This is a genomic window from Streptomyces sp. NPDC051364, assembly GCF_040682115.1.
Lineage (GTDB): Bacteria > Actinomycetota > Actinomycetes > Streptomycetales > Streptomycetaceae > Streptomyces.
On the sequence record NZ_JBFBAH010000005.1, the window covers coordinates 109,037 to 220,921 of the forward strand.

Sequence of the window (111,885 nt, forward strand, 5' to 3'; positions counted from 1 at the left end):
GCGGCGCAGGCGGCTGACCGGCACCGGGCGCCCCGGGCGGACCCGGAGGCGCAGGCTGACCCGTCACGGCCGGACCGGCCAGCATCGTCGCGGCATGATCCAGCCCACGCCCCAGCGAACCCGGAGCACCGGGCGGACCGGGGGGCGCAGGCGGCTGACCGGCACCGGGCGCCCCGGGCGGACCCGGAGGCGCAGGCTGACCCGTCACGGCCGGACCGGCCAGCATCGTCGCGGCATGGTCGAGCCCGCCGCCAGGCGCACCGGGAGCACCAGGCGCGCCGGGAGCACCCGGCGGACCGGGCGGCGTCACCGGCTGCGCGCCCGGCCGGGAGACCTGGGCCTTGCTCGTCGGCGCATCGGCGATGGACCCGGAATCCGGGCCCGCGTCGGCCCCGAGGCGCAGCGCCGGCGCGATCGCCGTCTTCGGGAGCTGGCTGCCCCCGGCCATCAGGGTGGTCTTCGCCTCCGAGGCCCCGCCGGACGGCGGCGCCATGTCCTCCAGGTCCGACCCCGACAGCGGCGGCGCGAACACCGTCGCGGGCAGCGGTACGGACACGTCGTCCGCACCCGGGTTCACATCGGTCCCGGCCCACGGCGTGGCCCCGACGGGCACCCCGTCGTTGGCCGTCGGCTCGTACGGCACCTCGCGGCGCAGCGGCACCGCCTCCACCGGTTCGGGCGCGGACGCCTGAACGGGTTCCGGCGCAGGCGCCGGAACCGGTGCGGCCGGAGCCGCAGACTCCGCAGCAGGGCCGGCGGCAGGGCCCGGCGCCGGCGGAATCCCCGCCCGGTCCGCCGCCTCCTGCAGCCACTCCGGCGGACTCAGCATGAACGAGGTCTGCTCCGAGTCGATCCGCGGCGAGGGCACCGACGCCTCCGCCACCGGCGCGGCCGCAGCCCCGTACTCCTCCTCGTACCGGCGGATCACCTCACCCACCGGCAGCCCGGGCCACAGCGTCACCTCACCGCTGTCCCGCGCGATGACCAGCCTCTGCCGGCCGCCACCGGACACCGGACCGGCCGCGCGGTCCTCCGCCCACACCACGAACCCGAGCCCGAACTCCCGTACGCGCACCTCCCGGTGCTGGTACGCGGGCACGTCCCCGTTGATCCACTCCTCGGCGCGCTCCTGCGCCTGCGCAAACGTCACCATCGCGCCGTCACCCCTCCACCGGTGCCGCACCCGGCCCGGCAACCGACCCGGACACGGGAACCGAGCGTGCGAATCCGCCGTCCACCATCAGACCGGCCACCGTCTCCAACTCCGGCGGGTTCCCCGCCAACCGCTCGAGGAAGGCATCGAAATCGGCACCGCACGGCAGCAACAACCGCTCCACGCGCTCCTGCACCGACCAGCCGTCCCGGTCGCGGGCGTCGTCGTACGGGGAGAACCACACCGAGCCGATCGCCTCGCCCTTCACCTTCACCGCGAGCAGACCCCCCTGGACGAAGGCCACGCACAGGTAGTCCTTCGTCAGGTGGTCCCGCAGACACTTGTTGACGTAGACGAGGTCGTTGACCGCCGCCTCCTCACGCACCGTGAAGAAGGGCTGGTCCACCAGCAGACCGAGCTCCACGTCGAGCCCCGCGCCCACCGGCGCACAGCCGCCCGCAGCCTTCAGGAATGCGCGGTACGCCTCCGGCAGCCGGTAGCCGAGGTCCTCTTCGACGCCCTGCACCGCCTCCTCGGACACCGACACCACCGACTTCGGCAGCCCCAGGTGCACCGGACGCACCTCCTGCAACGGCCGCGTCCCACGCTTCCCGTGGTCGACCGGTGCCGTCGCCAGCCCCGCATGATGCCGCAGCAGCGCCTTCACCTCGACCGGGACCAGCTCCATCCGCCGCGTCTTCGCCACGTGGTGCCAGGTCCAGCCGTGCGGGGTCGCCACCGGTCCGACGGTGTCCCACAGCGCATGGCCGGCCGCGCGCATCGCCGCGTTCGCGGACACGCAGTCCGTCAGCCGCAGCTCGTCCACGCCGAAGCCCTCTGGCGGCTCGGCGATCTCCACCGCCGCACGCGCATACGGGGAGAGGTCGGGATGTCCGTCCCCGTCCATCCGCACACCGTGGGGATGCCGAGCGGCCCGGACCGGGTCCGGGAAATGCACGACCTGCCCCGAGTAAGCGGCGTTGGGTGGCGCGGCCTGCTGCCCGAGCCGACCTGTCGTCATGGCGGTAGCCCCCTGCTGGATCTGGCTGGTTCACCACAGCCTATGTGCTCCGGCAAGAGCGTCACCCGCCCGCAACCCCCGCACCCGCGCGAGGGCCAGGAACATCCGAATTGATACGAATATTCGACCCCGCTTCCACACGACAGGTGACATTTGACAGGCTGTCCCCTCAGCACGGGGGCGTGCGCGACAGCGGCCACCACCGCCGCCACGGGAGGGAAGACGCGACCATGCAGAACACCGCCACACGCACAGACACGGCCGACGGCGCCTCAGGAACGGGCGGACAGGCCGCACAGGACGGACAGACGGCCGGACCCACGGACGGTCCGGCCGGCGACCCGCGCCTGCGCTGGAGCAGCAGCGACGGCCGGCCCGCCGCCCCCGTCCTGCGCTTCCGCCGCGACGGCATCCTCCCCACCGTCGCCGCAGCCCTCTCCGTACGCGGCGAAACCCTCACCGGCACCGCCGGCAAGGCCGACCAGCCACCCGCGCTCCACCCCCTCGTCCAGGACTTCCTCGACACCCTCACCAGCGGCCAGCGGGAACGCTTCACCGGCCGCTGTCCCGAGGCGATCCTGCTCTCCCGCCACCTCACCGCCACCGAAGGCGCCCGCAGCCGCCGCGCCTCCCGCAAACCCCTCACCGCGAACGAAGCCCGCCGCTCCCTCAAACACTCCAAGATCACCGCCCGCCACATCCGCGAAGACGGCGACCCGCTCCACGGCAGCTACGCACCCCCCTGCCGCTCCTGCGAAGCCCTCCTCGCCCACTTCGGCGTACGCGCCGTCGACCTCACCCCCGCGTCAGAGAAGGCCTGACCCCCGACACCATGACCACCTCCTCCGCCTCCTACGACCGCTCCTCGGCCACCCGCTTCCCCGCCGCCGTGGACACCGCCCTGCGCACCGCCGGCTGGGAGCCCGGCCGCTGGGACATCAAGCAGGCCGAGTTCTGGGCCGACGCCCTCCGGGACCACACCACCCCCGCCGGACACCGGCACACCGTCTTCCCGGCCGCCGTCGAGGCCTGGGCCGAATTCGGCGGGCTCACCGTCACTGCCCCCGGCACGGGCCGCCAGATAGCGCCCGTCCCCGTGCGCCTGGACCCCCTCACCGGACTCCACCTCGCACGCACCTTCGCCGACCTCGGCCGCGCCCTGTCCACCGAGCTCTGCCCCCTCGGCGTCGACGCCGACGCCGGCTCCCACCTCGCCATCGACCGCGAAGGCCGCGTCTACGGCATCGACCACACCGGCGACTGGTACCTCGGCGGCGCCGTGGACGAAGCCCTGACCCTCCTCCTGACCGGCCTGCAACCCACCCGCCTCACAACGGCCCACTGACCCCCGCCCCGCCCGGGGCCCGGCCACGGAACGGGCGGCCGCCCCGGGGGCGGGCCTACGCCTGCCTCGGGCCGCCCGGCAGGACCGCCGAGACCTTGAAACCGCCCTCGTCCGTCGGGCCGGACACGAACACCCCGCCCAGCCCGAGCACCCGCTCACGCATCCCGACCAGCCCGTTCCCGCCACTCGGCAGCCCCGGCTGCACCACGTCCGCCCCACACGGCCCGTTCTCCACCTGCATGGCCACCTCACCCTCCCGGTGAGCCAGCCGCACCACGACCCTCGCGCCCGGCGCATGCTTGTGGCAGTTGGTCAGCGCCTCCTGCACCACCCGGTACGCCGTCTGCTCCACCTCCGCCGGATACCCCGACCCCGCACCCCGGACATCCAGCTCCACGGCCATCCCGGCCGCCCGCGACTGCCCGACCAGCGCCTCCAGCTCACCCAGCGAGGGCCCGGGCCCGTCCTCGAAACTCCTCACCAGCGCAGCCACCGGCACCAGCGCAGGAGCCCGCTTCGGCGACTCGGCCGCCCGCAGCACCCCCAGCATCTCCCGCAGCTCCGTCAAGGCCTGGCGCCCCATGTCACCCACGAGCGCCGCGTTCTTCGCCGCCCGCGCCGGATCCTTGGCCGCCACCGCCTCCAGCGCCGCCGCATGCACCACCATCAGCGACACCCGGTGCGCCACCACGTCGTGCATCTCCCGCGCGATCCGCGTCCGCTCCTCCGTACGGGCCCACTCGGCCCGCTCCTCCGCCCGGTCCGCGAGCAGCGACAGCTCCCGCTCCAGCGAGTCCGCCCGCTCCTGCAGGCTCTCCATCAGCCGCCGCCGCGCCCCTATGTACAGGCCCAGCAGCACCGGCGGCACGGTCAGCGCCACCGCCACGAACACCGACAGCACGATGACGAGCGAACGCGAGGCCCCCTGGTCCCCGCTGGTCCGCATGTACATCACCACGAAGGTCGCGGCCAGCGATATCGAGGCCAGCGTCGCGGTGATCCGCCGCGGCACCTCGCAGGCGGCCAGCGTGTACAGCCCCACCACCCCGAGCAGGAACCCCATCGCGGCCGGCGACACGGCGATCCCCACCAGCACCACCGCGATCGGCCAGCGCCGGCGCAGCACGAGCGTGGACCCCACCAGGAGCCCGAACAGCACCCCGACCGCCACCGGCACCCCGGCCTCGCGCGCGAAGGGCACCCCCTCGACGGCGCACTCGACGGCGGACACCGCCGCCAGCCCCACATCGAGCACGGCCCCCCGCCGCCGCTCCCACCACAACGGTCCGTCGCGCCCGGCCCCGCCCTGCTCATCCCCCGTAATGGTCATGCCGTCCAGCGTACGCAGGGCCTCCGGCACGGATGCGAACGGAATTCCGGGAAACCCGAACGGCCATGGACGCGACCGCAGACCAACCGCAGGAACACCGGCGCCGACCATCACGGTCGCCTGTCCGTGCGCGTGCTGCAAGGCGCGGATCTTTACCGTCGCATCGAGGGGTGGTGGTGCGGCATAGTAGGTGCCGTCGACTCGACCACGAAGACGCAATGTCCGGTTTAGTTAGAAATAATCCCCTGTGGTGTAATTGGCAGCACTGAGGCTTTTGGTGCCTTATGTCCGGGTTCGAGTCCTGGCGGGGGAGCTTTTGTCAGTTCGGGTCCTGACCGGTCGGTCGGGACCCGGCCTCGTTCTCGGGGTGTAACGCCCCGGTATCCTTCACGGGTCCACCACCCGAAGCCGAAGGGCACACCCGTGAGCGCCAACCGCCCGGCAGCCGTCGTCGTACTCGCAGCGGGTGAAGGCACCCGCATGAAGTCGGCCACTCCCAAGGTTCTGCACGAGATCTGCGGGCGCTCGCTCGTGGGCCACGTCGTCGCCGCCTCGCGCGAGCTGGACCCCGCACACCTCGTGGTCGTCGTCGGCCACGCCCGCGAGCAGGTCACCGCGCACCTCGCCGAGATCGACGCCGGCGTCCGCACCGCCGTCCAGTACGAGCAGAACGGCACCGGGCACGCCGTCCGCATGGCCCTCGAGGAGCTCGGCGGCCAGCCGTCCGGCACCGTGGTCGTCGTCTGCGGCGACACGCCCCTGCTGACCGGCGAGACGCTCAAGCAGCTCACGCAGACGCACGAGGCCGACGGCAACGCCGTCACCGTGCTCACCGCCGAGGTCCCCGACTCCACCGGCTACGGCCGGATCATCCGCGGCGCGGACGGGGCCGTCACCGCCATCGTCGAGCACAAGGACGCCACCGACTCGCAGCGCGCGATCCGGGAGATCAACTCCGGGGTCTTCGCCTTCGACGGGGCCCTGCTCGCGGACGCCCTCGGCAAGGTGCGTACGGACAACAGCCAGGGCGAGGAGTACCTCACCGACGTCCTCGGCATCCTGCGCGAGGCGGGTCACCGTGTCGGCGCGGCGGTCGGCGCCGACCACCGCCAGATCCTGGGGATCAACAACCGCGTGCAGCTCGCCGAGGCCCGCGCGCTGCTGAACGCGCGCCTGCTGGAGCAGGCGATGCTCGCGGGCGTGACGGTGGTCGACCCGGCGAGCACGTTCGTGGACGTGACGGTGACGTTCGGGCAGGACGCGCTGATCCACCCGGGTACGCAGCTGCTCGGCGCGACGCACGTCGCCGAGGGGGCCGAGGTCGGTCCGAACACGCGGCTCAAGGACACGCAGGTGGGCCCGCGGGCGCGCGTGGACAACACGGTGGCGGACACGGCGGTGATCGGCGAGTCGGCGTCCGTCGGCCCGTACGCGTACCTGCGTCCCGGTACGAACCTGGGCGTGAAGGCGAAGGCCGGTACCTACGTCGAGATGAAGAACGCGACGATCGGTGAGGGCACGAAGGTGCCGCACCTGTCGTACGTGGGTGACGCGACGATCGGCGAGTACACGAACATCGGCGCGGCGAGCGTGTTCGTGAACTACGACGGTGAGCACAAGCACCACACCACGGTCGGCTCACATTGCAAGACGGGCTCGGACAACATGTTTGTGGCGCCCGTCACCATCGGGGATGGCGCGTACACGGCTGCCGGATCGGTGATCACGAAGGATGTGCCGCCGGGTGCGCTGGCGGTGGCCCGTGGCCAGCAGCGGAATATCGAGGGCTGGGTGGCTCGCAAGCGTCCGGGCAGCGCTGCGGCGACGGCGGCCCAGTCGGCGGTCCAGGAGGACTCCGACCCCCGTTGAGGCCTCGTTGAGGTGAACTGACCGGAAACAGGTACGCCCTGGACGGCGTACCGTGATAGGTGCACGCAATTCGGCTGGCTCACCGTGTGCGGGACGGACGCACACGGGGGCGAGCAGCTTTCAACACGTCTGAGGAGACTGTGCTGTGACCGGGATCAAGACGACCGGCGAGAAGAAGCTGATGCTCTTCTCCGGCCGCGCCCACCCCGAGCTGGCCGAGGAGGTTGCGCATCAGCTGGGCGTTGCCCTCGTGCCGACCAAGGCTTTCGACTTCGCGAACGGTGAGATCTACGTCCGCTTCCAGGAGTCGGCTCGTGGCGCGGACTGCTTCCTGATCCAGAGCCACACGGCTCCGATCAACAAGTGGATCATGGAGCAGCTGATCATGATCGACGCGCTGAAGCGCGCGTCGGCTCGCTCCATCACCGTGATCATCCCGTCCTACGGGTACGCCCGCCAGGACAAGAAGCACAAGGGCCGCGAGCCGATCTCGGCCCGCCTGGTCGCCGATCTGCTGAAGACCGCGGGTGCGGACCGCATCCTGACGGTCGACCTGCACACGGACCAGATCCAGGGCTTCTTCGACGGCCCGGTGGACCACCTTTCGGCGCTGCCGGTCCTCGCGGACTACGTGGGCGCGAAGGTGGACCGCAGCAAGCTGACGATCGTCTCCCCGGACGCCGGCCGCGTGCGCGTCGCCGACCGCTGGTGCGACCGCCTGGACGCTCCGCTGGCGATCGTGCACAAGCGCCGTGACAAGGACGTCGCGAACCAGGTGACGGTCCACGAGGTCGTCGGTGAGGTCCGGGGCCGCGTCTGTGTCCTGGTCGACGACATGATCGACACGGGTGGCACGATCTGCGCCGCTGCCGATGCGCTGTTCGCGCACGGTGCGGAGGACGTGATCGTGACGGCCACGCACGGCATCCTGTCGGGGCCGGCTGCGGACCGTCTGAAGAACTCGAAGGTCAGCGAGTTCATCTTCACGAACACCCTGCCGGACCCGTCCGACCTGGAGCTCGACAAGATCACCGTCCTGTCGATCGCTCCGATGGTCGCGCGTGCGGTGCGCGAGGTCTTCGAGGACGGTTCGGTCACGAGCCTGTTCGAAGAGCAGCAGTAACCACCGGTCAAAAGATCCTTTTGGGTGCGGCCTCCGCGCCGGGTAGACTCTACGAGTTGCTCGGCGAGGGAGGCCGCACCTTTTGGTGTCGGCGCTCCGTTATCGACGCGCTCTTCGTAGCAGGCCGTTCAGGCCGGGTGACTGTTGTCCATTTCCGTCACCCCACGAGGAGTGAGCATGTCCGAGGTCAAGCTTTCCGCCGAGCTCCGCACCACCTTCGGCAAGGGCTCTGCCCGCCAGGCCCGTCGCGACGCCCTGGTTCCCGGTGTCATCTACGGCCACGGCAACGAGCCGAAGCACGTCAACGTCGAGGGCCACGGCCTGGCGCTGGCGCTCCGCACCCCGAACGTCCTGATCTCCCTGGACATCGCGGGTGACGGCACCGAGCTGGTCATCCCGAAGGCCGTTCAGAAGCACCCCCTGAAGCGCTCGATCTCCCACGTCGACTACCTGATCGTCAAGAAGGGCGAGAAGGTCACCGTCGAGGTCGCCGTCGTCACCGAGGGCGAGCTGGCCGCCGGCAACAACATGCTGGAGACCCTCCTCAACACGATCACGGTCGAGGCCGAGGCCACCCACATCCCGACCGAGGTCACCGTCTCCATCGCGGGCCTCGAGGCCGGTGCCTCCATCCACGCCAAGGACCTGGTCCTGCCGGCCGGCACCACGCTGGCCGTCGACGGCGACACCGCCGTTCTGCAGGTCGTCGCCCCGCAGGCCGAGGAGCCGACCGCCGAGGCCGCCACCGAGGGCGCCGAGGCCTGAGCCTCGCCCTTCCCCCTCAGCACTTGCTGATCGACCGCCGTCCGGCTCCACTGGGAGCAGGACGGCGGTCGTCCTCGTTAAGGAGCATGGATGTCGGACGACACGGCGCCGTGGCTGATCGTCGGCCTCGGTAATCCCGGGGCGGAGTACGCGGGCAACCGCCACAACATCGGGTTCATGGTGGTGGACCTGCTGGCCGAGCGGATGCGCGGGAAGTTCAAGGCGCACAAGGCGCGGGCGCAGGTGGTGGAGGGCCGGATGGGTCCCCCGGGTCCGGCGAACCGCCGGGTGGTGCTGGCGAAGCCCATGTCGTTCATGAATCTGTCGGGCGGCCCGGTGACGGCGCTGCGCGATTTCTACAAGGTGCCGGTGGACCGGATCGTGGCGGTCCACGACGAGCTGGACATCGACTACCCGACGCTGCGGCTGAAACTGGGCGGCGGGGACAACGGGCACAACGGCCTGAAGTCGATGACGAAGTCGATGGGGCCGGAGTACCACCGGGTGCGCTGCGGCATCGGGCGCCCGCCCGGCCGTATGCAGGTCGCGGACTTCGTGCTGAAGGACTTCTCGTCGACGGAGCGCAAGGAGCTGGACTGGTTCGTGGACCGGGCCGCGGACTCCGTCGAGTGCCTGATCCAGGAAGGCCTGGAGCGCGCCCAGTCCACGTACAACTCCTGACGGCTATAGCTCGTCGATTTGCGTCAGGTCGATTGCGATGTCGTAAGGCTGCGCGACCTTGAGCTCTCGGTGGTAGATGCCCTGACACACGTACGCCCTGGTGTGCGGGTCGAGGTCGTAGACATAGACGACCGGGTGGTCGTCCTCGCCCTCCATCTTCACCAACCAGAAGTGCGGGATACCGGCTGCTGCATACTTCTGCGGCTTGCTCTCCGTGTCCCGCGCTTCGGAGTCGGGGGACACGACTTCAACGGCCAGCAGGACGTCGGCCGCCTGGTAGCGGGTCTGCCTGCGCCCGGTCACGGCTTCGGCATGCACGACAAGGATGTCCGGCTCCGGGGCGTTGCGTTTGTCAATCACCACGGTCATTTCCCGCTTGACCCGGAGCGTCTTGGGCACCGTGTCCATCAGACCGTTCGTCAGCAGATGAAGTACATCTGTGTGGAAATTACGCTGCGGACTCACGAAGACCAGGCTCCCGTCGATCAGCTCGGTGTGTGGCGGGAGGTCCGGCAACGTGAAGAGGTCGTCCACGGTGTACCCGTCCGCCGGAGGACGGGGCCAGGTGTGCTCGGCGGTCATGGCTGCTCCCATGGACGACAGTCTTGGTCCTGGGAACCCACGGTAGCGCCCGGTATCCGCCTCCGTCATCGCAAAGGGTGACGGACACGGATACCGGGGCGCGGCGTCAGCCGGTGTTGCGCAGGCCTGCCGCCACGCCGTTGACCGTGAGGAGCAGGGCCCGGGCGAGCAGCGGGTCCGGGTCTTCGCCGCGGGCGGCGGCGGCGCGCTGGCGGGCCAGCAGGGAGACCTGGAGGTAGGAGATCGGGTCCAGGTAGGCGTCGCGGACGGCGAAGGTCTGCTGGAGCACCGGGTTGGAGTCGAGCAGCTTCTGGCCGCCGGTGATGCGCAGGACCTCGCGGACGGTGAGCTCGTGCTCGGCTTCGATGCGGGCGAAGACGTGCTTGAGGTCGTCGGGGACGAGGGTGTCGACGTAGTGGCGGGCGATCCGCAGGTCCGTCTTGGCCAGCGTCATCTCGACGTTGGAGAGGAAGTTGCGGAAGAAGTGCCAGCGCTCGCCCATCTCGGCGAGGGCGCGTTCGCCGCCTGCTTCGCGCAGGGCCTTGAGGCCGGAGCCGACGCCGTACCAGCCGGGGACGATCTGGCGGGACTGGGTCCAGCCGAAGACCCAGGGGATGGCGCGCAGGCCGTCGAGGCCGGCGCCGGAGTCGGGGCGGCGTGAGGGCCGGGAGCCGAGGTGGAGGTCGGCGAGCTGGTCGACGGGGGTGGCGGCGAAGAAGTACGACGGCAGGTCCGGGTCCTCGACGAGCTCGCGGTACGCGGTGTGTGCGGCGTCGGAGACGGTGTCCATGGCCGCGTCCCAGCGGGCGAGGGCGTCCTCGGACTGGCGGGGGGCGGTGTGCAGGGCGGAGGCCTGCAGGGTCGCCGCGACGGTCAGTTCGAGGTTCTCGCGGGCCAGGGACGGTACGAGGTACTTGTCGGAGATGACCTCGCCCTGCTCGGTGACCTTGATCTCGCCTTCGAGGGTGCCCCAGGGCTGCGCGAGGATCGCGTCGTGGGAGGGGCCGCCACCGCGGCCGACGGTGCCGCCGCGGCCGTGGAAGAGGCGCAGGCGCACCCCGTAGCGGTGGGCGACGTCGCGCAGGCGGCGCTGGGCACGGTGGATCTCCCACTGGCTGGTGGTGATGCCGCCGAACTTGCTGGAGTCGGAGTAGCCGAGCATGACCTCCTGGACGTCGCCGCGCAGGGAGACGAGACGCCGGTAGGAGGGGTCGGCGAGCATGGCGTCGAGGATGACGTCGGCGGCCTTGAGCTCGTCGGTGGTCTCCAGGAGCGGGACGATGCCGATCTTGGCCCAGCCGGCGTGGAGGTCGACGAGGCCCGCTTCGCGGGCCAGCACCGCGGCGGCGAAGACGTCGTCGGCGCCTTGGCACATCGAGATGATGTAGGACTCGATGACTTCGGGGCCGAACTTCTCGAAGGCGTCCTTGATGGCGGAGAAGACGCCGAGGGTCTTCTGGCCGGCGGCGTCGAGCGGCGCCGGGGTGGGCGCCAGCGGGCGGCGGGAGCGCAGCTCCTTGGCGAGGAGCTTCTGCCGGTAGTCGCGCGGCATGTCGGCGTAGCGCCACGACTCCTCGCCGAGGCGGTCGAAGAGCTGGCCGAGGGCGTGGTGGTGGGCGTCGGCGTGTTCGCGGACGTCCATGGTGGCGAGCTGGAGGCCGAAGGCGGCCAGCGTGCGGATGGTGCGGTCCATGCGGCCGTCGGCGAAGAGCGCGCCGCGGTGTTCGCGCAGGGAGGTCTGGATGAGGGTGAGGTCGGTGAGGAGCTCGGCGGTGCCGAGGTAGTCGCGGCCTTCCTCGTGGGCGGTGCCCTTGGCGAGGCGCTCGCGGGTGTTGACGAGCTTCTGGCGGATGCAGGTGGCCTTGAGGCGGTACGGCTCCTCGGCGTTCAGCCGCTTGTAGCGCGGGCTGATCTCGGGGAGGCGTTCGAGGTCGGCCTGGAGGGAGGAGAGGAGCTCCTCGGTGGCGCCGGTGTAGCGGATGGAGTTCGACAGCAGTCCGCGCAGGAAGTCGACGAGTTCGAGGGCGTCGGTGATGCCGTGCTCGTGCTGGAGGATCAGTACGTCGCGGGTGACGTCGGGGGTGACGTTGGGGTTGCCGTCGCGGTCACCGCCGATCCAGGTGCCGAACGTGAGGGGGCGGGTGCCTGCGGGCAGCTCGACGCCGACGCGCTGGAGTTCCGCGGCGAGGTCCTCGAGTACGTCCCCTACGGCGCCGGCGTGCAGCTCGTCGAGGTAGTAGATGGCGTTGCGGGCCTCGTCGGCGGGTTCGGGGCGCACGACGCGGAGCTCGTCGGTCTGCCAGACGAGGTCGATGTTCTCGGCGAGCCGCAGGTCGTGGCGGCGGCGCTCGCCGGCGCCGGAGACGGGCTCTTCGAGGAGGGCGGCGATGCGGCGCAGCTTGTTGAGGACGCTGCGGCGGGCTGCCTCGGTGGGGTGTGCGGTGAAAACGGGTCGGACGTTGAGGTTCCGGACCGTCTCGCGCAGGTGCTCGGGGTCGGCGTCCTTGAGCATGTCGGCGGTGCGGGCGAGGAGCCCGCCTTCGGCGGCTCGGTGGGCGCGCAGTTCCTTGCCGCGGTGTACCTGTTCGGTGACGTTGGCCAGGTGGAAGTAGGTGGAGAAGGCCCGTACGAGCTTGGCGGCGGTCTCCAGATCGGTGTCGCCGAGCAGTGCGGCGGCGGCTTCGCCGTCGGTGCGCGTCAGGGCGCGCACTTGTTCGACGAGGTCGAGGAGGTCTTGGCCTTCCTGGCGGACGAGGGTCTCGCCGAGGAGGTCGCCGAGGCGGCGGATGTCCGCCCGCAGCTCTGCGTTGGCGGCGACGGCGGTGGCCTGGGCCTTGGCCGGGGTGGAGGAGGCCTGGTCAGCACTGCTCACAGGTGCGGCTCCTTGCAGTGTTCGAGCGCTACTGGGAGGTGGGCGCCGGGGTGCGCGGGGGTGTGCGTCCCGGAATTCCTCCCCCAGCCACGGCTGGGAGGGGCCCCGGGGGTGTCCCCCACCTGATGCGCAGCTCGGCTGCCCGTGCGGACCGCGCTGTCCGACGACACCAGGATAGGTGTCATCGGCTCGCGCCCCGCTAAACGTCTCACCAGGCGGCGCGCGGGGCGGGGCGGGCGCCGTTTCGAGCGCCCCGGGCCCGGCCGTGCTCCCCTTGCCCCGGGCTGTGGCTTTGCCATACTTACGATGCCGTAGGTTACGCGTCCGTAGCCGGGGCAGCCGCCCAGGGCGCCTGCCGATTCCTCACCCCCCAGGGGACCCTCATGACCACCAGTCCCGAGCTGATCGAGGACGCCTCGGCGGCCTCCGATTCCGATTCCCCCGCGCCCTCCGCGACCCTCGGAGGCGAGAGCAAACGGTCCGTCGAGCAGATCGCGCTGCTGCTGTTCATCGTCGTTCCCTTCCTGGCGCTGCTGGCGGCGATTCCGCTGGTCTGGGGCTGGGGGGTGAGCTGGCTGGATCTCGGCCTGATGGTGTTCATGTACTTCCTGGCCTGCCACGGGATCACCATCGGCTTCCACCGGTACTTCACGCACGGTTCCTTCAAGGCGAAGCGGCCGCTGCGGATCGTGCTGGCCGTGATGGGTTCGATGGCGGTGGAGGGGCCGCTGGTGCGCTGGGTGGCCGACCACCGCAAGCACCACAAGTTCTCCGACCACGAGGGCGACCCGCATTCGCCGTGGCGGTTCGGGGAGACCGTCCCGGCGCTGATGAAGGGGCTGTGGTGGGCGCACATCGGGTGGCTCTTCGACGAGGAGCAGACCAACCAGCAGAAGTACGCCCCGGACCTGGTCAAGGACCCGGCGATCCGGCGGATCTCGCGTGACTTCGTCCTGTGGACGATCGTCTCGCTGGCGATCCCGCCGCTGGTCGGCGGCCTGGTGACGATGTCGTGGTGGGGTGCGTTCACAGCGTTCTTCTGGGGCTCCCTGGTGCGCGTGGCGCTGCTGCACCACGTGACGTGGTCGATCAATTCGATCTGCCACGCGGTGGGCAAGCGCCCGTTCAAGTCGCGGGACCGCTCCGGCAACGTGTGGTGGCTGGCGGTGCTCTCGTGCGGGGAGTCCTGGCACAACCTGCACCACGCGGACCAGACGTCGGCCCGGCACGGCGTACTGCGCGGCCAGGTCGACTCCAGTGCCCGGCTGATCCGCTGGTTCGAGCTGGCGGGCTGGGCGACGGACGTGCGCTGGCCGTCCAAGGACCGCATCGATGCCCGGCGCAGGGAAAACGCGTCGAACGCGGCATGATGGGGGACGTGGCGATCGACGGCAGCAGTTCCAGCAGCGACAAGCCCCGGCGCGGCCGCCGGGTCCGGATGACGGGCGCCGAACGGCGTCAGCAACTGCTGGACATCGGCCGCGCCTTGTTCGCCGAGAAGGGCTTCGAAGGCACGTCGGTGGAGGAGATCGCGGCGAAGGCCGGGGTGTCCAAGCCGGTGGTGTACGAGCACTTCGGGGGCAAGGAGGGCCTGTACGCGGTCGTCGTGGACCGGGAGATGCGCCAGCTGCTGGACGGGGTGACGGGCGCGCTGACGGCCGGGCATCCGCGGGAGCTGCTGGAGCAGGCCGCGTTCGCGCTGCTGGACTACATCGAGTCGTACACGGACGGCTTCCGGATCCTCGTCCGGGACTCCCCGGTCGCCCAGTCGACGGGTACGTTCGCCTCGCTGATCAGCGACATCGCCACGCAGGTCGAGGACATCCTGGGGCTGGAGTTCAAGGCGCGCGGGTTCGACCCGAAGCTGGCCCCGCTGTACGCGCAGGCGCTGGTCGGGATGGTCGCGCTGACCGGGCAGTGGTGGCTGGACGTGCGCCGGCCGAAGAAAGCGGAGGTCGCGGCGCACCTGGTCAACCTGGCCTGGCACGGGCTGGACGGCCTGGAGTCGAAGCCGCGGCTGGTGGGCCACCGCAAGAGCTGAGCCCAGGGCGGCGGTGTGCACGACGCGACGGCGCCCCGTCACCGGAGATCCGGTGACGGGGCGCCGTCGCGTTGCACAGCACTGTCGGGCAGTCAGGCGGTCAGGCGGTCAGGCGGTCAGGCAAGGGGTTCCAGGCTGTGCTCTTCCAAGAACTCGATCCGGTTGCCGACGGGGTCCTCCGAGTAGAAGCGGCGGTACCCCGGCAGGTTGTCGTCCCAGACGACCTCGGCGCCGCGCTGCGCCAGTCTGTCCGCGTACGCCTCGATCCCGGTCACCCGCAGCCCCGGGTGCGCCTTGCGGGCGGGCCGGAAGTCCTCCTCGACGCCCAGGTGCAGCTGCACCGGCCCGGCGGCGAACCAGCAGCCGCCGCGGGCGGCGAGGACGGGCGGTTTGGGCACCTCGGTCATGCCGAGGACGTGCGTGTAGTACGCGCGGAGCCGGTCCTCCGAGCCGGGCGGCGCGGCGAGTTGGACGTGGTCGACTGCGGTCAGCACGGTCAGAGCTCCTTGCGGGCGACGGCGAAGATGCGGCGGAACGGGAAGACCGTGCCGCGCGGGCCGGGCGGGTAGGCCTCGCGCAGCAGGTCGCGGTACTCGGCGAGGAAGGCGTCCACGGCGTCCCGGTCCTCCCCGAGGGCGGTCAGGACGGGCCGCAGGGCGGTTCCCTTGACCCAGTCGAGCACCGGGTCGGGGCCGGCCAGCAGCTGGTGGTACGTCGTCTCCCAGGTGTCGACGGCGCAGCCCAGCTCGGTGAACCGGGCCAGGTACTCGGCGGGTTCGAGGAGGTGGATGTAGCGGGCGCCGTGTCCGGCGAGCCGGCCCCGCCAGCGCGGGGTGTCGCAGAGCTCGGCGAGCAGGGCGTGGCTGGGGGCGGTGAAGTTGCCGGGGATCTGGAAGGCGAAGGTGCCGCCGGGGCGCAGCCCGTTGATCCAGGCGGCGAAGGAGCCGGGGTGGCTCGGGACCCACTGGAGGGCGGCGTTGGAGACGATCAGGTCGTACGGCTCCTCGGGGAGCCAGCTCGCGAGGTCTCCGTGGTGGAAGTCGAGGCTGCCGCCGCCGGTGGTCTTGCCCGCGTACTCGGCGGTGGCGCGCCGGAGCATTTCGGGGGAGAGGTCGAAGCCGGTGATGTGGGCCTCGGGCCAGCGTTCGGCGAGCAGCGCGGTGACGTTGCCGGGGCCGCAGCCGAGGTCGGCGATCCGTGCGGGACGGGTGGGGAGTTCGGGTATCCGGTTCAGGAGGTCGAGGAAGGGACGGGTTCGGTGTCCGGCGTGCCGGAGGTACTGCTGGGGGTCCCAGGTGGGCGCGGCGTGGGTGGTGGCTGTGGGGATCCTTGCCGACGCGATATCGGAATGCATGTTCGAGCCTCCCTACTGGCGGGGCGGGCGGAAGCGGAAGCTGTTCCGGCCCCCTCCATGCCCATCGTCGCCCAAAATATATCTTGACGTCAAGACTCACGACCTCAAGATATCCATGGCCGAGATCCTCGATTTGAAGAGACTTCACGTCGACAGACCCCGTACACTGATCGGCATGGAGGACGAGGTCGACCGATTGGTTGCGGCATGGCGGCGGGAGCGCCCTGACCTCGACGTGGAACCGCTCGAAGTGCTGAGCCGCGTCAGCAGGCTCGCCCGTCACCTCGACCGCGCCCGCAGGCTGGCCTTCTCCGAGCACGGCCTGGAGCCTTGGGAGTTCGACGTCCTGACGTCGCTGCGCCGAGCCGGCGCGCCCTACCAGCTCTCCCCCGGCCAGCTGCTGACGCAGACGCTGGTCACTTCCGGCACCATGACCAACCGCATCGACCGGCTCGCGAAGAAGGGCCTCGTCGAACGGCTGCCCGACCCCAACGACCGGCGGGGGGTGCTGGTCCGCCTCACGCCGGAGGGCCGCGACCGCGCCGACCAGGCCCTGGCCGGCCTGCTGGCCCAGGAGCGGGCGATCCTCGCCCAGCTCTCCCAGGCCCAGCGCGGCGACCTCGCGGCGCTGCTACGCCAGTTGACCGCTCCGTTCGACAACATCCCCGGCTAGGTCGGCCGGCCGCACCCCGGCCCGCCGGGCCAGTGCCACCGCCGCGAGCGTGGAGTGCACCCCGAGCTTGCCCAGCACGTTCTGCATGTGCGTGCGGACGGTGTGCGGGGACAGGAACAGCCGCGCCGCCACATCCTTGCGGCCCAGCCCCGCCACCATGCAGCGCAGCACCTCGTGCTCCCGCGGCGTGAGGGACTCGACGAGCCGCTCGCTGTCCGTACGGTGCTTGCGCGCAGCGGTCAGTTCGCGGAGTACTCCGGTGAGCAGCGCGGGCGGGAGGTGGGTCTCCTCGCGCAGGACCCCGCGGATGACGGCCAGCAGCCGCGAGAGCGAGCAGTCCTTCGCCACCCAGCCGGAAGCCCCTGCCTGCAGGGCGAGCGCGGCCCGGCGCGGGTCGTCGCGCTCGGCGAGCACGACGGTGCGGACCCCGGGGTGGGACACCCGTACCCCGGCGACCAGCGCGATCCCGTCCGCGCCGGGCGGTGGCCCGGAGCCCGGGTCGCGCTGGGCGGGCACGGCCCCGGCGGCGGCGCCGAGGTCGGCGTCGACCAGCAGGACGTCGAAGCGGCGGCCCTCGGCCACCGCCCGTTCGAGGCAGCGCAGCGCGGCGGGGCCGCTGCCGGCCGCGGACACGTCCACGTCGGGCTCGGCCGCGAGCGCGGCTGCGAGCGATTCGGCGAAGATGCGGTGATCGTCGACCACGAGAACCCGGATGCGAACCACAAAACCCCCAAGGGTCGGGGAACGGACGACTGCGGGTACGGCGCCCGGACCGGGTGATCCGCAGCTGCCGCGGCCGCCGCCGAGACATCTCTGCACTACCCCGGACCGGACGCCGTACCCGGCGTATCTCGACCCCTGAATGAACACCGGCCCCCACCGGTGTCACGCATCAGCGTAGAACGGGGCGCGGCTCGCGGTTGGCCGAATAGCGGAAGTTTTCCGAGCGATTTTCCGGCTGGGCTGTGACGAACGCGGTGCCGGGTGACTTGAATTAGACGGTACGGAAGGTCTGGAAGGCGGTTTCCGACCGGCGCGTGCCACGGGCAGTTGCACGGAGGGCATTTCACCCGGCGTGTGCACGCCGGGCGCCCGCGCACCGCGCCCGCCCACGGCGCCGACCCGCTCGCACGCGCTCCCTGCGCACGCCGCCGCACGCGACGCGCCCCCCGCACCGTCGGGTGCGGGGGGCGCGGTGAGCGGGTGCGGCAAGGAGTCAGGAACGGTGCTTGCGCGTGAAGTTCCAGGCGTCCGTGATGATGCCGGTGAGGTCCGAGCGGGCCGGGGTCCAGCCGAGCTTCTCGTGGGCGGCGCGCGCGGAGGCGACGAGCACCGCCGGGTCGCCGGCCCGGCGCGGGGCGACGACCTCGGGGATCTCGGCGCCCGTGACCTTGCGGACCGTCTCGACGACCTCGCGGACCGAGAAGCCGTTGCCGTTGCCGAGGTTGCAGATCAGGTGCTCGCCCTCGGTGGCGGCCTCGAGGGCGGCCAGGTGGGCCTCCGCCAGGTCGGCCACGTGGATGTAGTCGCGGACGCAGGTGCCGTCCGGGGTCGGGTAGTCCTCGCCGAACACCGAGATCGACTCGCGCTCGCCCAGGGCGACCTGGAGCACCAGCGGGATCAGGTGGGTCTCGGGGTCGTGGCGCTCGCCGAACTCCCCGTACGCGCCCGCCACGTTGAAGTAGCGCAGCGAGACCGCCGCGACGCCGTGCGCCGCGCACTCCCCCGCGATCATGTGGTCGACGGCCAGCTTCGAGGCGCCGTACGGGTTGGTGGGCTTGGTGACCGATTCCTCGGTGAGCAGGCCCTCGGTGGGCTCGCCGTAGGTGGCGGCGGTGGAGGAGAACACCAGCTTGCGCACCCCGGCCCCGCGCATCGCGGCGAGCAGGGCGAGCGTGCCGCCGACGTTGTTCTCCCAGTACTTGCCCGGATTGACGACGGACTCGCCGACCTGCGAGGACGCCGCGAAGTGCAGCACCGCGTCGTAGGAGGCGTCCAGGTAGCGGTCGGCGTCCTGGATCCGGCCCTCGATGAAGGCCGCGCCCGCCGGGACGCCCTCGCGGAAGCCGGTGGAGAGGTCGTCGAGGACCGTGACCTCGTGCCCGGCCTCCAGAAGGTGCGCCGCGACGACACTGCCGACGTATCCGGCGCCGCCGGTGACCATGTACTTAGATGACGCCGTCTTGCTCACTCGCCTACTGCCTCTCGCAGGGGGATGCACGCGGGGTGCGTGCACATGCCGGTCACTGGCTTACCGGATTACGGGCCTGCGGGGAAATCGGCGGCCACCGGCACCGGCCCCGCCCGGTCCAGCAGACCGGTCCGGGCGGCCAGCGCTGCCGCCTCCAGCCGGGAGCCGACGCCCAGTTTCATCAGCACCCGCTGGACATGCGTACGGGCGGTGCTCGGTGCGATCTCCATGCCCGCGGCGATGAGCCGGGTGTCCTCGCCCTCGGCGACCCGGACCAGCACCTCCACCTCGCGCGGGGTCAGCAGCCGCAGCAGCCGGCTGCCCTCGTCGTCGGGCTGGGCGGCGGGGTTGAGCAGCTCCGCGAAGGCCCCCTGGAGCAGCTGCGGGGAGATCGCGACCTCCCCGGCCCGCGCCTTGGCCAGCGCCCGCTCCACGCCTTCGATCCGCTCGTCGTGGCGTACGTACCCCGAGGCGCCCGCGGCGAAGGCGGCAGCGATCCCGCGCGGGCTCGGCACCGGGCCGAGGACGACGACGGCGATCTGCGGCCGCTCCCGCTTGATGCGGACGACCGGCTCGAACACCCCGGGCTCGGCGGGCGTGGCGGTGCCCAGCAGGCAGACCTCCGGCGCCCGGCTGATGACCAGTTCGGCGGCGCCCGCGGCCGGGGCGGCCGCGGCCAGCACCCGGTGCCCGCGCAGCTTGAGAGCCGAGGCCAGCGCCTCGGCCAGCAGCCGGTGCTCGTCGAGCACCATGACCCGTACGCCCATCGCGCACCCACCCCCGACCCTTCTGCCCCGGCAAGCTACACGCTTGTTCGACGGTGCGCGGCGGTTACCGCGCAGAAGCCCCCGGAAGGCGGACCTTCCGGGGGCTCGAGCCGTCTGCGGGGACCGGCCGGGATCGGCCGGGGATCAGCTGGCGCTGAAGGAGACGAACAGGTACTCGGGGTCGCCCTTGTCGGAGTACGGCTTCCTGGCCGTGGTCCGGGAGATGAAGAGCTTGCCGTTGTGGTAGCGGTATTCGGAGTAGTCGGGCGAGAAGCCGGTCTCGGCGGTCCGGCTGACCTTCTCGGCCGGGTTCTCCATGAGGACGGTCTCCTTCATCGTCGTACCGTCGATGCTGACGATCTGGCCGCCCTTGTCGTACGGGGGCTCCTTGTACGCGATGACGTTCGACCCGTCCATGCGGAGCGGGAACATGGTGTACCGCTCACCCGCGTCGGCGCGGTCGGTGGTCTGCTTGCCGGTCTCCAGGTCGAAGGAGAGCAGCTCGTTGGTACGGCCGGCCGACGCCTGGCCCTGGTGCTCGTTCGAGGGCAGGTAGAGCTTGCCGTTGCCGACCACGAATCCGGAGCACTTCTCGATCTCGGTGCCGCCGCACTTGCCGCCGAAGGTGCCGGAGGCGAGCGAGATGCGCGCCTTCAGCTCGCCCTTGGGGTCGACGACGAAGAGGTCGCTGACGCTGGAGGCGTTCTTGGCGGTATTGCCGACGTCGGCGGCGACGATGAGGGGCTTCGTGGAGACGATGGAGGCCCACTCGATGCCCGGGGAGAGCTTGTACGAGGCCGTCTGCGCGCCGGTGGCCGGATCCAGGGTCTGGGCGTACAGGGTGATGGCGTCACCGCGGCCGCACTTGCGGATCACGCCGAGGGCCTCGCCGCCGGCGTAACCGCTGTCGTAGCAGCCCTCGCCGTCGGTCTTGGGCGTCCACAGCGACTTGCCGTCGGCGAGGTTCCAGGCGGCGCCGCCGCTGGTGCCGCCCGCGGCGACGGTCTGGCCGGTGAGCGTGACCTCGTAGTAGGAGGCCGGCTTGTCACCGGTGGTGGCGCCCTTGGCGTTGCCGGACCAGAGGAGCTTGCCGGCGTTCAGGTCGATGACGCCGACCTCGGTGCACGCCGGGTACTTGGCCTCGGGCGTGGGCTGCGCCGGCCGGAAGAGGATCGCCGTCTTGTTGTCGCTGACGTGCTTGGTCGCTCCGCAGATCTCGCCGGGGAGCGGGATCTCCCACTTCTTGGCGCCGTCGACGGTGTTGTAGCCGACGACCTTCGACACGTCGGACTTGACGTAGGTGGAGTCGGTGAGCCAGGAGCCCGCGACGCTGACGACGTCTTCCGGGGTCGGGCTCGGCTGGTTGAACAGCGGCTTCGACTTGACGTTGGCGGGCACCTTCTCCGAACCGGGGGTGCCGGCCGCGGGCTTGCCGCTGGGGCTGCCGTCCGCGGTGGGCTGCTTGTCGTCGCCGCCGCCGTCGCCGGAGACGTACCAGAAGCCGCCCGCGATGATCAGGACGATGGCCAGCAGGGCCGCGCCGACGATCATCAGCTGGGTGCGCTTGTCGCCGCCGCCGCGCGGGCCGCCCGGGGCCGGCGGCTGGGCCGCCTGCATCGGGGCCGTGGGCGCGCCGAACTGCGGCGGGGCGCCGGCACCGGGGGCCGGCTGCGGCTGCGGGTAGCCGTATCCCGGCTGCGGCTGCGGGTAGCCGTACGCCGGCTGCCCCTGCGGGGGCCCGGCCGGCGCGGCCGGCACGGTCGGCGGTACGGGCGGCACCGGCGGCGGCGCGCCGAAGCCTCCGGACGGCGGGGCCTGCGGCGCTCCGAACCCCTGGGGCGGGGGATCCTGCGGCGCTCCGAAGCCGCCGGCGGGCGGCTGGTTGGGGGGCGGCGGGGTACTCATCGCTTGCTACTGCCTCTCGGTGGGCGGCTCGGTGGACTCGTTCACTTGCCGAAGACCATCAGGAGCTTCTCGTCCGTGCCCTTGGCGAGAAGGCGGGTTTGGGAGATGAAGAGCCGGCCGTCCACGTAGTCGACCTTCGACATGTAGAAGCCGTTCTCGATGGGGGCGGAGGGTCCCGACGGGTTGCGCAGCAGTACGGTGGGCGTGCCGCCGGCGGCCGGGATCGAGACGACCTCGCCGCCCTGGTCGGAGGTGGCCTTGCGGTAGGCGAGCAGCTGACCGTTCGCGGCCCCGATCGGGGTGATGGTGCGGCCGTCGCCGGCGGGGGTGCGCCACTTGACCTTGCCGGTGCCCAGGTCGAAGGCGACGATCTCGTTGGCCTTGCCGGACTCCGCGACGGTCGGCATGTAGAGGGTGTTCGCGTCCACTGCGGTGGTGGAGCAGACCGCGACGGAGACGAAGAGGCCGTTGTCGCACTCGGTGGCGAAACCACCCTCGCCGTTGACGGTGGCACGCTGCTTCCCGTCGGGTCCGATGACCACGATGGCGCGTTCCTTCTTGTCCTGGTTGCCGATGTCGAGGACGACGGGGTCCAGCGAGTAGACGGCGGCGACCTTGTACTTCGCGGGCAGCTTGAAGGTCCAGCTCTTCTTGCCCGTGACCGGGTCGGCGCCCGACACCTCGTTGGAGAGCTCCTCGTCGTAACAGGCGGAGAGGGCGATCATCTTGCCGTTGTCCACGGTGTACGAGCCGGGCTTGCAGCCCTCGGCGGTGGCGCTGCCGAAGAGCTTGTCGCCGGTGCTGACCTTGAAGGCGCTGGCGGTGCCGCTGCGGCTGACGGCGACGGTGTCGCCGGTGATGCCCAGGCTGGGGAAGGTCATGATGTCGAAGAGGCCCTCCGAGGGGACCTCCTTCGTCCAGCCTTCCTTGCCCGCCTTGAGGTCGACCTGCTTCATCTGGTTGCAGGTGGCGTTGTCTCCGTCGCCGTCCTTGAACATGACGACGGTCTTGCTCTCGGCGGTGGTCTGCCGGGTGACGGAGCAGATGGGAGTGGGGAACGCGAGCGTCCACTTCTCCTTGCCGTCGGTGACCCCGTAGGCGGTGAGGTTCTTCCAGACGCTCTTGACGACGGTGTCGCCGACGATCCACTGGCCGGTGGACTCCACACCCATGCCGGGGCCGTCGATCTTGGCGGTCCTGAGCCAGAGGGCCTTGTCCTCGCCCTGCTTGCGGCCGGCGTTGAGGTCCTCGCCCGCCGTGGACCCGTTGCCGCTGCCGTCGCCCTTGTCCACATCGCCGGAGGGCTTGGCGTCGGCCGGGGCGGAGCTCTGCGCGACGGGCTTCTTCGGGTCCTCGTCGCTGCCGCCGGCGAAGGCGAGGTAGCCGCCGGTACCGAGGACGAGTACGCCGGCGACGGCTGCGGCGATGACCACGGCCGTCTTCTTCTTGGGCGGCATGCCCCCGGCCTGCTGCATCGCGGCGGTCGGCGCGCCGGGCGGCGGCGGGAGGTAGCCCTGCTGCGGCATCGGCGGCGCGGGCTGCACCGGGTGCATCGGCTGCGTCGGGGGCTGCTGGGCGTACGGGTTCTCGCTCTGCTGCGGGTAGCCGTAACCGGGCTGCGGCGGGCCGGGCAGGTGGCCGTAACCGGAAGGTGTGGGCGGCTGGTTCGGCGGCTTGGGCGGCTCGGTCATCAGCGCATACCTTCGGCGTCGGGTGGCGTAGGGGGATCACCTTTCTATCACTGACAGCGCTCATACAACGGGCCGGTCCACCCCTGTTCCCAAGGGAGGACCGGCCCGTGACAACGCCGTTATCAGGCCAGTTGACGCCGACGGGTGTCGGAATCTAGGCCTCCTCGGCCAGCTCGAGCCAGCGCATCTCCAACTCGTCCCGGTCCGAGATGAGTTCGCGCAGCTCCGCGTCGAGCTTCGCGACCTTGTCGAAATCGGTGGCGTTCTCGGCGATCTGGGCGTGCAGATTCGTCTCGCGGTCCGCCATCTTGTTGAGCTGGCGCTCGATCTTCGCGAGTTCCTTCTTCGCCGCGCGCGAGTCGCCCGAGGCGCTCGACTTGGCGGCGGCGGCCGGGGCGGGCGCCGGGGCGGCCGCCTCGATCATCTTCTTCCGGCGCTCCAGGTACTCGTCGAGGCCGCGCGGCAGCATCCGCAGGCTGGCGTCGCCCAGCAGCGCCATCACCGTGTCGGTGGTGCGCTCGATGAAGAACCGGTCGTGGGAGATCACGATCATCGAACCCGGCCAGCCGTCGAGGAGGTCCTCGAGCTGGGTGAGGGTCTCGATGTCGAGGTCGTTGGTGGGCTCGTCGAGGAAGAGCACGTTGGGCTCGTCCATCAGCAGCCGCAGGATCTGCAGTCGGCGCCGCTCACCGCCGGAGAGGTCGCCGACGGGCGTCCACTGCTTCTCCTTGGTGAAACCGAACTGCTCGCACAGCTGACCGGCCGTCATCTCGCGGCCCTTGCCGAGGTCCACGCGGTCGCGTACGCGCTGCACCGCCTCCAGGACCCGCAAGGACGGGTCGAGTTCGCCGACCTCCTGGGAGAGGTACGCCAGCTTCACCGTCTTGCCGACGGTGACGCTGCCGGCGGCCGGCTGTACGTCGCCCTGGGTACGGGCCGCCTCCGCGAGCGCGCGCAGCAGGGAGGTCTTGCCGGCGCCGTTGACGCCGACGAGGCCGACGCGGTCGCCGGGGCCGAGGTGCCAGGTGAGGCCCTTGAGCAGGGTCTTCGGCCCGGCCTGGACGGTGACGTTCTCCAGGTCGAAGACGGTCTTGCCGAGGCGGGCGTTGGCGAACTTCATCAGCTCGGACTTGTCGCGCGGCGGCGGCACGTCCGCGATGAGCTCGTTCGCGGCCTCGATGCGGTAGCGCGGCTTGGAGGTCCGGGCGGGGGCGCCGCGGCGCAGCCAGGCCAGCTCCTTGCGCATCAGGTTCTGCCGCTTGGACTCCTCCGTGGCGGCGATGCGGTCGCGCTCGGCGCGGGCGAAGACGTAGTCGCTGTAGCCGCCCTCGTACTCGAACACGGAGCCGCGCTGCACGTCCCACATGCGGGTGCAGACCTGGTCGAGGAACCAGCGGTCGTGGGTGACGCAGACGAGCGCGGAGCGGCGTTCCTGGAGGTGCTTGGCCAGCCAGGAGATGCCCTCGACGTCGAGGTGGTTGGTGGGCTCGTCGAGGACGAGCAGGTCCTGGTCGGCGATGAGCAGCTTGGCGAGCGCGATGCGGCGGCGCTCACCGCCGGAGAGCGGGCCGATGACGGTGTCGAGGCCCTGGCCGAAGCCGGGGAGGTCGAGGCCGCCGAAGAGTCCGGTCAGCACGTCGCGGATCTTGGCGTTGCCGGCCCACTCGTGGTCGGCCATGTCCCGGATGATCTCGTGACGGATGGTCGCCGCGGGGTCGAGGGAGTCGTGCTGGGTGAGCACGCCCATGCGCAGGCCGCCGCTCTGGGTGACCCGGCCGGTGTCGGGCTCCTCGAGCTTGGCGAGCATGCGGATGAGGGTGGTCTTGCCGTCGCCGTTGCGGCCCACGACACCGATCCGGTCCCCCTCGGACACGCCGAGGGAGATGCCGTCGAGCAGGGCACGGGTTCCGTACACCTTGCCGACTGCCTCGACATTGACCAGATTGACGGCCATCAGGAGCGCTCCAGGTGGGGGTCCCCCCGGACGGGTCCCGGGGGAGGGTGTGGATCAGCCCCCCAGCCTAACGCTCCGGGCCGCTCCGGAACGTTCCACCAGGAGCCAGCCGCCCAGCGCCATGGCGATCGCGGCGGGCGCGGTGACCGGAAGGGCGATCAGGGTGGCGCTGTGGCCTTCGAGGAGGCCGCCGAGCCCGGTGGTGGACAGACCGAGGATGCCGAACAGGCACAGGGTGGTACCGAGGGCGGCGAGCGGCCCGCTGCCGGGCTCGGCAGCGGTGCGCACCGGGGCTTCGAACCTGCGGAAGAGGGCGACGAGTACGGCGGTCAGCCCGGCGGCGGCGAGCAGCCGCAGCGGCACCTGGGCCCACCAGGCGGCGGAGGCGGGTGCGGGGAGCGCGATGCCGAGCGCGAGCTGGGCCGCGTACACGGCGAGCATGGCGGTGAGGTGCCAGAGGAAGGCGGTCATGGCGATGCCGTTGGCGGCGACGACCGTGCGCCAGACGCGGGGGCGGGCGAGCCAGGCGGTGGCCGGGGCCGCGAGCAGCTGAACGGCGCCGACGAGCCACATCCCGTGCGCCAGCAGGGCGAGGGTGGGCGGGGCCATGTTGGAGACCTTCTCGCCGGGCATCCCGACCATGGACAGCGGGTACGGGCCGTACGCGACGAGCAGCACCGCGCCGGTGAGCCCGGCGGCGGCGAGCAGGCCGGGGCGGGTGATCCGGCCGTCGGCGCGCAGGAAGCCGAGCTGGTGCACGGCGAGCCAGACGAAGGCGAAGTTCAGGAACTCGACGTACGGGACGCCGAGCGCGAAGCGGAGCACGTCGACGGCGGCCGCGGACCCGGCGAGGAGGGCGAACGCCCCCCAGCCCCAGCGCTGGTGGAGCGTCAGCAGGGCCGGGGTGAAGGCGACCATGGCGAGGTAGATCCCGATGAACCACAGCGGCTGGGTGACCAGCCGCAGGGCGGCCCCGGTCAGCCGCCCGTCCCCGCCGCCGGCGAGCTGCACGGCCAGCGCCCCGGCGGTCCAGACGAGGACGAACACGAGGGTGGGGCGCAGCAGCCGCTGGAGCCGGGCCCGCAGGAAGGCGGCGTAGACGGGCCGCCCTTCGGCCTTCCTGGCGAGGGACCGGTACGACAGGGCGTGCGAGAACCCCCCGACGAAGAAGAACACCGGCATGATCTGCAGGCCCCAGGTGAGCGCCTGGAGCGCGGGGACGAGGGCGAGCAGGTTCCCTATGCCGTCGCTGCTGACGGCGGCCATCAGCCAGTGCCCGAAGAGCACGGTCCCGAGCGAGGCGACCCGCAGCAGGTCGACGTACCGGTCGCGGTCGGCGGGGGTGGCGTCGGCCATGGCCCGTGCGGTGGTGGCTGTCATGGAGCCACGGTCGCCGCCGCGGGCCGTCTCCCGACAGGGCGCGGGTACTCAACTCCGGTGTGAGTACCCGGCGCGGCACGGCAGCCGGCCCTGCGGGGTCAGGACGGCAGGACCGTGGCTCCGGGGGCCGGGCTGGACGCCACGCGCGTGGCCCGGCACGTACCGGACGCGGACAGAGCCGCCGCCACCTTCTCTGCGGACTCCGCGTCCCGGCACAGGAAGGCCGTCGTGGGCCCCGAGCCCGAGACCAGCGCGGCGAGCGCACCGCCGTCGGTGCCCGCCGCCAGCGTCCCGGCCAGCTGCGGGCGCAGCGAGAGCGCCGCGGGCTGGAGGTCGTTGGCCAGTGTGGCCGCCAGCGCGTCCGCGTCGCCCGAGGCGAGGGCCGCCAGGAGCGCCGGTGAGGCATCGGGCTCCGGGATCTCCGTACCCGCCGCGAGGCGGTCGAACTCGCGGAACACCGCCGGGGTGGACAGGCCGCCCTCGGCGACCGCGAACACCCAGTGGAAGGTGCCCGCCTCGACCGGGGTCAGCAGCTCACCGCGGCCGGTGCCGAGCGCGGCTCCGCCGACCAGGCTGAAGGGGACGTCGCTGCCGAGCTCCGCGCAGATGTCGAGGAGCTGCGCACGCGGGGTGTTCAGACCCCACAGGGTGTCGCAGGCCAGCAGGGCCGCCGCGCCGTCCGCGCTGCCGCCCGCCATGCCGCCCGCCACCGGGATGTTCTTCGCGATGTGGAGGTGGACGGCGGGTTCGATCCCGGCCCGGGCCGCGAGAATCTCGGCGGCGCGCGCCGCCAGGTTCGTCCGGTCCAGCGGGACCTGGTCGGCGTCGGGTCCGGTGCAGGTGACGGTCAGGACATCGGCCGGGGTGACCGTCACCTCGTCGTACAGCGACACGGCGAGGAAGACGTTGGCCAGGTCGTGGAAGCCGTCCGGCCTCGCCGCACCCACCGCCAGCTGGACGTTGACCTTCGCGGGGACCCGTACGGTCACACTCGTGGTCGCGGTCACAGCGCGGGCCTCTCCGCCGCGGGCTTGTGCTCGGCGATCGCCGCGAACTCCTCCACCGTCAGCGACTCGCCGCGCGCCTGCGGAGAGATCCCGGCGGCGACCAGCGCCGCCTCGGCGCCCGCCGCCGAGCCGGCCCAGCCGGCCAGCGCGGCACGCAGCGTCTTGCGGCGCTGTGCGAAGGCCGCGTCCACGACGGCGAAGACCTCGCCCTTCGTGGCGGTCGTCTTGATCGGCTCGGCCCGCCGCACCAGCGACACCAGGCCCGAGTCCACGTTCGGCGCCGGCCAGAAGACCTTGCGGCCGATGGACCCGGCGCGCTTGACGTGCGCGTACCAGTTCGCCTTGACGGAGGGCACCCCGTACACCTTGTTGCCCGGCTCGGCGGCCAGCCGGTCGGCGACCTCCGCCTGCACCATGACCAGCGTGCGCTCGATGGTCGGGAAGCGGTCCAGCATGGTCAGCAGCACCGGCACGGCCACGTTGTACGGCAGGTTCGCGACGAGCGCGGTCGGCGCCGGACCCGGCAGCTCCGTCACGAGCATCGCGTCGGAGTGCACGAGCGCGAAGCGGTCCTTGCGCTGCGGCATCCGCGCCTCGATGGTGGCGGGCAGCGCCGCGGCCAGGACGTCGTCGATCTCGACGGCGGTGACCCGGTCGGCGGCCTCCAGCAGCGCGAGCGTCAGCGACCCCAGCCCCGGCCCGACCTCGACGACCACGTCGTCGGGCCGCACCTCGGCGGTGCGCACGATCCGGCGCACCGTGTTGGCGTCGATGACGAAGTTCTGCCCCTTCTGCTTCGTCGGCCGTACGCCGAGTACGGCGGCCAGTTCCCGGATCTCTGCCGGTCCGAGAAGGGCGTCGGGGGGCGTGCTGGTCGAAGGCTCGGGCTGCTGCTCTGCGGTGCTCACCGGTAAAGCGTCTCAGATCGGCCTGGGTTTCCTGCATGCGCTCCTCGCGTTGCGAGATCGCCTGGGAAGTGACTCTGCACCGGCAGCGCCTCCCCGGTGACCGCGTCGACACCCCGAAACGCGCGAGCACAGGTGACGGCGATCTGCTGTACCTCCCCCGCACCCAGGCTCGTCTTGCGCCGCATCAGCCGCGGTAGAGCCGACGGCCGCAGTGGGGCCACGGAGTCGCGCCCCGTTGTACGTAGAGCTTCTTCGCCCGGTACGTCTGTTCCGAGCCCGGGGCGTCCTGCGGGCGTCCGGAGCCGCCGAGGCTCTGCCAGGTGCGCACGTCGAACTGGTACAGGCCCCCGTACGTGCCCGAGGCGTCGGTGGCTGCCGGGCGGCCGCCGGACTCGCACTGGGCCAGTGCCCCCCAGTCGAGTCCGTCCGCCCCGGAGACGGAGGTCGGCAGCGGCTTCGTGCCGACCTTGACCAGCTGGGTGACGGGCTCGCGGACGATCTCCTCGGCGACCTTGCGGGGCTTCTGCCGGACCCCGTTGACGGTGCGCAGTGCGTACGTGACCTGGCGTGCTCCGGGGCGGCCCGCCCGCTCGACGACCTCGGTGCCGGCGAACAGGCCGTCGTCCTCGGTCTTCTCGGTCTCGTACGGGATGCGCTCCTCGCGGACCTCGCGGGTGCCGGTGATGCGGAGCACCGTGACGGTCTGGCCGTCGCGCGGGAAGGAGTCGGGCGGGACGGAGGTGGTGTCCTGGCCCTGGAGGGTGATCCCGGCCTGGCCGAGCGCCTCCTGGACGGTGGCGGCGTTGGTGCGGATGGTGCTCTCGCGGCCGTCCGCCATGAACGTGACGCTGCGTTCGGTGCGGACGGCGAGGGCGAGGCCGGCGCGGGGCACGGGGGCGGTGCGCGGGGCGGAGAGGTAGGCGCCCTCGACGCGGATGCCGAACTGGCGCAGCGCGCCCTCGACGGTGCCGGCGGTGGTCCACACCTCGCGGCTCTGTCCGTCGAGGGTCAGGCGCACGGGGCGGCCGTAGCGGACGACGATCTCGTCGCCGTCGTCGAGGGCCTCGCCCCGGGCGGGGGCGACGAGGTCGTGGGGGCCGACGCCGACCCCTTCGGCGGCGAGGAGTTCGTCGACGTCGTCGGCGAAGGTGTGCAGCGTCCTGGGCTCCCCGTCCACGGTGAGTCGTACCGACTTGTCGGCGGCGACGAAGGCCGTGGTTCCGCCGGCCAGGAAGGCGACGACGAGCGCCTGGGGGACGATCCGCCGCCAGGCGTCCCGGCCCGCGGCCGTCTCGGCGGGGGCGGTACGGCGCCGCCGTCCGGTCCCGGCGGGGACGGAGTGGATGCCGGTGCCGGCGCCGAGGGCGGGGCCTTGTCCGGGGCCGGTGGCTGCGCCGGTGCCCGGGGGGCCGGGGTCCGGGCTGCGGCGGCGCCCGGTGCCGGGTCCGGCGGGCGCCGCGAGGTCCGCGCCCGCGGCGGGCGCGGCCCGGCGCCGCCCGGTCGGGACGGGCGGCGCGGCGGGTACGGGGCCGGCCTCGGCGCTCCTGCGGCGCCGGGCGGCCCGCCGGTCGCCGGTGCGCGGGGCGGGTACCACGGCCGGCTCCGGGTCCGGGGCGGCCTCGTTCCCGTACACCCCGGTGAAAGGACTCTCGCTCACGACGCTCGCTCCACTGGTCCGGCCCCATCGGTTCGGGCACGGCACCCTAGCGGACGTCCGTCACTCAACAAAGTCGAGCGGCTACCCAGCGTGTCGAGCGTCTCTGCGGGCTCGGTCCTCAGTAGTCGAAGGCGCGCGCCGTGTTCGCCGCCAGGGCGGTGGCCATCGCGTCCTCGTCGATCCCCCGTACCGCCGCCATCGCCCGTACGGTCAGCGGAATGAGGTACGGCGCATTGGGCCGTCCGCGGTACGGCGCCGGGGTGAGGTACGGGGCGTCGGTCTCGACGAGCACCAGCTCCGGCGGGGCCACGGCGAGGGCCTCGCGCAGCGGCCGGGCGTTCTTGAACGTCACGGTCCCGGCGAACGACATGTAGTACCCGGCGGCGGCGCATTCGCGCGCCATCTCGGCGTCCCCGGAGTAGCAGTGGAAGACGGTGCGCTCGGGTGCGCCCTCCTCGCGCAGGATGCGCAGGACGTCCGCGTGGGCCTCGCGGTCGTGGATGACCAGGGCCTTGCCCTGTCGCTTCGCGATCTCGATGTGCGCGCGGAAGGAACGCTCCTGCGCGGCCATGCCCTCGGGCCCGGTGCGGAAGTAGTCCAGCCCGGTCTCGCCGACGGCCTTCACGTGGGCGAGCTTCGCCAGCTCCTCGATCTCGGCCAGCGCCTCGTCGAGCGCGGCCTCGCCGCCCCCGGCCCGCGCGCCCTGCCGGGACCAGCCTCCCCCAGCCCCAGGGGGCTGGGAGGTGCCCCCAGGATCCCCGTGGACGATGCGGGGGGCTTCGTTCGGGTGAAGGGCCACGGCCGCGTGGACGTTCTCGTACGCGGCGGCGGTCTCGGCCGCCCAGCGGGAGCCCTTCACGTCGCAGCCCACCTGGACGACGGTGGTCACCCCGACCGAGGCGGCCTTGGCGAGGCCCTCCTCGACGGTGCCGCCCTGCATGTCCAGATGGGTGTGGGAGTCCGCGACCGCCACCCGCAGGGGTTCGGGCAGCGGCGGCGGGGTGTCCTTCGAGGCGTCCTTGGCGGCAGTGCTCATACGGCCGATCTTATGACCGGTCTCCTGACCGCGACCCGGCGCTCATGGCCGTGACCGGGCCCTTATGACCGGCGGAAGATCCTCATCAGGCGGGAGAGCCAGCCCCCGCGCTCCTCGGTGTCGTCCACCGGGACGGGCCCGGGGGCGTCGTGCAGCGGGGTCTTGCGCTGCTTCGGGGCCCGCGGGACGTTCGCGCCGGCCGGCACCGGGCCGGCGATCCCGGGCGAGATGCGGTGGTGGTAGAGCTTGTCGATCGTGCCGAGCACCGACGACACCTGGCCTTCCCGCATGATCCGCACCACGTGCCCGCCGCAGTTGTGGCAGGTCGGGTTCGACAGCGGGGAGGGCACCCGCTCGCCCTTGACCGTGTAGATGATGAAGGGCTGGCCACTGCCGTCGACGTGGTGCTCGATCTCGTAGCCCTGCTCCCAGGCGTACCCGCACTTCATGCACGCGAACGAGTAGGCCTCGTGCACGGTGTGCACACCGGGCCTCGGCAAGGAGGCGGGTGCTGTGGGGGCGGGTACGGGGGCGGGGACGGGTACCGAGGTGTCTGCGATCTCACTCATGCCAGCTCCTCTTGTTCCACTGGTGCCATTGCCAGTGGACGCCTCTTCAGGCGGGAGCGCATCAGGCCCTGTCTACTGTTGGACGGCCTTTGGGCGACTCATGTCCCAAAGCGCCCGGTGCGCGGTCTGAGCTTTGCTTTTCAGGTTAGCTCTTTACCGTCTTACAGCACCTTTTGAGCCGCATTCTTTGCCGCGACCACTGCGTCGAAGACCTCCCGCTTGGGTACTCCGGCCTCGGCAGCGACCGCCGCGATGGCTTCCTTGCGCCGCTCCCCGGCCTCCTCGCGCACCCGTACCCTGCGCACCAGCTCCTCGGCGTCCACGTCTCCGGGCCCGGCCGCCGGGGCGCCCTCCACGACGACGGTGATCTCCCCGCGCACGCCCTCCGCGGCCCAGGCCGCCAGCTCGCCGAGCCCGCCGCGCTTGACCTCCTCGTACGTCTTGGTCAGCTCGCGGCACACGGCGGCGCGCCGGTCGGCACCGAAGACCTCGGCCATCGCGGCGAGGGTGTCGTCGAGCCGGTGCGGGGCCTCGAAGTAGACGAGCGTGCGCCGCTCGCCCTCGACCTCGCGGAGCTTGCCGAGGCGTTCGCCCGCCTTGCGCGGCAGGAACCCCTCGAAGCAGAAGCGGTCCACCGGCAGCCCCGACAGGGCGAGCGCGGTGAGCACCGCGGACGGCCCGGGCACGGCGGTGACCTTGATGTCCTTCTCCACTGCGGCGGCGACCAGCCGGTAGCCGGGGTCGGAGACGGACGGCATGCCGGCGTCGGTCACGAGCAGCACCCGCTTGCCGTCCTCCAGCGCCTCGACCAGCTCCGGGGTGCGCGCCGACTCGTTGCCCTCGAAGTACGAGACGACGCGCCCGGTGGTGTGCACGCCGAGCCCCTGGGTCAGCCGGCGCAGCCGCCGGGTGTCCTCGGCGGCGACCACGTCGGCCCGCTCGAGCTCGGCCGCGAGCCGGGGCGGGGCGTCGGCGAGATCGCCGATCGGGGTGCCGGCGAGCACGAGCACGCCTGCGGTGGAGGAGGTCGAAGAGGAGGTTCCGGAGCCGGGGGGCTGGTCAGTCGTCACCGGTCCATCCTCTCAGCCGTCCCACCCGCACACGTCAGCCGTCCCACCCGGCACACGCTCCGAGGGTCCCCGGCGCTGGGGTTCGCACAGGTGCGTTCCCTACGATGACCCGGTGACCAGTACCGCGACGCCGCCGCCCAGCCCCGCGGGGGCTCCGCCCGCCCTTCCGGCGGGGCGCGAAGAACAGCCGTCCACCTGGCTGCGCCGCCTGCGCAGCTTCGGCTACGCGCCGCCCGCCGATGCGCGGCGGCGCCCGGACGTCCGCACCCGCCTGGTGCCCCCGTACGCCCGGCCCTCCGAGCAGTTGTGGACGGCGCTCGGGATCCCGCTCTCCGCGGTGGACGCCTGGCAGCGCGTGCTGGCGTGGGCGGGGCCGGTGCTGGTGGCGCTGGTGGCCGGGGTGCTGCGCTTCGCGCACCTGGGCAGCCCGAAGGCGGTGATATTCGACGAGACGTACTACGCGAAGGACGCCTGGGCCACGATCCGGCAGGGCTACGAGGCGAGTTGGCCCAAGGACATCGACAAGTCGATCCTCGCCAACCCCGACGGGGTCGCCCTCCCGCTGGACCCCGGCTACGTCGTGCACCCGCCGGTCGGCAAGTGGGTCATCGGGCTCGGCGAGTGGATGTTCGGCTTCACGCCGTTCGGCTGGCGGTTCATGACGGCCGTGCTCGGCACCCTGTCGGTGCTGATGCTGTGCCGGATCGGGCGCCGCCTGTTCCGCTCCACCTTCCTGGGCTGCCTGGCGGGCGCTCTGCTCGCGGTGGACGGCCTGCACCTGGTGATGAGCCGGACCGCGCTGCTCGACCTGGTGCTGATGTTCTTCGTGCTGGCCGCGTTCGGGGCGCTGCTCGTCGACCGGGACCGGACCCGGGCCAGACTCGCGGACGCGCTCCCTGTGGACGAGGAGGGGCGCACCCTCCCGGACGTCGCCGTCGCCGAGACGCTGCGCCTGGGCTGGCGCCCGTACCGGATCCTGGCGGGCGTGTGCCTGGGCCTGGCCTTCGGCACGAAGTGGAACGGCCTGATCGTGCTGGCCTTCTTCGGCGTGCTGACCGTCCTGTGGGACGCGGCCGCGCGCCGCACCGCGGGCGCGGGCGCCCCGTACGCGGCGATGCTGCGCCGCGACGCGCTGCCGGGCTTCCTCTCGACGGTGCCGGTGGCCATCGCGGTGTACCTGGCCTCGTGGACCGGCTGGATCCTGTCCCCCGACAACGGCAAGGGCGGCTACTTCCGCGACTGGGCCGCCAAGAACGACCAGGGCAGTTCGCTGTCGTTCCTGCCGGAGTGGCTGCGCAGCCTGTGGCATTACGAGACCGAGGTCTACAAGTTCCACGTCGGCCTGACCTCGGGTCACACGTACGAGTCGAACCCGTGGAGCTGGCTGGTCCTGGGCCGTCCCGTCTCCTACTTCTACGAGTCCCCCGACCCGGGTGCGGACGGCTGCCCGGCGACGGAGGCGGGCAAGTGTGCGCGCGAGGTGCTGGCCCTGGGCACGCCGATGCTGTGGTGGGCGGGCTGTTTCGCGCTGCTGTACGTGCTGTGGCGGTGGTTCTTCCGGCGCGACTGGCGGGCGGGCGCGATCGCGTGCGCGCTGGCTGCGGGCCTGCTGCCCTGGTTCAACTACCAGGAGCGGACCATCTTCTTCTTCTACGCGGTGGTCTTCGTCCCGTACCTGTGCCTGGCGGTCGCGATGATGATCGGCGCCCTGCTGGGCCCGTCGGGCTCGACGGAACGCAGACGCGCGCTGGGCGCGATCGCGGCGGGCGTGCTGGTCCTCCTCATCATCTGGAACTTCATCTATTTCTGGCCGATCTACACGGGCCAGACGCTCCCGATGGACTCATGGCGCGGTCGCATGTGGATGGACAGCTGGGTCTAAGCGGGTCTAAGCGCAATGCCGTTGACGTGGCATTGGGTCTAAGCGGCCTCGGGGAAGTGGGGCACGCCCGCCACAGCTCGCGGGCGTGGCGGGCAGTGCCCATGCTGGAAAGAGGACGCCCTCGGCTTCAGAACCGGTCGTCCAGTGGAGGCCGGGCCGGGGGCACCGGAGAGGTGGCGCGTCATGCGCATGCGACGACTGCTCGGCCTCGCTCTTGCCACGGCAACCCTTGCCGGCATGAGTGCCCTTGGTGCCGCGACGGCCCAGGCGGCGGCATCCCCGACCATCACGTCCGCAGAGTGCACGGATCAGGGCGGAACGGTCAGAAGCCAGCCCTACGCCGGATCCGTGTGCGTGCTCCCCGACGGAAGCACGGTGGCGATCAACTGACCGGCCGCGGCGTTCCGTTCTGGTAACAAGCTGTACGTGGTCCGCTCGCACAGCGTAAGGTCCGCAGCAGAGGTTCTTTGAACACGTTCAGAGAATACGGGGATCTGGGGAGGACGTACGTGAACGGGGCGGCGAAGGGTGCCATCGTCGGCGGGGTGTTCCTCGCGATGGTCGGCGGGGCCGGGTACGGGGTGTACGCGCTGGTCGGGGACAGCGGGGGCGACGGCAAGGACGGCGGCTCCGCCGTCCGGCCCGAGAAGGGCAGCGGGCCCGTCACCGACAAGGAGGCCGCACAGACCGCGAAGGCCTTCCTCGCCGCCTGGGCGGCCGGGGACGCGAGCGCGGCCGCGGAGCTGACGAACAACGTGCAGGCCGCGCAGACCGCCGTGGCCGACTACCGGGCGAAGGCCCACGTGTCCAAGGCCGTGATCACTCCGGGGACGCAGACGGGTACGACCATCCCGTTCAGCGTCGCCGCGGAGGTCACGTACGAGGGGGCCGGCAAGCCGCTCGCGTACGAGTCGAAGCTGACCGTCGTGCGCGGCGTGACCAGCGGGAAGCCGCTCGTCGACTGGCAGGCCTCGGTGATCCACCCGCAGCTGCAGAAGGACGAGAAGCTGCGCGCGGGCGCCCCCGCGGCCCCGCCGGTCAAGGCCGTGGACCGGAACGGCGAGGAGCTCAGTGCGGAGAAGTACCCCTCGCTGCGGCCGGTCCTCGACCAGCTGCGCCAGACGTACGGCGGCAAGGTGGGCGGCAAGTCCGGGGCCGAGCTGTGGATCGAGCCGGCCGCCCAGGACGCGCCGAAGCGGACCCTGCTGACGCTGGTGGAGGGCGAGCCGAGCACGCTGAAGACGTACCTGGACGCCAAGGTGCAGGCGGCGGCCGAGAAGGCCGTCGCCAAGTACCCGGAGTCCTCGGTGGTCGCCGTCCAGACGGGCAACGGGCACATCCTGGCCGTAGCCAACAACCGCAAGGACGGCTTCAACGCGGCGATGGAGGGGCGACGGGCGCCCGGCTCGACGATGAAGATCGTGACCGCCGCGATGCTGATCGACCGGGGCAAGGCGGCGGCCGACCAGCCCGCGGAATGCACCAAGGACGCCTTCTGGGGCGGCCGCACCTTCCACAACCTGAACAACTTCGAACTGCCGGGCGCGAACTTCGCGACCAGCTTCGCCAAGTCCTGCAACACCGCCTTCATCAAGCAGATCGACAACGTCGGCGACGACGCGGCGCTGGCGAAGGAAGCCCGGGAGGTCTTCGGCCTCGGGCTGGACAACTGGAAGACGGGCATCCGCTCGACCGACGGCCAGGTGCCGGAGGCGACGGGCGCGGAGGCGGCCGCCGAGTACATCGGGCAGGGCCGGATCACCATGAACCCGCTGAACGTCGCCTCGTTCACGGCCACCGCACGCAGCGGGGCCTTCCACCAGCCCGTGCTCGTCTCGCCGGAGCTCGACGGGCGGCAGATCGCGCAGGCGGGTCGGCAGATGAAGCCGTCGGTGCAGCAGCAGCTGGTGCGGATGATGAAGCTGACGGCTAGCAGCGGCACGGCCCAGGAGACGATGAGCTCGGTGGGCGGCTCCGACAAGGGAGCCAAGACCGGCTCGGCGGAGGTCGACGGCGCGGGCAGCCCGGACAGCTGGTTCACGGGCTTCAGCGGGGACGTGGCCGCGGCCGCGATGGTCGAGGCCGGCGGCCACGGCAGCGACGCTGCCGGCCCGATCGTGGCGACGGTCCTGAACGCCTCCTGACGCGTGCGACACCGTTGCGGGGGCGGCGCTCCCGGAGGGTCAGAGTGCGGACTGGACGGCTCTGACCAGGGACTGGGCCCGGGGGTCGGCGGTGACCGACTTGGCGTGGGCGTTCGTCACGTAGCCGAACCCGATCCCCGCCTCCGGATCCGCGAAGCCCAGTGAGCCGCCCCGCCCCGGGTGGCCGAACGACGCCGGGGACATCAGCGGCGAGGCCGGGCTGTGCAGCATGTGGCCCGGGCCGAAGCGCGTGTTGACCACCAGGACCCGGTCCGGCCCGGACGAGAGCTCCGTACCCGCCAGCCGGGCCGTCTCCGGGGTGAACAGCCGCGTGCCGTCCTCCGTGTCGCCCAGCAGGGCCGCGTACAGGCCGGCCAGTCCACGTGCCGTGCCGATGCCCGCCGACGCCGGGAGTTCGGCCGCCCGGAACGCCGGGTCGTTCTCGTCGGGCGGCGGCGTGATGGCCGCGAACGCCCGCCGGGTCAGGGAGGACGGGTCGGCGTACGCCTCCGAAACGTTTCTCCGGGGGCGCGTCCGAAGACCCCCCGCCGTCTGCGGCGGGTCCACCGGGCCCACCCGGCCGACGCGCCCCGTCTCCGCCTCCGGCAGGCCGATCCAGAACTCCAGCCCCCGCGGGCCCGTGACCTCCTGCGCCAGCCACTGGCCGATCGAGGCCCCGGTCACCCGCAGCACCAGCTCCGAGAGCAGCCAGCTGTACGTCTGAGCGTGGTAGCCGTGCGCGGAGCCCGGCTCCCAGAAGGCCTGCTGCTCGGCGACCGCACGCGCCCCGGAGAGCCCGTCCTCCGCTTCGGCCGGGGTCAGCGGAACGGCCAGCGCCGGCACCCCGGCCCGGTGCGCGAGCAGGTCCCGGACCAGTGCCCGCTCCTTGCCGCCCGCCTTGAACTCCGGCCAGTACGCCGCCACGGGCGCATCGAGGTCCAGCAGCCCGCGCTGGTGCAGCAGCAGCGGTACGACGGCGGCCACGCCCTTGGTGGCCGAACGCACCACCTGCGCGGTCCCGGCCCCCCACGCCTCGCCGCCGCCGTCGCCGCCCGCGGCGCCGCCGTCACCGCCGTCGACGTCCCTCGGGCCCGCCCACAGGTCCACGACCTTCCGGCCGTCCCGGTACACGGCCACCGCCGCGCCCCGGTCCCCGAGCACCTCGAAATTGCGTACGAAGGCGTCCCGGACGGCCTCGAAGCCCTCCGCCACCTCACCCTGGATGTTCACGAGCGGTCCAACAATCACCTGGTCGGACTTATGCCACCGACACCGAGCGCGGGTCGAAGCCGAACGGGAGCTCCAGCCGGTGGGCCCGCATCAGCTCCTCGTCGCACAGCAGGTCCTGCGTACGCCCGTCGGCCGCGATGACGCCCTCGCTGAGGATCACCGCGCGCGGGCAGAGCTCCAGCGCGTACGGCAGGTCGTGGGTCACCATCAGCACCGTCACGTCCAGCGAGCGCAGGATGTCCGCGAGCTCGCGCCGCGACGCCGGGTCCAGGTTGGACGAGGGCTCGTCCAGGACCAGGATCTCCGGCCGCATGGCCAGTACGGTCGCCACCGCGACCCGGCGGCGCTGCCCGAAGGACAGGTGGTGCGGCGGCCGGTCCGCGAAGGCCTCCATGCCGACCTGCTCGAGCGCCTCGCGGACCCGCGTCTCCAGTTCCGCACCCCGCATCCCGGCGGCCGCCGGCCCGAAGGCCACGTCCTCGCGCACGGTCGGCATGAACAGCTGGTCGTCCGGGTCCTGGAAGACGATGCCGACCCGGCGCCGGATCTCGGCGAAGTTCCGCTTCTCGACCGGCAGCCCGGCCACCGCCACCGTGCCGACCCCGCCGCCGAGGATGCCGTTGAGGTGCAGCACCAGCGTGGTCTTGCCGGCGCCGTTCGGGCCGAGCAGGGCCACCCGCTCGCCCTGTCCGACGGTCAGGTCCACCCCGAAGAGGGCCTGGTGCCCGTCCGGGTAGGCGTACGCGAGGCCGGAGACCTCCAGGGAAGGCGCATCGGTCACAGCAGCCACAGGAGTCACAGGAGTCACAGGAGTCACAGGATCCATCCCATCAGACAGACGGCGAGCGCGGCCGCCGGGAGTACGGCCGCGTACGCCCACTGGGCGCGGGTGGCCACGACTTCGTCGATCACCGGCATCGAGCCGGCGTAGCCTCGGCTGACCATCGCGAGGTGGACCCGCTCGCCGCGTTCGTAGGAGCGGATGAACAGGGCTCCGGCGGTCTTGGCCAGCACCCCCCAGTGCCGGATGCCGCGGGCCTCGAACCCGCGCGAGCGCCGGGCGATCGACATCCGCCGCAGCTCGCCGGTGATCACGTCGCCGTACCGGATCATGAAGGAGGCGATCTGCACCAGCAGCGGCGGCAGCTTCAGCTGCTGGAGCCCGAGCAGGAGCGCCCGCAGTTCGGTGGTCGAGGCGAGGAGGACGGATGCGGCCACCCCGAGCGTGCCCTTGGCCAGCACGTTCCAGGCGCCCCACAGGCCGGAGACGCTGAGCGACATGCCGAGCATCTCGACCCGCTCGCCCTGCGCCACGAACGGCATGAGCACGGCGAAGGCAACGAACGGGATCTCGATCAGCAGCCGCCGCAGCAGGAAGCCGGCCGGGATCCGGGCCGCGGCCGCGACCGCCGCGATCAGGACCGCGTACAGCCCGAAGGCCCACACCGTCTCGCGCGGGGTGGACACGACGACCACGACGAAGGCGAAGGCCGCGGCCAGCTTGCAGTGCGGCGGCAGCGCGTGGACCGGCGAGTGCCCGTGCCGGTAGAGCTTGTGGGCGTGGCCTGCGCCCATCTCAGACCGCCGAGGTCGAGGCGGCCCCGGCGGCCGTCAGGTCCTCCGCGCGGCGGCGGCGCACGGTCCAGAAGATCCCGGTGCCGACGGCGACGGTCGCGGCCACGCCGATGACACCGGCGAGGCCGCCGGAGAGGCGGGCGTCGTCGACGTCCTTGACGCTGTAGTCGGCGAGCGGCGAGTCGGCGGCGGCGTGCTCCTTCACGTTCTGGTCGATGCCCTTGTCGGCGGCGACCTTCTCGAGGCCGTCGGGGCTGGCGGACGCGTAGAAGGAGACGAAGCCGGCCAGTACGAGGGCGGTGACCAGGCCGGTGATCCACACGGGCTTCGTCGACCGGGCGGCCGCGGCCGCGGGCACCGCAGCCGGAGCCGGAGCGTCGACGAGCTCGCCGCCGACGCGCAGCTTCAGCGGCACGGCCAGCCCGCGCGCGCCGTGCACCAGGTCCGGCCGTACGGCCAGTACGGCGCCCACGGTCGCGGCGGTGATGACGGCCTCGCCGATGCCGATCAGCACGTGCACGCCGACCATGGCGGTGAACACCTTGCCGAGCGGGACGTCGGTGCTCCCGCCGAGGGCGTAGAGGAGGGTGAACATGACGGCCGCGCCGGGCACCGACAGCAGTGCTCCGGCGAAGGCGGCGACGGTGACCGAGCGGCGGGTGTCCGGCAGGAGCTTCAGCAGCCCGCGGAAGACCGCGTAGGCGACGACCACGGTCACGACGCCCATGGTCATGACGTTGACGCCGAGGGCCGTCAGCCCGCCGTCGGCGAACAGGACGCCCTGCATGAGCAGCACCACGGACACGCACAGCACACCCGTGTAGGGGCCGACGAGGATCGCGGCGAGCGCCCCGCCCAGCAGGTGTCCGCTGGTGCCGGCGGCGACCGGGAAGTTCAGCATCTGGACGGCGAAGATGAACGCGGCGACGAGCCCGGCGAGCGGCGCCGCCCGCTCTCCCCCAGAGCCTTCGGCCTGGGAGGTACCCCCAAGCTCTCGGCGGGCGCCGCAGAGGCTGACGGCCACCGCGCCTGCGGCGGCGACACCTGCGGCGATGGAGACGGGGGCGTCGATGAAGCCGTCGGGCACATGCATGGGGCTGCTCCGCTTCCTGCGGTCTTTGAGCTGGCAAAGTCTTTAACCGCTCAAGAATAGTGCCCAATTGCAAACCCTTGGCAAGAGCGTCCGCATCACAAAAACGGCCGCGCAGATTCGTGGGAATGTGCGAGGCTGGGGGCAATACGGACTCATATGTTCCGATTAGAGGAGTCTTGTCGTGTCAGCCACCGCCGAGAATCCCCCCACGGCCTCGGCCGCCACCGCCGTCGCCACAGCCGTCGTCGTCGCCGCCGCCGTCGAGGAGCGCGTCACCGCCCGCGTGATCACCGACGACCCGCTCTACCGGAAGATCCCGGTCGCCCTGCGCTTCGCCCCCGCCGAGCCGCTCGCCGTACGGATCGTCTTCCCCGCCGGACTCTCCCCCGAGGGCACCGACAACGAGTGGGTCTTCCCCCGGGCCCTCCTCGAGGCGGGCCTCCAGGCCCCGACCGGCACCGGCGACGTACGCGTCTGGCCCTGCGGCCGTGTCCAGGCGGTCGTCGAGTTCCACTCCCCGGAGGGTGTCGCGGTGATCCAGTTCGACATCGCCGCACTGCGCCGCTTCCTGCGCCGTACGAACACCCCCGTCACCCGGCAGGCGTAACGCGACGAGACGAAACGGGCCCGGCCCCGCACCTGGTGATCAGGTGCGGGGCCGGGCCGACGTGTACTGCGGGGCGGGTCAGGCGTTGACCAGCTCGCGGTCCTTGTCCGGACCCTCCGCCTCCGGGGAGCCGTCCGCACCCTCGAGGTGCTTGCGCAGGCTCTCGCCCTCCACGTCGACGTTCGGCAGCAGCCGGTCCAGCCAGCCCGGCAGCCACCAGGCCTTGTGGCCGAGCAGTGCGAGCACCGCCGGGACGATCGCCATACGGACGACGAAGGCGTCGAAGAGGACGGCGATGGCCAGACCGAAGCCGATCATCTTGATCATCTGCTCGCTGGCGCCGATGAAGCCCGAGAACACCGCGATCATGATGACGGCGGCCGCCACGACCACCCGCGCGCTGTACTGGAAGCCGGTCACCACGGCCTGGCCCGGGCGCTCGCCGTGGACGTACGCCTCACGCATCCGGGTGACGAGGAAGACCTCGTAGTCCATGGCCAGGCCGAACACGACGCCCACCATGAAGATCGGCATCATGCTCATGATCGGGCCGGTCTGCTCCACCCCGAAGACCGAGCCGAGCCAGCCCCACTGGAAGACCGCGACGACCGCGCCGAGGGCGGCGACCACCGAGAGCAGGAAGCCGAGGGCCGCCTTGAGCGGGACCAGGACCGAGCGGAACACCAGCATCAGCAGCAGGAAGGCGAGGCCGACCACGAGCGCCAGGTAGGGCAGCAGCGCGTCGTTCATCTTCTGCGAGAAGTCGATGTTCATCGCGGTGGCGCCGGTGACCATGACGTCGCCCCCGCTGCCGTCGCGGATCGTGTGGACCAGGTTCTCGGTCTCCACGGAGGACGGGCGGTCCTTCGGGATGACGCTGATCATCGAGGCGTCGCCGGCCTCGTTGGGCATCGGCGGCATGACCGCGGCCACGCCCTCCAGGCCCTTGATCCGGGCCTCGGTCTCGTCGGCGAGCTTCTTGTCGCCGTCGACGACCACCATCAGCGGGCCGTTGAAGCCCGGGCCGAAGCCGTCCGACAGCAGGTCGTACGCCTTGCGCTGGGTGGTGGAGACCGGCTGGGCGCCGTCGTCCGGCAGGCCCATCTCCAGCTTGCTCGCCGGGATGGCGATGATCCCGAGGCCGATCACGGCGACGAGCAGCACCATGACCGGGCGGCGCAGGACGAAGCGGGCCCAGCGGGTGCCGCCGTTGGCCTTGGGCTCGGCTCCGGCGGGCTTGCCCTTGCCGAACAGCCTGCTCTTCTTGCCCGCCGGCAGGACCTTCTTGCCCGCGAAGCCCAGGATGGCCGGGACCAGCGTCAGGGCGACGAGGACGGCGATGACCACGGTGCCCGCGGCCGCGAAGCCCATCTTGGTCAGCATCGGGATGTTGACGACGGCCAGGCCCACGAGGGCGATGACCACGGTGAGACCGGCGAAGACGACGGCGGAGCCGGCGGTTCCGGCGGCCCGGCCCGCGGCCTCGTCCCGCTCCCGGCCCTCGGCGAGCTCCACGCGGTAGCGGGAGACGATGAAGAGCGCGTAGTCGATGCCGACCGCGAGGCCGATCATCATCGCGAGGGTGGAGGTGGTGGAGCCGAGGTCCAGCACGTTGGCGAGCGCGGTGATGGAGGAGACGCCGATGCCCACGCCGATCAGCGCGGTCAGCAGCGGCAGCCCGGCCGCGATCAGCGAGCCGAAGGTGATGACCAGCACGATCGCCGCGATCGCGATGCCGACGATCTCGCCGGAGCCCGTCTCGGGGGCCGTCATCAGGGCGTCGCCGCCGATCTCGACGGTGAGCCCGGCGCTCTGGGCCGCGGTGCCGGAGTCCTTGAGCGCGTCGCGCGTGTCGTCCTTCAGCTCCATGCCGCTGACGGTGTACTTGACGCTGACGTACGCGGTGGAGCCGTCCTGGCTCACCGCCTGGGCCTGGTACGGGTCGGTGACCGAGGCGACCTCGGCCTTGCCCGGGCCGTCCTTCAGACCGGAGACGATCTTCTCGACCTCGGTCTTGTACTTCGGGTCGTTGACCGAGGCGCCCGCGGGCGCCTTGACGACGATACGGGCGGTGGCGCCGTCGGCGGCCATGCCCGGGAACTTCTCGTCCAGCACGTCGAAGGCCTTCTGGGCCTCCGTGCCGGGTATGGAGAACGATCCGGAGGTGGGTGCGGACGCCGTCGCCGCGCCGAAGCCGGCGGCGAACAGCAGTGCCACCCAGACGAGGGCGACGAGGCCGCGGCGCCGGAAGGCGCCCCTGCCGAGTCGGTAGAGGAAGGTAGCCACGGAGGCGGTTCTCCCGTTCAGGTCGTGGGATGGATCCGGGATGGATCAGGGCGTGGAAAGCCGGCCCGACGACGAGAGCGGCGTGTCAGGAGCAGCAGGAAGGAGTGCGGGCGGACTCAGACGCCGAGGGCGGGGAAGACCACGGAGTCGATGAAGTCGGCGAGGAACGCCTGGTCCACCGATCGGTCCTCCATCAGCGGCAACGCGATGAAGGCGCCGATCAGCATGTGCGGCACGAAACGGATTGCGGGGCAGTCCGGGGCGACCTCGCCCCGGTCCACGGCCCGCCGCAGGATCTCGTCGAGGCCGGAGATCTCCGGCTCCATGAGCAGCCTGCGCAACGCCTGGTGGAGTTCGGGACTCGTGTGGACGGCGTGGGCGAGCCCCCGCAGGAGCGCGGTGTCCTTCGCCATCTGCGCGTTGTCGGAGTGCTCGACCATGCGGTGGAAGTCGCCGCGCAGCGTGCCCGTGTCGATCTCCCGGAGGGAGGTCGGCTGGGTGCAGCGCAGCGCCCTGGCGACCAGTTCGGGCTTGCTCCCCCACTGGCGGTAGAGGGTGGCCTTGCTGGACTTCGTACGGGCGGCGACCGCATCCATGGTCAGCGCCTCGTAGCCGACCTCGCGGAGGAGGTCGAGGACCGCCTCGTGGAGTTCGGCTTCCCGCTCGGGGGTGATCCGGCTGCGCCGCGACGGGACTTCTTCGGACATCTCCGGCACCTCCCTTCCGAACGAAACTGTTTCGTACACCGATGACGATACTCCTGTCGCGAACGAAACGAAACCGTTCCGTTTCGCTGAGGGGAGTGGCATGGATCACCTGTACGAGTTGCCAGGCCCCCCTGGCGCGGAAAGCATTGTGGGGTGAGTCACGACGGCGCGTACCTCCGCTTCCCGCACCTCCACGACGATCTGCTGTGCTTCGCCACCGAGGACGACCTGTGGGTCGCCCCGCTCGTCCCCGAGGGCGAACCCCCCGGCCGGGCCTGGCGGATCACTGTCGACCGGACCAGGGTCGGCCACCCCCGTTTCTCCCACGACGGACGCCACATCGCCTTCACCACCTGGCGCAGCCTCGACCCCGAGGTCCACCTCGCCCCGGTGGACGGCGGCCCGGCCCGCCGGCTCAGCTACTGGGGCGCCACCGACACCCGCGTCTGCGGCTGGACCCCGCCCGACAAGGACGGCCACAGCGACATCCTGGCCGTGTCCTCGCACGGCCAGCCCTTCTCGTACTACGCCTGGGCCTACAGCCTGCCGACCGACGGCTCACCCGGAGGCAGGCTCCCCTGGGGCCCGGTCTCCGACATCGCCGTCCACGAGGAGCCGAACGGAGAGCGGCGCACCCTGCTGCTGACCGGCAAGCCCCCGCACGAGCCCGCCGCCTGGAAGCGCTACCGCGGCGGCGCCACCGGCCGGCTCTGGCTGCACGGCAAGCAGCTGCTGGAGCACGTCGAGGGCCACCTCGACGCCCCGATGTTCGTGGACGGCCGGATCGCCTTCCTCTCCGACCACGAGGGCATCGGCAACCTGTACTCCTGCCTGCCCGACGGCACCGACCTGCGCCGGCACACCGACCACGAGGAGTTCTACGCCCGGCACGCCTCCAGCGACGGCTCCCGGGTCGTCTACCAGTGCGCCGGGGACCTCTGGCTCGTCGACTCGCTGTCCCCCGGCGCCGCCGCGCGCAGGCTCGACGTCCGCCTCGGCGGGCCCCGCGCGGGCCGCCGTACGTACCAGGTCCCGGCCGCCAGCCACGTCGACTCGCTCTCCGTCGACGCCACCGGCCGGGCCAGCGCGGTCGTCGTCCGCGGCAGCCTGTACTGGCTCACCCACCGCGACGGGCCCGCCCGGACCATCGCCGACACCCCGGGCGTGCGGGTGCGGCTGCCGGAGATGCTCGGCAGCAGCGGGAAGGTCGCGTACGTGACGGACGCGGAGGGCGAGGACGCGATCGAGATCGCCTACCTCCCGCGGGCCTCCGGGGACCGGGAGCCGCGCCGGCTGGCCTCCGGCGAGCTGGGCCGCGTACTGGAACTGCTGTCCGACCCGGACGGGGAGCGGCTCGCCATCTCCTCCAACGACGGGCGGCTGCTCCTGATCGATGCGAGCGAGGAGTCCAACGGGGAAGTCACCGAGCTGATCCGGTCCATCAACGGGCCCGTCACCGACCTGGCGTTCTCGCCCGACGGGGCCTGGCTGACCTGGTCGCACCCGGGCATCGGGCGCTCGCTGCGCCAGATCAAGATGGCCCGCATCTCCGGCCCCGGCCCGCGCTCGATCGTGGACGTCACCAACGGCCGCTTCGAGGACGACCACCCGGTCTTCACCCGCGACGGCCGCTACCTGGCCTTCCTGTCCTGGCGCGGTTTCGACCCGGTGTACGACGTGCACACCGGCGACCTGTCGTTCCCGCTGGGCTGCCGCCCGTACCTGGTGCCGCTGTCCTCGGCGACCCCCTCGCCGTTCGCGTTCACCCCCGACGGCCGCCCGGCGGCGGGCGGGCTCGACCCGGGCGAGGGCGAGGCCGCCGAGGCCACCGAGGGGGACGCCGCGGTCATGGTGGAGGTGGAGGGGCTGGAGAGCCGGGTCACCCCCTTCCCGGTGACGGCGTCGAAGTACTCGGCCCTGTACCCGGTGCACGGCGGCGGACTGGTGTGGCTGCGCTGGCCGATCTCGGGCGCGCTCGGCGAGACGTTCGCCAACCCGACCGACACCAGCGGCAAGCCCACGCTGGAGCACTTCGAGATCACGAAGGCGCGCAAGACCGAACTGGCCTCCGGGCTGGACTGGTTCGCGGTCAGCGGCGACGGCACCCGGCTCGTCGTCAACGACGACGGCGACCTGCGCGCGGTCCCCTCGACCGAGTCCGGCGACAGTGACTCCACCGTCTACCTGGACCTGCGGCGCATCCTGCACGAGGTGGACCCGGCCGCCGAGTGGCGCCAGGCCTTCGAGGAGGCCGGGCGGCTGATCCGCGCGTACTTCTGGGAGCCGGACATGTGCAACATCGACTGGGACGGGGTGCTGCGCCAGTACCGCCCCCTGGTCGAACGGGTCGCCTCACCCGACGAGTTCGCGGACCTGCTGCGCGAGGTGCTCGGCGAGCTCGGCACCTCGCACGCGTACGTCTCCCCCGCGCGCCGCAACGAAGGCCCGCCGCACTACCAGCGGCCCATCGGGCTGCTCGGCGCCAACCTCGTGCCCCGCGAGGAGGGGTGGGTGCTCGCGCGGATCCTGCCGGGCGAGTCCTCCGACTCCAAGGCCCGCTCCCCGCTCGCCGGCACCGGCATCCGGGAGGGCGCCGTGCTCACCCACGTCGACGGCCGGCCGGTGGACCCGGTGACCGGGCCCTATCCGCTGCTCTCGGCGGCCGGGGGCACCACGGTCGAGCTGACCTTCAAGCCCGCGGAAGGCGAGGGCCGGGCCCGGCGGGTGGCGATCGTGCCGCTCATCGACGAGCGGCCGCTGCGCTACCAGGACTGGGTGTCGAAGCGGCGCGCGGTGGTCCGCGAGGTCAGCGGCGGCAAGTGCGGCTACCTGCACATCCCCGACATGGGCGGCTCGGGCTGGGCGCAGTTCAACCGGGACCTGCGGATGGAGATGTCCCGGCCCGCGCTGATCGTGGACGTGCGCGGCAACGCGGGTGGGCACATCAGCGAGCTGGTGGTGGAGAAGCTGACCCGCTCGATCCTCGGCTGGGACCTGACGCGGGGCGCCCAGCCGGTGTCGTACGCCTCCAACGCGCCCCGGGGTCCGATCGTGGCGCTGGCCGACGAGGCGACCTCCTCGGACGGCGACATGATCACGGCGGCCTTCAAACTGCTCGGGCTCGGCCCGGTGGTCGGCCAGCGCACCTGGGGCGGGGTGGTCGGCATGACCGGCCGGCACACCCTGGGCGACGGCACGGTGATCACGGTGCCGATGAACGCCGCCTGGTTCCCGGAGTACGGGTGGTCGGTGGAGAACCACGGCGTGGAGCCCGACCTGGCGATCCTGCGCACCCCGCTCGACTGGGCGGAGGGGCGCCACGCCCAGCTGGACGACGCCGTGTTCCTGGCGCTGGAGCTGCTGGAGCAGGAGCCGGCGGCGGTGCCGCCCGGCTACGCGGACGTACCGGACCTGCGGCGTCCGAAGCTGCCGCCGAGGCCGTAGGGGCCGTAGGGGCCGTAGGCATGCGGAAGGGGCGCGACCCGTCGTCGAATGCGACGGGCCGCGCCCCTTCCGGCGTACGGGCGTCCGGGCGTCAGAAGTCCCAGTTGTCGTCGAGCTCGTCGTGGACCTTTTCCTTCTTCTTCCTGGCCGGCTCGGAGGCTTGCGCACCGCGCTCGGACGCCTCGTCCTTCGCGCTCCTCCCGGCCTCCTTGGCCTTGTCCTTGAGCTCTTGCGCCTTGTCCTGGAACTGGTCCTTGATGCCCATGCTGTTCACTCCTGGAGGGGTGTAGGGGACGGGGCCTCGACCAGATTTGCACGACCGGACAAAGCTCGCATTTCGATCAATGGCGCCCGGTGCCCTGCGTGCGCTCCTTCTCGTCGGCGGCCCCTCCGGCCCCCACAAGTCCCCTGGAGACACTCGTCAGCCTGGGTTCGAAGCGCTTCATCTCCCGCTGCCCGACGGTCGCGATGATCCCGGGCAGGTAGCCGCGCACGCCCTGCATCCCGCGCAGCCACCACTGCGCGTACACGTGCGGCGAGCGCCGCTCGATGCCGGCCACGATCCGGTCCACGGCCGGGCCCAGCGGGTACGTGCGGTTCGACGGCCAGGGCAGCCGCTGCCGCAGCTCCCGCATGACCTCGTCCTGGTCGGCGCCGCGCACCATGTCGGTGTCGGTCCAGGAGAGGTAGCCGACGCCCACCTTGACGCCCTTGTAGCCGACTTCGGCGCGCAGGCAGTGCGCGAAGGCCTCGACGCCGGACTTGGAGGCGCAGTACGCCGTCATCATCGGCGCCGGCGTGATCGCGGCGAGCGAGGCGATCTGCAGGAAGTAGCCGCGGCTCTCGGTGAGTACGGGGAGGAAGGCGCGGGCGGTGACGGCCCCGCCGATCAGGTTGACCTCGATCACCCGGCGCCAGGCGTCGGGGTCGGAGTCGGCGAACGGCCCGCCGGCGGCCACGCCCGCGTTGGCGACGACGATGTCGACCTTGCCGAAGCGCTCCTTGACCTCCTGCGCGACCCGGGCCATGGCCTCGTGGTCGGTGACGTCGGCGTGCCAGTGGTCGCTGTCGGTGTGCAGCCGTTCGGAGACCTCCTTGAGGGCCTCCGGCTCCAGGCCCACCAGCGCCACCTTCGCGCCGCGTGCGGACAGCTTGCGGGCGAGCAGCTCGCCGACCCCGCGTGCGGCGCCGGTGACGACGGCGACCTGGCCTTCCAGACTCCTGCGCGCACTCACTGCGTGACCTCCTTCAAGAAGTGCGCGCTCAGCTCGCGCACGGCGTTCGTAACGGCCTCGGGGGCCTCGATCGGGGTCATGTGCCCCATGCCGGTCAGCTCGGTCAGCCCCACGCAGTGCGGCAGCGCGGCGGCGAGCCCCCTGGCGTGCACGATCGGGGTGAGCCGGTCGTTCTTGCCGCCGATGACGGCGGTGGGCACGGTGAGCGCCGCCAGGTTCGCCTCGAGGTCCAGTCCGGCCAGTACCTCGGACCAGGCGTACCGGACCCCGGTGGGGCAGGCGTGCACGATACGGGCGCAGGCCTCGACCCTGTCGGGCGCGGACCCGGGGCCCATGGTGGCGTACTTCAGCACCCGTTTGGCGACCGGCGTGACGGGCCCGAGCGGGGCGCGCGCGCCGAGCACCGCGCCGGTGATACGGGTCCGCACGCGCCCAGGGCGCAGCGGCACGACCAGCGCCTCCGCGACCAGTCGGGCGCTGCCGGTGCTGCACAGCAGCGCGGCCGCGGTGTGCTCGGCGAACTCCGGCCGCCCGGCGGCGGCCATGATCGTCATCCCGCCCATGGAGTGTCCGGCGACGACCGCCCGCCGGCCGGGGGCCAGGGTGGCCCGCAGGACGGCGGCCAGGTCGTCGGCGAGGGCGGTGGTGTCGTAGCGGGAGGCGGCGGGGCTGCGCCCGTGCCCGCGCTGGTCGTACGCGATGACCCGGTGGTCCTTCGAGAGTTCCCGGATCTGCGCGGCCCAGAAGGCGGTGGAGCAGGTCCAGCCGTGCGCCAGCACCACGGCCGGTGCGCCCTCGTCCCCGTGCTCCTCGACGTGCAGCCGGGCCCCGTCGGCGGAGACCGCAACCAGTTCGCGCCGGGCGGCGGGGGGTGCGTACGGCCCGGAGGTGACGTGCGCCGGCCGGCTCATTCGGCGCCCTCCCCGGCGTCGGCCTGCGCCGCCCGGGCCGGGACGGGCTCACGCTCGGCCTCCCGGAGGCGGATGACCTCGTACTCGGACAGATCCACGCTCCGCGTCTCCTTCCGGAACTCGCCGGTCGTGCCCGGCCAGACCGTCGTGTTGCGCCCCTGCGCGTCCAGGTACCAGCTGGTGCAGCCGCCGGTGTTCCACACGGTCCGCTCCATGCGGGTCTGGACCTGCCGGTTCCACTGGTTCACGGCCGAGGGCCGGGCCGCGAGCGCGACCTGCCCGCCGAGCACGTGGAGCTGGCGCAGGTAGTCCGCCATGTAGTTCAGCTGCGACTCGATCATCAGGATCATCGAACTGTTCCCGAGCCCGGTGTTCGGCCCGATGATCGTCATCCAGTTCGGGAAGCCGGCCGCCGTCGCCCCGCGCAGCGACTGCATCCCGTCCTTCCAGTGGTCCGCGAGGGTCCGCCCCTCCGCGCCCACCACCCGGTCGGCGATCGGCATGTCCGTGACGTGGAAGCCGGTGCCGAAGACGATCGCGTCGACCTCGGTCTCGGTCCCGTCGGCCGCGATCAGCGTGTTGCCGCGGATCTCCTTGAGCCCGGAGGCGACCAGGTCCACGTTCGGCCGGGCGAGCGCCGGGTAGTACTCGCTGGACAGCAGGATCCGCTTGCAGCCGATCCGGTACGAGGGCGTCAGCCTGGCCAGCAGCGCCGGGTCCTTGATCGAGCGCGCCATGTTGGCCTTGGCCAGCGACTCGATGAGCCCGAGCTGGTTCGGCCGCTTGGTGAACGCGCTGACCTGGAGTTCCCGGATCCCCCACAGCAGCCCGCGGCGGGCGGCCCGGGTGAACGGCAGCTGGCGGTGCAGCCAGCGCTCCACGCTGCTGATGGCCCGGTCGGTGCGCGGCATCACCCACGGCGGGGTCCGCTGGAACAGCGTGAGCCGCTCCACGTCCGGCGCGATGGCCGGCACGATCTGGATGGCCGAGGCGCCGGTGCCGATCATGGCGACCCGCTTGCCGCGCAGGTCGTAGTCGTGGTCCCAGCGAGCGGAGTGGAAGACCTTGCCGGGGAACTCGGCGAGCCCGGGGACCTCCGGCATCTTCGGGTCGGACAGCGGCCCGGTGGCGGAGACGACGACATCGGCGGTGAGCTCCCCGGCCGAGGTCTCGATCTCCCACCTCAGCCCGTCGGCGTCCCAGCGCATCATCCGGACCTCGGAGTTCAGCCGGATGTGCGGGCGCAGCCCGAAGGTGTCGGCGACGTGCTCCAGGTACGCCCGGATGGCCGGCTGCCCGGAGAAGGTCCGCGGCCAGTCGGGGTTGGGAGCGAACGAGAACGAGTACAGGTGGGAGGGGACGTCGCACGCACACCCGGGATAGCTGTTGTCGCGCCAGGTCCCGCCGACGGAGTCCGCCCGTTCCAGTACGACGAAGTCCGTGATCCCCTCGCGCCGCAGCCGTACGGCCGCACCCAGCCCGCCGAACCCGGACCCGATCACTGCCACTCGTACGTGTTTGCGCTCGCCCATGCCGCCCATGCCGCCCATGCCCCGCCGCCTTCCGCTTCCGCAGTCCCAGCCCAGCCCAGTCACAACCACCGCGCCACACTGCCAGCAATCACTGGCACAATCGGGAGAGTAGAGCAGCCCCGTACTCATGGGTAGAGGTCGCGCCCGGAAAGTTACCGCCGGTACGCCATAGGCTTCGCCCGTGGAACAGACGGAAGCAGGGACGACAGTGCGTGAATACCGTACGGAGGAACTGGCCGAGGCGGCCGGCATCCCCGTCCGCACCCTGCGCTTCTACCGCGAGCGCAAGCTCCTCCCGCCGCCCCGCCGCGAGGGCCGGATCGCCTGGTACGACGACCACCACCTGGCCCGGCTGCGCACCATCGCCGCCCTGCTGGAGCGCGGCCACACCCTCGGCGGCATCGCCGAGCTGACCGCGGCCTTCGAGAACGGCCGCGACGTCGGCCAGCTCGGCCAGCTGCTCGGCATCGGCTGGTCCGAGGAGACCCCGGTACGCCTGACGCCGGAGGCCCTCGCCGACTACTTCGAGGGCGAGGTCACCCCGGAGAACCTGGCGGCCTCCCTCGACCTCGGCTACCTCGCGACCGACGGCGACGAGATCGTCCACGTCAGCCGCCGCCTGCTGGACGTCTCCTCGGCGCTGGTCCGCGAGGGGGTCCCGCTCTCCGCGGTCCTGGAGACCGGCCGCCGGGTCCGCGAGCACGCGGACGCCATGGCGGCCCTGTTCACCGAGCTGATCTCCACGCACCTCACGGAGGAGGCCCTGCCGCGCCTGCGCCCGCTCGCCAAGAGCGTGGTCGAGGCGGAGCTCACCATGGCGATGAACCGCCTGCTGACGTCAGGGGCTCAGGACCCCAGCTCGTAGACCACGGTCACGGGCGCGTGGTCGGACCAGCGCTCCGGATGCGTCTCGGCCCGCTCGACGAACGCCTTCACGGCCCGGGCGGCCAGCCCCGGGGTCGCGACCTGGAGGTCGATGCGCCACCCGGCGTCGTTGTCGAAGGCCCGCCCGCGGTAGGACCACCAGGAGTACGGCCCCTCGGTGTCGGGGTGCAGGCTCCGTACGACGTCCACGTACCCGGCGGTGTCGTACACCTCCCCGAGCCACTCCCGCTCCTCGGGCAGGAAGCCGGCGTTCTTCCGGTTGGTCTTCCAGTTCTTGAGGTCGACTTCGTTGTGACAGATGTTCCAGTCACCACAGACGACAACCTCCCGCCCCTCCCCGGCGGCCCGCACCTTCAAAGCGGCCAGATAGGGCAGAAACTCCCCCATGAACCGGTACTTCTCGTCCTGCTTCTCGGTACCGGCCTCGCCGGAGGGCAGGTAGAGGCTGGCAGCGGTCACACCCGGAAGGTCCACCTCCAGGTAGCGCCCGCTCGTGTCGAACTCGTCACTCCCGAATCCCACCTGCACCCGCTCGGGCTCGCGGCGCGTGTACAGCGCGACCCCGGCCCGCCCCTTGGCGGCGGCCGGCGCGAACACGGTGTGCCAGCCCTCGGGCTTGCGGACCTCGTCCGGAATCTGCCCCTCCTCGGCCCGCACCTCCTGGAGGCAGACCACATCGGCATCCGACCCGGCCAGCCACGGGGAGAACCCCTTCTTGGCGGCGGCGCGGATCCCATTCACATTCACGGAGGTCACAGTGAGCATCCGAGCACCATAACGGGAGCGTTCCGTACGATGTTCGGATGTCTCACGGGATCCAGTTCCGCGCCGTGCCGTACGACCACCCGGACGCGGTCAAACTCAACGACCAGGTCCAGCTCGAGTACCAGACGCGCTACGGCGGTGAGGGGGACGTCACACCCCTCGACCCGGCGATGTTCGCCCCGCCGAACGGCCTGTACCTGCTGGCGTACGACGCCTCGGACACCCCGATGGCCAGCGGCGGCTGGCGCAGCCAGGACGAGAACGACGAGGGCTACGCGGACGGCGACGCCGAGCTCAAGCGCATGTACGTCGTCCCCGAGGCCCGCGGCCTGGGCCTGGCCCGCCGCATCCTGCTCGAGCTGGAGGCCGACGCCCGCGCGGCGGGCCGCACCCGCATGGCCCTGGAAACGGGCGACCAGCAGCCGGAAGCGATAGCCCTCTACCTCTCGTCGGGCTACACCCTCTCGGCAAAGTTCGGCCACTACCGCCACTACGACTCGAGCCGCTGCATGACGAAGCCGTTGCTTCCCTGACGAGCCGGCCGCCGGCCCGTCCCGGCCCCGCCGGCGTTCGAGGCGCGGGGGTACGGGGGCCCCCGGGGGTCCGGGACGGATCCCGGGTCTTTCCAGCCCGTCCGGCGTTTGAGGACCGGTGTCCGGGGCGGAGCCCCGGACACGGAGAAAGGGCGGGGTGGGGAGAAGAGCCCCGCGCAGCGGCCCGGCAGGGCTACCGCGGGAGCCACTCCGCCCGGTCCGTCCCCCACCGGGACGGCCCCCGCCCCCACTCCCCGAACGGCAGCGGCGACCCCGCATACCGCAGCACCCCGTACCCCGAGTCCACCTCCCGCAGCCACGGCTCCGCCGCATACGCCTCCCCGGAGGAACCGGCGGAGCCGTCCGCCGGAACCTCCCGTACGAGCCAGGACGCCGTCCCCGCCAGCGAGAACCGCAAGGACCGCCCACCCCCCGCGGCCAGCGCCCTCAGCACGGCCGCCGCCACGAGATACCCGGTCCCGTGATCCAGCGCCTGCGCCGGCAGCACCCCCGGCGCCCCCGCCACCCCACCCGCCCCGTCCCCGTACGCCGCCGCCACCCCGTACCCCGCCTGCACCAGCGAGTCGAACCCCCGCCGCCCCGCCCACGGCCCCTGCCACCCCCACGCGCACAGCTGCGCCACCACCAGCCCCGGCCACCGCTCCAGCAGTTCGTCCGCGCCGAGCCCGTACCGCTCCAGCGCCCCCGGCCGGTACCCGGTCACCACCACGTCGGCCTCGGCCAGCAGCCCCTCGAAGACGGCCCGCTCCCCCGCATCCGCCAGGTCCAGCAGCGCCGACCGCTTCCCGAACCCGGTGTCCGCGTACGCGTCGTCCGACTCCGGCAGCCGCGGCGAGTCGATCCGGAGCACGTCCGCCCCCAGCAGCCCGAGCGTCCGCGTCGCGACCGGCCCCGCGATGACCCGGGTCAGGTCCAGCACCCGCACCCCGGCCGCGGGCATCGAGGGGAGCGCCTCCGGCCCGAGCTCCCGCCCCGCGCCCCCGGACTCCCGTACCTCCACCAGCGGCTGCGGATCCCCGTACCCGCCCGCCACGGCGACGGCCAGCCCGCCCTCCGCGTACACCAGCTCCTGCACCTCGACGGCCCCGCGCCCCGCCACCGCGTCCCGCAGCGCCCCGGGCGTCGCGGACGGCAGTCCCAACGCCCGTACCAGGGCGGCCCGGTGATGCGGATAGTTGGCGTGCGTCCGCACCCACCCGTCCGCCGCCCGCCAGAACCCCGAGAGCGGCGCGAAGTTCACCGGCTCGCGCCCCGCCACCCGCAGGTGCCGCTCGCTGACGAACGCGGTGGCCACGGCCCCCTCGTCCACCACCAGCGGCTCCACCTCGTCCGCCGCGCCCCCGGCCCGTACCGCGGCCAGCTCCGCCGCGGCCAGCGCGCACACGCCCACGGTGGCCCGCGCCAGCTCCCGTACGGGCAGCCGCCCCTGCCCCAGCCCGCTGCCGCCCCGGTAGGCCACCCGCCCCACCAGCTCGTCCGCCCCGCCGAGTGCGCCCCAGGCCTGCCGCGTTCCACCGTCGAAGATCGTCATGGGCCCATTCTCCGAAGAACCCGCAGAAGCAGAAGATCCCGCCCGATCTTTGCGATCGGACGGGATCTTCCGTCAGTCAGTGCGGATCCGGGTCAGGACGTGAAGAACCCGTTCAGGTCGGCGATCACGTCGACGCTGCCCGCGTTGTTGAAGAACGTCACCCGCCCGTCCACCACGGGGACCACCACCAGGTTGGAGACGGTCTGCCCCGCCCGGTAGTTGAGGTTCGAGACCTTCCGCGCCCTGACCAGCCGTACGCCTCCGTGCCGCTCGACAGCGGGCGGCATCCGCCGGTCGATCTCTGATCGGTACACGCCACAGCCGCACATCACGATCACCAGCCCCGGGCAACCGGGGCCTGTTCGCATGCCTCGGCGACGGACAGGTGCCTGCCCCCTGGCCGCCAGACCCGATACACCGCCATCCATCACCCCGAACAGACATCGAACGACCCCAGAAACGACGAAAATCCCGCCCGATCTTGCGATCGGACGGGATCTCGTCAACGTCCCTGAGAGCTACTCAAGAACAATCGTCTGTCTGTGGACCTGTGGGGATTTGAACCCCAGACCCCCTCGATGCGAACGAGGTGCGCTACCAGACTGCGCCACAGGCCCTTGCGACGTGTGAAACATTAGCATCCCCGCGCGGGTGCTCCAAAACCGATACCGGGGTGCGTCCGTGCAGGTCCGGTCATTCGTTCGCAGCGCGCGGGCGGTCGTCGCTCTCGTACTGGTCGAACAGCGGTGTGCGGCCGCGGCCCTGGCCGCGCGGGCGGGCGTTCGGGTGGGCCTTCTGCTCCGACTTCTGGTCGGGCTTCGCCCCGGGCTTCGCGGCCGGCGAGGGCTGGGCGCGCAGGCGGGGGTCCGTCGGCTCGGCCGTGCTGGAGCGGGTCGCGCTCCAGGCGTCCGGGGTCGCCGGGCCGGTGGCGCGCGGGGCGACCGGGGCCGTCACGTAGGTTGGCAGCGGGACCGGGACCGGCTCCCAGCTGTCACCGCGGGCGGGGCCGCGCTCGCGCTCGCGCTGCTGGTCCACCCACTCGGCGTGGTCGGTCTGCTCGACGAGCGCGCGCCGTCCGGCCTCCTGCGGGGAGACGGGTGGCGCAGGGTCCGGTTCGGATCCCGCCGCGGCCTCCGGCTCACGGCGGCGCGGGCGGTTCTCGCGCAGCTGCCGGGCGGCGGCCTCGGCGCGCCGCCGGTCCATGGTGAACTCGTAGCGGCGCCGCTCCTGGACCCGCAGGTGCACGATGTACGCGCTCAGCAGCAGGGCCGGTACGGCGGGCGCCCAGAGGTAGCCCAGGCCGCCGACCGCCGCGACGATCGCACCCAGCGTGAAGATCAGGAAGAGGAGCGCGGTGGTGCGCCGGCGGCGCGCGAGCACCTGCAGGCGCTGCTCGCGCCGGTGCCGCTCCGCCACGGCCGACCTCGACTCCGCCCTGGTCGGGGGCACGACGACGGGCCGGGCGTCGGCGTCCACGGAATTCACCGTTTCCGTCGCGGCGTCCGGGTCCGCGCGGTGCGGGGGCTCTGCCTCCTGGTCGCCGCGTTCACGCAGCCCCTTGGCGTAACGGCGCTCCATTCCCGCCCGGCCGGAAAGCAGCCGAATGGCGGTTGAGAAGCGTTCCGTCGGACGGGCTTCGTTCAGCTCGTCCTGCCTCCGGAGCCACATGGGCACCAAGTAGGCGGCCCAGGCCCCGACAATGACTGCGTAGATGAGGCCGCTGCTGCTCACACCTCACACCGTAGAGGGGCGCGGCCTGGCGGATCCGCCAATTGGGCCGGTGTGTCGCACGAACTGGCTGATATCACGGACTTTTTTTGTGATTCTTCGGATCAGGTTATGGGCGAATCGGTTCCGCGACCCGATAATTCGAACAGTTATTCGTTTACCGGTCTCCCGGACCACTCCGCTACGCCGACGAGGTGCCCTGCCTGTGTCCGCGGTGCCAGCGGCGCAGCAGCCCCTCGGGGACCTCCTCCGCCGTCAGCGCGTACACGAGGTGGTCGCGCCAGGCGCCGTCGATGTGGAGGTAGCGCGGCCGCAGCCCCTCCTCGCGGAAGCCCAGCTTCTCCACCACCCGCCGGCTCGGCCCGTTCTCCGGGCGGATGCACACCTCGATCCGGTGCAGCCCGACCTTCGCGAAGCAGTGGTCCACGGCGAGCGCGACGGCCGTCGGCATCACGCCCCGGCCCGCCACCTCGCGGTCGACCCAGTAGCCGACGTGGCCCGCGCACATCGAGCCCCAGGTGATCCCGGCAACGGTCAGCTGGCCGACGAGGCGGCCCTGGTACTCGATGACGAACGGCAGCATCCGCCCCGCGTTCGCCTCGGCCCGCAGATGGCGGACCATCTGCCGGTACGTCGGCCGGTGGATCACCGGCCCCCACGGCGCGGGTGGCGGAATCGTCGCCTCCCACGGCCTGAGCCAGTCGCGGTTGCGCCGGTTGACCTCGCGCCAGGCGCCCTGGTCCCGCAGCTTTATCGGCCGGAGCGTGACGTCGCCGTCGGTCAGCACCACCGGCCAGGAGGGTCCGTTCAGCTCGGGCTCCCGGAGGATCTACCCGGGGGCACGGGGTGGTCGCCGCCCCGGATCTGGTCCACGGCGTGCGGCAGGATCCGCGTGAGGACCGCGAGGCCGTCGCGGACGCCCCCGGTCGAGCCGGGCAGGTTCACGATCAGGGTGCGGCCCGCCACGCCCGCCAGGCCCCGGGACAGGGCCGCGGTCGGCACGGTCGCCAGGCCCTCGGCCCGGATGGCCTGCGGGATGCCCGGGATCTCGTAGTCCAGCACCCGCGCGGTGGCGTCCGGGGTGCGGTCGGTCGGCGAGATGCCGGTGCCGCCGGTGGTGAGGATGACGTCGTACCCGGCGGCCACGCCCGCGCGCAGCGCCTGCTCGACGGGATCCCCGTCGGGGACGACCCGCGGGCCGTCCACCGTGAAGCCGAGCTTCTCGAGCCCCTCGGCCAGCAGCGGTCCGCCACGGTCGGCGTACACGCCCGCCGAGGCGCGGTTCGAGGCGGTGACCACGAGCCCGCGCAGGGCGCGCCCGGGCTCCCGGGCCGCGCCCGCGGCCCCCGGTTCGGCCGCCCAGGTCCCGCCCGCCGCCGGCGGCACGGGTACGGGGACGTGGCTGAAGGCGTCGCCGCCGCGCGGGGCGTTCACGCGCGCGTCCAGTCGCCGGACTTGCCGCCGGTCTTCTCCTCCACCCGGACGTCCGTGATGACGGCGCCCTTGTCGACGGCCTTCACCATGTCGATGACGGTGAGCCCGGCGACCGCCACGGCGGTCAGCGCCTCCATCTCGACGCCCGTGCGGTCGGTGGTCTTGACGGTGGCGAGGATCTCGACGGCGTCGTCGGCGACCGAGAGGTCCACCTTCACGCCCGATACGGCCAGCGGGTGGCAGAGCGGGATCAGGTCGGGGGTCTTCTTCGCACCCATGATCCCGGCGATCCGCGCGGTGGCGAGGGCGTCGCCCTTGGGGACGCCCTCGCCGCGGAGCAGTTCGATCACCCGGGCGGAGACGAGCACGCGCCCGCTGGCCCGTGCCGTCCGCGTCGTGACGTTCTTCTCCGAGACGTCCACCATCCGGGCCGCGCCGGCCTCGTCGATGTGCGTCAGCCTGCTGTGCTCAGGGGGTCCGGGGGTCGCCCCCTGGGAAAACGCTGCCATAGGTTCGTGCCGCTCCCGCTCCGGGCCCCGCAAGGGCCTGTGTGGTGCAACACGCTACCCGCACCGGCCGGACTTCAGCCGAGCAGGACCACTTCCAGCTCGGCCCCCGGCTCCACCGAGGTGACGTCCTCCGGTACGACCATCAACGAGTCGGCGTGGGCCAGGGCCGCGATCAGGTGCGACCCCGATCCGCCGACCGGGCTGACCGTGCCGCTCTCCGCGTCGTACTTGCCGCGCAGGAACTGGCGGCGGCCCGCCGGGGAGCCCAGCGCCTTGTCGGCCTTCAGGACCGCCCGCACGCTGGGCCGGTTGACGTCCGCCAGGCCCATGAGCGCGCGGATCGCGGGGCGCACGAACAGCTCGAAGGAGACGTACGAGGACACCGGATTGCCGGGCAGGGCCAGCAAGGGGGTGTGGTCCGGGCCGACGGTGCCGAAGCCCTGCGGCTTGCCGGGCTGCATTGCGAGCTTGCGGAAGTCCATCCGCCCGCCGTCGGGCTCGTCCTCGGCAGTGCCCACCGAGGACAGCGCCTCCTTGACCACGTCGTACGCGCCGACGCTGACTCCGCCCGTGGTGACCAGCAGGTCCGCCCGGATCAGCTGATCCTCGATGGTGGAGCGCAGCGTCTCGGCGTCGTCGGCGACGGCCCCGACCCGGTAGGAGATCGCCCCGGCGTCGCGCGCGGCCGCGGCCAGCGCGAAGCTGTTCGAGTCGTAGATCGTCCCCGCGGCCAGCGACTCACCCGGCTGGACCAGCTCGCTGCCGGTGGACAGCACGACCACGCGCGGGCGCGGCCGTACCCGCACGGTGCCCCGCCCGATGGCGGCGAGCAGCGCGATCTGCGGCGGGCCGAGCACCGTGCCGGCGGCCAGGGCGAGGTCCCCGGCCTGGACGTCGCTGCCGCGCGAGCGTACGTGCGCCCGCGCCTCGGCGGCCCGGTGCACGCGCACCTCGCCGCCCGCGCCCTCGGGGGCCGCGCTGGCCGGGGTCATGCCGGCGGCGGCGCCGCCGCCGCTGCCGCCGTCGGTCCACTCGACCGGTACGACGGCCTCGGCCCCCGGAGGCAGCGGGGCGCCCGTCATGATGCGGGCGGTCTGGCCGGGGCCGACGGTGGGCAGCTCGCCGCTGCCCGCCGCCACGTCCCCGATGACCGTCAGCACCGCGGGGAACTCCTCGCTCGCGCCCTGGACATCGGCCGTGCGGACGGCGTACCCGTCCATGGAGCTGTTGTCGAAGGGCGGGAGGGCGACGGGCACGGTGACGTCCTCGACCAGGACACAGCCCTGGGCGTCGAGCAGCTGGAGCTCGATGGGCTCCAGCGGCCGGATGGCGGCGAGGACGTCCGCGAGGTGCTCGTCGACCGACCACAGGCGCTGGGCGCCGTGGCCGGTGTCCTGCGGTGCGCGGCTGCTCAAGGTGCTACATCTCCTCCGTGACGTAACGGTGAAGCCAGGTGCGGAACTCCGGGCCCAGGTCCTCACGCTCGCACGCGAGGCGGACGATGGCCCGCAGGTAGTCGCCGCGGTCTCCGGTGTCGTAGCGACGGCCCCGGAAGACCACGCCGTGCACCGGGCCGCCCACGGTCTCGTCGGCGGCAAGCTTCTGCAGGCCGTCGGTGAGCTGGATCTCCCCGCCGCGGCCCGGCTCGGTCTCCCGCAGTATGTCGAAGATCGCGGGGTGGAGGACATAGCGTCCGATGACCGCGTAATTGCTGGGCGCGTCCGCCGGGTCCGGCTTCTCGACGAGGCCGGTGATCCGGACGACGTCCTCCTCGTCCGTGGCCTCGACGGCGGCGCAGCCGTAGAGGTGGACGTTGGCGGGGTCGACCTCCATGAGGGCGATGACGGTGCCGCCGGTGCGGGCGTGGACGTCGGTCATCTGGCGCAGCAGCGGGTCGCGGGGGTCGATCAGGTCGTCGCCGAGGAGGACGGCGAAGGGCTCGTCGCCGACGTGCGGCTCGGCGCACAGGACGGCGTGGCCGAGGCCGCGCGGGTCGCCCTGGCGGACGTAGTGCATGGTGGCGAGGTCGCTGGACTCCTGGACCTTCTTGAGCCGGTCGTCGTCGCCCTTGGCGATGAGGGCCGATTCCAGCTCGTAGTTGCGGTCGAAGTGGTCCTCGAGTGCGCGCTTGTTACGCCCCGTGATCATGAGAACGTCGTCCAGGCCGGCCGAGACGGCCTCCTCGACGACGTACTGGATGGCCGGCTTGTCCACGACGGGGAGCATTTCCTTGGGCGTCGCCTTCGTCGCCGGAAGGAAGCGGGTGCCGAGACCTGCGGCCGGGATCACGGCCTTCTTGATCACAGGGTGCAACTGAGTCATGGGCAGAACGATAGTGGGTCGCAGAGACCACTCCGGGTTTGATTCCGGTAAATAGATCCGACTTCGCCCCGATTTGAAAGGAAATCAGAGTCAGCTGTGGTATGGAACCCGCCGAACCCGTCCGATAAGGTCGGGCTGCGCCGAGAACTCCTGGCCGCCCGACGCGCCTTGTCCCCCGAATTCCTGCGTACGTCGGCCCTCGCGCTCTCCCGCTCCGCTCTTGAACTGCCCGAACTGGCCGATGCGCAGACCGTGGCCGCGTACGTCTCCGTCGGCGCCGAACCCGGCACCCGCGATCTGCTGGACGCCCTGCGCGCGGCCGGGAAGCGGGTGCTGCTGCCCGTCCTGCTGCCCGACAACGACCTCGACTGGGCGGAGTACGAAGGCCCGGGCAGCCTCGCCGAGGCCGCCCACCCCGGCAAGATGCGGCTGCTGGAGCCGGCCGGGCCCCGGCTCGGGCCGGACGCGGTCGCCGGCGCCGACGCCGTCCTGCTGCCGGGGCTGGCCGTGGACGGCCGCGGGATGCGCCTCGGGCGCGGCGGGGGCTCGTACGACCGGGTGCTGGCACGCCTGGCGCGCGCCGGGGCGCATCCCGCGCTGGTCGTGCTCCTCTACGACGAAGAGGTGGTCGCGCGGGTCCCGGAGGAACCGCACGACCACCCCGTTCAGGCGGTGGCCACCCCGTCGGGGGTGATCAGATTCACGGCTTGAGCGTCAGCGTCTCCGTGGTCGCCTTGTCCACGGCGTCCTTGCCGAAGGCCCAGTCGAGCAGCTCGCCCTTGGCCCACATGTCCGTCTGGTCGTAGTAGTTGTCGTGGTACGCGTGGCCCGAGGCGCCGGTCAGGTTGATCCAGCGGGACTTGTCCAGGTCACTGAGGTTCACGATCATGCGCATCGACGGGACCCAGGTGACCCCGTACCCGCTGGAGGCGTTCCAGCCGGTCGCGTTCACGGTGGCCTCGCCGCCGCCCAGGTTCCACGGGCCGCGGTTGAGGAGCCACTGCATGAAGCCGGGGCCCTCGGTGCCTATGGTCTGGTTCTTCAGCGTCAGCTGGTGCAGGCGGCCCCAGCTCCAGGTGGACTGGTCCTTGCCGAGCTTGGCGGTCAGCTCCCAGCGGGCGTCCTTCATGGCCCGCGCGAACAGCTGGTCGCGGGTGGCGGTCGCCGGCTGGTTGCGGGCGGCGGGCGTCGCCCACCAGGCCGACTTCTCGTCCTTGACCAGGCGGCGGACCACCTCGAACCAGCGGTCGCCGCCGTCCGGCTGCGCCGAGTCGGAGTCGCGAGTACCGCACTCGCGGACCGTCTTGGCCAGGTCGTCGACCGGACCGCCGCTCCCCTCCCGGACGTTCATGCAGCTGCCCGCGATCCGCAGCTCCTTCGGCATCTTGTCGCCGAAGGACAGCTTGAGGATGTTGCGCCAGACCGCGTTGAAGTACGCGGCCGCCGCCGAGTCGGGCTCCTGCGTGTAGTTCCAGCCCTCCAGCAGCTTCTGCGCGGAGCGCACGTCGGGGTCCGAGACCTCGATCTTGGCCAGCATCGGGGTGAGCAGCGCGGCGATCTCGCTGCTGTTGTCCATCTGCATGGTGCGCATATCGTCGGTGGAGATCTTGCCGTTGTCCTTGATCTTCGCCTCGATGAGGTCGTTGATCCGCTGGCTGCGGGCGCCGTAGCCCCAGTCGGTGGTCAGGACGTACGGGTACTTGCCCGCGCCGGTCCCGCTCTCCACGACGGCCTGGTTCGCGGTGACGACGTAGCCGCGCGACGGGTTGTAGTCGTACGGCATCTCGTCCTGCGGGATGTAGCCCGCGTTCCCGTCCTTGCCGCCCTTCCAGGCGTACTTGGAGTCCCAGCCCGGGGCCGGCATGCGGCCGTCGCCGGCGCCGCGCATCGGGATGCGGCCCGGGGCCTGGTAGCCGATGTTGCCCTTGGTGTCGGCGTAGATCAGATTCTGGGACGGCACCTCGAAGTCGCGGGCGGCGGCGCGGAAGCCGGCGAAGTCCTTGGCCCGGTCGAGATTGAAGATGGCGTCCATCGACTTGCCCGGGTCCAGGGCGGTCCAGCGCAGGGCGACGGCGTAGCCGTTGCCGCGGTCGGGGGCCGAACTGGAGACGGGGGCGCGACTGCCGACCGTGCCGAGCTCGTCGCTGCGGTCGGAGATCAGCGGGCCGTTGTTGGTGGTGCGGACGGTGATCTTCTTGCTGGTGCCGCCCGCGATCTTGATGACCTCTTCACGGGTCGTGAAGGGGACCACCTTGTTGTCGTAGACGTAGCCCTCGGGCTTGACCTGCTCGAGGTAGAGGTCGGTGACGTCGGCGCCGAGGTTGGTCATGCCCCAGGCGATGTCGGCGTTGTGGCCGATGACCACGCCGGGCATGCCGGAGAAGGTGTAGCCGGCGACGTCGTACTTGCACTGGTTCGAGACCGCGCGGCAGTGCAGACCCATCTGGTACCAGACCGAGGGCAGCTGCGGGGACAGGTGCGGGTCGTTCGCGAGCAGCGGCTTGCCGGTGGTCGTGTACTGGCCGGAGACGACCCAGGAGTTCGAGCCGATGCCGCTGCCGTTGGGGCCGAGGATCGCGGGGACCTTGTCCAGGGTCTTGGCGAGGGAGGTCAGCGAGTTGCGCAGGCCCACGGTGGCACCCTGGGCGGTGGTGTCGTCCGCGAGGCCGGTGGGCGAGGGCTGCGAGCCGTTGGCCGAGGCCTGCGAGCCGGTGGCGCTGCCGCCGCCGGAGCCCTTGCCGGAGCCTGTGGAGCCTGCGGCCGCGCCCTGGGGGGCGTACTTCCCGCCCTCGATCTTGCCCCCGTCGACGATCGCCTTGTTCCGGTCGAAGGGGTACGGCGGGTAGAGCTCGTCGATCTGCGCCTGCGTGAGCTTGTTGGACATCAGCGCGCGGTCGATCTCGTCCTGCATGTTGCCGCGCAGGTCCCACGCCATCGCCTTGAGCCAGGCCACCGAGTCCACCGGGGTCCACTGCTCGGGCTGGTAGTCGTCGCTGAGCTTGAGGGTGGCGTGCTCGACGGAGAGGTCCTTGCCGGACTTCCCCTTCAGGTACGCGTTGACCCCGTCGGCGTAGGCCTGCAGGTACTTCTTCGTCTCGGCCGAGAGCTTCGTGTCGTACTCCGCCTGCGCGACCTGGCGCCAGCCGAGCGTGCGCAGGAAGGCGTCGGTCTCGACCTGGCCGGACCCGAACATCTCGGAGAGCCGGCCGGAGGTCATGTGGCGGCGGACGTCCATCTCCCAGAAGCGGTCCTGGGCGTGGACGAAGCCCTGCGCGCGGAAGAGGTCGTCGTCGTTGTCCGCGTAGAGCTGGGGAATGCCGTGGGAGTCGCGTTTGACCTCCACGGTCCCGGTCAGGCCGGGCACCTTGAGGGTGCCGGTGGCCTGGGGGAACGAGGCGCGGACGTTGTCCATGCTCCAGTACGTCCCGTACCCGAAGCCCGCGAGGAGCGCCAGGACCAGCACGAGCACGATCAGACGGGCGCGTCGTCCCTTCTTTTTGACGGAAGGGGCGGTTTCGTTGGCGGGCATCGCTGTCCTTAGAGGGGCAGGGTGGTCCTGGGAGTGCTGGGAGCAACCATAGGCGCAGGACCTAGTCCGTTGATCCGCCAGGGGTCGAGGTGACGAGGACAGGGCCGAACAGGCGTTTCACAATGTGGTTATCGCGTAAAGAGCGCGTCAAATATTAGGTAAGGTAACGAAGTACCTGCCGATCTTGCCGGACTTGTCGCCTGGAGGAACGTTCCGCCTGGCGCCTTGAGGGAAAGGGCCGCCCGCTGACCGTCCACACGCTCAATGAGCTCCTGCTGGTCTGCTCGCTCGTGCTGCTCGTCGCCGTCGCGGCGGTACGCATCTCTTCACGCAGCGGCCTCCCCAGCCTGCTCATCTACCTCGGCATAGGCATCGCGATAGGCCAGGACGGCATCGGCAACGTCGTCTTCGACAACGCCGAACTGACTCAGGTCATCGGTTATGCCGCGCTCGTCGTGATCCTCGCCGAGGGTGGTCTGGGCACCAAGTGGAAACAGATCAAGCCCGCCCTGCCGGCCGCCATCGTCCTGTCGCTGGTCGGCGTCGCGATCAGCGTCGGCGTCACGGCGGCCGGCGCGCACTACCTGGTCGGACTGGACTGGCGCCAGGCCCTGCTGATCGGCGCGGTCGTCTCCTCGACCGACGCGGCGGCCGTCTTCTCCGTCCTGCGCAAGGTGCCGCTGCCCGCGCGGATCACGGGTGTGCTGGAGGCCGAGTCGGGCTTCAACGACGCCCCCGTCGTCATCCTGGTCGTCGCCTTCGCTTCCGTCGGCCCGGTGGACCAGTGGTACGTCCTGCTCGGGAAGATCGCCCTCGAGCTGGCGATCGGCGTCGCGATCGGCCTGTCGGTGGGCTTCCTGGGGGCGTACGGCCTGCGGCACGTGGCCCTGCCCGCCTCCGGCCTCTACCCGATCGCCGTGATGGCGATCGCCGTGACGGCGTACGCGGCCGGCGCGATGGCGCACGGCTCCGGCTTCCTCGCCGTCTACCTGGCGGCCATGGTGCTCGGGAACGCGAAGCTCCCGCACTGGCCGGCGACCCGGGGGTTCGCGGACGGGCTCGGCTGGATCGCCCAGATCGGCATGTTCGTCCTGCTCGGTCTGCTGGTCACCCCGCACGAGCTGGCCCAGGACTTCTGGCCCGCCGTGGTCATCGGGCTGGTCCTGACCATGGTGGCGCGGCCGCTGGAGGTCTTCGTCAGCCTGCTGCCGTTCCGGCTGCCCTGGCAGGAGCAGGCGTTGATGTCGTGGGCGGGGCTGCGCGGCGCCGTGCCCATCATCCTGGCGACCATCCCGATGGTGACCGGGATCGAGGGCAGCGACCGCGTCTTCAACATCGTCTTCGTGCTGGTCGTCGTCTACACCCTGGTCCAGGGGCCGACCCTGCCGTGGCTCGCGCGCAAGCTGGAGCTCGGCGCCGGCGACGAGGGCGCCGCCGACCTGGGGATCGAGTCGGCGCCGCTGGAGAAGCTGCGCGGACACCTGCTGTCCTTCGCCATCCCGGACGCCTCGCGCATGCACGGCGTCGAGGTGAGCGAGCTGCGGCTGCCGCCGGGGGCTTCGGTGACGCTGGTGGTCCGGGACGCGAAGAGCTTCGTACCGCTACCGTCGACCGTGCTGCGGCGCGGGGACGAGCTGCTGGTGGTGGCCACGGATCCGGTACGCGACGCGGCGGAGGCCCGGCTGCGGGCCGTGGCCCGGGGCGGCAAGCTGGCCGGATGGCTCGGCACGGGCTCGAACGGGGCTTGAGCGGGGCCGGTCCCGGACTTGAACAGAGAGTTAGAGCGCCGTTCTAATTCTATGTTTTCGGGGGTTTGCGGGCTGTTTCGCCAGGCTTTACCGTCCCGCGGAATGCGAACTTCCAGTTAATCCCAGGTGAAGACACGTCCTGTCGCCGGAATCACAGGACACATTGCTGGTCTGCCCTGTACGATAAAGGCACACCACATCGAACCAACTCTGTCTGACGCAGAGCTGGCGCGACCGCAAAGCGGCCGTGGCTCCCTCCCGCAGTGGGCGCCCAGGTATCACTCGGTTCTGCGCAAGAGGACAGCTCTCGGGGCTCCCACATGTACGGGTGCGGTCGCTCACAAGGCGGCACACCGTCCGCAGACGGGGACGCTCTACCAGGCAGCGGAAAGGCCAGGCCGTGACATCCGCGGTCACGACCGACAAGTCCGCACGCCCCGGTTACGGGCAGCTCCTGCGCACGCCCGGCGCCATCGGCTTCGTTCTCCCGGGATTCGCCGCCCGGCTCCCGTTCGGCATGCTGACCATCAGCATCCTGCTGCTCGTGCAGCACACCACCGGTTCCTACGGCAGCGCCGGCATCGTCGCCGCCGTCACCGGCGTCTCGATGGCGCTGTCCGCCCCGGTGATGGGCAAGCTCACCGACCGCCGCGGCCAGAGCGCCGTCCTGGCCCCCGTCGTCCTCATGCACTCCGCCGCCGTCAGCACCCTCGTGGCGCTCGCGCTGCTGGGCGCCCCCGTGTGGGCGCTGGCGCTGGCCGCCGTCCCGGCCGGCGCCTCCGTCCCGCAGGTCGGACCGATGGTCCGGGCCCGCTGGGCGGCCAGGCTCGAGGGCTCCCCGCTGCTGCCGACGGCCGCCGCGTTCGAGTCCGTCACCGACGAGTTCACCTTCGTCGTCGGCCCGGTGCTGGCGACCGCCCTGTGCACCGGCGTCCACCCGGCCGCCGGTCTGATCACCGAGGCCGCGCTGACGCTGGCCGGCGGTCTGGTCTTCGCCGCCCAGCGCGCCACCCAGCCGAAGGTGCACGCCGCCGCGGCCGGGGGCGAGAAGCACGCCTCCGCGCTGTCCTTCCCGGGCCTGCGCGTCCTGATCGTGGCCTTCCTCGGCATCGGCGCCGTCTTCGGCGGCATGCAGGTGTCGCTGGCCGCCTTCTCGAACGAGATCGGCAACCCCGGTGCGAACGGCCTGCTCTACGGCGTCTTCGCGGCCGGCAACATGACGGCGGGCATCGCCTGCGGCGCCATCGCCTGGAAGATCGGCCCGCGCCGCCGGCTGCTGCTCGGCTACGCCGGCCTCACCGTGGCCGCCTCGGTCCTGTGGACCGCCCACTCGATGATCCTGCTGGGCGCGCTCGGCCTGGTCGTCGGCCTGTGCATCGCCCCGGCCCTGATCACCGGCTACACGATGATCGAGTCGCTGATCCCGGCGAACGCCCGGACCGAGGCCTTCACCTGGCTGACCGGCGCGGTCGCCTTCGGTCAGGCCACCGCCGTGACCCTGGCCGGCCGCCTGACGGACGCGCACGGGTCCTCGTACGGCTTCCTGGTGCCCATGGCGGGCACCGTGCTGGCGCTGGCCACCCTGCTCGCGCTGCGGTCGAGCCTGGCTCCGAAGGCCCCGAGCCGGATCATCAGCTCGTCGTCGGGATCACCTGCGACTGCTGTTCCGGAGGCCCCTGGTGCGCGGGTGAACGAGCGTGGTCTCGGTCACCGCGTGCCGGTGACGGTGGACTGATCGGCCGGAATACGTCACCATGGAACGTCGTTAGCACTCATCGAGTCAGAGTGCCAGGAGGAAATTCGTGCCGACCTACCAGTACCAGTGCACCGAGTGCGGTGAGGGCCTTGAGGCCGTGCAGAAGTTCACCGATGACGCACTGACCGAGTGCCCGAACTGCCACGGACGCCTGAAGAAGGTGTTCTCCGCGGTCGGCATCGTCTTCAAGGGATCCGGTTTCTACCGGAACGACAGCCGTGGCGCTTCGTCGAGCAGCACCCCTGCCTCGAAGCCGTCGACGCCTGCCGCCCCGGCCGCTTCGTCGACGTCCAGCACGTCTTCGACGTCGAGCTCGAGCAGCAGCTCCACGTCGGCTGCCTGATCTCTGATCTCGTCCGTTCTTCGTAAGGCCCCGCCGCCCCTTCCGGGCGGCGGGGCCTTGTGCATGCCCGGTTAGGGTGGCGCCATGGCTAACGCAGAGATCGGTGTCATCGGCGGCTCGGGCTTCTACTCCTTCCTGGAGGACGTCTCCGAGGTCCAGGTGGACACCCCGTACGGGCCCCCGAGCGACTCCCTCTTCTTCGGCGAGCTGGCCGGGCGGCAGATCGCCTTCCTCCCGCGCCACGGCCGGAGCCACAAGGTCCCGCCCCACAAGATCAACTACCGGGCCAACCTGTGGGCGCTGCGTTCGGTCGGCGTGCGCCAGGTGCTCGGCCCGTGCGCGGTCGGCGGGCTGCGCACCGAGTACGGCCCGGGCACCCTGCTCGTTCCCGACCAGCTGGTCGACCGTACGAAGTCCCGGGCGCAGACCTTCTTCGACGGGGAGCCGCTGCCCGACGGCACTGTGCCCAACGTCGTGCACACCACCTTCGCCGACCCGTACTGCCCGGTGGGCCGCTCGGTGGCGCTGGCGGCGGCGCGGGGCCGGGCGTGGGAGCCGGTGGACGGCGGCACGATGGTCGTGATCGAGGGCCCCCGGTTCTCGACGCGCGCCGAATCGAAGTGGCACGCGGCGATGGGCTGGTCGGTCGTCGGCATGACGGGCCACCCGGAGGCGGTCCTCGCGCGCGAGCTGGGGCTCTGCTACACCTCGATGGCGCTGGTCACCGACCTGGACGCGGGTGCGGAGACGGGTGAGGGCGTGTCCCACACGGAGGTCCTGAAGGTGTTCGGCGAGAACGTGGGCCGCCTGCGCGACGTCCTCTTCGACGCGGTGGCGGCGCTGCCGCCGACGAAGTCCCGCGACTGCCTGTGCACCCACGTCCACGACGGCTGGGACCTGGGCATCGAGCTCCCGTAACCGACCCTGCCTGCTGCCTGCTGCCTGCTGCCTGCTGCCTGCTGCCTGCTGCCTGCCGAGGACATACAGATGAACACCGTCCCGCTCTCCCCGGACTGGGTCCGGGGCTGGGCAGCAGACGTCACCGCGCGGGTGGCGGCCGTCCTCGCGGCCTTCGACAGGTACTTCCCCTTCTCGCCCGGGCAGAACGAGATCGTCCCGGCCGGCCCCGACCGCCGGGCCGGCCTCGACGCCCTGCGGGGATACCCCGGGACCGCGCCGGACCTGCTCACCTTCTACGGCGTGATCGACGAGGTGGTCCTGTCGGACATCGGCAACGCCTTCTTCATCCACCCGCCGGGCGTTGCCCTCGGCGACTGCGTGGACCGCGTTGCCGTCGGTGACGGCGTCGTCTTCGCGAGCAACGGCGGCGGAATCCTGTACGCGATCGGCCCCGACGGCAGCGTGCACCGCTCGCGGGCCGCCTCGAGGGACAGCGGCTTCGACCCCGTCGCGGACGACCTGCGCGGCTTCCTCGAAAAGCTCCGCGCCGCGGTGGTGCAGTTCGCCGCCACGAGGACTCCCGGAGAAATCTGAGGCGGGCTGTCACATTCCGGAGGGCTGTCCGGTCTCGGCTGGTGAAGGACCGACGAGACCGACCGACCGTCCAGGAGGCGACCGCCATGTCGCGCATTTCGCTCACCCCGCCCCGCACCCTCCTCATGCGCATCGGCGCCTGGTACTCGCGCCGCAGGTACGGCAAGGTGCTCGACCCCGGCCAGGCGTACGGGCACAACTCGCGCGTGCTGTTCACGTACGTCCGCCTCGAGCAGCAGGCGGCGAAGTGGAACGCCCTCGACGCCGGGCTGAAGCACCTCGCGGTGATGGCGGCGGCGGCCCGGATCAACTGCTCGTGGTGCATGGACTTCGGCTACTGGGAGGGCCTGGAACGAGGACTGTCGGCGCGGAAGATCGGGCAGGTGCCGCGGTGGCGGGAGAACCGCGAGACGTTCACGGAGCTGGAGCTGCTGGTCATGGAGTACGCCGAGGCCATGACCCAGACCGAGCCGGCGGTCACGGACGAGCTCGCCGCGGAGCTGATCGCGCGCCTGGGCGAGGCGGCGTTCGTCGAACTCACCGCGATGGTCGCACTGGAGAACTGGCGCTCGCGGGCCAACCGAGCCTTCGGCCTGACCAGCCAGGGCTTCTCGGAGGCCTGCGAGATCCCGGCCCGGCCGTGAACCGCACAATGACGGAGTGATCAACGACAGCAGCACGATCGTCGCCCTCGACTTCGCCGGCCGCCGGGACGCCGAGGCGCTCGTCGACCGCCTCGGGGACGCCTGCGGCCACTACAAGATCGGGCTGGAGCTGCTCACCGCCGCCGGGCCCGGCCTCGTCGAGCAGCTCGTCGGGCGCGGGCACGAGGTGTTCCTGGACCTGAAGCTCTTCGAGATCCCGAATTCCGTGGCGGGCGCGGTGCGCGCCGCGGGCGTGCTGGGCGCGTCGATGGTGACCGTGCACGCGATGGGCGGTACGGGGATCATGGCCGCGGCGGTGGACGCGGCCCGGGAGTTCCCCGGGCTGCGGGTGCTCGCGCTGACGGTGGTCACGAGCATGACCGGGAGCGACCTCGCCGACATCGGCGTCGGCGCGACGACCGACGAGCAGGTGCAGCGGCTGGCCCGGCTGGCGGTGGGCGCGGGGTGCGACGGGGTCATCGCCTCGCCGCGGGAAGCCGGGGCGCTGCGGGACGTGCTGGGGCCGCGGCCGCTGATCGTGACGCCGGGCGTCACCCTGGCCGGCGGGGAGGCGGGCGAGCACGCCGCCCGGGCCGGGACGGCGCAGGCCGCCTTTGCCGCCGGGGCCTCGCACGTGGTGGTGGGGCGGTCGGTGACGCGGGCCGCCGACCCGGTGGCGGCGCTGCGGCGGGTCCGGGAGGGCGGGTAGCGGCCCGGATCGGCCTGCCGCCGGCCGCCGCGCTCTGGACTCGCCGTCGCCTCCGCCGCGCGGGCTGTTGGCGCTGGTCCTGCGCGAGGAGAACGCCGAAGCCTGACGGGCACCCACTCCAGTGGGTGCCGACGTTGTCCACAGGCTGGGGATTGTCCACAGGCGCGAGCGGGATCCGGCGGGGCGGCGGATCGTGAGGGGTGTCCGGGCGATGGGCCCGGACACCGGAACTCAGCTCACTGGTGGTGGCCGTCATGTCCAGGACCTCGTACGTCCCTTCCCCTTCGACTCCTTCCCTTCCTTCCTCTCTGTCCGCTCCTTCCGCTCCCTCTGCGTGTCCCCCTGTGCGCCCGGTGCCGGCCTTCCCCCCGCTTCGCGTCGGCCGGGGCGGGGACCGGCTGCGCCGCGCCGTACGGCGTCGGCGGCGGGCCGCGTCGGCCGGGCTGGCCGTCCTGGCGGCCGCACTGGCGGTGGTGGGCGGGACGGAGGCGCAGGCTTCGCGGGGCGCGGCGCCGCCGGAGGTGAAACCGCCGCCTGCGGCAGTGCGGTGGGTGTCGGCGCCGGTGCGCATCGCGGACGCGGCGACGGTGCGGCTGCTGCGGTCCGGGGACCGGGTGGACGTGGTGGCGGCGGAGCGCGCCGGCCCGCCGAGGGTCGTTGCCGCGGGGGCCCGGGTCGTCGAAGTACCTGCCCCGGAGAAGGGCGTTGGGGACGGCGGGGCGCTGGTGGTCCTGTCGGTCCCCCGGGACACGGCGCGGGCTCTCGTGGGGGCGGGCGCAGTGGCACGACTGGCGGTGACGTTGTGCTGAATCGGACGGGCGTGCAGCCAAGTCATCACAAGACGGGCCCCGATTGGACACGCCGGGACCGGACTGCCGTAGCTTTCGGAACCGTTGGCTCCATGTTCGGCGGATTCGAAGAGAGGCTCAGTGGTGAGCGAGAAGAAGAAGGAAAGCGTTCTGGCAGGCTTCAAGGCCTTCCTGATGCGCGGCAACGTGGTCGACCTGGCGGTGGCGGTCGTCATCGGCGCCGCGTTCACGAACATCGTGAACTCGGTGGTGAAGGGGATCATCAGCCCGGTGGTGGGCGCCATCGGTACGAAGAGCCTGGACGGTTACACGTCCTGCCTGAAGGACCCCTGTGGCATCGACGCGAAGGGGGAGCCCACCGGCGTCAACATCCTCTGGGGATCGGTGCTGAACGCCGCGCTGACCTTCTTGATCACGGCCGCGGTCGTCTATTTCCTGATGGTTCTGCCGATGTCGAAGTACCTCGCCAAGATGGAGCAGCGCCGCCGGGCCAAGGAGGGTGTCCAGGAGACCATGGAGATCACCGAGCTGGTGGTCCTCAAGGAGATCCGGGACGAGCTGATCGCCCAGCGCAGCCAGAATGGGCAGGGCGGCCAAGGCGGGTATGGCGGCCAGGGCGGGTATGGCGGCCAAAGCGGTCACCCCGGCTCGGGGTACTAGCAGGTCAGATGTGGTGCGGCGGCTTCTCGTCGAGGAAGCGGGCCAGGTCGCCGGCGCTCCCGCCGGCGTGCGGCCGCTCGCCCCATCCGCGGTCGGTGTCGTCCGCGGACTGCTGGTCCAGCGGGTCGTCGAAGACGAGCCGGGGCCTGGGCTTCGCCGCGGGCGCGGCCTCGGGCCGGGATTCGGGCTTCGAGGACTGCGGGTCGGAGGCGGGGGCGGTGCTCATGCCTCCAGGGTACGGCCGCCCCCGGCCGGGGCTGCGCCCCCGGAGCCGGCCGGGCTCCGGGACCCGCCCCAGGCCGGCCTGCTGCGGTTCGGCGGGCCGGCCGGGACGGTCGGCCTCCCGGCGCAGGACGTCGAGCAGTCCGGGGAAGCGCGTTCGAGGCCGGCGCGGCGCAGCGCGGGCATCAGAGGAGAACGTCGCGCGGGTGACGGGACAAGGTCCCGTCACCCGCAGTGCGCAGGTCAGCCCGCCGTGCGCAGGTCGGGCCCGCAGTCCCTAGTGGGGTGCGTAGGCCGGAGGGGTCCGCGGCCCCGCCGGCCGCGCGCCTCGCCTGCCGACCGGCGTACGGCTGGTGTCCTGGCGGTATGACGTACGTACCGATGACCTCCCGCAGCCGGGCCGAGGGCCACCGGGCCTCGACCCCTCTGGAGCTGTTCTTCGACCTCTGCTTCGTCGTCGCGGTGGCGCAGGCCGGCCGGCAGCTCGTCCACGCGCTCGCCGAGGGCCATGTCGGCGCCGGCATCACCGGCTACCTCTTTGTGTTCTTCGGCGTCTGGTGGGCCTGGATGAACTTCACCTGGTTCGCCTCCGCCTACGACGTCGACGACGTGCCGTACCGGATCGCGACCCTGGTGCAGATCTCCGGCGTGCTCATCTACTCGGCCGGGATCCCGCGCGCCTTCAACGACAACGACTGGACCATCTCCGTCATGGGCTACGTGGTGATGCGCCTCGCGCTCACCGCGCAGTGGCTGCGCGCCGCCGCCGGGGAGCAGGGTCCGGCCCGCCGCTGCGCGCTCACGTACGCGATCGGACTGGTGATCTGCCAGGCGGGCTGGGTGGCGCTGCTCGCGGCGCCCGAGCCGAGCCGCAGGTGGCTGTTCCTGGTGCTGGTGATGGCGGAGCTGCTGGTCCCGGTGGTCGCCGAGCGCGGCTACCAGACCCAGTGGCATCCGCACCACATCGCCGAGCGGTACGGCCTGTTCACCATCATCGTGCTCGGCGAGACCGTCGCCGCCAGCACGGTCGCGGTCCAGTCGGCGATCGACGAGCACGAGGCGCTGGGCGAGCTGCTGCCGATCGCGGCGGGCGGGCTGCTGCTGGTCTTCGCGGCCTGGTGGATCTACTTCGCCGTCCCCGCGCACGACCGCCTGCAGACCAACCGCCAGGCCATCCCCTGGGGGTACGGGCACATCGTGATCTTCGCGTCCGCCGCGGCCATCGGAGCCGGGATCGAGGTGGCGATCGAGCACGCGGTCGGCAAGGCCCACATCTCGAGGCTCGCCGCCAACCTCGCGGTGACCGTGCCCGCGGCGCTGTTCCTCGCCTTCGTCTGGCTGCTGCATTCGCGCCACTTCAAGCGCGGTACGGCCCAGCAACTGGTGCTGCCCGTCTCGGCGCTGGGGATCCTCGCGTGCGCGTGGACCGGCGGGCAGGCGGTGCTGTGGGCGGGGCTGGTCGCCGCGGCCACCGTCGCGGTGGGCGTGACCTTGGCCCAGCGAGAGCGTTCTGGTGCGTGAGGACGGCGGGCGGCGACGGCCGCCGCGGCCCCGGCGAGCGCGCCGGCGACAGGAAGAAGAAACGATGAACGTCCCGGTACAGCGGTACGCGGACACGGGCTCGGGCCCGGCGGTGGCGGAGTACGGGGAGCTCGCCGACCCGGCGTTCTGGCAGCAGCCCCCGGCCGCACGGCTCGCGGCGTTCGCCCGGCTGCGGGCGCTGGAGTCCCCGGTCTACGTGCCCGAGGGGAAGGGCCGCGGCCACTGGGCCCTGGTATGGCACGCGGACGTGCAGGAGGCGAGCCGGCTCCCCAAGGTGTTCGCCAGCGCGCCCGGGGTGACCACGCCCGAGCCGGCCCGGTGGGTGCGGGCGCTGTTCGGGGACTCGATGGTCAACCTGGACGGCGCCGACCACGCGCAGCTGCGCAAGATCGTGCAGCGGGCGTTCACGCCGCGGCTGCTGGCGGCGGCCGAGCAGGACATCCACGCGGTGGCAGCCCGGATCGTGGACGACGTACTGGAGGACGAGCCGGACGAGTTCGTCTCGGCCGTGGCCTCGCGGCTGCCGCTCGAGGTCATCTGCAACATGATGGGCATCCCGGAGCGCTACCGCGCCGAGATCGCCGACCGCGTCAACCACGCCTCGGAGAACATCGGTGTCGAGCGGGGCCTGGCCTCGCGGCTGCGGATGCCCGGGCGCGGACTGCGGGCCTTGGCCAAGATGCAGCGCATGGTCGCGGGCATCGGGCGGGAGCGGCGCAAGAACCCCACCGACGACCTGATCTCGGCGCTGGTCTGCGCGGACGTGGACGGACAGGCGCTGAACGCCCGCCAGCTCGGCGCGTTCTTCTCGCTGCTGATGGTGGCCGGGGTCGAGACCACGCGCAACGCGATCACCCACGGGCTGACCCTGCTGACCGACCACCCTGAGCAACGGGACCTGCTGCTCGGGGACTTCGAGACGTACGCGGACGGCGCCGTGGACGAGATGATCCGGCACTCGACGCCGATCATCCAGTTCCGCCGGACGGTGGCCGCCGAACACACCCTGGGCGGCCACCTGTTCCGGCCCGGCGACAAGGTGGTGCTGTACTACGCGTCCGCCAACCGCGACGAGGCCGTCTTCCCCGACCCGGACGCCTTCGACATCACCCGCTCGCCCAATCCGCACCTGGGCTTCGGCGGCGGCGGCCCGCACTTCTGCCTGGGCGCGCACCTGGCCCGGGTGGAGATGAAGGCCCTGTTCCGCGAGCTGCTGACCCGGCCGGTCGGACTGCGGGCGGTGGGGCTGCCGGACCTGGCGGGGTCGAACTTCGACAACCGTGTCCGCTCGCTCCGCTTCGCCTTCGAACGCCCGTAGGGCCCACAGGGCCGCGGGGCGGGGGAACCGGCCACCGGGCAGGCTGGGGGCCCGGCGGCCGGAGCGGGGGCCCGGTCTCCCTGGGGCCTGCTACTACAGGCGCCGGACCGCGAGCACGCAGTGGGCGCTGCCCGTGAGCACGGCCTCGTCCCCGGCGAACTCCTGGAGGGTCTTCGGCTCGACCGGCTTGCCCGGGACGGCCTCCGGCCAGGCGCGCGTGGCGAAGAGGAAGTAGGCCTGGCCGCTCTCGGTCGCCGCGGCGACCCACTCGTCCGGGGCGGTGCAGGTCGCGTTCAGCCCCGGCAGGGTCAGCGCGACCTGGTTGTCCGCCAGCACGATCTGCACCGGGAAGACCGCCGGGTTGCGGGTGCCGTCCATGACCACGTCACCGATGGGCAGGCCGATCTCCTCCAGCAGCCCGCGGGCAGCCTTCTCGCCGGCCTCCCGCCCCTGCGGACCGTCGCCGAGGGTGTAGGCGAGCAGGTACGGGATGTCGTGGCCCTCGGAGGGGTCGCCGATCCAGGCGAGCACGGAAAGGGTGCCGAGCTGGGACCGGTCGATTTCGGCTTGAGTTGAAGTCATGCGCCGCACCCTAGTGGTCTCTCCCGCGCCCCTTTCAGGCCTTTCACCCGGGCGGGCTAGACGGCCCAGAATCCCTCTCCGGAATTCGCCTGCATGTTCGCGTCCTGGTACTGGAGCCGCACAATGCGCGCCTTTTCCGGGATTTCGAACACCACCCATCCCTCGGCCCGCTCACCGACGGCGAGGGAATCGAAGACGAGCGGTTTGCCTGTCGTCAGTTCACCGGTCGGCACCACCGGGTGGCGACCCCCCGCGCTGTCGTACGCCCACATGCGCCCGAGGGCCCCGTACGAGGCCCCGCCGACGTTGACGAACGACATCGAGGCGGCCACCCAGCGCTTGCCCGCGGGCGGCGCGTAGTTCTTCTCCACACTGACCGCGGGGTCGACGTAGGCGGTGAGCACGGCCTGGAGGTGCCGGCCGACCTGGCGGCCGTGCACCCGTACGGAGTCACCCACATGGGCATCCTTCGAGGCGGCCTGCACCGCACCCGGGGCCGCGGCCGCGGCCGCCGGATCCTCCTCGGCGCCCGGCGCGCCGTCGTCCACCGGGACGGCGGGCGCCGCGGCCGGGGCGAGCGCAGCCCCCTCGGGGGCGCCCGAACAGGCCGTGGCACCGAACAGCAGGAGGGGCAGGAGAGCGGCGGCGAGGACGGAAGCGGACTGGCGCATGCGCGATCCCTTCGGGGACCTTCGGGGGTGTATTCCGGTCAGTCTCACGCGCCCGAGCGGGCAATTGCACACACCGACACGGGCGTACGGAAGGAGTTGCCCGCCATCTGCCAGCACAATGCGTTTCGGCGCATTTGTGCCGACCCACCCCCCCATGGAGGATTCATGAGAGCTTCCACCCGCCGACTGGCCGTCACGGTGCTTTCCGCGCTGGCCGCGGCCACCGTGTTCACCACTCCCGCCGGCGCCCGGGCCAGGGGCGATGAGATTTCCGTACAGAAATTCGGTCACATCTCCGACGACGGCCACGTCACCCTTTTCGGGACCTACACGTGCCGGCCCTCGTCACCCCGTGGAGTGCAGATCCAGGTCACCCTCACCCAGGACACCGACGCCCAGGGCACCACCCGCCTGGGCTTCGGCGGCGAGGAGGCCGTCTGCGACGGGCAGGAGCACGACTGGTCCGCGTCGGCCCCGCTGGACCTGGTGCACCTGCAGCCGGGTGCGGCCAGTGCGGAGGCCAAGCTCCAGTCCGCGAGCCTGCACTCCGGGTTCGCCCTGCGCGTGTCCTACCTGGCGAAGACGGAGCGGGAAATCCGGCTGGAGGAGAAGCACCGCTGACGCACCCGGCCGTAGCCGGTAGCCGCCGCTACCGGCAGGCGGGCGCCACGCCGGTCATCGACATGAACGCGACGGTCCGGCAGCCGGTATCGGGATGCGGGCGCCCCGTCGTGCGGTGCGCGGCCGTCGGGCCCCCGACGGCCAGCAGGAGCAGCGCGAGCAGAGCGGTCGTGGCGCCCTTGCCCGGCCGCTTGTTCAGCCGGTGCACGGCAGGATCCGTGTGCATACGGTCGTGCGTTCCATGGACCGCATCATCACTCCACCCCCGGTACTCCACAACTCGGGGTGACCGTCCGGTCGCCCCGCGCCCCTGTCACCCCATGCTCCGGACGCTGCCCGCGACGTCGAACTCGCACCACACGGCCTTGCCGTCACCCCGGGACTCCACTCCCCAGTGCGTGGCCAGCGCGTCCACCAGCAGCAGCCCGCGCCCTGTGGTGGCGGCCTCGCCCGGGGTGCGCCGGCGCGGCCAGACGCTGGAGCGGTCCTTCACCCACAGCCGGATCCGCCGGACCGGCTCCGGCAGCACCTCCATGGTCAGCACCGCCCCGCCGTCCGTGTGCAGCAGGGCGTTGACCAGCAGTTCCCCGGCCGCCAGTTCCACGTCGTCGGCGAGCTCCGGCATGCCCCAGTCGCGCAGCGCCTGACGCAGGGCGTAGCGGGCCTCCGAGAGGCCCTCCGGGTCCGCCTGGTGGATGTACTGGTGGATCCGCGGGGCCCGGTGGGTGCCCGGGTCGGGGGCCCGGCGCAGCACCAGCAGGGCCACGTCGTCGCCGGAGCCCCAGCGCTCCCAGAGCCGGTCCGAGAGGTGGTCGGCGAGCGCCCCCGCCTCCTGCGGCCCGCTGCGCACGGCGTGCGCGAGGGCCTCCATGCCCTGGGTGATGGCCGTACCGGGCTCCTCCACCAGGCCGTCGGTGCACAGCACCAGCGTCTCCCCGGGGACCAGGTCGAGCCGGGTCTCGGGGAAGTCCTCCTGTTCGAAGACCGAAGCCAGTCCGAGCGGCAGCCCGCCGCGTACGTTGGGCCAGCCCGTACGCCCGTCCGTGTGCCGGATCAGCGGCCCGAGATGGCCCGCGCGGACCGCCCGTACGCCGCCGGTCTCCAGGTCGACCTGTGCGTACATGCAGGTCGCGAAGCGCTCGGTGTCCAGCTCGGCCAGGAAGCGCGAGGCCCGGGCCAGCACGGTCGACGGCGGATGCCCCTCCCCCGCGTACGCCCGCAGCGCGATCCGCAGCTGGCCCATGATCGCCGCAGCGTGCGTGTCGTGGCCCTGTACGTCGCCCACGACGATGCCGACCCGGTCGCGGGGCAGCGCGATCACGTCGTACCAGTCCCCGCCGACCTCCCGCCCGCTCCACGCGGAGTGGTACCGCACCGCGATCTCGCCGCCGCTGATCTCCGGGATCCGGCGCGGGAGCATCGAGGCCTGCAGGCCGGTCGCGAACTCCCGTTCCTGGTCGAACAGGAGCGCCCGCTGGAGGGACTGCGCCACGATGCCGGCCAGGCCCAGGCACAGGTTGCGCTCCTCCGGGCTGAACTCGCTGCGCCGCCGGTAGAACAGCACGAGCCCGCCGATGGCCTTGGCCTGCGCGATCAGCGGCAGATAGGCGGCGGCGTCGAAGCGGATCCGGCGCAGGTAGTCCGCGAGCAGCGGGAACTCGCCCGCCAGCTCGGCGAGGGAGGTGACGAAGCGCGCCTTGCGGGTGAGCACCGCCTGCGACAGCGGCAGCGAGCCGTCCAGCCGGGTGAACTTCCGCTCGCTGAGGATCTCCAGCGACTCCCCGCTCAGCGCGATGATCTTGATGGCGCCGTTCTCGACGAGCCCCAGGGCCAGCCCGTCGGCGCCGAGCCGCTCCAGGGCTCCCGCCCCGGTCAGCGTGGCCGTGACGTCGTCGACGGTCACCGCCCGCGACAGGGCCTCCGTCGTCCGCTGCACGATGGTCGCCTGCTGGGCCCGCGCCGACTCCAGCTTCCGCAGGATGGTGGCGTGCGTGAGCTCGGCCGTCGCGTCCCGCACGATCCCGACGATCCGCAGGGGCCGCCCGGCGTCGTCCCGCATGATCCGGCCCTGCGTGTGCGTCCACTGGTCGACGCCGTCGCGCCGTTGCACCGTGAAGTACGAGCCGTACGTCTCCGCACCGCCGTCCAGGGCGGCCTGCGTGGATTCCGCCAGCCGTGCACTGTCGTCGGCGGGAATCCGCAGACCCAGCCCGTCCGGGGTGTCGCCGAACTCCTCCCGCTCGAGGTCGAAGACCACGAGCCCGGCCTCGTCCAGCAACAGCGTCCCGGCATCCAGGTCCCACTCGAAGCTGCCCATGCCGTTGAGCGCGAGCCGCTCCCCGGGCCCGGTCACAGGATCCAGCCGGCCCTGCTCGGATCTGTCGCGCTCCGCCGCTGCCACGAGAACACCACCTAACGGCCGGGCCAGCACGGCTGGGAGATGAGCCGCTCCCACTCCTCGTCAGGATGCCCCGGAAGGGTGCGCCCGGCCTCCTGCCAGCGCTTGACGAGGGACAGGTAGATGGTCGACTGGTCCGGTGCCGCATGCGCGGGAGGGGCGTACGGTGAGGCGGTCCTGGGCGCGGCAGCCCTGGTCGTGGCAGGCCTGGGCGCGGCGGGCTGCTCCGCCCGGCTGGCGGGAATGCGCACCCAGCCACGGCCCTGTGCTCGCTGCTCCGCACTCATCGCGGACCCCTCTCGACCTCACCGCAGAGACGTCTTCGGATGCCCGGCACCGGCCCGGTCGGGCCGCACGGTCCCGGCGGAGCCCGTCGGCCTGCCCCGGGCGCCGAGGCGCTTTCGGACTCCTCCGACCAGTCTCCCCGCCGTGAACCCCGCACCGTGCACGAATCGCATGGAAGGGCCGAATGAGGGAGCCGTCAGCAGCCCCGCGAAGAACAGACCGGGCCAGGAGGACTCGAAACCGGCGCTCAGCTCCGGCGTGCCGCTGTCCCCGACGGTGTCGAGGACGGCCTGCAGCCGGGCGTCCAGCAGCTCCAGCCGGCCCAGGTGCGGGGTGAACCCGGTGGCCGCGACGACGTGCGCGACGTCCAGTACGACGGACTCCCCGGCCGCGGTGGTCAGCCCGAGCCGGGTCCGCCCGCCGACCGGCACCGCCCGGTGCAGCCGGTGCCCCAGCAGTACCGGGACGCTCCGCTCGAAGCGGTCCCGCAGCCACCAGGCCCCGGCGGGCCCGAGCGCGGTCGCGGCGATCCGTTCCCTGGCCGGCGCGGGCAGCCGGCGCACCGCCCAGGGCAGCTCCGACCACACCCAGCTGCGCCAGCCGGTGCCGAGGCCGCTGTGCGGATCGCGCAGGGCGCGCACGGCCGGGCGCTCCAGCGGCTGGGGCACGGTGTTCCAGTTCAGCCGGGACCGGCGGGCGACGAGGCAGGGCCGGGCCCCGTTCTCGGCCAGCAGGGCGGCGGTCTCCAGGGCCGCCTGCCCGGCCCCGACCACGGCGACCTCCCGGCCGGCGAACCGGGCCAGGTCGCGGTGGCCGCTGCTGTGCGAGCAGTGCCCGGGGGGCAGGTCCCGCAGCGCCTCGGGGAGGTGCACGAACGGCATCACCCCGACGGCGATCGCGACCGTCCGGGCGAGCAGCGGCGGCCCCTCGGCGGTGCGGATCAGGAAGCCGTCGCCCTGCGGGCTGACCTCGGTGACCGTCACCTCCTCCACCTCGGGCGCGGCGTGCCGGGCGAACCACATGCCGTACGAGCTGAAGGTGCCGATCGGGAGCGGGCTGCCGTGTTCGGCCGCCAGCCCGCGGGTGGCGCAGTACGCGGCGAGGGTGTGCCGGCCGCCGGGCGCGGACAGGTTGGAGGACCACGGCTCCGACTTCAGGTACATGCCCTCGGGCATGTGGTCCCGCCACGAGGCCATGGGCCGCCCCAGCACCCGTACGCCGAGCCCCGCCGCCACCGCGTGGGCGGCGATCGACAGCCCGTACGGCCCGGCGCCGACCACGACGAGATCGTCCACCCGCGTCACCGCTGTCCCCCCAGTCTCATGGACCCCTTGCCCGTGCCACTGCCTCCGGCGGTACGTGTGACGGGCACGCGCGTCGCCGGAGGCGGAGGCGGGGACGGGGGCCGGGGCGGGGGCGGGTGGCGGGGCGTCATCGGGTCACCAGTTCGTCCGGTTCGGCGGGGGCGGTCGGCGGGGTCAGGTCGCGGGCACGCTGGCGCGGGGCGCGGACCACGGCCCGGGCCGTACGGCGGCCGTGCGCCGGGACACCGCGCAGGGCGCGCACGCCCTTCCCCGCGCCCCGGCCCAGGAACGCGGCGAGCATCGCGAGGAACGGCATCGGGTCGTCGGCGGCGAACCAGGCCGCTTCCACCCGCCCCCGCTCCGCCTGCGGCGCCACCCGTGCCGGCCCGGCCCTGCCGCCCGCGGCACGCTCCTGCCCGGCCCCGGCGTCCTCGGCTGCCGAGGGGGTCGGGAGCGGCGGGCGGGCCGGGGACCGCCGGGGGAGCCGGCGGCTGCGGAGCGACGCCAGCAGGGCGTAGTTCTCCGCGACGAACACCCGGCCCGGGCCGCCCGCGGGCTCCGGGACCTGTTGCCCCGTCAGATCCAGGTACATCGCCTGAACCACGTCCAGCCCGCCCGCGTCCGTGAACAGCCGGAACTGCGCGCCCGGCCGGGGGTTGAAGTCCACCAGCCGGAAACAGCCCTTCTCGTCCCGGCGGAAGTCCAGGTCCAGGATCCCCTGGTAGCCCAGCCGTTCGGCGAGCCGCAGCCCCGCCTCCTCCACCGCCGGATCCGGCAGCCAGCGCCCCACCGCCGTCAGCCCCGTCCGCACCGGCCAGGACAGCTCCTTGCGGCCCGACCCCGCGAGCAGCGGGTGCCCGCCCCGGGCGAAGGCGCCGTGGAAGAACCAGTCGGTGTCCGTCCCGGCCGGCAGGAACCGCTGGAGCAGCAGCCGGCTCCCGGCCTCTGCCGTGCGCTCGTACAGGCGGCGCGCCTCGGCGGCGGTGTGCACGAGCGTGGTGCTGCGCAGCCCGCCGCCCGGGGGCAGCAGCCAGGGCCGGCTCCACTTGGCCACCACCGGCAGGCCGAGGCGCCATGCGGCCTCCGTCGCTTCGGCCCCGCTCGCCGGGATCACCGTCTCCGGATGCGGGATGTCCCAGCGCGCGCACAGCCGCGACAGCTCGGCCTTGTCCGCCACCCGCGCCGGCAACCCGTCGGGCTGATGGGGGATCCGGAACCGCCCGTTCAGCATCGGCGCGATCCGCGCGACGGCGATGGCGCTCAGGTCGTCCATCGCGACGAGCACCGCCGGCCTGCCGATCCGCTCCGACACCCCGACCAGGCACTCCAGCAGCGCCTCCGGAGCCTCGGGGTCCAGCCCTCCGGCCGGCCCGGGATGCACGGCGTGCAGGTAGCGCGAGCGCCCCATGGGACCTCCCCCGGCCTCGACGACGGCATGGACCTCCACGCCCCTCCGCCCAAGAGATCTGACGGCACCGAGGGTTCCGTGGTGGAACGGATTCCGATCGAGTCTGAGCACTACAGCGGGCACATTGCTGTCGAACGCGTGCATGGGAACGGTGTCTTTCACCTAGTCGGACCAAGCGGGGAGGATGCGCAGCTGCGAATGGCCTACGCAGCGGTCACCGGACAGGCCATTCGTCAGATGTGATGCCTAACGTCTTCGACAAGCACACCGATTCAGGAAAGCTCGGGAGACGCCATGCCCAGACCACACCGCCGACTGGCGAGCACCTGCATCGGTACGGTCACGGCCGGACTGCTCGCCACCGGGGCCGCGCTCGCGGCCCCGGAGAGGGAGCAGCCCAAGGGCTCCGACATCGCCATGGGCGCCTTTCTCGACTCCGGTCCGCCCGGAGTCGCCCGGATCCCGAACCTGTCGCGCTGGCTGGGCGGCAAGGAGATCCGGGTCGGCCACACCTATCTGCCCGGAGACCGCTGGGCCCGCATCGAGGGCCCCGACTTCCTGGAGCCGTGGGCCGAGTGGCGCCGCGCCAAGGCGGACCGGCTCTTCATCCTGAACGTGCCCATGCAGGAGCACAACGAGGACCGGGTCCCCGACCGCCGGGTGGCCCAGCTGATCCGGGCGGGCGCGCAGGGCGAGTTCGACCGGCACTTCGAGAAGCTCGCCGAACGGCTGGTGGCACTGGGCATCCCGGACACGGTGATCGTGCTCGGCTGGGAGATGAACGGGGCCACGTACACCCACCGCTGCGCGCCTGACCCGGAGGGCTGGAAGGAGTACTGGCGGCGGATCGTCAACACGATGCGTTCCGTCCCCGGTGCGGAGTTCAAGTTCGATTACGCCCCCAACCGCGGGTCGGACGCGATCGGCTGGACCAAGTGCTACCCGGGCGACGACGTGGTCGACATCGTCGGCATGGATTCGTACGACCAGGCTCCCGGCAGGACCTTCGACGAGATGATCAAGCAGCCGTACGGGCTCCAGCAGCATGTGGATTTCGCAAAAGCGCACGGCAAAGAGATCTCGTACCCGGAGTGGGGGCTGTTCCGGCACGGGGACAACCCGGAGTACGTACGGCGCATGCTGAAGTGGATCGAGCAGCACAAGCCGCTCTACCACACCATCACGGACTACTGCCCGCACGGCGTGTGGCAGTGCAAGCAGAACCCGAAGTCCACGAAGGCCTTCCGCGGCGCGCTCGCACCCCAGCGTCCGGACCCGGTCCCGACGCCCGTCGTGCCCACGCCGGTCATCCCGACGCCGGTCGTGCCGACCCCGGTCGTACCGACGCCCGTGATCCCGACCCCGGTCGTGCCGAGCCCGCAGATCCCGACCCCCGAGATCCCCGTGCCCTCCCCGGCGGTCCCGTCGCCGCAGGTCCCGGAGGTCCCGGTGATCCCGAGCCCGCAGGTCCCGGTTCCGGTCCCCTTGCCGGAGACCCCGAGCACGAGCCCCGAGCCCGTGCCGGTCCCCGAGCCCGTTCCGGTGCCCGTGCCCTCGCCCGAGGTCCCGGCACCCGAGAGCCCCGCCCCCGAGCCCGTGCCCGTGCCCTCGCCGGCGGTCCCGTCGCCCGAGACCCCGGTGAACCCGAGTCCGGACCCCGTCCCGGTGCCGGTCCCGTCGCCCGAGATCCCGAGCCCGGTCCCGTCGCCCGAAATCCCGGTCCCGGTCCCCGTCCCGAGCCCGGTCGTGCCGAAGCCCGAGCCCGTCGAACCGCCCGCCAACAGCACGGAGTGGTGCGTGCCGCTCAACTTCGGCGAGTGGCTCTCCAAGCTGGTCGGCAAGCAGTCGGTCTGCATCAAGATCAACTGGGGCAAGGACTCCGGCTTCTGGCCCTGGTAGACCCGTCATCGGACCCGCAGTTCGTTGAGCCGCGCCCGCCAGTCCCTGGCGGCCGGCAGGGCCTCGCGCAGCGCGTCCACCGCCCGCTCGCGCCCCGTCACCTGCGATTCGTGCAGGCGGAGCAGGGGCGCGAGCGCCGTCCTGGCCAGCAGGAACCGCTGGTTGACGACCGTCTCGGGCCGCCAGTGGTTCTTGTACGGCTCGTTGCCGCGCAGGAAGCTCACCACCGGGCGGCCCTCGGCGAGGGCGCGGCCGGCCTCGTAACGCAGCAGCAGCGTCGCCACGTCCACCTTGCGGGTCCGCAGGTCCGGGTCCGCCCCGTACAGGTAGCCGCCGCTCAACGCCCCCGACAGCAGGGTGACGTTGGCCGCCACCACCTTCCCGTCCAGCCGGAACTCGGTCAGCCGGCCCTGGCCGACCCGCACCATCCGCCGGGTGGCCCGGGTCAGGTGCTCGGCGAAGCGGGGCCTCAGGTGCTCCGGGGTCACCCCGCGGCCGCGCCACTGCTTCTCGTGGAGCCGCAGCAGGGTCCGTACGGCACCCGGCACTTCCTGCTCGGTGACCTCGTGCTCCTCGATCCCGGCCGCGTCCGTCTTGCGCAGCTTGGCCCGGACCCGCTGGGCGCCGGAGGCCGGCATCCGCTTGACCAGCTCGTCGAACGGCAGCGCGGGCAGCTCCATGCAGGTGGAGTCGGCGAGCTTGCTGCGGATCCCGGGCCACTGCCCGAACAGCGCCTCGGCGGCGGCCCCGGGCCGTACCTCGCGCAGGTCGACGACCGCGCCGCGGGCGGCCCGGTGCAAGCCGTGGGCCAGCGCCGGGACGACCTGGTCGGCGTACTCGGCGGCCACCAGGACGTCGAAGTAGTCGGTGATACCGCCCCCGAGCGGCACCAGCAGCGGCAGCGGCCGGTGGACGAGCATCAGCGCGCACGCACCGACGAGTTCCCCGCCGCGCCGTACGAGCACGATCCGGAGCCGCCCGTCCCGGCCGTACGAGAGCCACCAGGAGTGCAGCCAGGCGTGGCTCTGGAAGGGGGTGGCGGTGGGACAGGCCCGGAAGAGCCGGTTCCACGGCTCTTCCAGCGCGGCGAACTGCCGGGGGTCGCGGCACAGCGTCACCGACAAGACCCCGGCGGAGCCCGAAGTCATCGCACGGGCTCCTTCTCCTTGGTCTCGTTGTGGTCGCCCTGGGCGGGCAGGGAGGCGTACTCCTCGACGACCGGCTGCTCCTCGGGCCGGCGGGTGCGGCCGGGCCGGGCCAGCAGCCACAGCCCGCCCAGCAGCCCGCCGGCGCACAGCCCGACGGCCCCGCTGACGGTGGCGGCCGGCGAGGCGGGCTCGCTCGGCGCGACGGCCTGGTTGAACAGCAGCAGCTGGACGCCGGTGTTCTTGGCGGCCTGATTGCTGCTCAGCGAGAGCGCGTCGGCCACGGCGTTGGCGATGTCGGCGGCCTCGGTCGGACTCTTCGACGTGCCCGTGATGGCGATCATCGGGGACTCGGGGGAGGTCTCGGCGCGCACCTGCGTACGGAGCCGGCGGGCGCCGATGCCCGCGCGGGGCTGGGCGTACGCGAGGGTGGAACTGCTGGTGGCGATGCGCGCGTACGCCTGCGCGAAGCCGAGGGCGGTGGCCGGCTCGGTGGTGTCGTCCGGGACGGCGACGACGTAGCTGGTGGCGGCGTACTCGGGCGCCTTGAGCACCCCGTACGCCCCGCCCGCGGCCAGCCCCAGCAGGGCGGCGACGGGCAACGGCCACCACGCGGGCGGCGGCAGCAGCCGTACCCTGCGACGACGGCGGTCGGTCTTCTTCTGATCGGCGGTGTCAGCCATCTACGTGCCTTCCTGGAGGAATGGAGTTCTTTCGGGCCCCGAGTCGGGAACCCCTTCGGCGCTGCGTGAGTCAACCGGCCGGCGGCACTTCCAGCCCCGCCGCCGCCTGCGGCGCGGGGGTCGGGGCGGCGCCCCTCAACTCCGGACCCGGGGCCAGGCTCAGCCCCGTCGGCGTTTGAGGCGCGGGGTCCGGGGCGGCGCCACGGGCGGACAGGGCCAGGGCGTAGACCGCGAGGAGTTGGTCCGCGCTGCTGGCGATGTCGTAGCGGCGGACCACCGGGGGCTGGGGCAGGCGCCGCGCCCCCGCCTCCATGTGCCCGCGCAGGGCGGCGACCAGCTCCTCCGTCCCGGTCCCGATCCGCCGCGCCCCCGGCGCCTGCGCCGCCGGGAGGTCGTCGATCGCCGGACAGGTGACGTGCAGGACGGGCAGCCCCGCAGCCAGGGCCTCCACGACCGCCAGCCCGAACGCCTCCTCCCGCGACGGGGACACGAAGACGTCCATCGCGGCCAGCAGCGCCGGGATCCCCGGCGTCCGCCCGTCCGCGCTGTCGCCCACCGGGTCCCGCTCCCCCAGCAGGTGGATCCGGCTCTGCGCGCCGAGCTCCGCCGCCAGCCGCCGCAGCGCGGCCCGCTCCGGCCCGTCCCCGGCCAGCAGCAGATGCGCGCCCGGCAGCGCCGCCACCGCCCGGACCAGCGAGTCGAACCGCTTGCCCGGCACCAGCCGCCCGACCCCGCCGACCACGAACGCCCGCTCGGGCAGCCCGCTGCGGGCCCGCGTGGCCCTGCGCACGCCCTCGTCGAAGCGGAAGCGGACGGCCTCGATCCCGTTCGGTACGACATGCACCCGCGCAGCCGGCACCCCCCAGCCCACCAGCCGCGCCGCCACGGTGTCCGACACCGCCACGGTTGCCGCGCCCAGCCGCTCACTGGCCAGGTACAGCGCCCGCACCCCGGCCGTCAGCGGCCGGCCCTCCATCTCGCCCTCGCCGAGGGAGTGCTCGGTGGCCACGGTCGCCCCGACCCCCGCGAGCCGGGCCGCGATCCGCCCGTACACGCAGGCCCGGTACAAGTGCGTGTGCACCAGGTCGTACTGCTCGCGCCGGATGAACCGAACCAGCCTCGGCAGCGCCCCCAGGTCCCGGTTGCCCCGCATGCCCAGGTGCACCACCCGGACCCCGTCGGCCCGCAGCCCCTCGGCCACCGGCCCGGGGTTGGTCAGCGTCAGCACGTCGCAGCGCATCGGCATGTGCCGCAGCAGCAGGCGCAGCTGCTGCTCGGCGCCGCCGACCCCGAGCCCCGTGATGATGTGCAGTGCCCGCACGGACTTCATCGGTGCACCGCCCGCCGCAGCTCCCGCACCCGGTGCCGCAGCTGCTTGATCCGCAGCCGCCCGGGCCCGTCCGCCTGGCTGACGTGGGTGCGCGGCAGGGCGTGCGGGCCGGCCAGCCGCCCGGGGTCGATGGCGCACGCGTACCCGTACCCGGCGGCCCGCGTCGCCGCGACGACCCGCTCGTCGAGGTGCCCGTACGGGTAGCAGAACCCCTCCGGCAGGGTCCCGGTCAGCTCCCGGATCAGCTCGCGGCTGCCCCGCAGCTCCTGCTGGAGGATGTCGTCGGCGGTCGCGGTGAGGTCCTGGTGGAGCAGCCCGTGCGAGCCGATCTCCTGCCCGGCGGCGGCGACTTCGCGGATGCCCTCGGCGGTCAGCAGGGACTTGCGCGGGCCCAGCGGGTCCCACACGTTGTCCACCCCGAGCCGCCCGGGCAGGACGAACAGCGTGGAGGTGCAGTCGTGGCGGCGCAGCAGCGGCAGCGCCCGGGTCAGGTAGTCGGTGTAGCCGTCGTCGAAGGTCAGCCCGACGAGTCCGGCGCCGCGCCCGGCCGCACAGGCCCGGAGCAGTTCGCCGACGGACACCCCGCGCAGGCCCCGCGAGCGCAGCCACAGCAGCTGGGCCTCCAGCGTGCCCGGGGTGACGGTGATGCCGTACGGGTCCTCGGCGGGGTCGGTGAACTCGGTGACCGAGTGGTACATCAGGACCCACGGCGAGGCGGTCCGGCGGGCGGGGACCGTCGCGGCGGCCGGCGCCGTGCGGGTGTCAGCGGGCATTGCGGAACCTCTGGGTCATCTGGGTGATCTGGGCGGGCAGGGCGGTGATCTCGAGCGCCCGTATGGCCATGCCGCAGGCGCCGAACATGGCGGGGACGAGCAGGCAGCCGAGTGCGGCGCTGAGCAGCGGGTCAGGGATCATCGGCCCGGCGATGTAGCCGGTGCCGCAGGCGCCGACGGCGGCGACGGAGAGCCGGCCGATGCTGAGCGCGACCCGCCGGACCTGGATGGCGACGATCCGCGAGCCGAGCCCGGTGAGCAGCAGAACGGCGGTGGTGGAGATGCCGGCGGCGTTGGCGGCGGCGATGCCGTACGTGCCCCACCAGCGGACGGCGAAGGCTCCGGCCACGATGTTGACGAGGAGTCCGGCGCCCATCGCGAGCGCCGGGAACCAGGTGGGCCGGGCGGTCGAGAAGAAGGGCCGGGACAGCGCCCCGACGAGGCAGTGGCCGAGCAGTCCGAGGCCGTAGACCCGCATGACGGAGGCGGTGGCCAGGGTGTCGCGGTGGGTGAAGGCGCCGCGTTCGAAGAGGACCTGGATGATCTGGGGCGCGTACCCGATGACGAGGGCGCTGCCCATGAGGACGGCGAGGGAGGCCAGTGCGAGGTCCTGTTCGACGCGCCGCCGGGCCTTCTCGCGCTCGCCGCCTGCCATGGCCTGGGCGACGACGGGGAAGGTGACGGTGCAGATCATCAGGGACAGCACCATCGGCATCTGCGCGACCTTCTGCGCGTAGTTCAGGTGCGAGATGGCCCCGGGCGGCAGCGAGGCGGCCAGGAACCGCTCGACCAGGACCTGCGACTGCCGGAACACGGCGAAGAAGATCACCGGGGCGATCAGCCCGAACGCCATCAGGGTGGGCCGGTCCCGGTCGCGCTGGCTGCGCGGCGCACCCTTGGCGCGGGACGGGCCGAAGCCCACGTTCCGGATGAACGCGGGCAGTTGGACCAGCACCATCAGCAGCCCGCCGACGGCGACCCCGGCGGCGGCGGCCCGCACCCCCCACGCCGCGTTCAGCGCGACCATCGTCCCGATGATCCCGACGTTGTACGAGACGTAGATCGCGGCCGGTGGCACGAACGAGCGGTGTGCCCTGAGCGCCGCGCTGAAGTACCCCGCGATGCCGAACGACAGCACGGTCAGCGCGGTCATCCGGGTGCACTCCACGGCCAGGTCCGGGTCCGGCAGTCCGGGCGCGAGCACGGCGACGACGAGCGGCGCGGCGACGACGAGCACGGAGGCGACGGCGGCCAGGAACACCGCCAGCCGCGGCAGGGTCGCCCCCACCAGCAGCCGTACGGGGTCCTGCGTGCGGGCCTCCTTGCGGGTGAGCCCGGCCCGGCAGGCCGCCCGCCGGGCCAGGGCATGGCTGAACGCGGGCACCATCAGCAGCGCCATGGCGTCCTCGATCAGCAGGGTCGAGGCCATCTCGGGCACGGTCCAGGCGATCAGGAAGGCGTCGCTGTCGTGCCCGGCCCCGAAGAGGTGCGCGATGGTCTGGTCCCGGACCAGCCCGAACACCGCCCCGGCGGCGGTCAGTCCCGCCGTGACGGCGGCGGCCTTGGCCAGGAACCTCCCCAGCGGAGCCGGCGCGTTCCCGCCGCCGGACCCGGTTCCCCCGGTCCCGCCGACCGCCCGCGCACGGCCGGGGCCGGCCGGGTGGACCGGGGCGACCGGGGGAACCGGGGGAACCGCAGTGACCGGAGCCGGTTCGGGGTGCGGCGGACGGCCCGCAGCCGCGGCGACTTCGGTCGCCGCGGCCGCGGGCCGCCGCCAGGGCGTCGTATCCGTCACCGGCCGTCCGCACCCGGTACGGCGCGCAGGCCGGCCGCAAGGCCGGTGCGCCCGCCCGCAGCCGCGGCGAGGGCGGCGGCGTCCTGCCGGGAGGGCAGGGCCCACCAGGCCGCCAGGCCGATGATCACCCCGGTCAGGACGGTGGACGGCCCGCCGATGTCCGCGTACAGGAAGTCGGTGAGCTGCCAGACGAACAGCCCGATCGCGATCAGCCCGCAGTCCTGGAGCTTGGAGTCGCCCGTGGCGCACCGCCGCAGTCCCGCGACCAGCAGCGCCGCCCAGCCTCCCGCCAGCGCGGTCAGCCCGACCAGGCCCTGCTCGCTCAGCACCAGTAGGTACATGTTGTGCGGGGAGAGCAGCGGCTGGCGGATGTACGCCTGCCCCGCGCCGGCGGTGTCACTGCCGGAGGACAGCCCCAGCGAGGAGTGCCCGTCCCGGTTGGCCGGGAAGCCCTTGAGGCCCACCCCGACGGCCGGCCGCTCGCGCCACATCGACTCGGCGGCGGCCCACATCGTGTAGCGGTCGGTCACCGACTGGTCGGGAGCGCTGGAGACCTGGGTGATCGAGGTCAGCCGCTCCACGACCATCTCGGAGCCGACCCCGAGCCCGCCCACCAGCACCACACCGGCCGCGGCCAGCGCGAGCAGCACCTTCAGGGCCCGCCGGATCCCGGCCAGCAGCATCACCAGCACCGCCGTGCCGGCGGTGGCGATCCAGGCGCCCCGGCTGAACGACAGCACCAGCGGCACCACCAGTACCAGGGCAGCGCCGCCCGCCAGCTGCCGTACCCGGCGCGGCAGCCCCGGCGCCAGCGCCGCGGCGGTCGCCACGACCAGCCCGTACGCCACCACCGTGGCCATGCCCATCACGTCGCCGGGGCCGAAGGTGCCGACGGCCCGGACGTCCTCGCCCTGGTACGAGGCCCCCGTGTGGGTCGCGTACTGCACGACCCCCACCGCGCCCTGCACCAGCGCCAGCACCACGAAGCACCCGGCCGCCAGCCGGAACTCCCCGGCGTCGCGCACCAGCAGCACGATCGCCGCCGGGACCAGCACGAACACCTGGAGGTAGCGCACGAAGCCGGGCAGCGCCACGTACGGGTCCCCGGCGGTCGCGGTCGCGACGGCCAGCCCCACGGCGGGCACGCCCAGCACCAGCACGCCCAGCGGGCTCAGCTCCCGCACCCGCCCGCGCAGCGCCTGTACCGCGCACACGAACACCAGCAGCAGCGAGGCGGCATCGGCCGGGCCGACCTTGCCGGAGGCGCTCGCGTCGCCCGCCGCGATCGGGGCGAGGAGCAGCAGGACGGTCGCGGCGAGCGGCAGCAGCGGCCAGTGCCGCCGCAGCAGCCCCGCCGCGTCGGGCCGGTACCCCACCGGGGATAGGGCGAGGCTCATCAGCTGCCCCCCAGCCGGAAGCGGAAGAAGGAGGCCGCGGTGCGGGCGAGGATCCACAGGTCCTGCCACAGCGACCAGGTGTCGATGTAGTGGTTGTCGAAGCGGGCCCGGTCCTCGATGGAGGTGTCCCCGCGCAGGCCGTTGATCTGGGCGAGCCCGGTGATGCCGACGGGCATCCGGTGCCGGGCCTCGTAGCCGGGGTGCACGGCGGCGAACTTCGCCACGAAGAAGGGCCGTTCCGGCCGCGGTCCGACCAGGCTCATGTCACCCCGTACGACGTTCCACAGCTGCGGCAGCTCGTCGAGCGAGGACTTGCGCAGGAAGGAGCCGACGGGGCTCATCCGGTGGTCGCCCGCGACCGTCCACCGGGTGGCGGACTCATGCTCGTCGGCGCGCAGGGTACGGAACTTCAGCAGCGTGAAGGGGCGCCCGTACAGGCCGGCCCGCTCCTGCCGGAAGATCACCCCGGGCCCGTCGGAGATCCGTACGGCGAGCGCGCACAGGCCCATCACGGGCGCGGCCGCGATCAGCGCGATCGCGGCCAGCAGCCCGTCGACGGCCCGCTTCACCCAGCGCTCCACCGGCCGGGACGGGCGGGGCAGCAGCGGCTGTACGGCGTACCCCCACAGCTGGTCGGCGGGCTGCGCCACCCGCATGCCGGTCACCTTGGCGGTGCCGGCCGGGTCGGCGAGCCAGAGCCGGCAGCCGTGGTCGTGGAAGAGCCGGACGAGGGAGGCGGTGCGCTCGTCGGCCTCCGGCGGGCGGGTGAACACCGCGTGCAGGACCGAGTTCTGGATGACCGCGCGCCGGATGTCCTCGTGGGTGGCGAGCACCGGCACGCTGCCGCTGGCCTCCTCGGCGGCGCCGGTGTCCGCGAGCCCGACGGGCCGCAGCCCGTACTCGGGGCGCCCGTGCAGGGCGGCGGCGACCGCACTCGCCCCGGCGCCGGGGCCGACGACGAGGGCGGAGGCGGGGCGGAGGCGGGCGGAGCGGCGGCGGAACCGGTTGACGAACCCGCGGCCCGTGCACGTCAGGAGGATCTGCAGACAGACGGCGCTCAGCAGGGCCGGCCATCCCAGGGCCTGGCCCGGTGCCGCGGCGGCCACCACAGCGGCGGCCCCGCACCACAGGACGGCGGCCCGCCCGGCCATTGCGGGCAGTTCGAGCAGCGCGGAGGGCGCGAGCCGCGGCCGGTACAGCCCGGCCTGCGCGTGCAGCGCGGCGGCCAGCACGGCGATCGGGGCCGCCGCCTCGGCAGGCAGCGCCGCCCCGGGCCTGGCCAGGGCCGTCGTGGTGAGTACGGCGGCCAGTGCATCGACGGTCAGCAGCGGGAAGACCCCGTCGCGGCGCCGGACCCGGTGCGGCCGCACCAGGGGCCGGGCCGGGTCGGCACTGGGCCGGCGTGGGGGGTGGATGGCGGTCACGGACCGTCGGACGGCTGCGGTGCCGGCGGTGCCGCCGGCGGGCCCCGTGCCGCCCTGCCCGGTGTGCCGGGCGGGTGCGCTGTCCATCGTCATCGGCTGATGCGCTCCTGGTTCAAGGGCCGGGGCCTACCCAGCAGTTCGTGGTACAGACCGGTGACCGCGTCCGTGGTCCGCCGCACGTCGAAGTCGGTCCGGGCGTGCTGCTGGGCCTGCTCCCCGAGTTCGGCGAGCAGCCGCGGGTCGGCGAGCAGCCGCCCCAGGGCCTTGGCCAGCGCCGTCGGATCCTCCGGCGGTACCAGGCAGAGCCGTCCCTGGCCGGGCGGCAGGCTCTCCCGGGCACCGCTGACGTCGGCGACCAGGACCGGTCGGCCGCAGGCCATGGCTTCGAGCGGGGCGAGCGCCATGCCTTCCCACCGCGACGGCAGTACAACGAGATCGGCGGCCCGAAGCCACGGTCGGATGTCGGAGGCGGGCCCCGCGAAGAGCACTCCGGGCGGGGCGGTGCGGCGCAGCCGCTCGGTGTCGGGGCCGTCGCCGACGAGCGCGAGGCGTGCTTCGGGGAGGTTGCCGAGCACCTCCCGCCAGGCCCGGAGCAGGATGTCCTGGCCCTTCTGCTGGCAGAGCCGGCCCACGCAGACGGCGAGCGGCCCGTCCCCCAGGAAGGCGGTGGGCAACGGGAGTTCGGTACGCGCCCGGGCCCGGTCCGCGGCCCGGTCGGGGCCGCCGGGGCGGAAGTGCTCGAGGTCCACGCCGTTGCGGATCACCGACCAGTGGGCGGCGATCCCCTCGGCCTCGCCGGCCCGGCGTTCGGCCTCGCTGACGCAGAGCACCCGGTCGGCCCAACGGGCCCCGAACCGCTCCCAGCGCAGGGCGAGCGCGGCGGTGGCCCCGCCGACGGCGTCGAAGGACCAGGCGTGCGGCTGGAAGACGGTGGGCACCGCCCCGCGCACGGCGAGCCGCCCGGCGAGGCCCGCCTTGGCGCTGTGGGCGTGCAGGACGTCGGGCCGGATCCGGCCGATCACCCGCCGGGCGCCGAGCACTTCGGTGGGCAGGTCGGGCCCGGGGGCCCGCCCGGCGCGCCAGGTGAGCACCTCGGCCCCGGCGGCGCGGGCGGCGTCGGCGAGTTGTCCGCCGCGCGGGCAGCCGACGGCGGTCCGCAGGCCGGCGGCCGTCTGGGCGCGGACGAGGTCGACGACGACGCGGGCGACACCGCCGTCGACGGGCTGGACGAGATGCAGGACGGAAAGGGGGCGGGGAATCGGGACCTGCGCAGGCGAGGGCTGCGCAGGGGGAGGCTGTGTCGGCACGCGGAGTGGTCTCCTACGTTCAGCGGCGCGCGTCTGTCTGAACGAAGAGCACGCCGAGGAATTGACCCTGGCTTTCGCCCGTGAACCTGAAGCTCAGGCTGCGGGCACCACCGGACAGGGCGGGACTCAGGTCGAACACGTCCGCGTCATATCCGAGATTATTCATATGTTCGGGCTGTCGCACGAAAGAGGGATGCCCGAATTCCGTGATCGTGGAATTCATAACATCATTAAAAGGATTTTCAGCATCGCTGACGTTGACCCGGCGGCCACTGTCGGCGGTCACCGTGAGTGAGTCCCCGAGGGTCCCGCGGTCGCCGTCGTACGCGACCACCCCGGCCTTCCCCGCGGACCCGGCGGCCGTGTCCAGGCCGGCGATCTCGACCGTCTCGCCGGCCGCCTCGCCCGCACCCGCGGCGAGCGACTCGAAGCCGTCCCACAGCGAGATCCGGCGTACCGGCTCCTGCGGGTGCTCGTAGGCCACGACCAGCGTCCAGCCGCCCCAGGCGCCCACCTCGGAGTTGCCCATCGCGATGTTCAGCTGGGCGACCGTCCACATCCCGGCGCCGCCCTTGCGGACCAGCGGGGTGACGTCGGCCGAGGCCTGGTAGGCATCGCTGCCCTCGTCCGTGCGGTGGCCGATCACGGTGTCGGCGAGGACCTCCTTGTACGCCCCGCCCGGCTCGGCGACCAGCACCCGGCCGTTGTCCTGCGGCGGCTTCTGCTCGCCCACCCGCAGGTTGCCGCCCCAGTACAGGCGGGCGTACGAGACCTTCGCGCCCTGCGGGACCCCGAGCTCGGCCCGGGTGGAGTTGTAGGTGTCCGGATCCTTGTCGACCTCGCTGTAGAACATGTCGAAATCGCCGTTGACCCCGGCCGCGCCGCGGTTGACCTCGCCGCACGGCTCGGCGTCCGGCGTCGCCACCCAGCGGCAGGCGATGGAGGAGTTAGAGGCCCGGACCAGCCCGCCACGCTGGACGGCCTGGTAACGCTGGGTGAACGGGACCTTGGACATCTCCCGCACGGCGGGTGCCGCGGGGCCCGGCGGGGCGGCAGCCGCTGCGGCCGCGGCCGCAGCGGGGACGTTGGCCGAAAGTACGAGGCAGGACAGCAGACCGAACGTGCCGAGGATTCTGCGGGACGAACCCATGACCCTGTCTCCATTTTCGATCAAGGGGACAAAACAGGAGTGAACTTTGTCAGAAGTCGGGCGGGAAATCACGCCGGACTCGCCCGTACGGCCTTTTGGGCGATAACACGCACCCTCACAGTCGGCGGGTCGTTAATCGGTTGGACCATTGCTCGAACCGAAAGGAAAAACGGAGATGAAGAGGCTGATGCGCGGCGCCACGATGGCGGTCGCGAGCGCTGCGGTCCTGATGGGCGGCGCTGGCCTCGCCTCCGCGGACGGCGGCGCGACGGCGGAGGGCTTCGCGGTGGGGTCCCCGGGCGTGCTGAGCGGCAACCTGCTCCAGGTCCCGGTCGACGTTCCGGTGAACGTCTGTGGCAACACCGTCAACGTGATCGCCCTGCTGAACCCCGCGTTCGGCAACACCTGCGTCAACGCCTGAGCGTCACCCCCGCCGTCAACCGTGCTGCCCCAAACGACGGCATCCGGGTGAAGCCACGCAACCCGAACCGGGGCCCGGGCGTTGATCCGGATGCTCCACTACCGGGCAATCCAGCAAAAAAGGGACGACAATGATCAAGAAGATGATGGCCACTGCGGCTGCTGCAGCCTCGGTCGTGGGCATCGGTGCCGCCATGGCCCCGCAGGCGATGGCCATCGGCAACGACAACGGCGTCAACACCGTCAACGGCAACGGCGCCTCGCAGATCTACGGCAACCAGGCCACGTACGGGACCATGAGCCCGCAGATGGCGCTCATCCAGGGCTCGTTCAACAAGCCCTGCATCGCCCTGCCCGCGAAGGCCAACGTCCAGAGCCTGGTCGGCGCCGTCCCGATCGGCCTCCAGGACATCAACCTCCTGTCGAACCCGCAGAACCAGCAGTGCACCGAGAACTCCACCCAGGCCAAGGGCGACGAGGCCCTCTCGCACATCCTGGACAACATCCCGATCCTGTCGGGCAACGGCGCCGTCCACAGCTGATCGCACCCCGCGTCAGCGAGGCCGCCGCATCCCCTCCGGGTCGCGGCGGCCTCGCCTTGTCGGCCCGCGAAACAGCGCGGCAAATCCGCGGCGAATTCCGGCCCGCCCGGCGTTGGGGTGAATTGCGGAGCCGCCCGCAAAAATCTGCGGTTTCTTTTCCCGGACCCACTCGTTGTTATTTCTGCAGTGGATACGCCTCTGCGGGAAGGATCGAAAACAAATGACGTACAAGAAGGCAGTGGTGCTGGCCGCCGGCGTTCTGATGGCCGCCGGTGCCGCCTCGCCCGCCATGGCCGACGCGGTCGCCGACGGCAAGGCCATCGGCTCCCCCGGCGTGCTGTCCGGCAACCTGCTCCAGGTGCCGGTCCACGTTCCGGTCAACGTCTGCGGCAACACCGTGAACATCATCGCGCTGCTGAACCCCGCGTTCGGCAACACCTGCGTCAACGCCTGACGCGGCGCTTTGCCCGCAAGGGCAGACCTCCTCAGGGTGGCCTCGGAGTGCACGGCGGTGCACTCCGAGGCCACCTTCGATTCAGCACCGGCGGGAGCGCCGGTAGACAGGGAAGGACCCATGCGACAGGTACTGAGCCGACAGGTACTGGGCAAGGGAGTGCTCACGGCGGCGGCCGCCTCGAGCCTGCTGTCGATCGCGGCCGGCGCCGCCTACGCGCACCCGGGGGCAACGGCCGAGGCCTCGCATTCGCCGGGCGTGCTGGCCGGCAACAGCGTCTCGGTACCGATCACCCTCTCGCCGAACGTGTGTGGCAACAGCGTGGACGGCGGAGCGGCGCTCAACCCCGCGATGGGGAACAACTGCGCCACCACGACCGGTTCGGACGCCGACCACGAGCACGGGCGCTACCTCAGCCCCGAGCACGCCGAGGCCTTCGAGCGCTACCTCGATGAACGCCAAAGCGGCCGGCACGCGCTGCCGGAGCAGCGCCGCGAGGAACCCCGTCACGAGGAGTCCCGCCGTCAGGCGCCGCGGCACGCGGCACCCCGGTACGAGGAGTCCCGCGACGAGGGCGGCTACGGCGGATCGGGCGAGACGGACGACCGGGGCCACCACGGACCGGCCGAACACGGCGGACCGCAGGGACCGCGCGGGCATGGCGGCCACGGCGGCTCGGACGAGGAGGAGTGCGACGACCACCCGCACACCCTCCCGGCCCCGGCGCCGGTGGCCCACCACGCTCCCCCGGCGCCCGAGCGTCCGCAGCCGCGGCCCCGACCGAAGCCGCTGCCGAAGCCGGAGCACCCGGCTCCGAAGCCCGCCCCGGTCCACGAGGCTCCCGCTGTGGAGACGCCTGCGCCGCCGCAGCCCGCGCCGGAGCCGGTCCCCGCTCCGGCACCGCTCCCGGCTCCGGTCCACGAGGCCCCCGTAACGCTCCCCGCCCCGGCTCCGGTCGCGGAGGCGCCCCGGCCGCTTCCGGCCCCCGCTCCCCTCGCCGAGGAAGGGCCCGCCCCCGCCCCGCCGCACGGCAGCCAGTTCGTGGAGCACCCGGCCCCGGCCCCCGCTCCCGAGGTCGTCCGTCCCGCCGACCAGCCGCCGGCCGCCCCCGCCGGTGACGCCCCCGTCCACCTGGCACCGGCACCCGCCCCCGCGATCCCGGTCCTGGTCCCGGCCGCGCCCGTCCCCGCTCCCGCCCCGGCCCACGTCTCGGCGCCGGCGCTCGCCGAGACCGGCGCGGGTCAGCCCGCCGCCGCGGCGGCCCTCGCCTCGGCGCTGATCCTGGGCGGCGCCATTCTGTACCGGAGGTCCCGTATCGCCTGACCGGCAATACCGGTAATCAGAAGAAATGTCGGCCGGAGAATCCCCTGACGGGTTCTCCGGCCGTTGCCGTACGCGTTTCCGCAGCGGCGGGGAATCGTTACCCAGGGCGAAAGCGGCGCGACGGTCGCCGCTGACGCGTCTGTCCACGAAAGAAGAGGATTTCGATAATGAAGCTCACGAAGGTCGCCGCAGTCATCGCCGGCTCCGTTGCCGCGCTCGGCGCCTCCGCTCCCGCCTTCGCCGCCGAAGCCCCGGCCGCGATGCCCCCGACGAGCCTGACGGGTGGGGCCACCGAGGTCTTCAACTCGCTCGCCCCGGTCACCGAGTCGCTCCCGCAGACCCTGAGCAACGGGGTGGCCGAGCAGGGCGAAACCGTCGGCAAGGTCCTGGGCACCGCACAGCGCGTCAACGAGATCCGCAACAATGCGCCGGGCGAGCTGCTCGGCGCGGCGAACGGAGTCACGCAGGCGTCCCCGCTCCTCGGCGGCGTCCACCTCAACGGCGGGGCGCACTGAGCCGGTCGAGTCACCGCCCCGGGCACACACCACTGTGGGCGCCACCGGCCTCGCCGGTGGCGCCCACAGTCAGGTGTGCCGACAGACGTCAGTCGTTGACGCAGACGTTGCCGAACGCGGGGTTCAGCGCAGCGATGATGTTCACGGTGTTGCCGCAGACATTGATCGGGACGTGAACCGGGATCTGGGCCAGGTTGCCCGAGAGGACACCGGGGGAGCCCACGGCCGCGCCCTCGGCCGACGAGTCGGCCATGGCGGAGCCGGCGGCACCAGCCGCAACGAGACCGGCGGAGGCCAGGACCAGGGCGGCCTTCTTGGCAGAGTTCATGGGAAGTGCACCTTCTGTTCGATGTTCTGCCCCGACGCGGGGCTCACACCGAGCGAAACGGTTCAGACTCCCGGACGACACGGCCTCGCGCGAAATCAGACCTGTTCAGCTCAATAGTCGTAACCATGCGCGGTTTTCCGGCCGTCCTCTGCCATCCTGCCTCCCTGCTACGGGAGGCCGGGACCCTCCGGCACGATCTCCACCGGAGTCAGGACCGGGTTGGCCGGTACCGGCGCCGGGGCGGGCCGCGCCGGCACCGCGGGCACCGGAAGCGCCGGCTTGGAGACGGGCGCCGCCGGCTTGGCTACAGGTGCCGCCGGTTTGGCTACAGGTGCCGCCGGCTTGGAGACGGGCGCCGCCGGCTTGGCTACAGGTGCCGCCGGCTTGGAGACGGGGAGTTCAGGGATCTCGGGGGTCTCCGGGATCTCGGGGATCTCCGGGATCTCGGGGATCTCGGGGATCTCGGGGATCTCCGGGATGGAGGGGATCTCGGGGATGGAGGGGATCGGCAGTGACGGGATCGCCGGGATCGCCGGCAGGCTCGGCAGAGTCGGCAGCTGGATCGGCGGCAGCGTCACCCCCGGCAGCAGGCCCTGGAGGGACTTGAGGAGTCCGTCCAGGGTCGCGGTGATTCCCGCGAGGAGGTCGTCGAGCGGGCCGGCCGCCGCCACGCGGCGGTCGATCTGCTGCTGGGCGGCCGCCACTCGTTTCCTGACGGCGGCTGCCGCGTCACCGTCCGCGGCGCCCGCGGGGGCGGCCGCGCCGGCGAGTATGACGACGGCCAGGGCCGACGGGACGAGGACGCGGCTGCGGAACGGCTTCTTACGGTGCATAGGGGTTCCTTCGGTGGTCGCGCAGAGGCGGACCCGAGCGATCCGCTTCCTTACCCACCGTGCGAACACCGCGCACGGAGCGCAACCGGAGCGTGAAGGGCCCCGGTCGGCTGTTCGGGCTGTGTACGGGCTTCGCGCGCGCATCCGGAGGCGGCTCACCCGGGCCGGGGAAAAGCGCAGCACGAACGGGCCGTTCGGGTGAAGCCGCGGAACCAACCCCCCGGCAGGGCAGTTGACCAGGGCGCTCCACTAGCGGGCACTCGTGCGACAAAAGGACCAATGATGCTCAAGAAGATCATGACTGCTGCCGCGGTCACCGCCGCCGCCGTCGGCGCGGGCGCTGCTGTTGCCGCCCCGGCCATGGCCATCGGCAACGACAACGGGATCACCACCATCAACGGGAACGGCGCTTCCCAGATCTACGGCAACCAGAAGACCGCGGGCGACCTGAGCCCGCAGCTCAGCCTGGTCCAGGGCACGCTCAACAAGCCCTGCATCGCCCTGCCGGTGAAGGCCAACGTCCAGAGCCTGGTCGGCGCCGTCCCGATCGGCCTCCAGGACGTCAACCTCCTGTCGAACCCGCAGAACCAGCAGTGCACCGAGAACTCCACCCAGGCCAAGGGCGACGAGGCCCTCTCGCACATCCTGGACAACATCCCGATCCTGTCGGGCAACGGCGCCGTCCACAGCTGATCTCCGCTCCCCCGGCTTTTGCAGTCCGGGCCACCCCGCCCGTGGAGCGATGTGACGAGGGCCCCGGCAGCCTCCAGCTGCCGGGGCCCTCGCACGCGCCGGGCCGTCACCCGGTCCAGAACTCCCACCACCTGGTGAGGATCAGCATCCCGATCACGCCGATGTGCAGGGCGGGCGGGGCCCAGCCGAATTCGGTGAAGAAGGTCCGCACCGGGCCGGGGGCGGGCAGTGCACGGGTGCGCACGTTGTACGCGGTGACCGCCCAGAACATCAGCAGGGTGGCCACCCAGGTCAGACAGCACCACAGGCAGAGCGCGTTGATCTCGTACAGGGACTGCACCATCAGCCAGCTGCAGAAGCCGACTCCGAAGACGGTGCCGGCGTTCAGTCCCAGCCAGAACCAGCCGCGGTAGCGGGCGCCGGCCAGCAGGCCCGCGCCGACGCACACGACGGCCCCGTACGCGACCAGTCCCAGCAGGGGGTTGGGGAAGCCGAAGGCCGCCGCCTGGTCGCTCTTCATGACGCTGCCGCAGGAGACCACGGGGTTGAGGCTGCAGGCGGGCTTGAAGTCCGGGTCCTCCAGCAGCAGGAACTTGTCGAGGGTGATCACCCAGGAGGCCAGCACCCCGGCAGCCCCGGCCAGCACCAGCAGCCAGGCCAACACCCGCGGGGTGGCGGCCGGTTCGCCCTCGTGTCGACTGTGGGGCCGCCCCTGCTGGCGGGGAAGGCCCACTGTTTTCGTTGCCATACGGCCCATGTTCCCCCGCTCCGGCACAGACCCGGGCGAACCATGCGCATCCCTGCCCAAGTTGACCTGAAGGGGTGGGGGAACCCCTGATGCTTCCCGGACGTTTTACCGAACCCCGGACGTGATGTCAGAGCCAGGGGCTACGTTGAGCTTCCGCGAAGTCACTAGCTGCGACGGCCTGGAGACCCACCTTGAGCGATCCGTACGAGACAACCGAGACGCACCTCGAGCGACTCCTGGGCCGCGCCCTCAACTCCTTCGACCTGCCGGACCGGTTGGTCGAGCGCCTCGGTACGGCGCTCGCCCACAGCTCCTCCCTGTACACCACCCACCACAGCCCGGCGGCGGGGCGGTGGCGGGAGACCCACCGGCACACGTACCTGCTGTCCGACGGCGGTTCGGCGTCCCTGTGGGAGCTGGTGTACCGGCTGGAGGGCGACCGGACGATCCGGCACGAGGTCTTCGTGAGCAAGGCGGAGACCTGCCTGGCCGTGGCCCGGCTGTTCGGCGACGCCCCGGCGGAGGCCGCGTTCGACCCGGAGCTGGACCCGGCGTTCGCCGCCGCCGAGGAGGAGCCGGACACCGACGTGGCGGTGCTGAGCGCGCTGTTCGCGGCCGGGGCGCCGGCGCACCGGCACCGGGAGTACGCGGTGGAGGAGTCCGCCGACCATGCCCGCAGGGTGCTGCGGCGCGCGGAGAACCCGGACCGGCCGGGCGAGCGGACGGCGCTGTTACTGAGATCGGCGTACGCGCACCAGATCACCCAGGCGTTCGGCACCCGGCCGCGCAGGGTGGACGGGCGGAGTGCCGGGTTCAGCCTGTACGAGCACTCGTTCGTGCTGCTGGACGGGAGCGCGGTCAGCCTGTGGGAGGTCGAGCACACGGCGACGCCGGACGGGCGGCACATGTGCGAGGTGTACGAGAGCGAGGCAGCCGCCCGCGGGGCGATGGAGCTCCGCGCGCGGGTGAGATGAGGCTGCTCCAGCGCCGCTTCACGGCGTGGCGGGGGTGGACAGGCGCAGGTCCGGGGGCGGGTTCTCAGTGACGCGGACCGCCTCGGGGCGCAGGTCCGCGGGGACCGGCATGGCGCTGCCGGGGAGCTGAACCGCGGCCGCGCCGTGGGCCAGGGCCGAGGCGAGGGCTCCGGGGCCGGTCCCGCCCGCGATCAGGAAGCCGGCCAGCGAGGCGTCGCCCGCTCCGACGTCGCTGCGTACGGCGGCCACGGGGGCCGTGCCGTGGAAGGTGCCCTCGGCGCTCACCAGGAGCTGACCGTCCGCGCCGAGCGAGGCGAGCACCGCGCCCGCGCCCCGGGAGCGGAGCTCCTGGGCTGCCCGGGCGACCTCGCCCAGGGTGGCCAGCGGGCGGCCGACCGCCTGGGCGAGCTCCGCGGCGTTGGGCTTGATCAGGTCCGGGCGGGCCTGCAGTGCGGCGGTCAGCGCCGGGCCCGAGGTGTCCAGCGCGACCTTGGCACCGGCTTCGCGGGCGCGGGCGACCAGGTCGGCGTACCACTCGGGCGCCAGGCCGAGCGGGAGGCTGCCGCAGGCCGCGATCCAGACCGGGTCTCCGGCCGCGGTACGGACGGTCTCCAGCAGGAGGCCGGATTCCTCCGCGGTGAGCTCGGGGCCGGGCGCGTTGATCTTGGTGAGGGTGCCGTCGGGTTCGACGAGCGAGATGTTCGACCGGGTCTGACCGGCGACCGTCACCGCGGTGACGTCCACGCCCTGTGCGCCCAGCAGTTCGGCGATCAGCGTGCCCGACGCGCCGCCGAGCGGGAGGACCGCCGTCGTGAAGACTCCTGCGGCGGCCACCGCGCGGGAGACGTTGACCCCCTTGCCTCCGGGGTCGACGCGGTCGCCGGTGGCGCGCAGGACGGCGCCGCGGTCCAGCGAGGGGACCTCGTACGTCCGGTCGAGGGAGGGGTTCGGGGTGACGGTGAGGATCATACGAGCACGACCTCTGCGGATCACGCGCCAACCGTACGCCCGTTCCGCAGCAAACCAAAGCAAACGGGCATGTCCGCCAACAGAAGCGGACATGCCCGTCAGGGGAACGGCGCGGGCTACCCGGCGGGGACGGCCTCGGGAGCGGCCGCGGCCGCGGCCGCGGCCTGGCTGCCACCCTCGCGCTGCTCCATCGGGACCGACTTGCGCGGCAGCACGAACATCACCCCGAAGATCACGATCAACACGGCCACGATCCACCACAGCGCACCGTGGAAGGCGTCGACGTACGGCGCACCGAAGACGCGGTCGTCGTCCATCAGCCCGAAGAAGACGACGGAGGTGAGGCCGAGGCCCAGCGCGTTGCCCATCTGCCCGGTGGTGTTGATCAGACCGGAGGCCGAACCGGCGTGCTCGCGCGGCACCTCGGACAGCACGGTGTCGTTCAGCGGCGCGACGATCAGCCCCATGCCGGTGCCCATGAGGATCAGCGGTGCAGCCATCTGCCAGGAGGAGATCTCCATGCCGTAGCGCTGCGCCTCCCAGATGTAGAGGAGGATGCCCGCGGCCATGATGAGCGCGCCCGCCTGGAGCACCTTGCGGCCGAAGCGCGGTACGAGCTTGCCTACGGACATGCCCGCGGCCGCCGAGACGGCGAGGGAGAACGGGATGCCGGTGGCGCCGGCCTTCAGGGCGCTCCAGCCGAGGCCCATCTGCATGTACATCGTCCAGACCAGGAAGAAGATGCCGGTCGCGATGCCGAAGGTCAGCTGGACGGCGATGCCGCCCGCGAAGCTCTTGACCTTGAAGAGGGAGAGCTCCACCAGCGGGGAGCCGTCCTTGCGGATCTTGTACTTCTCGTACGCGATGAAAGCGGCGAAGACGAAGGGCGAGGCGATCATGCAGACGAAGCCCCAGACCGGCCAGTCGTTCTCGCGGCCGTGCGTGAGGGGGAAGATCAGCATGACCAGGGCGAGGGTGGCCAGGACGACACCTACCACGTCGAGGCGCAGGGCCTTGGGGGCCTTCGACTCGGTGATGAACTTGCGGCCCAGGATCACGCCGGCGATGCCGACCGGCAGGTTGATCAGGAAGATCGGGCGCCATTCGAGACCGAGGAGGTTCCACTCGGTGAGCAGGGCGCCGAGCATCGGGCCGGAGACGGCGCCGAGGCCGACGACCGCACCGAACATGCCGAAGACCTTGCCGCGCTCGTGCGGCGGGAACGTCACGTGGATGATCGCCAGCACCTGCGGGACCATCAGGGCCGCCATGCCGCCCTGGAGGATGCGGGAGGCGACGAGCATGTCGGGGTTGGCGGCGATGCCGCAGAGCAGCGAGGCGGCGGTGAAGCCGGCGATGCCGAGGAGGAAGAGGCGCTTGCGGCCGTAGATGTCACCGAGACGGCCGCCCGTGATCAGGCCGGCGGCGAAGGCGAGCGCGTAACCGGCGGTGATCCACTGGATCGCGCTGGTGGAGGCGCCGAAGTCCTCGCGCATGCGGGGTATCGCGATGTTGACGATCGTGACGTCGACCAGGTCCATGAAGGCCGCGGTCATCACGATGGCGAGCGCCAGCCAGCGGCGGCGGTCGGCGGACGAGCTGGAGGCTGCTGCTTCGTCGTGGGCGGTGTCGTTCCGCTCTTCTTGTACGGGCCCGTTCTCTCTCTCGGGCGATGTCTTGGACGTCTCGGTGCTCATGGAGAGAAACCTAGACGGCATCTAGGTCAGTTGGTGTCCTATTTCACTGGCAACCTGGATTCCATGACGGACACCCCGGCACGGCTGCTCACCCTGCTCTCCCTGCTCCAGACCCCGCGCGAATGGCCCGGGAGCGAGCTTGCGGAACGGCTGCGGGTGAGCGCGAGGACGATCCGGCGCGACATCGAACGGCTGCGGGAGCTCGGGTACCCGGTGGAGGCCACGCTGGGTGCGGAGGGCGGATACCGGCTGGTGGCGGGGGCCGCGATGCCGCCGCTGCTGCTGGACGACGAGGAGGCCGTGGCGATCGCGGTGGGACTGCGGGCGGGTGCCGGGCATGCGATCGAGGGGGTGGAGGAGGCGTCCGTACGGGCCCTCGCGAAGCTGGAACAGGTCCTGCCGGGCCGGCTGCGGCACCGGGTGGGCGCGCTGCAGTCGGCCACGATCGCGGTGACCCGCGGGGACGGGGCCAGCGTGGACCCGCGGACGCTGACCACGATGGCGTCGGCGGTGGCGGGGCCGGAGCGGCTGCGGTTCGCGTACCGGGCGCGGGACGGAGCGGACTCGCGGCGACTGGTGGAGCCGTACCGGCTGGTGAGCACGGGGAGCCGGTGGTACCTGGTGGCCTACGACCTGGACCGGGAGGACTGGCGGACGTTCCGGGTGGACCGGGTCGCGGAGCCGTTCGCGACGGGCGCGCGGTTCACTCCGCGGGAGCTGCCGATGGAGGCGGCGGAGTTCGTACGGCGCGGGCTGCGGGGCGGGGAGACGTACGCGGTGGACGTGTCGTTCGCAGGCCCGGCGGAGGCGCTGCCGGGCTGGCTGCGGGCCGATGCCGAGCCCGTGGGCGGCGGCTGCCGGGTGCGGTTCTCGAGCGCGGACTCCCCGGAGTGGGTGGCGGCCCGGCTGGCCCTGGTCGGCATGCCCTTCACGGTCCATGCCCCGGACGCCCTGGCGGCCGCGGCCCGTGCGCTGGCCGCGCGCCTGACCTCGGCGGCGGCGCCGTAGCCGGGAGAGCTCGGCTGTTTCTGCCCCGCCGGGGGCAGAAAGGGAGCCCCCGGCGTCTGGGGGGGTAGACGCCGAGGGCTCGTTCGAGGGGGCTTCGCGCGGGCCGGGTCAGGCCACGGCGTCGAAGCCCGTGTCGCGGGCCATGCGCTTCAGCTCGAGCAGCGCGTGCTTCTCGATCTGGCGGATCCGCTCGCGCGTCAGGCCGTGCTGCTTGCCGACCTCCGTCAGGGTCCGCTCGCGGCCGTCGTCGATGCCGTACCGCATCTTGATGATCGACGCCGTGCGCTGGTCCAGCTTGCCCAGCAGGTCCTCCAGCTCCTCGCTGCGCAGGAGCGACAGGACGGACTGCTCCGGGGAGATCGCGGAGGTGTCCTCGAGGAGGTCGCCGAACTGCGTCTCGCCCTCGTCGTCCACGGACATGTTCAGGCTGACCGGGTCGCGCGCCCAGTCCAGGACGTCGCCCACGCGCTTCTCCGTCGAGTCCAGCGCGGCGGCGACCTCCGCGTGGTCCGGGTCCCGGCCGTTCTCCCGGTTGAACTCCCGCTGGATCCGGCGGATCCGGCCGAGCTCCTCCACCAGGTGGACGGGGAGGCGGATGGTGCGGGACTGGTCGGCGATGGAGCGGGTGATGGCCTGGCGGATCCACCACGTGGCGTACGTGGAGAACTTGAAGCCCTTGGCGTAGTCGAACTTCTCGACGGCGCGCACCAGGCCCGCGTTGCCCTCCTGGATCAGGTCGAGCAGGGGCAGGCCGCTGCGCGGGTAGCGGCGGGCGACGGCCACGACGAGGCGGAGGTTGGAGCGGATGAAGATCTCCTTGGCGCGCTCTCCCTCGGCGGCCAGCGCTTCCAGCTCCTCGCGCGACGGCGTCTCGCCCTCGCGCTCCGTCTCGCCGTCGAGGATCTGCTGGGCGTACACGCCCGCCTCGATGATCTGCGAGAGCTCCACTTCCTTGGCCGCGTCGAGCAGCGGGGTACGCGCGATCTCGTCCAGGTACATGCCCACCAGGTCGCGGTCGGCGATCTCCCCGCCCACAGCGCGGGCGCTGCCCCTGGACTGACGACGGGCGACGGCGCGGGTTGCCATGCGTGCTCCCTTGCAATGAGTTAGGTCGCGGTGCGGCTGCTGGAACGCGGCTCTGCGTCCCTGGACACTCTCCCGAGTGCCGGCTTCCGAAGGAAACAACGACTGGAATCGGGACAGAATTCCCACGCCGGTCCCTGTTTTTCGAGATCTTGCAGTATCCTGCCCCGCCACCCCTCGCGCAGGGGGCCGGGCGGGATACCGCCGGAGCCCGAAGAGGTGCAGGTCAGGCCCGCGTTCGAGGCCGGCCCGGAAGCCTTCGCCGACCCGTACGGGCGCCGCGTCCGTGAGACCGCCGTCACACGCCGCGACACGTGCCGTGGCTGCACTCCACCCCTGAAGACGGTCCCCACCCGTTTCCGGTTGCCTGGACAACCGGCTCATTCCTAGCCGAACTGGACCGAACGCTTCGAAAGGCCCATCCAGAAGCCGTCGACCGCGTCGGAGCGGCGGGCGAGGTCGCCGGAGGCGTCCGCGGCGCCGAGGGTGACGAACAGCGGGGCGAAGTGCTCCGTACGGGGGTGGGCGAGGCGGCCCGCCGGGGACTTGGCCTCGAAGTCCAGCAGCGCGTCGACGTCGGACGCGGCCAGCGCCTCGCGGCCCCACGCGTCGAACTCCGCCGACCAGGACGGAACCCCGGGCCCGGTGTGGCGCAGCGCGGCCAGGTTGTGGGTGAAGAAACCGCTGCCGACGATCAGGACACCCTCGTCGCGCAGGGGCGCGAGCTTGCGGCCGATGTCCATCAGCCGGCGCGGGTCCAGCGTGGGCAGGGAGATCTGCAGGACCGGTATGTCGGCCTCCGGGAACATCTCCACCAACGGGACGTACGCGCCGTGGTCGAGGCCGCGGTCCGGGAAGTCCTGGACGGGGGTGCCGGGGGCGCGCAGGAGGGCGCGTACGGAGGCCGCGAGCGCGGGGGCGCCGGGGGCGTCGTAGCGGACCCGGTAGTAGTGCTCCGGGAAGCCCCAGAAGTCGTGAACGAGGGGGACCGGCTCCGTGGCACCGAGGGCGAGCGGGGCCTCCTCCCAGTGCGCGGAGACCATCAGGATCGCGTGGGGGCGGGGCAGCGCGGCGGACCAGGCGGCGAGCTCCCCGGGCCAGACCGGGTCGTCGGCGAGCGGCGGGGCGCCGTGGCTCAGATAGAGCGCCGGCATGCGGGCCGGGGATTCGGCGGGGGGCGGGATGGTCGTCACGGGGCGCTCCTCGTCGTCAGCACAGGGCCGGACACAAGACTGACCCCGCATCGTTCAAATTTGAACGATGCGGGGTCGGCAGTCATTCCCGGGGTTCCCCGAGCCGCGTCAGTGGGCGATCACCGGGACCTTCACCTCGGCGTCGGCGCCCGCGCCGTCACCGGAGGCGACGGGGCCGCCGGCGTCCGGACGGCCGGTGTTGATCAGCGTCAGGGCGATGGCCGAGCTGGCGACGAGGATGCCGACCGCCCACCAGATGGCGCTGGAGTAGCCCTCCACCATCGCCTGGGCCTGGATCAGCTTCGCCGCCGGACCGCCCGCCGCGGCCTCGGCCGCGTGGTCGGTCAGGTACGCGGTGGTCGCCGAGGCGGCGATCGTGTTCAGCAAGGCGGTGCCGATCGCACCGCCCACCTGCTGCGAGGTGTTGACCATGGCGGAGGCGACACCGGCGTCGGCCGGGTTCACCCCGTGCGTGGCCAGCGACATGGCCGGCATGAACGCCGTACCCATGCCGAGGCCCAGCAGCAGCTGCGCCGGCAGGATCAGCGCCGGGTACGAGGACCCGACCTCGAGCTGGGTCAGCATCAGCATGCCGGTGGCGGCGAGCAGGAAGCCCGGGCCCATCAGCAGCCGGGGCGCGACCCGGGTCATCAGGCGGGCGCCGATCTGCGTGGAGCCCGTGATCATGCCCGCGATCATCGGCAGGAAGGCGAAGCCGGTCTTGACCGGCGAGAAGCCCTTCACGACCTGGAGGTAGTACGTCAGGAAGAGGAACAGGCCGAACATCGCGATGACGGCCAGGCCCAGCGAGAGGTAGACACCGCCGCGGTTGCGCTCCAGCAGGACGCGCAGCGGCAGCAGCGGGGACTTCACCCGGGACTCGACGAACACGAAGGCCGCGAGCAGCGTCGCCGAGCCGATGAACATGGCCACGGTGACCGTGTCGGACCAGCCGGCCGACTCGGCGCGGGTGAAGCCGTAGACCAGCGCGACGAGGCCGAGGGTGGACAGGACCACGCCGGGGATGTCGAGCGGCGCGCGGTTGCGGCCGCCTGCGGGCTCACGGATGACCAGCCAGGCACCAGCGGCCGCGACGATCGCGAACGGGATGTTGACGAAGAACGTCCAGCGCCAGTTCAGGTACTCGGTGAGGAAGCCGCCCAGGATCAGGCCGACGGCGCCGCCGCCACCGGCGATCGCACCGTAGATGCCGAATGCCTTGGCGCGCTCCTTGGCGTCGGTGAACATGACGGCCAGCAGGGAGAGCGCGGCCGGGGCGAGCAGTGCGCCGAAGGCACCCTGGAGTGCGCGGGCGCCGAGCATCATCGCCTCGCCGTTGGCGGCGCCGCCGAGCGCGGAGGCCAGGGCGAAGCCGATGAGACCGACGATGAAGGCGTTCCTACGGCCCCACTTGTCGGCGATGCGGCCGCCGAAGAGGAGCAGCCCGCCGAAGGCCAGCGCGTACGCGGTGATGACCCACTGGCGGTTGCCGTCGGAGATGCCGAGGTCGGTCTGGGCGGACGGGAGGGCGATGTTCACGATGGTCGCGTCGAGGACGACCATCAGCTGCGCCAGGGCTATGAAGACGAGTGCCTTCCAGCGGCTGGGATCGGCAGCCGGCGCGAGGGTCGCGGCCGTTTTCGGCATGGGGATACCCATTTCATCTGCGGAATGACTGAAAAATGATGTTCAGGACGTTCAAGACATTTGACACGTTAAAGCTGTTTAAGCCGGGTTTGCGACGCTAGCGGGCGCAACCCGCGGGCGTCACATGGTTTTCTGCCTCAAGTCCTCGAGGGTGGCCGCCGAACCGGGCAGCCGGGAGCGGGCCGGGGCCTGCAACCCGTCCAGGAACAGCTGGAGATGACGGTGGACGAACCCGTCCACCGCGGAGCAGCTGATGCCCGGCAGGGGCCGGCTGAGCTGGGAGAGCGCGACCATCAGGTCGCCGACGCCGACGTCCGTACGGATCAGCCCGGCCTCCTGGCCGGCGGTCACCAGGGTCTCGACGGCTTCCGCCAAGGCCTCGCGGGCCGCGACGAGTTCGGGGTGCTCGCCGTCGAAGTCCCCGGCGAGCATGGGGCACAGGGCACCGATCCGCTCGTCCGCGGCGGCGTGCGTGAAACGGCACAGCGCGGCGAAGGCGTCGGGCTCCTCGGCGAGCGAGTCCTCGGCCTGGGCCGTGACCCGGTCCATGACGAAGAGCACGACGTGGTGGACCAGGGCGGCCCGGTCGGGGAAGTGCCGGTAGAGCGTGGCGTTGCCGATGCCCGCCCGGCGGGCGACCTCGTCGAACGGTGCGCCCGAGCCCAGCTCCACGAGCACCTCGCGCGCCGCCACCAGGATCCGCTCGCGGTTGCGGACGGCGTCCGCGCGCGGACGCGGGACCCGCGTGGCAGCGGCCTCCGCGCCCGTCAGGTCCACGGCCGCGGCCGCCTCCGGGGCGGCCGGAACCGCCGCGAGGGTGGTGGAGCGCGTCATTCGAGGCCTCCCTGGGCCTGGGACTCGTACCCACCCCCAAGCGGGGAGCCGGTCCCCGCTTTGCGGGACTCCCGTACAAACGGGGACTGCGTCCCCGGTTATTTCACTCTCATGTGTGACCTGGGTCATATCACGGTTCCCGTTCGGACGTACCCGACGCGCGGGCGCGCCGCAGCCGACGGAGGGTGATCGCACAGAGCGCAGTCCGGGCCCGGCCGGCTGCCGCGGACCCGAAGGCGATCTCCATGCCGCAGACCCGCCACCGGATACGCTCACCACGCCGCGCCTGCGCCTACATCGGCCTCACCGCGCTGGCCCTCGGTGTCACCGCCACCGCGAGCACCGGGATAGCCGACCGAG

General features: G+C 72.3%; 104 protein-coding genes, 2 tRNA genes and 1 pseudogene (1 of these 107 running past the window's edge). 40 read left to right on the plus strand and 67 right to left on the minus strand.

All coding sequences use genetic code 11. The annotated features are described in order from the left end of the window. Positions 1 to 1,153 (minus strand): annotated as a pseudogene (locus AB0M76_RS12530) (hypothetical protein); the annotation flags it as partial. Positions 1,154 to 1,160: 7 nt separating this feature from the next. Then, the gene (locus tag AB0M76_RS12535; RefSeq protein ID WP_266994966.1) at positions 1,161 to 2,174 is read right to left on the minus strand and encodes an SMI1/KNR4 family protein; all 1,014 of its coding nucleotides are present in this window, start codon (positions 2,172 to 2,174) and stop codon (positions 1,161 to 1,163) included. A gap of 230 nt (positions 2,175 to 2,404) precedes the next feature. Between AB0M76_RS12535 and AB0M76_RS12540 the strand changes: the two genes are divergently transcribed. Both AB0M76_RS12540 and AB0M76_RS12545 read left to right on the plus strand, forming a co-directional pair. Beyond that, positions 2,405 to 2,995 (plus strand): YwqJ-related putative deaminase, encoded by a 591-nt coding sequence (locus tag AB0M76_RS12540; RefSeq protein WP_365952860.1) that lies wholly within the window; start codon positions 2,405 to 2,407, stop codon positions 2,993 to 2,995. 11 nt (positions 2,996 to 3,006) lie between these two features. After that, the gene (locus tag AB0M76_RS12545; RefSeq protein ID WP_266666359.1) at positions 3,007 to 3,519 is read left to right on the plus strand and encodes an SUKH-3 domain-containing protein; all 513 of its coding nucleotides are present in this window, start codon (positions 3,007 to 3,009) and stop codon (positions 3,517 to 3,519) included. Between the two features lie 55 nt (positions 3,520 to 3,574). On the opposite strand, the gene AB0M76_RS12550 is transcribed toward AB0M76_RS12545, so the two are convergent. Further along, a complete protein-coding gene (locus tag AB0M76_RS12550; protein ID WP_365952861.1) occupies positions 3,575 to 4,849 on the minus strand; it encodes a histidine kinase in 1,275 nt (424 codons plus the stop codon). Between the two features lie 241 nt (positions 4,850 to 5,090). Here AB0M76_RS12550 and AB0M76_RS12555 point away from each other — a divergent pair. The 5 genes from AB0M76_RS12555 to pth all read left to right on the plus strand — a co-directional run bounded on the left by AB0M76_RS12555 (position 5,091) and on the right by pth (position 9,287). Further along, positions 5,091 to 5,162, plus strand: a tRNA-Gln gene (locus AB0M76_RS12555). 110 nt (positions 5,163 to 5,272) lie between these two features. After that, complete coding sequence (gene glmU, locus AB0M76_RS12560) at positions 5,273 to 6,718, plus strand: bifunctional UDP-N-acetylglucosamine diphosphorylase/glucosamine-1-phosphate N-acetyltransferase GlmU (RefSeq protein WP_365952862.1); 1,446 nt, start codon at positions 5,273 to 5,275, stop codon at positions 6,716 to 6,718. Positions 6,719 to 6,863: 145 nt separating this feature from the next. After that, positions 6,864 to 7,841 carry a ribose-phosphate diphosphokinase gene (locus AB0M76_RS12565; RefSeq protein ID WP_030156542.1) on the plus strand — a complete coding sequence of 326 codons (978 nt, stop codon included), beginning with the start codon at positions 6,864 to 6,866 and terminating at the stop codon, positions 7,839 to 7,841. A 177-nt stretch (positions 7,842 to 8,018) separates the two neighbouring features. After that, the gene (locus AB0M76_RS12570) at positions 8,019 to 8,606 is read left to right on the plus strand and encodes a 50S ribosomal protein L25/general stress protein Ctc (RefSeq protein ID WP_365952863.1); all 588 of its coding nucleotides are present in this window, start codon (positions 8,019 to 8,021) and stop codon (positions 8,604 to 8,606) included. A gap of 90 nt (positions 8,607 to 8,696) precedes the next feature. Beyond that, the gene (gene pth / locus AB0M76_RS12575) at positions 8,697 to 9,287 is read left to right on the plus strand and encodes an aminoacyl-tRNA hydrolase (RefSeq protein WP_365952864.1); all 591 of its coding nucleotides are present in this window, start codon (positions 8,697 to 8,699) and stop codon (positions 9,285 to 9,287) included. Positions 9,288 to 9,290: 3 nt separating this feature from the next. Here the strand turns inward: pth and AB0M76_RS12580 are convergent, their stop codons facing one another. Next, positions 9,291 to 9,869, minus strand: a complete 579-nt coding sequence (locus AB0M76_RS12580; RefSeq protein WP_365952865.1) for a Uma2 family endonuclease — start codon at positions 9,867 to 9,869, stop codon at positions 9,291 to 9,293. A 106-nt stretch (positions 9,870 to 9,975) separates the two neighbouring features. Beyond that, positions 9,976 to 12,669 (minus strand): phosphoenolpyruvate carboxylase, encoded by a 2,694-nt coding sequence (gene ppc / locus AB0M76_RS12585; protein ID WP_365953181.1) that lies wholly within the window; start codon positions 12,667 to 12,669, stop codon positions 9,976 to 9,978. A gap of 455 nt (positions 12,670 to 13,124) precedes the next feature. On the opposite strand from ppc, the gene AB0M76_RS12590 reads away from it, so the two are divergent. Continuing rightward, positions 13,125 to 14,111: a fatty acid desaturase gene (locus tag AB0M76_RS12590; protein WP_365952866.1), complete on the plus strand. Its 987-nt coding sequence runs from the start codon at positions 13,125 to 13,127 to the stop codon at positions 14,109 to 14,111. Beyond that, positions 14,108 to 14,782 (plus strand): TetR/AcrR family transcriptional regulator, encoded by a 675-nt coding sequence (locus AB0M76_RS12595; protein WP_030297040.1) that lies wholly within the window; start codon positions 14,108 to 14,110, stop codon positions 14,780 to 14,782. The genes AB0M76_RS12590 and AB0M76_RS12595 overlap by 4 nt, the downstream gene beginning before the upstream one ends. A gap of 116 nt (positions 14,783 to 14,898) precedes the next feature. Here AB0M76_RS12595 and AB0M76_RS12600 read toward each other — a convergent pair whose 3' ends face one another. Together AB0M76_RS12600 and AB0M76_RS12605 are read right to left on the minus strand one after the other, a co-directional pair. Next, a complete protein-coding gene (locus tag AB0M76_RS12600) occupies positions 14,899 to 15,276 on the minus strand; it encodes a VOC family protein (RefSeq protein ID WP_365952867.1) in 378 nt (125 codons plus the stop codon). Positions 15,277 to 15,278: 2 nt separating this feature from the next. After that, positions 15,279 to 16,136, minus strand: coding sequence for a trans-aconitate 2-methyltransferase (locus AB0M76_RS12605; RefSeq protein ID WP_365952868.1), 858 nt, complete (start codon positions 16,134 to 16,136; stop codon positions 15,279 to 15,281). Positions 16,137 to 16,311: 175 nt separating this feature from the next. Between AB0M76_RS12605 and AB0M76_RS12610 the strand changes: the two genes are divergently transcribed. Continuing rightward, complete coding sequence (locus AB0M76_RS12610) at positions 16,312 to 16,809, plus strand: MarR family transcriptional regulator (protein WP_030297045.1); 498 nt, start codon at positions 16,312 to 16,314, stop codon at positions 16,807 to 16,809. Here the strand turns inward: AB0M76_RS12610 and AB0M76_RS12615 are convergent. The 13 genes from AB0M76_RS12615 to rsmI form a co-directional block, all read right to left on the minus strand. Beyond that, positions 16,768 to 17,532, minus strand: a complete 765-nt coding sequence (locus AB0M76_RS12615) for a response regulator transcription factor (RefSeq protein WP_266994981.1) — start codon at positions 17,530 to 17,532, stop codon at positions 16,768 to 16,770. The two genes, AB0M76_RS12610 and AB0M76_RS12615, sit on opposite strands and share 42 nt — an antisense overlap. A 493-nt stretch (positions 17,533 to 18,025) precedes the next feature. Beyond that, positions 18,026 to 18,973: a UDP-glucose 4-epimerase GalE gene (gene galE, locus AB0M76_RS12620; protein WP_328621274.1), complete on the minus strand. Its 948-nt coding sequence runs from the start codon at positions 18,971 to 18,973 to the stop codon at positions 18,026 to 18,028. A gap of 95 nt (positions 18,974 to 19,068) precedes the next feature. Then, complete coding sequence (locus AB0M76_RS12625) at positions 19,069 to 19,767, minus strand: response regulator transcription factor (RefSeq protein ID WP_365952869.1); 699 nt, start codon at positions 19,765 to 19,767, stop codon at positions 19,069 to 19,071. Between the two features lie 144 nt (positions 19,768 to 19,911). After that, positions 19,912 to 21,672, minus strand: a complete 1,761-nt coding sequence (locus AB0M76_RS12630) for a PQQ-binding-like beta-propeller repeat protein (protein ID WP_365952870.1) — start codon at positions 21,670 to 21,672, stop codon at positions 19,912 to 19,914. Between the two features lie 41 nt (positions 21,673 to 21,713). Continuing rightward, a complete protein-coding gene (locus AB0M76_RS12635) occupies positions 21,714 to 23,363 on the minus strand; it encodes a PQQ-binding-like beta-propeller repeat protein (RefSeq protein ID WP_365952871.1) in 1,650 nt (549 codons plus the stop codon). Positions 23,364 to 23,517: 154 nt separating this feature from the next. Beyond that, positions 23,518 to 25,317 (minus strand): ABC-F family ATP-binding cassette domain-containing protein, encoded by a 1,800-nt coding sequence (locus AB0M76_RS12640; protein WP_365952872.1) that lies wholly within the window; start codon positions 25,315 to 25,317, stop codon positions 23,518 to 23,520. Between the two features lie 54 nt (positions 25,318 to 25,371). Further along, complete coding sequence (locus AB0M76_RS12645) at positions 25,372 to 26,697, minus strand: acyltransferase (protein WP_365952873.1); 1,326 nt, start codon at positions 26,695 to 26,697, stop codon at positions 25,372 to 25,374. A 98-nt stretch (positions 26,698 to 26,795) separates the two neighbouring features. Further along, on the minus strand, positions 26,796 to 27,704 hold the full coding sequence (locus tag AB0M76_RS12650) for a 4-(cytidine 5'-diphospho)-2-C-methyl-D-erythritol kinase (RefSeq protein ID WP_365952874.1): 909 nt from the start codon (positions 27,702 to 27,704) through the stop codon (positions 26,796 to 26,798). After that, positions 27,701 to 28,612, minus strand: a complete 912-nt coding sequence (gene rsmA / locus AB0M76_RS12655; RefSeq protein WP_365952876.1) for a 16S rRNA (adenine(1518)-N(6)/adenine(1519)-N(6))-dimethyltransferase RsmA — start codon at positions 28,610 to 28,612, stop codon at positions 27,701 to 27,703. The genes AB0M76_RS12650 and rsmA overlap by 4 nt, the downstream gene beginning before the upstream one ends. A 184-nt stretch (positions 28,613 to 28,796) precedes the next feature. Then, positions 28,797 to 30,269, minus strand: coding sequence for a ubiquitin-like domain-containing protein (locus tag AB0M76_RS12660; protein ID WP_365952877.1), 1,473 nt, complete (start codon positions 30,267 to 30,269; stop codon positions 28,797 to 28,799). 118 nt (positions 30,270 to 30,387) lie between these two features. Then, positions 30,388 to 31,305 (minus strand): TatD family hydrolase, encoded by a 918-nt coding sequence (locus tag AB0M76_RS12665; protein ID WP_365952878.1) that lies wholly within the window; start codon positions 31,303 to 31,305, stop codon positions 30,388 to 30,390. A gap of 62 nt (positions 31,306 to 31,367) precedes the next feature. Continuing rightward, on the minus strand, positions 31,368 to 31,754 hold the full coding sequence (locus AB0M76_RS12670) for a hypothetical protein (protein ID WP_365953182.1): 387 nt from the start codon (positions 31,752 to 31,754) through the stop codon (positions 31,368 to 31,370). Positions 31,755 to 32,035: 281 nt separating this feature from the next. Then, a complete protein-coding gene (gene rsmI / locus AB0M76_RS12675) occupies positions 32,036 to 32,884 on the minus strand; it encodes a 16S rRNA (cytidine(1402)-2'-O)-methyltransferase (protein ID WP_365953183.1) in 849 nt (282 codons plus the stop codon). 259 nt (positions 32,885 to 33,143) lie between these two features. On the opposite strand from rsmI, the gene AB0M76_RS12680 reads away from it, so the two are divergent. The 3 genes from AB0M76_RS12680 (at position 33,144) to AB0M76_RS12690 (ending at position 36,970) form a co-directional block, all read left to right on the plus strand. Continuing rightward, complete coding sequence (locus tag AB0M76_RS12680) at positions 33,144 to 34,826, plus strand: phospholipid carrier-dependent glycosyltransferase (protein WP_365953184.1); 1,683 nt, start codon at positions 33,144 to 33,146, stop codon at positions 34,824 to 34,826. A gap of 237 nt (positions 34,827 to 35,063) precedes the next feature. Further along, positions 35,064 to 35,216: a hypothetical protein gene (locus AB0M76_RS12685; protein ID WP_365952879.1), complete on the plus strand. Its 153-nt coding sequence runs from the start codon at positions 35,064 to 35,066 to the stop codon at positions 35,214 to 35,216. Between the two features lie 119 nt (positions 35,217 to 35,335). Further along, the gene (locus tag AB0M76_RS12690; RefSeq protein ID WP_365952880.1) at positions 35,336 to 36,970 is read left to right on the plus strand and encodes a penicillin-binding transpeptidase domain-containing protein; all 1,635 of its coding nucleotides are present in this window, start codon (positions 35,336 to 35,338) and stop codon (positions 36,968 to 36,970) included. Positions 36,971 to 37,009: 39 nt separating this feature from the next. On the opposite strand, the gene AB0M76_RS12695 is transcribed toward AB0M76_RS12690, so the two are convergent. From AB0M76_RS12695 to AB0M76_RS12710, 4 genes are read right to left on the minus strand one after another with little or no spacing between them, the layout of a single operon-like run. Further along, positions 37,010 to 38,200 (minus strand): serine hydrolase domain-containing protein, encoded by a 1,191-nt coding sequence (locus tag AB0M76_RS12695; protein ID WP_365952881.1) that lies wholly within the window; start codon positions 38,198 to 38,200, stop codon positions 37,010 to 37,012. A gap of 28 nt (positions 38,201 to 38,228) precedes the next feature. Further along, positions 38,229 to 39,026, minus strand: coding sequence for an ABC transporter ATP-binding protein (locus tag AB0M76_RS12700; RefSeq protein ID WP_365952882.1), 798 nt, complete (start codon positions 39,024 to 39,026; stop codon positions 38,229 to 38,231). Continuing rightward, positions 39,014 to 39,775: a cobalt ECF transporter T component CbiQ gene (gene cbiQ / locus AB0M76_RS12705; protein WP_365952883.1), complete on the minus strand. Its 762-nt coding sequence runs from the start codon at positions 39,773 to 39,775 to the stop codon at positions 39,014 to 39,016. The genes AB0M76_RS12700 and cbiQ overlap by 13 nt, the downstream gene beginning before the upstream one ends. A 1-nt stretch (position 39,776) precedes the next feature. Next, positions 39,777 to 40,868, minus strand: a complete 1,092-nt coding sequence (locus AB0M76_RS12710) for an energy-coupling factor ABC transporter permease (protein ID WP_365952884.1) — start codon at positions 40,866 to 40,868, stop codon at positions 39,777 to 39,779. 181 nt (positions 40,869 to 41,049) lie between these two features. On the opposite strand from AB0M76_RS12710, the gene AB0M76_RS12715 reads away from it, so the two are divergent. Next, entirely contained in the window at positions 41,050 to 41,475 is a 426-nt protein-coding gene (locus tag AB0M76_RS12715; RefSeq protein WP_365952885.1) for an SsgA family sporulation/cell division regulator, read from the plus strand. 78 nt (positions 41,476 to 41,553) lie between these two features. Here the strand turns inward: AB0M76_RS12715 and AB0M76_RS12720 are convergent, their stop codons facing one another. Both AB0M76_RS12720 and AB0M76_RS12725 read right to left on the minus strand, forming a co-directional pair. Beyond that, on the minus strand, positions 41,554 to 43,761 hold the full coding sequence (locus tag AB0M76_RS12720) for an MMPL family transporter (RefSeq protein WP_365952886.1): 2,208 nt from the start codon (positions 43,759 to 43,761) through the stop codon (positions 41,554 to 41,556). Between the two features lie 116 nt (positions 43,762 to 43,877). After that, positions 43,878 to 44,468, minus strand: coding sequence for a TetR/AcrR family transcriptional regulator (locus AB0M76_RS12725; RefSeq protein ID WP_365952887.1), 591 nt, complete (start codon positions 44,466 to 44,468; stop codon positions 43,878 to 43,880). A gap of 153 nt (positions 44,469 to 44,621) precedes the next feature. Here AB0M76_RS12725 and AB0M76_RS12730 point away from each other — a divergent pair, with 153 nt between their 5' ends. Continuing rightward, the gene (locus tag AB0M76_RS12730) at positions 44,622 to 47,912 is read left to right on the plus strand and encodes a S41 family peptidase (RefSeq protein WP_365952888.1); all 3,291 of its coding nucleotides are present in this window, start codon (positions 44,622 to 44,624) and stop codon (positions 47,910 to 47,912) included. A 91-nt stretch (positions 47,913 to 48,003) separates the two neighbouring features. On the opposite strand, the gene AB0M76_RS12735 is transcribed toward AB0M76_RS12730, so the two are convergent. From AB0M76_RS12735 to AB0M76_RS12750, 4 genes are all read right to left on the minus strand, one after another. Beyond that, complete coding sequence (locus AB0M76_RS12735; protein WP_365952889.1) at positions 48,004 to 48,177, minus strand: hypothetical protein; 174 nt, start codon at positions 48,175 to 48,177, stop codon at positions 48,004 to 48,006. Positions 48,178 to 48,253: 76 nt separating this feature from the next. Next, positions 48,254 to 49,147, minus strand: a complete 894-nt coding sequence (locus AB0M76_RS12740; protein ID WP_365952890.1) for an SDR family oxidoreductase — start codon at positions 49,145 to 49,147, stop codon at positions 48,254 to 48,256. Beyond that, positions 49,144 to 50,058 carry an alpha/beta hydrolase gene (locus AB0M76_RS12745; RefSeq protein WP_365952891.1) on the minus strand — a complete coding sequence of 305 codons (915 nt, stop codon included), beginning with the start codon at positions 50,056 to 50,058 and terminating at the stop codon, positions 49,144 to 49,146. The genes AB0M76_RS12740 and AB0M76_RS12745 overlap by 4 nt, the downstream gene beginning before the upstream one ends. Continuing rightward, positions 50,055 to 51,590: an NAD(P)/FAD-dependent oxidoreductase gene (locus tag AB0M76_RS12750; RefSeq protein WP_365953185.1), complete on the minus strand. Its 1,536-nt coding sequence runs from the start codon at positions 51,588 to 51,590 to the stop codon at positions 50,055 to 50,057. The genes AB0M76_RS12745 and AB0M76_RS12750 overlap by 4 nt, the downstream gene beginning before the upstream one ends. A 181-nt stretch (positions 51,591 to 51,771) precedes the next feature. Between AB0M76_RS12750 and AB0M76_RS12755 the strand changes: the two genes are divergently transcribed. Beyond that, on the plus strand, positions 51,772 to 52,455 hold the full coding sequence (locus AB0M76_RS12755) for a MerR family transcriptional regulator (protein WP_365952892.1): 684 nt from the start codon (positions 51,772 to 51,774) through the stop codon (positions 52,453 to 52,455). Here the strand turns inward: AB0M76_RS12755 and AB0M76_RS12760 are convergent. Next, on the minus strand, positions 52,437 to 53,240 hold the full coding sequence (locus AB0M76_RS12760) for an exodeoxyribonuclease III (RefSeq protein ID WP_365952893.1): 804 nt from the start codon (positions 53,238 to 53,240) through the stop codon (positions 52,437 to 52,439). The two genes, AB0M76_RS12755 and AB0M76_RS12760, sit on opposite strands and share 19 nt — an antisense overlap. 38 nt (positions 53,241 to 53,278) lie before the next feature. Between AB0M76_RS12760 and AB0M76_RS12765 the strand changes: the two genes are divergently transcribed. Further along, the gene (locus AB0M76_RS12765) at positions 53,279 to 53,773 is read left to right on the plus strand and encodes a GNAT family N-acetyltransferase (protein WP_365952894.1); all 495 of its coding nucleotides are present in this window, start codon (positions 53,279 to 53,281) and stop codon (positions 53,771 to 53,773) included. A 193-nt stretch (positions 53,774 to 53,966) separates the two neighbouring features. On the opposite strand, the gene AB0M76_RS12770 is transcribed toward AB0M76_RS12765, so the two are convergent. From AB0M76_RS12770 to galU, 9 genes are all read right to left on the minus strand, one after another. Continuing rightward, positions 53,967 to 55,325: a CoA transferase gene (locus tag AB0M76_RS12770; RefSeq protein WP_365952896.1), complete on the minus strand. Its 1,359-nt coding sequence runs from the start codon at positions 55,323 to 55,325 to the stop codon at positions 53,967 to 53,969. Positions 55,326 to 55,417: 92 nt separating this feature from the next. Continuing rightward, positions 55,418 to 55,639: a hypothetical protein gene (locus AB0M76_RS12775; protein WP_365952897.1), complete on the minus strand. Its 222-nt coding sequence runs from the start codon at positions 55,637 to 55,639 to the stop codon at positions 55,418 to 55,420. 229 nt (positions 55,640 to 55,868) lie between these two features. Next, a tRNA-Ala gene (locus tag AB0M76_RS12780) sits at positions 55,869 to 55,942 on the minus strand. 76 nt (positions 55,943 to 56,018) lie between these two features. After that, a complete protein-coding gene (locus tag AB0M76_RS12785; protein ID WP_365952899.1) occupies positions 56,019 to 57,056 on the minus strand; it encodes a hypothetical protein in 1,038 nt (345 codons plus the stop codon). Between the two features lie 178 nt (positions 57,057 to 57,234). Continuing rightward, a complete protein-coding gene (locus AB0M76_RS12790) occupies positions 57,235 to 57,843 on the minus strand; it encodes a GNAT family protein (RefSeq protein ID WP_266666279.1) in 609 nt (202 codons plus the stop codon). 17 nt (positions 57,844 to 57,860) lie between these two features. Beyond that, complete coding sequence (locus AB0M76_RS12795; RefSeq protein ID WP_266672970.1) at positions 57,861 to 58,364, minus strand: MogA/MoaB family molybdenum cofactor biosynthesis protein; 504 nt, start codon at positions 58,362 to 58,364, stop codon at positions 57,861 to 57,863. Between the two features lie 119 nt (positions 58,365 to 58,483). After that, entirely contained in the window at positions 58,484 to 58,996 is a 513-nt protein-coding gene (gene moaC, locus AB0M76_RS12800; protein WP_266628545.1) for a cyclic pyranopterin monophosphate synthase MoaC, read from the minus strand. Positions 58,997 to 59,070: 74 nt separating this feature from the next. Then, positions 59,071 to 60,411, minus strand: a complete 1,341-nt coding sequence (glp, locus tag AB0M76_RS12805; RefSeq protein ID WP_266666275.1) for a gephyrin-like molybdotransferase Glp — start codon at positions 60,409 to 60,411, stop codon at positions 59,071 to 59,073. Between the two features lie 4 nt (positions 60,412 to 60,415). Beyond that, the gene (gene galU / locus AB0M76_RS12810) at positions 60,416 to 61,318 is read right to left on the minus strand and encodes a UTP--glucose-1-phosphate uridylyltransferase GalU (protein ID WP_266666273.1); all 903 of its coding nucleotides are present in this window, start codon (positions 61,316 to 61,318) and stop codon (positions 60,416 to 60,418) included. Between the two features lie 96 nt (positions 61,319 to 61,414). On the opposite strand from galU, the gene AB0M76_RS12815 reads away from it, so the two are divergent. Next, entirely contained in the window at positions 61,415 to 62,029 is a 615-nt protein-coding gene (locus AB0M76_RS12815; RefSeq protein WP_365952900.1) for a 5-formyltetrahydrofolate cyclo-ligase, read from the plus strand. Here AB0M76_RS12815 and AB0M76_RS12820 read toward each other — a convergent pair. Beyond that, entirely contained in the window at positions 62,019 to 64,847 is a 2,829-nt protein-coding gene (locus tag AB0M76_RS12820) for a penicillin acylase family protein (RefSeq protein WP_365952901.1), read from the minus strand. The genes AB0M76_RS12815 and AB0M76_RS12820 overlap by 11 nt on opposite strands. A 200-nt stretch (positions 64,848 to 65,047) precedes the next feature. On the opposite strand from AB0M76_RS12820, the gene AB0M76_RS12825 reads away from it, so the two are divergent. The 9 genes from AB0M76_RS12825 to mscL all read left to right on the plus strand — a co-directional run bounded on the left by AB0M76_RS12825 (position 65,048) and on the right by mscL (position 73,010). After that, positions 65,048 to 66,595 carry a potassium/proton antiporter gene (locus AB0M76_RS12825; RefSeq protein WP_266672968.1) on the plus strand — a complete coding sequence of 516 codons (1,548 nt, stop codon included), beginning with the start codon at positions 65,048 to 65,050 and terminating at the stop codon, positions 66,593 to 66,595. Positions 66,596 to 66,995: 400 nt separating this feature from the next. Then, positions 66,996 to 68,330 (plus strand): MFS transporter, encoded by a 1,335-nt coding sequence (locus AB0M76_RS12830; protein ID WP_365952902.1) that lies wholly within the window; start codon positions 66,996 to 66,998, stop codon positions 68,328 to 68,330. Positions 68,331 to 68,397: 67 nt separating this feature from the next. Continuing rightward, the gene (locus AB0M76_RS12835) at positions 68,398 to 68,694 is read left to right on the plus strand and encodes an FmdB family zinc ribbon protein (RefSeq protein WP_078613644.1); all 297 of its coding nucleotides are present in this window, start codon (positions 68,398 to 68,400) and stop codon (positions 68,692 to 68,694) included. A gap of 84 nt (positions 68,695 to 68,778) precedes the next feature. Then, positions 68,779 to 69,612 carry an S-methyl-5'-thioadenosine phosphorylase gene (locus AB0M76_RS12840; RefSeq protein WP_365952903.1) on the plus strand — a complete coding sequence of 278 codons (834 nt, stop codon included), beginning with the start codon at positions 68,779 to 68,781 and terminating at the stop codon, positions 69,610 to 69,612. 69 nt (positions 69,613 to 69,681) lie between these two features. Next, positions 69,682 to 70,188: a hypothetical protein gene (locus tag AB0M76_RS12845; RefSeq protein WP_365952904.1), complete on the plus strand. Its 507-nt coding sequence runs from the start codon at positions 69,682 to 69,684 to the stop codon at positions 70,186 to 70,188. Positions 70,189 to 70,274: 86 nt separating this feature from the next. Next, complete coding sequence (locus AB0M76_RS12850; RefSeq protein ID WP_365952905.1) at positions 70,275 to 70,832, plus strand: carboxymuconolactone decarboxylase family protein; 558 nt, start codon at positions 70,275 to 70,277, stop codon at positions 70,830 to 70,832. Between the two features lie 16 nt (positions 70,833 to 70,848). Beyond that, positions 70,849 to 71,541: an orotidine-5'-phosphate decarboxylase gene (gene pyrF, locus AB0M76_RS12855; RefSeq protein WP_365952906.1), complete on the plus strand. Its 693-nt coding sequence runs from the start codon at positions 70,849 to 70,851 to the stop codon at positions 71,539 to 71,541. Positions 71,542 to 71,894: 353 nt separating this feature from the next. Next, positions 71,895 to 72,350 carry a hypothetical protein gene (locus tag AB0M76_RS12860; protein WP_365952907.1) on the plus strand — a complete coding sequence of 152 codons (456 nt, stop codon included), beginning with the start codon at positions 71,895 to 71,897 and terminating at the stop codon, positions 72,348 to 72,350. A 123-nt stretch (positions 72,351 to 72,473) separates the two neighbouring features. Next, a complete protein-coding gene (gene mscL, locus AB0M76_RS12865; protein ID WP_365952908.1) occupies positions 72,474 to 73,010 on the plus strand; it encodes a large conductance mechanosensitive channel protein MscL in 537 nt (178 codons plus the stop codon). Between the two features lie 4 nt (positions 73,011 to 73,014). Here the strand turns inward: mscL and AB0M76_RS12870 are convergent, their stop codons facing one another. Continuing rightward, positions 73,015 to 73,236, minus strand: coding sequence for a hypothetical protein (locus AB0M76_RS12870; RefSeq protein ID WP_365952909.1), 222 nt, complete (start codon positions 73,234 to 73,236; stop codon positions 73,015 to 73,017). Between the two features lie 362 nt (positions 73,237 to 73,598). On the opposite strand from AB0M76_RS12870, the gene AB0M76_RS12875 reads away from it, so the two are divergent. Together AB0M76_RS12875 and AB0M76_RS12880 are read left to right on the plus strand one after the other, a co-directional pair. Continuing rightward, complete coding sequence (locus tag AB0M76_RS12875; RefSeq protein ID WP_365952910.1) at positions 73,599 to 74,753, plus strand: low temperature requirement protein A; 1,155 nt, start codon at positions 73,599 to 73,601, stop codon at positions 74,751 to 74,753. Between the two features lie 64 nt (positions 74,754 to 74,817). Further along, positions 74,818 to 76,092, plus strand: coding sequence for a cytochrome P450 (locus tag AB0M76_RS12880; protein ID WP_365952911.1), 1,275 nt, complete (start codon positions 74,818 to 74,820; stop codon positions 76,090 to 76,092). Positions 76,093 to 76,185: 93 nt separating this feature from the next. On the opposite strand, the gene AB0M76_RS12885 is transcribed toward AB0M76_RS12880, so the two are convergent. Then, complete coding sequence (locus AB0M76_RS12885) at positions 76,186 to 76,674, minus strand: DUF5949 family protein (protein ID WP_365952912.1); 489 nt, start codon at positions 76,672 to 76,674, stop codon at positions 76,186 to 76,188. Between the two features lie 56 nt (positions 76,675 to 76,730). Then, positions 76,731 to 77,345 (minus strand): hypothetical protein, encoded by a 615-nt coding sequence (locus AB0M76_RS12890; protein ID WP_365952913.1) that lies wholly within the window; start codon positions 77,343 to 77,345, stop codon positions 76,731 to 76,733. 165 nt (positions 77,346 to 77,510) lie between these two features. Between AB0M76_RS12890 and AB0M76_RS12895 the strand changes: the two genes are divergently transcribed. Beyond that, a complete protein-coding gene (locus tag AB0M76_RS12895) occupies positions 77,511 to 77,966 on the plus strand; it encodes a DUF6299 family protein (protein ID WP_365952914.1) in 456 nt (151 codons plus the stop codon). 28 nt (positions 77,967 to 77,994) lie between these two features. On the opposite strand, the gene AB0M76_RS12900 is transcribed toward AB0M76_RS12895, so the two are convergent. The 5 genes from AB0M76_RS12900 to AB0M76_RS12920 all read right to left on the minus strand — a co-directional run bounded on the left by AB0M76_RS12900 (position 77,995) and on the right by AB0M76_RS12920 (position 83,505). Then, complete coding sequence (locus AB0M76_RS12900; RefSeq protein ID WP_365952915.1) at positions 77,995 to 78,192, minus strand: hypothetical protein; 198 nt, start codon at positions 78,190 to 78,192, stop codon at positions 77,995 to 77,997. An 87-nt stretch (positions 78,193 to 78,279) separates the two neighbouring features. Then, the gene (locus AB0M76_RS12905) at positions 78,280 to 80,367 is read right to left on the minus strand and encodes a SpoIIE family protein phosphatase (RefSeq protein ID WP_365952916.1); all 2,088 of its coding nucleotides are present in this window, start codon (positions 80,365 to 80,367) and stop codon (positions 78,280 to 78,282) included. Between the two features lie 11 nt (positions 80,368 to 80,378). Next, positions 80,379 to 80,651 (minus strand): hypothetical protein, encoded by a 273-nt coding sequence (locus tag AB0M76_RS12910; RefSeq protein ID WP_365952917.1) that lies wholly within the window; start codon positions 80,649 to 80,651, stop codon positions 80,379 to 80,381. An 18-nt stretch (positions 80,652 to 80,669) separates the two neighbouring features. Next, positions 80,670 to 81,944 (minus strand): NAD(P)-binding domain-containing protein, encoded by a 1,275-nt coding sequence (locus AB0M76_RS12915; protein ID WP_365952918.1) that lies wholly within the window; start codon positions 81,942 to 81,944, stop codon positions 80,670 to 80,672. 136 nt (positions 81,945 to 82,080) lie between these two features. Next, positions 82,081 to 83,505 carry an ATP-grasp domain-containing protein gene (locus AB0M76_RS12920; protein WP_365952919.1) on the minus strand — a complete coding sequence of 475 codons (1,425 nt, stop codon included), beginning with the start codon at positions 83,503 to 83,505 and terminating at the stop codon, positions 82,081 to 82,083. 150 nt (positions 83,506 to 83,655) lie between these two features. Between AB0M76_RS12920 and AB0M76_RS12925 the strand changes: the two genes are divergently transcribed. Further along, complete coding sequence (locus AB0M76_RS12925) at positions 83,656 to 85,260, plus strand: glycosyl hydrolase (RefSeq protein WP_365952920.1); 1,605 nt, start codon at positions 83,656 to 83,658, stop codon at positions 85,258 to 85,260. A 5-nt stretch (positions 85,261 to 85,265) separates the two neighbouring features. On the opposite strand, the gene AB0M76_RS12930 is transcribed toward AB0M76_RS12925, so the two are convergent. The 9 genes from AB0M76_RS12930 to AB0M76_RS12970 all read right to left on the minus strand — a co-directional run bounded on the left by AB0M76_RS12930 (position 85,266) and on the right by AB0M76_RS12970 (position 96,336). Further along, positions 85,266 to 86,408: a GNAT family N-acetyltransferase gene (locus AB0M76_RS12930; RefSeq protein WP_365952921.1), complete on the minus strand. Its 1,143-nt coding sequence runs from the start codon at positions 86,406 to 86,408 to the stop codon at positions 85,266 to 85,268. Beyond that, positions 86,405 to 87,088 (minus strand): lipopolysaccharide biosynthesis protein, encoded by a 684-nt coding sequence (locus AB0M76_RS12935; RefSeq protein ID WP_365952922.1) that lies wholly within the window; start codon positions 87,086 to 87,088, stop codon positions 86,405 to 86,407. Before AB0M76_RS12935 ends, AB0M76_RS12930 begins: the two co-directional genes overlap by 4 nt. Before the next feature lie 70 nt (positions 87,089 to 87,158). After that, positions 87,159 to 88,409, minus strand: a complete 1,251-nt coding sequence (locus tag AB0M76_RS12940; protein ID WP_365953186.1) for a glycosyltransferase — start codon at positions 88,407 to 88,409, stop codon at positions 87,159 to 87,161. A gap of 5 nt (positions 88,410 to 88,414) precedes the next feature. Continuing rightward, positions 88,415 to 89,191, minus strand: coding sequence for a polysaccharide deacetylase family protein (locus AB0M76_RS12945; protein ID WP_365952923.1), 777 nt, complete (start codon positions 89,189 to 89,191; stop codon positions 88,415 to 88,417). Next, a complete protein-coding gene (locus tag AB0M76_RS12950) occupies positions 89,181 to 90,986 on the minus strand; it encodes a lipid II flippase MurJ (protein ID WP_365952924.1) in 1,806 nt (601 codons plus the stop codon). The genes AB0M76_RS12945 and AB0M76_RS12950 overlap by 11 nt, the downstream gene beginning before the upstream one ends. Further along, complete coding sequence (locus tag AB0M76_RS12955; RefSeq protein WP_365952925.1) at positions 90,983 to 92,383, minus strand: O-antigen ligase family protein; 1,401 nt, start codon at positions 92,381 to 92,383, stop codon at positions 90,983 to 90,985. Before AB0M76_RS12955 ends, AB0M76_RS12950 begins: the two co-directional genes overlap by 4 nt. Next, the gene (locus AB0M76_RS12960; RefSeq protein WP_365953187.1) at positions 92,383 to 93,894 is read right to left on the minus strand and encodes an exopolysaccharide biosynthesis polyprenyl glycosylphosphotransferase; all 1,512 of its coding nucleotides are present in this window, start codon (positions 93,892 to 93,894) and stop codon (positions 92,383 to 92,385) included. The genes AB0M76_RS12955 and AB0M76_RS12960 overlap by 1 nt, the downstream gene beginning before the upstream one ends. Before the next feature lie 2 nt (positions 93,895 to 93,896). Further along, entirely contained in the window at positions 93,897 to 95,114 is a 1,218-nt protein-coding gene (locus tag AB0M76_RS12965) for a glycosyltransferase (protein ID WP_365952926.1), read from the minus strand. Positions 95,115 to 95,133: 19 nt separating this feature from the next. Continuing rightward, positions 95,134 to 96,336 (minus strand): DUF3344 domain-containing protein, encoded by a 1,203-nt coding sequence (locus AB0M76_RS12970; protein WP_365952927.1) that lies wholly within the window; start codon positions 96,334 to 96,336, stop codon positions 95,134 to 95,136. Positions 96,337 to 96,439: 103 nt separating this feature from the next. On the opposite strand from AB0M76_RS12970, the gene AB0M76_RS12975 reads away from it, so the two are divergent. From AB0M76_RS12975 to AB0M76_RS12995, 5 genes are all read left to right on the plus strand, one after another. Further along, positions 96,440 to 96,685 carry a chaplin gene (locus tag AB0M76_RS12975; protein ID WP_365952928.1) on the plus strand — a complete coding sequence of 82 codons (246 nt, stop codon included), beginning with the start codon at positions 96,440 to 96,442 and terminating at the stop codon, positions 96,683 to 96,685. A 130-nt stretch (positions 96,686 to 96,815) separates the two neighbouring features. Next, a complete protein-coding gene (locus AB0M76_RS12980) occupies positions 96,816 to 97,226 on the plus strand; it encodes a rodlin (RefSeq protein ID WP_365952929.1) in 411 nt (136 codons plus the stop codon). Positions 97,227 to 97,446: 220 nt separating this feature from the next. Further along, complete coding sequence (locus AB0M76_RS12985) at positions 97,447 to 97,680, plus strand: chaplin (protein WP_365952930.1); 234 nt, start codon at positions 97,447 to 97,449, stop codon at positions 97,678 to 97,680. 120 nt (positions 97,681 to 97,800) lie between these two features. Then, positions 97,801 to 99,003 carry a chaplin gene (locus AB0M76_RS12990; protein ID WP_365952931.1) on the plus strand — a complete coding sequence of 401 codons (1,203 nt, stop codon included), beginning with the start codon at positions 97,801 to 97,803 and terminating at the stop codon, positions 99,001 to 99,003. A 167-nt stretch (positions 99,004 to 99,170) separates the two neighbouring features. Beyond that, positions 99,171 to 99,518 (plus strand): hypothetical protein, encoded by a 348-nt coding sequence (locus AB0M76_RS12995; RefSeq protein ID WP_365952932.1) that lies wholly within the window; start codon positions 99,171 to 99,173, stop codon positions 99,516 to 99,518. 88 nt (positions 99,519 to 99,606) lie between these two features. Here AB0M76_RS12995 and AB0M76_RS13000 read toward each other — a convergent pair whose 3' ends face one another. Together AB0M76_RS13000 and AB0M76_RS13005 are read right to left on the minus strand one after the other, a co-directional pair. After that, the gene (locus AB0M76_RS13000; RefSeq protein ID WP_365952933.1) at positions 99,607 to 99,846 is read right to left on the minus strand and encodes a chaplin; all 240 of its coding nucleotides are present in this window, start codon (positions 99,844 to 99,846) and stop codon (positions 99,607 to 99,609) included. A 167-nt stretch (positions 99,847 to 100,013) separates the two neighbouring features. Continuing rightward, on the minus strand, positions 100,014 to 100,679 hold the full coding sequence (locus AB0M76_RS13005) for a hypothetical protein (protein ID WP_365952934.1): 666 nt from the start codon (positions 100,677 to 100,679) through the stop codon (positions 100,014 to 100,016). A gap of 282 nt (positions 100,680 to 100,961) precedes the next feature. Here AB0M76_RS13005 and AB0M76_RS13010 point away from each other — a divergent pair, with 282 nt between their 5' ends. Then, positions 100,962 to 101,372: a rodlin gene (locus tag AB0M76_RS13010; protein WP_365953188.1), complete on the plus strand. Its 411-nt coding sequence runs from the start codon at positions 100,962 to 100,964 to the stop codon at positions 101,370 to 101,372. Between the two features lie 106 nt (positions 101,373 to 101,478). Here AB0M76_RS13010 and AB0M76_RS13015 read toward each other — a convergent pair whose 3' ends face one another. After that, a complete protein-coding gene (locus AB0M76_RS13015) occupies positions 101,479 to 102,120 on the minus strand; it encodes a vitamin K epoxide reductase family protein (protein ID WP_365952935.1) in 642 nt (213 codons plus the stop codon). Between the two features lie 191 nt (positions 102,121 to 102,311). Here AB0M76_RS13015 and AB0M76_RS13020 point away from each other — a divergent pair, with 191 nt between their 5' ends. Beyond that, positions 102,312 to 103,094 carry a DUF6227 family protein gene (locus AB0M76_RS13020; protein ID WP_365952936.1) on the plus strand — a complete coding sequence of 261 codons (783 nt, stop codon included), beginning with the start codon at positions 102,312 to 102,314 and terminating at the stop codon, positions 103,092 to 103,094. An 18-nt stretch (positions 103,095 to 103,112) separates the two neighbouring features. Here the strand turns inward: AB0M76_RS13020 and pfkB are convergent, their stop codons facing one another. Together pfkB and AB0M76_RS13030 are read right to left on the minus strand one after the other, a co-directional pair. Then, the gene (gene pfkB / locus AB0M76_RS13025) at positions 103,113 to 104,063 is read right to left on the minus strand and encodes a 1-phosphofructokinase (RefSeq protein WP_365952937.1); all 951 of its coding nucleotides are present in this window, start codon (positions 104,061 to 104,063) and stop codon (positions 103,113 to 103,115) included. 116 nt (positions 104,064 to 104,179) lie between these two features. Continuing rightward, entirely contained in the window at positions 104,180 to 105,760 is a 1,581-nt protein-coding gene (locus AB0M76_RS13030; RefSeq protein ID WP_365952938.1) for an MFS transporter, read from the minus strand. A 63-nt stretch (positions 105,761 to 105,823) separates the two neighbouring features. Here AB0M76_RS13030 and AB0M76_RS13035 point away from each other — a divergent pair, with 63 nt between their 5' ends. Then, positions 105,824 to 106,768, plus strand: a complete 945-nt coding sequence (locus AB0M76_RS13035) for a YafY family protein (protein WP_365952939.1) — start codon at positions 105,824 to 105,826, stop codon at positions 106,766 to 106,768. Positions 106,769 to 106,876: 108 nt separating this feature from the next. On the opposite strand, the gene AB0M76_RS13040 is transcribed toward AB0M76_RS13035, so the two are convergent. From AB0M76_RS13040 to AB0M76_RS13055, 4 genes are all read right to left on the minus strand, one after another. Then, a complete protein-coding gene (locus AB0M76_RS13040) occupies positions 106,877 to 107,854 on the minus strand; it encodes a sigma-70 family RNA polymerase sigma factor (protein WP_365952940.1) in 978 nt (325 codons plus the stop codon). A 383-nt stretch (positions 107,855 to 108,237) separates the two neighbouring features. Then, positions 108,238 to 109,005: a class III extradiol ring-cleavage dioxygenase gene (locus AB0M76_RS13045; protein ID WP_365953189.1), complete on the minus strand. Its 768-nt coding sequence runs from the start codon at positions 109,003 to 109,005 to the stop codon at positions 108,238 to 108,240. 147 nt (positions 109,006 to 109,152) lie between these two features. Continuing rightward, entirely contained in the window at positions 109,153 to 110,691 is a 1,539-nt protein-coding gene (locus AB0M76_RS13050) for an MFS transporter (RefSeq protein ID WP_365952941.1), read from the minus strand. Between the two features lie 120 nt (positions 110,692 to 110,811). Beyond that, entirely contained in the window at positions 110,812 to 111,525 is a 714-nt protein-coding gene (locus AB0M76_RS13055; RefSeq protein ID WP_365952942.1) for a TetR/AcrR family transcriptional regulator, read from the minus strand. A gap of 245 nt (positions 111,526 to 111,770) precedes the next feature. Here AB0M76_RS13055 and AB0M76_RS13060 point away from each other — a divergent pair, with 245 nt between their 5' ends. Then, on the plus strand, positions 111,771 to 111,885 hold the 5' portion of the coding sequence (locus AB0M76_RS13060; RefSeq protein ID WP_365952943.1) for a M6 family metalloprotease domain-containing protein. Its footprint extends 1,163 nt past the window's final position; 115 of the gene's 1,278 nt are visible here — the first part of the coding sequence; its start codon is at positions 111,771 to 111,773; the stop codon falls past the right edge of the window.

What these genes read in the sequence shown, in the direction of transcription:
- AB0M76_RS12535 (WP_266994966.1), bottom strand. Translation starts at nt 2,174, where the DNA reads ATGACGACAGGTCGGCTCGGGCAGCAGGCCGCGCCACCCAACGCCGCT.
- AB0M76_RS12540 (WP_365952860.1), top strand. Translation starts at nt 2,405, where the DNA reads ATGCAGAACACCGCCACACGCACAGACACGGCCGACGGCGCCTCAGGA.
- AB0M76_RS12545 (WP_266666359.1), top strand. Translation starts at nt 3,007, where the DNA reads ATGACCACCTCCTCCGCCTCCTACGACCGCTCCTCGGCCACCCGCTTC.
- AB0M76_RS12550 (WP_365952861.1), bottom strand. Translation starts at nt 4,849, where the DNA reads ATGACCATTACGGGGGATGAGCAGGGCGGGGCCGGGCGCGACGGACCG.
- AB0M76_RS12570 (WP_365952863.1), top strand. Translation starts at nt 8,019, where the DNA reads ATGTCCGAGGTCAAGCTTTCCGCCGAGCTCCGCACCACCTTCGGCAAG.
- pth (WP_365952864.1), top strand. Translation starts at nt 8,697, where the DNA reads ATGTCGGACGACACGGCGCCGTGGCTGATCGTCGGCCTCGGTAATCCC.
- AB0M76_RS12580 (WP_365952865.1), bottom strand. Translation starts at nt 9,869, where the DNA reads ATGACCGCCGAGCACACCTGGCCCCGTCCTCCGGCGGACGGGTACACC.
- AB0M76_RS12590 (WP_365952866.1), top strand. Translation starts at nt 13,125, where the DNA reads ATGACCACCAGTCCCGAGCTGATCGAGGACGCCTCGGCGGCCTCCGAT.
- AB0M76_RS12595 (WP_030297040.1), top strand. Translation starts at nt 14,108, where the DNA reads ATGATGGGGGACGTGGCGATCGACGGCAGCAGTTCCAGCAGCGACAAG.
- AB0M76_RS12605 (WP_365952868.1), bottom strand. Translation starts at nt 16,136, where the DNA reads ATGCATTCCGATATCGCGTCGGCAAGGATCCCCACAGCCACCACCCAC.
- AB0M76_RS12610 (WP_030297045.1), top strand. Translation starts at nt 16,312, where the DNA reads ATGGAGGACGAGGTCGACCGATTGGTTGCGGCATGGCGGCGGGAGCGC.
- galE (WP_328621274.1), bottom strand. Translation starts at nt 18,973, where the DNA reads ATGGTCACCGGCGGCGCCGGATACGTCGGCAGTGTCGTCGCGGCGCAC.
- AB0M76_RS12625 (WP_365952869.1), bottom strand. Translation starts at nt 19,767, where the DNA reads ATGGGCGTACGGGTCATGGTGCTCGACGAGCACCGGCTGCTGGCCGAG.
- AB0M76_RS12630 (WP_365952870.1), bottom strand. Translation starts at nt 21,672, where the DNA reads ATGAGTACCCCGCCGCCCCCCAACCAGCCGCCCGCCGGCGGCTTCGGA.
- AB0M76_RS12635 (WP_365952871.1), bottom strand. Translation starts at nt 23,363, where the DNA reads ATGACCGAGCCGCCCAAGCCGCCGAACCAGCCGCCCACACCTTCCGGT.
- AB0M76_RS12640 (WP_365952872.1), bottom strand. Translation starts at nt 25,317, where the DNA reads ATGGCCGTCAATCTGGTCAATGTCGAGGCAGTCGGCAAGGTGTACGGA.
- AB0M76_RS12645 (WP_365952873.1), bottom strand. Translation starts at nt 26,697, where the DNA reads ATGACAGCCACCACCGCACGGGCCATGGCCGACGCCACCCCCGCCGAC.
- AB0M76_RS12665 (WP_365952878.1), bottom strand. Translation starts at nt 31,305, where the DNA reads ATGAGCACTGCCGCCAAGGACGCCTCGAAGGACACCCCGCCGCCGCTG.
- AB0M76_RS12670 (WP_365953182.1), bottom strand. Translation starts at nt 31,754, where the DNA reads ATGAAGTGCGGGTACGCCTGGGAGCAGGGCTACGAGATCGAGCACCAC.
- AB0M76_RS12685 (WP_365952879.1), top strand. Translation starts at nt 35,064, where the DNA reads ATGAGTGCCCTTGGTGCCGCGACGGCCCAGGCGGCGGCATCCCCGACC.
- AB0M76_RS12700 (WP_365952882.1), bottom strand. Translation starts at nt 39,026, where the DNA reads ATGGATCCTGTGACTCCTGTGACTCCTGTGACTCCTGTGGCTGCTGTG.
- cbiQ (WP_365952883.1), bottom strand. Translation starts at nt 39,775, where the DNA reads ATGGGCGCAGGCCACGCCCACAAGCTCTACCGGCACGGGCACTCGCCG.
- AB0M76_RS12710 (WP_365952884.1), bottom strand. Translation starts at nt 40,868, where the DNA reads ATGCATGTGCCCGACGGCTTCATCGACGCCCCCGTCTCCATCGCCGCA.
- AB0M76_RS12725 (WP_365952887.1), bottom strand. Translation starts at nt 44,468, where the DNA reads ATGTCCGAAGAAGTCCCGTCGCGGCGCAGCCGGATCACCCCCGAGCGG.
- AB0M76_RS12735 (WP_365952889.1), bottom strand. Translation starts at nt 48,177, where the DNA reads ATGGGCATCAAGGACCAGTTCCAGGACAAGGCGCAAGAGCTCAAGGAC.
- AB0M76_RS12745 (WP_365952891.1), bottom strand. Translation starts at nt 50,058, where the DNA reads ATGAGCCGGCCGGCGCACGTCACCTCCGGGCCGTACGCACCCCCCGCC.
- AB0M76_RS12750 (WP_365953185.1), bottom strand. Translation starts at nt 51,590, where the DNA reads ATGGGCGAGCGCAAACACGTACGAGTGGCAGTGATCGGGTCCGGGTTC.
- AB0M76_RS12760 (WP_365952893.1), bottom strand. Translation starts at nt 53,240, where the DNA reads ATGCTCACTGTGACCTCCGTGAATGTGAATGGGATCCGCGCCGCCGCC.
- AB0M76_RS12765 (WP_365952894.1), top strand. Translation starts at nt 53,279, where the DNA reads ATGTCTCACGGGATCCAGTTCCGCGCCGTGCCGTACGACCACCCGGAC.
- AB0M76_RS12770 (WP_365952896.1), bottom strand. Translation starts at nt 55,325, where the DNA reads ATGACGATCTTCGACGGTGGAACGCGGCAGGCCTGGGGCGCACTCGGC.
- moaC (WP_266628545.1), bottom strand. Translation starts at nt 58,996, where the DNA reads ATGGCAGCGTTTTCCCAGGGGGCGACCCCCGGACCCCCTGAGCACAGC.
- galU (WP_266666273.1), bottom strand. Translation starts at nt 61,318, where the DNA reads ATGACTCAGTTGCACCCTGTGATCAAGAAGGCCGTGATCCCGGCCGCA.
- AB0M76_RS12820 (WP_365952901.1), bottom strand. Translation starts at nt 64,847, where the DNA reads ATGCCCGCCAACGAAACCGCCCCTTCCGTCAAAAAGAAGGGACGACGC.
- AB0M76_RS12840 (WP_365952903.1), top strand. Translation starts at nt 68,779, where the DNA reads ATGGCTAACGCAGAGATCGGTGTCATCGGCGGCTCGGGCTTCTACTCC.
- AB0M76_RS12845 (WP_365952904.1), top strand. Translation starts at nt 69,682, where the DNA reads ATGAACACCGTCCCGCTCTCCCCGGACTGGGTCCGGGGCTGGGCAGCA.
- AB0M76_RS12850 (WP_365952905.1), top strand. Translation starts at nt 70,275, where the DNA reads ATGTCGCGCATTTCGCTCACCCCGCCCCGCACCCTCCTCATGCGCATC.
- AB0M76_RS12870 (WP_365952909.1), bottom strand. Translation starts at nt 73,236, where the DNA reads ATGAGCACCGCCCCCGCCTCCGACCCGCAGTCCTCGAAGCCCGAATCC.
- AB0M76_RS12875 (WP_365952910.1), top strand. Translation starts at nt 73,599, where the DNA reads ATGACGTACGTACCGATGACCTCCCGCAGCCGGGCCGAGGGCCACCGG.
- AB0M76_RS12880 (WP_365952911.1), top strand. Translation starts at nt 74,818, where the DNA reads ATGAACGTCCCGGTACAGCGGTACGCGGACACGGGCTCGGGCCCGGCG.
- AB0M76_RS12885 (WP_365952912.1), bottom strand. Translation starts at nt 76,674, where the DNA reads ATGACTTCAACTCAAGCCGAAATCGACCGGTCCCAGCTCGGCACCCTT.
- AB0M76_RS12890 (WP_365952913.1), bottom strand. Translation starts at nt 77,345, where the DNA reads ATGCGCCAGTCCGCTTCCGTCCTCGCCGCCGCTCTCCTGCCCCTCCTG.
- AB0M76_RS12895 (WP_365952914.1), top strand. Translation starts at nt 77,511, where the DNA reads ATGAGAGCTTCCACCCGCCGACTGGCCGTCACGGTGCTTTCCGCGCTG.
- AB0M76_RS12900 (WP_365952915.1), bottom strand. Translation starts at nt 78,192, where the DNA reads ATGCACACGGATCCTGCCGTGCACCGGCTGAACAAGCGGCCGGGCAAG.
- AB0M76_RS12910 (WP_365952917.1), bottom strand. Translation starts at nt 80,651, where the DNA reads ATGAGTGCGGAGCAGCGAGCACAGGGCCGTGGCTGGGTGCGCATTCCC.
- AB0M76_RS12920 (WP_365952919.1), bottom strand. Translation starts at nt 83,505, where the DNA reads ATGCACGCGTTCGACAGCAATGTGCCCGCTGTAGTGCTCAGACTCGAT.
- AB0M76_RS12925 (WP_365952920.1), top strand. Translation starts at nt 83,656, where the DNA reads ATGCCCAGACCACACCGCCGACTGGCGAGCACCTGCATCGGTACGGTC.
- AB0M76_RS12930 (WP_365952921.1), bottom strand. Translation starts at nt 86,408, where the DNA reads ATGACTTCGGGCTCCGCCGGGGTCTTGTCGGTGACGCTGTGCCGCGAC.
- AB0M76_RS12935 (WP_365952922.1), bottom strand. Translation starts at nt 87,088, where the DNA reads ATGGCTGACACCGCCGATCAGAAGAAGACCGACCGCCGTCGTCGCAGG.
- AB0M76_RS12945 (WP_365952923.1), bottom strand. Translation starts at nt 89,191, where the DNA reads ATGCCCGCTGACACCCGCACGGCGCCGGCCGCCGCGACGGTCCCCGCC.
- AB0M76_RS12955 (WP_365952925.1), bottom strand. Translation starts at nt 92,383, where the DNA reads ATGAGCCTCGCCCTATCCCCGGTGGGGTACCGGCCCGACGCGGCGGGG.
- AB0M76_RS12960 (WP_365953187.1), bottom strand. Translation starts at nt 93,894, where the DNA reads ATGGACAGCGCACCCGCCCGGCACACCGGGCAGGGCGGCACGGGGCCC.
- AB0M76_RS12975 (WP_365952928.1), top strand. Translation starts at nt 96,440, where the DNA reads ATGAAGAGGCTGATGCGCGGCGCCACGATGGCGGTCGCGAGCGCTGCG.
- AB0M76_RS12980 (WP_365952929.1), top strand. Translation starts at nt 96,816, where the DNA reads ATGATCAAGAAGATGATGGCCACTGCGGCTGCTGCAGCCTCGGTCGTG.
- AB0M76_RS12985 (WP_365952930.1), top strand. Translation starts at nt 97,447, where the DNA reads ATGACGTACAAGAAGGCAGTGGTGCTGGCCGCCGGCGTTCTGATGGCC.
- AB0M76_RS12990 (WP_365952931.1), top strand. Translation starts at nt 97,801, where the DNA reads ATGCGACAGGTACTGAGCCGACAGGTACTGGGCAAGGGAGTGCTCACG.
- AB0M76_RS12995 (WP_365952932.1), top strand. Translation starts at nt 99,171, where the DNA reads ATGAAGCTCACGAAGGTCGCCGCAGTCATCGCCGGCTCCGTTGCCGCG.
- AB0M76_RS13000 (WP_365952933.1), bottom strand. Translation starts at nt 99,846, where the DNA reads ATGAACTCTGCCAAGAAGGCCGCCCTGGTCCTGGCCTCCGCCGGTCTC.
- AB0M76_RS13005 (WP_365952934.1), bottom strand. Translation starts at nt 100,679, where the DNA reads ATGCACCGTAAGAAGCCGTTCCGCAGCCGCGTCCTCGTCCCGTCGGCC.
- AB0M76_RS13010 (WP_365953188.1), top strand. Translation starts at nt 100,962, where the DNA reads ATGCTCAAGAAGATCATGACTGCTGCCGCGGTCACCGCCGCCGCCGTC.
- AB0M76_RS13015 (WP_365952935.1), bottom strand. Translation starts at nt 102,120, where the DNA reads ATGGCAACGAAAACAGTGGGCCTTCCCCGCCAGCAGGGGCGGCCCCAC.
- pfkB (WP_365952937.1), bottom strand. Translation starts at nt 104,063, where the DNA reads ATGATCCTCACCGTCACCCCGAACCCCTCCCTCGACCGGACGTACGAG.
- AB0M76_RS13030 (WP_365952938.1), bottom strand. Translation starts at nt 105,760, where the DNA reads ATGAGCACCGAGACGTCCAAGACATCGCCCGAGAGAGAGAACGGGCCC.
- AB0M76_RS13035 (WP_365952939.1), top strand. Translation starts at nt 105,824, where the DNA reads ATGACGGACACCCCGGCACGGCTGCTCACCCTGCTCTCCCTGCTCCAG.
- AB0M76_RS13040 (WP_365952940.1), bottom strand. Translation starts at nt 107,854, where the DNA reads ATGGCAACCCGCGCCGTCGCCCGTCGTCAGTCCAGGGGCAGCGCCCGC.
- AB0M76_RS13045 (WP_365953189.1), bottom strand. Translation starts at nt 109,005, where the DNA reads ATGCCGGCGCTCTATCTGAGCCACGGCGCCCCGCCGCTCGCCGACGAC.
- AB0M76_RS13050 (WP_365952941.1), bottom strand. Translation starts at nt 110,691, where the DNA reads ATGCCGAAAACGGCCGCGACCCTCGCGCCGGCTGCCGATCCCAGCCGC.
- AB0M76_RS13055 (WP_365952942.1), bottom strand. Translation starts at nt 111,525, where the DNA reads ATGACGCGCTCCACCACCCTCGCGGCGGTTCCGGCCGCCCCGGAGGCG.